Origin of the sequence: Parabacteroides timonensis (genome assembly GCF_900128505.1) — a bacterium.
Classification (GTDB): domain Bacteria; phylum Bacteroidota; class Bacteroidia; order Bacteroidales; family Tannerellaceae; genus Parabacteroides; species Parabacteroides timonensis.
Map to the genome: position 1 here is coordinate 1 of NZ_LT669939.1, position 115,343 is coordinate 115,343.

The 115,343-nt window shown below is 44.3% G+C and carries 100 protein-coding genes and 5 pseudogenes (1 of these 105 running past the window's edge); 46 read left to right on the forward strand and 59 right to left on the reverse strand.

What is annotated here, in order from left to right; genetic code table 11:
- From BQ7394_RS00310 to BQ7394_RS00320, 3 genes are all read right to left on the reverse strand, one after another.
- The coding region (locus BQ7394_RS00310; protein WP_075555547.1) for a DUF3868 domain-containing protein at positions 1–1,241 on the reverse strand (1,241 nt) is incomplete at its 3' end.
- Between the two features lie 14 nt (positions 1,242–1,255).
- Entirely contained in the window at positions 1,256–1,849 is a 594-nt protein-coding gene (locus BQ7394_RS00315) for a DUF3575 domain-containing protein (RefSeq protein WP_075555637.1), read from the reverse strand.
- Between the two features lie 536 nt (positions 1,850–2,385).
- On the reverse strand, positions 2,386–3,357 hold the full coding sequence (locus BQ7394_RS00320) for a tyrosine-type recombinase/integrase (RefSeq protein WP_075555548.1): 972 nt from the start codon (positions 3,355–3,357) through the stop codon (positions 2,386–2,388).
- Positions 3,358–3,879: 522 nt separating this feature from the next.
- Between BQ7394_RS00320 and BQ7394_RS00325 the strand changes: the two genes are divergently transcribed.
- Positions 3,880–4,311, forward strand: a complete 432-nt coding sequence (locus BQ7394_RS00325) for a helix-turn-helix domain-containing protein (RefSeq protein ID WP_235848630.1) — start codon at positions 3,880–3,882, stop codon at positions 4,309–4,311.
- Between the two features lie 679 nt (positions 4,312–4,990).
- Here BQ7394_RS00325 and BQ7394_RS00330 read toward each other — a convergent pair.
- The 10 genes from BQ7394_RS00330 to BQ7394_RS00375 all read right to left on the reverse strand — a co-directional run bounded on the left by BQ7394_RS00330 (position 4,991) and on the right by BQ7394_RS00375 (position 16,907).
- A complete protein-coding gene (locus tag BQ7394_RS00330) occupies positions 4,991–6,337 on the reverse strand; it encodes an aspartate kinase (RefSeq protein WP_075555549.1) in 1,347 nt (448 codons plus the stop codon).
- 28 nt (positions 6,338–6,365) lie between these two features.
- Entirely contained in the window at positions 6,366–8,084 is a 1,719-nt protein-coding gene (locus tag BQ7394_RS00335) for a sensor histidine kinase (RefSeq protein ID WP_075555638.1), read from the reverse strand.
- Between the two features lie 16 nt (positions 8,085–8,100).
- Complete coding sequence (locus BQ7394_RS00340; RefSeq protein WP_075555550.1) at positions 8,101–9,222, reverse strand: sensor protein KdpD; 1,122 nt, start codon at positions 9,220–9,222, stop codon at positions 8,101–8,103.
- A 20-nt stretch (positions 9,223–9,242) separates the two neighbouring features.
- Entirely contained in the window at positions 9,243–10,010 is a 768-nt protein-coding gene (locus tag BQ7394_RS00345) for a hypothetical protein (RefSeq protein WP_075555551.1), read from the reverse strand.
- 33 nt (positions 10,011–10,043) lie between these two features.
- Positions 10,044–10,625 carry a K(+)-transporting ATPase subunit C gene (locus BQ7394_RS00350; RefSeq protein WP_075555552.1) on the reverse strand — a complete coding sequence of 194 codons (582 nt, stop codon included), beginning with the start codon at positions 10,623–10,625 and terminating at the stop codon, positions 10,044–10,046.
- A 79-nt stretch (positions 10,626–10,704) separates the two neighbouring features.
- Positions 10,705–12,744, reverse strand: coding sequence for a potassium-transporting ATPase subunit KdpB (gene kdpB, locus BQ7394_RS00355; protein ID WP_075555553.1), 2,040 nt, complete (start codon positions 12,742–12,744; stop codon positions 10,705–10,707).
- 16 nt (positions 12,745–12,760) lie between these two features.
- Complete coding sequence (gene kdpA, locus BQ7394_RS00360; protein ID WP_075555554.1) at positions 12,761–14,470, reverse strand: potassium-transporting ATPase subunit KdpA; 1,710 nt, start codon at positions 14,468–14,470, stop codon at positions 12,761–12,763.
- 26 nt (positions 14,471–14,496) lie between these two features.
- Positions 14,497–14,577 (reverse strand): potassium-transporting ATPase subunit F, encoded by an 81-nt coding sequence (locus tag BQ7394_RS26585; RefSeq protein WP_075555555.1) that lies wholly within the window; start codon positions 14,575–14,577, stop codon positions 14,497–14,499.
- Between the two features lie 365 nt (positions 14,578–14,942).
- Positions 14,943–16,268, reverse strand: a complete 1,326-nt coding sequence (locus BQ7394_RS00370) for a sigma-54-dependent transcriptional regulator (RefSeq protein ID WP_075555556.1) — start codon at positions 16,266–16,268, stop codon at positions 14,943–14,945.
- An 18-nt stretch (positions 16,269–16,286) separates the two neighbouring features.
- Positions 16,287–16,907 (reverse strand): hypothetical protein, encoded by a 621-nt coding sequence (locus tag BQ7394_RS00375; protein ID WP_235848631.1) that lies wholly within the window; start codon positions 16,905–16,907, stop codon positions 16,287–16,289.
- A gap of 856 nt (positions 16,908–17,763) precedes the next feature.
- Here BQ7394_RS00375 and BQ7394_RS00385 point away from each other — a divergent pair.
- From BQ7394_RS00385 to BQ7394_RS00405, 5 genes are all read left to right on the forward strand, one after another.
- The gene (locus tag BQ7394_RS00385) at positions 17,764–20,025 is read left to right on the forward strand and encodes a bifunctional alpha,alpha-trehalose-phosphate synthase (UDP-forming)/trehalose-phosphatase (RefSeq protein ID WP_075555559.1); all 2,262 of its coding nucleotides are present in this window, start codon (positions 17,764–17,766) and stop codon (positions 20,023–20,025) included.
- 6 nt (positions 20,026–20,031) lie between these two features.
- The gene (locus BQ7394_RS00390; RefSeq protein ID WP_075555560.1) at positions 20,032–21,819 is read left to right on the forward strand and encodes a glycoside hydrolase family 15 protein; all 1,788 of its coding nucleotides are present in this window, start codon (positions 20,032–20,034) and stop codon (positions 21,817–21,819) included.
- A gap of 169 nt (positions 21,820–21,988) precedes the next feature.
- Positions 21,989–24,079, forward strand: coding sequence for a cation:proton antiporter (locus BQ7394_RS00395; RefSeq protein ID WP_075555561.1), 2,091 nt, complete (start codon positions 21,989–21,991; stop codon positions 24,077–24,079).
- A 49-nt stretch (positions 24,080–24,128) separates the two neighbouring features.
- Positions 24,129–24,674: a hypothetical protein gene (locus BQ7394_RS00400; protein WP_075555562.1), complete on the forward strand. Its 546-nt coding sequence runs from the start codon at positions 24,129–24,131 to the stop codon at positions 24,672–24,674.
- A 57-nt stretch (positions 24,675–24,731) separates the two neighbouring features.
- Positions 24,732–25,064, forward strand: coding sequence for a lipocalin family protein (locus BQ7394_RS00405; RefSeq protein ID WP_161951767.1), 333 nt, complete (start codon positions 24,732–24,734; stop codon positions 25,062–25,064).
- Positions 25,065–25,247: 183 nt separating this feature from the next.
- Here BQ7394_RS00405 and BQ7394_RS00410 read toward each other — a convergent pair whose 3' ends face one another.
- From BQ7394_RS00410 to mgtA, 6 genes and pseudogenes are all read right to left on the reverse strand, one after another.
- On the reverse strand, positions 25,248–25,769 hold the full coding sequence (locus tag BQ7394_RS00410) for an RNA polymerase sigma factor (RefSeq protein ID WP_075555564.1): 522 nt from the start codon (positions 25,767–25,769) through the stop codon (positions 25,248–25,250).
- A gap of 48 nt (positions 25,770–25,817) precedes the next feature.
- A pseudogene (locus BQ7394_RS00415) lies at positions 25,818–26,165 on the reverse strand (MarC family protein); the annotation flags it as partial.
- 89 nt (positions 26,166–26,254) lie between these two features.
- Positions 26,255–26,710, reverse strand: coding sequence for a ferritin-like domain-containing protein (locus tag BQ7394_RS00420; RefSeq protein ID WP_075555565.1), 456 nt, complete (start codon positions 26,708–26,710; stop codon positions 26,255–26,257).
- Between the two features lie 1,138 nt (positions 26,711–27,848).
- Positions 27,849–28,016 (reverse strand): hypothetical protein, encoded by a 168-nt coding sequence (locus tag BQ7394_RS25760; protein ID WP_154674733.1) that lies wholly within the window; start codon positions 28,014–28,016, stop codon positions 27,849–27,851.
- 58 nt (positions 28,017–28,074) lie between these two features.
- Positions 28,075–29,214: a carbohydrate porin gene (locus tag BQ7394_RS00435; protein WP_235848632.1), complete on the reverse strand. Its 1,140-nt coding sequence runs from the start codon at positions 29,212–29,214 to the stop codon at positions 28,075–28,077.
- Between the two features lie 41 nt (positions 29,215–29,255).
- The gene (gene mgtA / locus BQ7394_RS00440; protein WP_075555568.1) at positions 29,256–31,904 is read right to left on the reverse strand and encodes a magnesium-translocating P-type ATPase; all 2,649 of its coding nucleotides are present in this window, start codon (positions 31,902–31,904) and stop codon (positions 29,256–29,258) included.
- Positions 31,905–32,111: 207 nt separating this feature from the next.
- On the opposite strand from mgtA, the gene BQ7394_RS00445 reads away from it, so the two are divergent.
- Entirely contained in the window at positions 32,112–32,807 is a 696-nt protein-coding gene (locus BQ7394_RS00445) for an MgtC/SapB family protein (protein WP_075555569.1), read from the forward strand.
- A 15-nt stretch (positions 32,808–32,822) separates the two neighbouring features.
- Here BQ7394_RS00445 and BQ7394_RS00450 read toward each other — a convergent pair whose 3' ends face one another.
- Together BQ7394_RS00450 and BQ7394_RS00455 are read right to left on the reverse strand one after the other, a co-directional pair.
- Positions 32,823–34,193 (reverse strand): HAMP domain-containing sensor histidine kinase, encoded by a 1,371-nt coding sequence (locus BQ7394_RS00450; RefSeq protein ID WP_075555570.1) that lies wholly within the window; start codon positions 34,191–34,193, stop codon positions 32,823–32,825.
- Complete coding sequence (locus BQ7394_RS00455; protein ID WP_075555571.1) at positions 34,190–34,876, reverse strand: response regulator transcription factor; 687 nt, start codon at positions 34,874–34,876, stop codon at positions 34,190–34,192. The genes BQ7394_RS00450 and BQ7394_RS00455 overlap by 4 nt, the downstream gene beginning before the upstream one ends.
- 728 nt (positions 34,877–35,604) lie before the next feature.
- On the opposite strand from BQ7394_RS00455, the gene BQ7394_RS00460 reads away from it, so the two are divergent.
- From BQ7394_RS00460 to BQ7394_RS00470, 3 genes are all read left to right on the forward strand, one after another.
- Positions 35,605–37,650, forward strand: a complete 2,046-nt coding sequence (locus BQ7394_RS00460) for a hypothetical protein (protein ID WP_075555572.1) — start codon at positions 35,605–35,607, stop codon at positions 37,648–37,650.
- A gap of 26 nt (positions 37,651–37,676) precedes the next feature.
- Complete coding sequence (locus tag BQ7394_RS00465) at positions 37,677–38,945, forward strand: OmpA family protein (RefSeq protein WP_210436515.1); 1,269 nt, start codon at positions 37,677–37,679, stop codon at positions 38,943–38,945.
- A gap of 1,157 nt (positions 38,946–40,102) precedes the next feature.
- Complete coding sequence (locus BQ7394_RS00470) at positions 40,103–40,384, forward strand: HU family DNA-binding protein (protein WP_075555573.1); 282 nt, start codon at positions 40,103–40,105, stop codon at positions 40,382–40,384.
- 280 nt (positions 40,385–40,664) lie between these two features.
- Here BQ7394_RS00470 and BQ7394_RS26590 read toward each other — a convergent pair.
- From BQ7394_RS26590 to BQ7394_RS00570, 22 genes and pseudogenes are all read right to left on the reverse strand, one after another.
- Positions 40,665–40,808, reverse strand: a pseudogene (locus BQ7394_RS26590) (DDE transposase); the annotation flags it as partial.
- Between the two features lie 642 nt (positions 40,809–41,450).
- Positions 41,451–42,002, reverse strand: coding sequence for a hypothetical protein (locus BQ7394_RS00480; protein ID WP_235848633.1), 552 nt, complete (start codon positions 42,000–42,002; stop codon positions 41,451–41,453).
- Positions 42,003–42,112: 110 nt separating this feature from the next.
- Complete coding sequence (locus BQ7394_RS00485; protein ID WP_075555575.1) at positions 42,113–42,976, reverse strand: helix-turn-helix domain-containing protein; 864 nt, start codon at positions 42,974–42,976, stop codon at positions 42,113–42,115.
- 61 nt (positions 42,977–43,037) lie between these two features.
- Positions 43,038–46,637, reverse strand: a complete 3,600-nt coding sequence (locus tag BQ7394_RS00490) for a hypothetical protein (protein ID WP_075555576.1) — start codon at positions 46,635–46,637, stop codon at positions 43,038–43,040.
- A 52-nt stretch (positions 46,638–46,689) separates the two neighbouring features.
- Complete coding sequence (locus BQ7394_RS00495) at positions 46,690–47,943, reverse strand: hypothetical protein (protein WP_075555577.1); 1,254 nt, start codon at positions 47,941–47,943, stop codon at positions 46,690–46,692.
- A 51-nt stretch (positions 47,944–47,994) separates the two neighbouring features.
- Positions 47,995–48,984 carry a FimB/Mfa2 family fimbrial subunit gene (locus tag BQ7394_RS00500; protein WP_075555578.1) on the reverse strand — a complete coding sequence of 330 codons (990 nt, stop codon included), beginning with the start codon at positions 48,982–48,984 and terminating at the stop codon, positions 47,995–47,997.
- A gap of 140 nt (positions 48,985–49,124) precedes the next feature.
- Positions 49,125–50,648, reverse strand: coding sequence for an Mfa1 family fimbria major subunit (locus BQ7394_RS00505; protein WP_075555579.1), 1,524 nt, complete (start codon positions 50,646–50,648; stop codon positions 49,125–49,127).
- Between the two features lie 55 nt (positions 50,649–50,703).
- The gene (locus BQ7394_RS00510; RefSeq protein WP_075555580.1) at positions 50,704–52,188 is read right to left on the reverse strand and encodes a hypothetical protein; all 1,485 of its coding nucleotides are present in this window, start codon (positions 52,186–52,188) and stop codon (positions 50,704–50,706) included.
- 46 nt (positions 52,189–52,234) lie between these two features.
- Positions 52,235–52,831, reverse strand: a complete 597-nt coding sequence (locus BQ7394_RS00515) for a DUF3575 domain-containing protein (protein WP_075555581.1) — start codon at positions 52,829–52,831, stop codon at positions 52,235–52,237.
- A 255-nt stretch (positions 52,832–53,086) separates the two neighbouring features.
- Positions 53,087–53,737 (reverse strand): MgtC/SapB family protein, encoded by a 651-nt coding sequence (locus tag BQ7394_RS00520; protein WP_075555582.1) that lies wholly within the window; start codon positions 53,735–53,737, stop codon positions 53,087–53,089.
- Positions 53,734–54,597 carry a glycine betaine ABC transporter substrate-binding protein gene (locus BQ7394_RS00525; protein ID WP_075555641.1) on the reverse strand — a complete coding sequence of 288 codons (864 nt, stop codon included), beginning with the start codon at positions 54,595–54,597 and terminating at the stop codon, positions 53,734–53,736. Before BQ7394_RS00525 ends, BQ7394_RS00520 begins: the two co-directional genes overlap by 4 nt.
- 26 nt (positions 54,598–54,623) lie before the next feature.
- Positions 54,624–55,448 carry an ABC transporter permease gene (locus BQ7394_RS00530; RefSeq protein WP_075555583.1) on the reverse strand — a complete coding sequence of 275 codons (825 nt, stop codon included), beginning with the start codon at positions 55,446–55,448 and terminating at the stop codon, positions 54,624–54,626.
- Positions 55,445–56,677: a quaternary amine ABC transporter ATP-binding protein gene (locus tag BQ7394_RS00535; RefSeq protein WP_075555584.1), complete on the reverse strand. Its 1,233-nt coding sequence runs from the start codon at positions 56,675–56,677 to the stop codon at positions 55,445–55,447. Before BQ7394_RS00535 ends, BQ7394_RS00530 begins: the two co-directional genes overlap by 4 nt.
- Before the next feature lie 6 nt (positions 56,678–56,683).
- Positions 56,684–57,814: a hypothetical protein gene (locus tag BQ7394_RS00540; RefSeq protein ID WP_075555585.1), complete on the reverse strand. Its 1,131-nt coding sequence runs from the start codon at positions 57,812–57,814 to the stop codon at positions 56,684–56,686.
- Positions 57,815–58,575: 761 nt separating this feature from the next.
- Positions 58,576–58,803 (reverse strand): hypothetical protein, encoded by a 228-nt coding sequence (locus BQ7394_RS00545; protein ID WP_075555586.1) that lies wholly within the window; start codon positions 58,801–58,803, stop codon positions 58,576–58,578.
- An 837-nt stretch (positions 58,804–59,640) separates the two neighbouring features.
- A complete protein-coding gene (locus BQ7394_RS26115) occupies positions 59,641–59,784 on the reverse strand; it encodes a hypothetical protein (protein ID WP_235848634.1) in 144 nt (47 codons plus the stop codon).
- An 18-nt stretch (positions 59,785–59,802) separates the two neighbouring features.
- Positions 59,803–59,973 (reverse strand): hypothetical protein, encoded by a 171-nt coding sequence (locus tag BQ7394_RS26120; RefSeq protein WP_235848635.1) that lies wholly within the window; start codon positions 59,971–59,973, stop codon positions 59,803–59,805.
- Positions 59,970–60,254, reverse strand: coding sequence for a hypothetical protein (locus BQ7394_RS26125; RefSeq protein WP_235848636.1), 285 nt, complete (start codon positions 60,252–60,254; stop codon positions 59,970–59,972). Before BQ7394_RS26125 ends, BQ7394_RS26120 begins: the two co-directional genes overlap by 4 nt.
- Complete coding sequence (locus BQ7394_RS26130) at positions 60,242–60,847, reverse strand: Bro-N domain-containing protein (protein ID WP_235848637.1); 606 nt, start codon at positions 60,845–60,847, stop codon at positions 60,242–60,244. The genes BQ7394_RS26125 and BQ7394_RS26130 overlap by 13 nt, the downstream gene beginning before the upstream one ends.
- Before the next feature lie 158 nt (positions 60,848–61,005).
- A complete protein-coding gene (locus BQ7394_RS00560; RefSeq protein ID WP_075555588.1) occupies positions 61,006–62,007 on the reverse strand; it encodes a HipA domain-containing protein in 1,002 nt (333 codons plus the stop codon).
- A complete protein-coding gene (locus BQ7394_RS00565; protein ID WP_075555589.1) occupies positions 62,004–62,330 on the reverse strand; it encodes a HipA N-terminal domain-containing protein in 327 nt (108 codons plus the stop codon). Before BQ7394_RS00565 ends, BQ7394_RS00560 begins: the two co-directional genes overlap by 4 nt.
- Before the next feature lie 18 nt (positions 62,331–62,348).
- Positions 62,349–62,546, reverse strand: a complete 198-nt coding sequence (locus BQ7394_RS00570; protein ID WP_007844671.1) for a helix-turn-helix domain-containing protein — start codon at positions 62,544–62,546, stop codon at positions 62,349–62,351.
- A 176-nt stretch (positions 62,547–62,722) separates the two neighbouring features.
- On the opposite strand from BQ7394_RS00570, the gene BQ7394_RS00575 reads away from it, so the two are divergent.
- The 4 genes and pseudogenes from BQ7394_RS00575 (at position 62,723) to BQ7394_RS00590 (ending at position 66,579) form a co-directional block, all read left to right on the forward strand.
- The gene (locus tag BQ7394_RS00575) at positions 62,723–63,073 is read left to right on the forward strand and encodes a helix-turn-helix transcriptional regulator (protein ID WP_075555590.1); all 351 of its coding nucleotides are present in this window, start codon (positions 62,723–62,725) and stop codon (positions 63,071–63,073) included.
- Positions 63,066–64,643, forward strand: a pseudogene (locus BQ7394_RS26520) (type II toxin-antitoxin system HipA family toxin). Before BQ7394_RS00575 ends, BQ7394_RS26520 begins: the two are co-directional and overlap by 8 nt.
- 99 nt (positions 64,644–64,742) lie before the next feature.
- Entirely contained in the window at positions 64,743–65,063 is a 321-nt protein-coding gene (locus BQ7394_RS00585) for a helix-turn-helix domain-containing protein (protein WP_007844677.1), read from the forward strand.
- Positions 65,053–66,579 carry a type II toxin-antitoxin system HipA family toxin gene (locus BQ7394_RS00590; protein ID WP_075555591.1) on the forward strand — a complete coding sequence of 509 codons (1,527 nt, stop codon included), beginning with the start codon at positions 65,053–65,055 and terminating at the stop codon, positions 66,577–66,579. Before BQ7394_RS00585 ends, BQ7394_RS00590 begins: the two co-directional genes overlap by 11 nt.
- Before the next feature lie 166 nt (positions 66,580–66,745).
- On the opposite strand, the gene BQ7394_RS00595 is transcribed toward BQ7394_RS00590, so the two are convergent.
- Positions 66,746–67,030: a hypothetical protein gene (locus BQ7394_RS00595; RefSeq protein WP_075555592.1), complete on the reverse strand. Its 285-nt coding sequence runs from the start codon at positions 67,028–67,030 to the stop codon at positions 66,746–66,748.
- Between the two features lie 86 nt (positions 67,031–67,116).
- Between BQ7394_RS00595 and BQ7394_RS00600 the strand changes: the two genes are divergently transcribed.
- Both BQ7394_RS00600 and BQ7394_RS00605 read left to right on the forward strand, forming a co-directional pair.
- A complete protein-coding gene (locus tag BQ7394_RS00600) occupies positions 67,117–67,902 on the forward strand; it encodes a hypothetical protein (protein WP_075555593.1) in 786 nt (261 codons plus the stop codon).
- Between the two features lie 372 nt (positions 67,903–68,274).
- Entirely contained in the window at positions 68,275–69,309 is a 1,035-nt protein-coding gene (locus tag BQ7394_RS00605; protein WP_075555594.1) for a Fic family protein, read from the forward strand.
- 52 nt (positions 69,310–69,361) lie between these two features.
- On the opposite strand, the gene BQ7394_RS00610 is transcribed toward BQ7394_RS00605, so the two are convergent.
- Genes BQ7394_RS00610 through BQ7394_RS00620 form a run of 3 tightly spaced genes read right to left on the reverse strand, consistent with a single transcriptional unit; the run spans position 69,362 to position 72,108 of the window.
- Complete coding sequence (locus BQ7394_RS00610; protein WP_075555595.1) at positions 69,362–70,345, reverse strand: hypothetical protein; 984 nt, start codon at positions 70,343–70,345, stop codon at positions 69,362–69,364.
- 27 nt (positions 70,346–70,372) lie between these two features.
- Entirely contained in the window at positions 70,373–71,773 is a 1,401-nt protein-coding gene (locus BQ7394_RS00615; protein WP_075555596.1) for a relaxase/mobilization nuclease domain-containing protein, read from the reverse strand.
- Positions 71,770–72,108 carry a plasmid mobilization protein gene (locus BQ7394_RS00620; protein ID WP_008770294.1) on the reverse strand — a complete coding sequence of 113 codons (339 nt, stop codon included), beginning with the start codon at positions 72,106–72,108 and terminating at the stop codon, positions 71,770–71,772. Before BQ7394_RS00620 ends, BQ7394_RS00615 begins: the two co-directional genes overlap by 4 nt.
- A 415-nt stretch (positions 72,109–72,523) precedes the next feature.
- On the opposite strand from BQ7394_RS00620, the gene BQ7394_RS00625 reads away from it, so the two are divergent.
- The 26 genes from BQ7394_RS00625 (at position 72,524) to BQ7394_RS00750 (ending at position 94,982) form a co-directional block, all read left to right on the forward strand.
- Entirely contained in the window at positions 72,524–73,222 is a 699-nt protein-coding gene (locus BQ7394_RS00625; protein WP_075555597.1) for a ParA family protein, read from the forward strand.
- A 4-nt stretch (positions 73,223–73,226) separates the two neighbouring features.
- Positions 73,227–73,709, forward strand: coding sequence for a DUF3408 domain-containing protein (locus BQ7394_RS00630; protein WP_075555598.1), 483 nt, complete (start codon positions 73,227–73,229; stop codon positions 73,707–73,709).
- A gap of 695 nt (positions 73,710–74,404) precedes the next feature.
- On the forward strand, positions 74,405–75,535 hold the full coding sequence (locus BQ7394_RS00635) for a hypothetical protein (protein WP_075555599.1): 1,131 nt from the start codon (positions 74,405–74,407) through the stop codon (positions 75,533–75,535).
- 245 nt (positions 75,536–75,780) lie between these two features.
- Entirely contained in the window at positions 75,781–76,374 is a 594-nt protein-coding gene (locus tag BQ7394_RS00640; RefSeq protein ID WP_075555600.1) for a Crp/Fnr family transcriptional regulator, read from the forward strand.
- 305 nt (positions 76,375–76,679) lie between these two features.
- Entirely contained in the window at positions 76,680–77,258 is a 579-nt protein-coding gene (locus BQ7394_RS00645) for a conjugal transfer protein TraO (RefSeq protein ID WP_075555601.1), read from the forward strand.
- An 18-nt stretch (positions 77,259–77,276) separates the two neighbouring features.
- On the forward strand, positions 77,277–77,489 hold the full coding sequence (locus BQ7394_RS00650) for a hypothetical protein (protein ID WP_075555602.1): 213 nt from the start codon (positions 77,277–77,279) through the stop codon (positions 77,487–77,489).
- Positions 77,486–77,830 (forward strand): hypothetical protein, encoded by a 345-nt coding sequence (locus BQ7394_RS00655; protein WP_075555642.1) that lies wholly within the window; start codon positions 77,486–77,488, stop codon positions 77,828–77,830. The genes BQ7394_RS00650 and BQ7394_RS00655 overlap by 4 nt, the downstream gene beginning before the upstream one ends.
- 18 nt (positions 77,831–77,848) lie before the next feature.
- Positions 77,849–78,193 (forward strand): hypothetical protein, encoded by a 345-nt coding sequence (locus BQ7394_RS00660; RefSeq protein WP_075555603.1) that lies wholly within the window; start codon positions 77,849–77,851, stop codon positions 78,191–78,193.
- 12 nt (positions 78,194–78,205) lie between these two features.
- Positions 78,206–78,517 (forward strand): hypothetical protein, encoded by a 312-nt coding sequence (locus BQ7394_RS00665; protein ID WP_075555604.1) that lies wholly within the window; start codon positions 78,206–78,208, stop codon positions 78,515–78,517.
- Complete coding sequence (locus BQ7394_RS00670) at positions 78,514–81,120, forward strand: TraG family conjugative transposon ATPase (RefSeq protein WP_075555605.1); 2,607 nt, start codon at positions 78,514–78,516, stop codon at positions 81,118–81,120. Before BQ7394_RS00665 ends, BQ7394_RS00670 begins: the two co-directional genes overlap by 4 nt.
- The gene (locus tag BQ7394_RS00675; RefSeq protein ID WP_075555606.1) at positions 81,113–81,334 is read left to right on the forward strand and encodes a hypothetical protein; all 222 of its coding nucleotides are present in this window, start codon (positions 81,113–81,115) and stop codon (positions 81,332–81,334) included. Before BQ7394_RS00670 ends, BQ7394_RS00675 begins: the two co-directional genes overlap by 8 nt.
- A 5-nt stretch (positions 81,335–81,339) precedes the next feature.
- The gene (locus BQ7394_RS00680) at positions 81,340–81,936 is read left to right on the forward strand and encodes a TrbJ/VirB5 family protein (protein WP_075555607.1); all 597 of its coding nucleotides are present in this window, start codon (positions 81,340–81,342) and stop codon (positions 81,934–81,936) included.
- Between the two features lie 6 nt (positions 81,937–81,942).
- On the forward strand, positions 81,943–82,998 hold the full coding sequence (locus tag BQ7394_RS00685; RefSeq protein WP_075555608.1) for a TraJ family protein: 1,056 nt from the start codon (positions 81,943–81,945) through the stop codon (positions 82,996–82,998).
- 4 nt (positions 82,999–83,002) lie between these two features.
- A complete protein-coding gene (locus BQ7394_RS00690; protein WP_075555609.1) occupies positions 83,003–83,701 on the forward strand; it encodes a hypothetical protein in 699 nt (232 codons plus the stop codon).
- Complete coding sequence (gene traM, locus BQ7394_RS00695) at positions 83,688–84,971, forward strand: conjugative transposon protein TraM (RefSeq protein WP_075555610.1); 1,284 nt, start codon at positions 83,688–83,690, stop codon at positions 84,969–84,971. The genes BQ7394_RS00690 and traM overlap by 14 nt, the downstream gene beginning before the upstream one ends.
- Positions 84,968–85,153, forward strand: a complete 186-nt coding sequence (locus BQ7394_RS00700) for a hypothetical protein (RefSeq protein ID WP_007564699.1) — start codon at positions 84,968–84,970, stop codon at positions 85,151–85,153. The genes traM and BQ7394_RS00700 overlap by 4 nt, the downstream gene beginning before the upstream one ends.
- Positions 85,154–85,165: 12 nt before the next feature.
- The gene (locus tag BQ7394_RS00705; RefSeq protein ID WP_075555611.1) at positions 85,166–86,278 is read left to right on the forward strand and encodes a DUF4138 domain-containing protein; all 1,113 of its coding nucleotides are present in this window, start codon (positions 85,166–85,168) and stop codon (positions 86,276–86,278) included.
- Positions 86,275–87,747, forward strand: a complete 1,473-nt coding sequence (locus BQ7394_RS00710) for a DUF3945 domain-containing protein (protein ID WP_075555612.1) — start codon at positions 86,275–86,277, stop codon at positions 87,745–87,747. Before BQ7394_RS00705 ends, BQ7394_RS00710 begins: the two co-directional genes overlap by 4 nt.
- A gap of 18 nt (positions 87,748–87,765) precedes the next feature.
- On the forward strand, positions 87,766–87,951 hold the full coding sequence (locus BQ7394_RS00715; protein WP_075555613.1) for a hypothetical protein: 186 nt from the start codon (positions 87,766–87,768) through the stop codon (positions 87,949–87,951).
- A gap of 3 nt (positions 87,952–87,954) precedes the next feature.
- On the forward strand, positions 87,955–89,148 hold the full coding sequence (locus tag BQ7394_RS00720) for an ArdC family protein (RefSeq protein ID WP_075555614.1): 1,194 nt from the start codon (positions 87,955–87,957) through the stop codon (positions 89,146–89,148).
- Positions 89,126–89,509, forward strand: a complete 384-nt coding sequence (locus BQ7394_RS00725) for a single-stranded DNA-binding protein (protein ID WP_008771429.1) — start codon at positions 89,126–89,128, stop codon at positions 89,507–89,509. Before BQ7394_RS00720 ends, BQ7394_RS00725 begins: the two co-directional genes overlap by 23 nt.
- Before the next feature lie 11 nt (positions 89,510–89,520).
- Positions 89,521–91,467: a type IV secretory system conjugative DNA transfer family protein gene (locus BQ7394_RS00730; RefSeq protein ID WP_075555615.1), complete on the forward strand. Its 1,947-nt coding sequence runs from the start codon at positions 89,521–89,523 to the stop codon at positions 91,465–91,467.
- Between the two features lie 22 nt (positions 91,468–91,489).
- Positions 91,490–91,909: a hypothetical protein gene (locus tag BQ7394_RS00735; RefSeq protein WP_075555616.1), complete on the forward strand. Its 420-nt coding sequence runs from the start codon at positions 91,490–91,492 to the stop codon at positions 91,907–91,909.
- A gap of 107 nt (positions 91,910–92,016) precedes the next feature.
- Complete coding sequence (locus BQ7394_RS00740; RefSeq protein WP_075555617.1) at positions 92,017–93,405, forward strand: ATP-binding protein; 1,389 nt, start codon at positions 92,017–92,019, stop codon at positions 93,403–93,405.
- An 11-nt stretch (positions 93,406–93,416) separates the two neighbouring features.
- Positions 93,417–94,442 carry a toprim domain-containing protein gene (locus tag BQ7394_RS00745; protein WP_075555618.1) on the forward strand — a complete coding sequence of 342 codons (1,026 nt, stop codon included), beginning with the start codon at positions 93,417–93,419 and terminating at the stop codon, positions 94,440–94,442.
- A gap of 54 nt (positions 94,443–94,496) precedes the next feature.
- Positions 94,497–94,982 carry a hypothetical protein gene (locus BQ7394_RS00750; protein WP_075555619.1) on the forward strand — a complete coding sequence of 162 codons (486 nt, stop codon included), beginning with the start codon at positions 94,497–94,499 and terminating at the stop codon, positions 94,980–94,982.
- A 99-nt stretch (positions 94,983–95,081) separates the two neighbouring features.
- Here BQ7394_RS00750 and BQ7394_RS26525 read toward each other — a convergent pair.
- From BQ7394_RS26525 to BQ7394_RS00800, 5 genes and pseudogenes are all read right to left on the reverse strand, one after another.
- Positions 95,082–96,330, reverse strand: a pseudogene (locus BQ7394_RS26525) (PcfJ domain-containing protein).
- Position 96,331: 1 nt separating this feature from the next.
- A pseudogene (locus tag BQ7394_RS00760) lies at positions 96,332–96,743 on the reverse strand (PcfK-like family protein).
- Between the two features lie 869 nt (positions 96,744–97,612).
- A complete protein-coding gene (locus BQ7394_RS00780; RefSeq protein ID WP_075555622.1) occupies positions 97,613–98,008 on the reverse strand; it encodes a single-stranded DNA-binding protein in 396 nt (131 codons plus the stop codon).
- A 999-nt stretch (positions 98,009–99,007) separates the two neighbouring features.
- Positions 99,008–100,294: a type II toxin-antitoxin system HipA family toxin gene (locus tag BQ7394_RS00795; RefSeq protein WP_075555624.1), complete on the reverse strand. Its 1,287-nt coding sequence runs from the start codon at positions 100,292–100,294 to the stop codon at positions 99,008–99,010.
- Positions 100,291–100,629: a helix-turn-helix domain-containing protein gene (locus BQ7394_RS00800; protein ID WP_075555644.1), complete on the reverse strand. Its 339-nt coding sequence runs from the start codon at positions 100,627–100,629 to the stop codon at positions 100,291–100,293. Before BQ7394_RS00800 ends, BQ7394_RS00795 begins: the two co-directional genes overlap by 4 nt.
- Before the next feature lie 1,226 nt (positions 100,630–101,855).
- Here BQ7394_RS00800 and BQ7394_RS00815 point away from each other — a divergent pair.
- A complete protein-coding gene (locus tag BQ7394_RS00815) occupies positions 101,856–103,700 on the forward strand; it encodes an ATP-dependent helicase (RefSeq protein ID WP_075555625.1) in 1,845 nt (614 codons plus the stop codon).
- 423 nt (positions 103,701–104,123) lie between these two features.
- Here the strand turns inward: BQ7394_RS00815 and BQ7394_RS00820 are convergent, their stop codons facing one another.
- From BQ7394_RS00820 to BQ7394_RS00835, 4 genes are all read right to left on the reverse strand, one after another.
- Positions 104,124–104,408, reverse strand: a complete 285-nt coding sequence (locus tag BQ7394_RS00820) for an HU family DNA-binding protein (protein ID WP_075555626.1) — start codon at positions 104,406–104,408, stop codon at positions 104,124–104,126.
- A gap of 99 nt (positions 104,409–104,507) precedes the next feature.
- Positions 104,508–104,735, reverse strand: coding sequence for a hypothetical protein (locus tag BQ7394_RS00825; RefSeq protein WP_075555627.1), 228 nt, complete (start codon positions 104,733–104,735; stop codon positions 104,508–104,510).
- Positions 104,732–105,052, reverse strand: coding sequence for a type II toxin-antitoxin system PemK/MazF family toxin (locus BQ7394_RS00830; RefSeq protein WP_075555628.1), 321 nt, complete (start codon positions 105,050–105,052; stop codon positions 104,732–104,734). The genes BQ7394_RS00825 and BQ7394_RS00830 overlap by 4 nt, the downstream gene beginning before the upstream one ends.
- Positions 105,046–105,294, reverse strand: a complete 249-nt coding sequence (locus BQ7394_RS00835; protein WP_048928561.1) for an AbrB/MazE/SpoVT family DNA-binding domain-containing protein — start codon at positions 105,292–105,294, stop codon at positions 105,046–105,048. Before BQ7394_RS00835 ends, BQ7394_RS00830 begins: the two co-directional genes overlap by 7 nt.
- 427 nt (positions 105,295–105,721) lie before the next feature.
- Between BQ7394_RS00835 and BQ7394_RS00840 the strand changes: the two genes are divergently transcribed.
- Genes BQ7394_RS00840 through BQ7394_RS00850 form a run of 3 tightly spaced genes read left to right on the forward strand, consistent with a single transcriptional unit; the run spans position 105,722 to position 107,528 of the window.
- The gene (locus tag BQ7394_RS00840; protein ID WP_075555629.1) at positions 105,722–106,576 is read left to right on the forward strand and encodes a virulence RhuM family protein; all 855 of its coding nucleotides are present in this window, start codon (positions 105,722–105,724) and stop codon (positions 106,574–106,576) included.
- A 16-nt stretch (positions 106,577–106,592) separates the two neighbouring features.
- On the forward strand, positions 106,593–106,919 hold the full coding sequence (locus BQ7394_RS00845) for a hypothetical protein (RefSeq protein ID WP_075555630.1): 327 nt from the start codon (positions 106,593–106,595) through the stop codon (positions 106,917–106,919).
- Between the two features lie 12 nt (positions 106,920–106,931).
- Complete coding sequence (locus BQ7394_RS00850; protein ID WP_075555631.1) at positions 106,932–107,528, forward strand: recombinase family protein; 597 nt, start codon at positions 106,932–106,934, stop codon at positions 107,526–107,528.
- 250 nt (positions 107,529–107,778) lie between these two features.
- Here the strand turns inward: BQ7394_RS00850 and BQ7394_RS26050 are convergent, their stop codons facing one another.
- The 3 genes in view from BQ7394_RS26050 to BQ7394_RS00865 are tightly spaced (at most 23 nt apart) and all read right to left on the reverse strand, a layout consistent with a single transcriptional unit that may run on beyond the window.
- Entirely contained in the window at positions 107,779–113,538 is a 5,760-nt protein-coding gene (locus BQ7394_RS26050) for a hypothetical protein (RefSeq protein WP_075555632.1), read from the reverse strand.
- Positions 113,539–113,540: 2 nt separating this feature from the next.
- On the reverse strand, positions 113,541–115,154 hold the full coding sequence (locus tag BQ7394_RS00860; RefSeq protein ID WP_075555633.1) for a hypothetical protein: 1,614 nt from the start codon (positions 115,152–115,154) through the stop codon (positions 113,541–113,543).
- Between the two features lie 23 nt (positions 115,155–115,177).
- Positions 115,178–115,343: the 3' portion of a FimB/Mfa2 family fimbrial subunit gene (locus tag BQ7394_RS00865; protein ID WP_075555634.1), read on the reverse strand. It continues 959 nt past the right edge of the window; the window shows 166 of its 1,125 coding nt (coding positions 960–1,125); its start codon lies off the right edge, out of view — the gene reads right to left on this strand; it ends in the stop codon at positions 115,178–115,180.

The window sequence follows — 115,343 nt, forward strand, 5'->3', positions numbered from 1 at the left end:
TCGGCGTCGCCGCTCAGCAGGGCGGAGTTGGCGGCGTTGAGGTTCGATACGGGATCGTCGGGATACATGCGCACGGCTATCTCGAACACCTCCTTGAACTCGGGGCTGCCCGCCGGGTAGGTCTGCGCCACCCGGTACATCTCCTCAAGGCTCAACTGCTTGGGGTCGGTGTAAAGCAATCCCTTGGCCTCGTCCGTCGTGAAGGCGCGGATGGTGTACCTCACGGCGTAGTCCGAGTGGCGCAAGGCGGGATAGATGTCGCCCAGCAGCGTCTTGTAGGAGGCGCCGCCGTTCAAGCTCTTGAGTTTCCACTCTTTCTTGTCCAAGTCCGAAGGCTCGTCGGCACGGACGATGGCGAGCAGTTCCTCCTTGTCCGCCAGCGACGACTCTTCCAAGCGCCGCTCCAGCCCGGCCCAGTCCTCCGGCTCGAAATCGACCGTGAAGGTAGCCTGCTCGAAATGGTACAGGCCCCTCACGTAGTCGCTGAGCGCCTTGGCACGGTTCTCGGCCAGATAGGCGTTGTTGGCGTAACTACCCTCCGGCGAGGCGTATCCCTTGATATAGACCTCGGTGATGGTGGCGTACTTGTCGTCACTCACCGACTCGATGGTCCGGCGGATCTCCCTCAGTTCCAGTGGGTTGCTACGGTAGTCCGGATAAATAGCGGTTTTGTTCACGGGGAAATCGAGGAAGGCGCTACCCTCTTTCGAGCGGGCTTTCACGGTTTCCACGGTCGGCGTTTTATAAGTAAGGAGAGGTTTCCATACGGCAGGCTCCGCCAAGTCGACAGCGAAGAGCGACGAGCGGGAGCCTCGCAGCGAATCCCAGTCGCAACCGCACTCGTCGGCGACCAAGGCCACTTCCGAGCGTCTCATCCACGGGGCCATCGGCGTGCGGGCGGTGTACTCGAAGGTTTGCGGCTCGCCGTTCCGGCGGCGCAACTCATACTCGCCGTGCGTCGGATAGGAACGCCCCGTGCGTTCGTAAAGGACGTGGCGGTCACGCCCGTCGAGGATGACCGGTGCCAAGGGGCGGATGCTGTCGCCCGCCACGATGACCGGCGTGCAGACCAGACTGCGTCCGGAGGGCACCTCCACCTCCGTGAAGTCGAACGTCATGCCGATCACCAGCGTGCTGTCCGACATCTCCACGATCTTGTCCTTGATCTTGATTTCCTGTGCCTGCGAGGTGATAACGGCCAGCAGGCTCGCTGCTATTAGTATTTGTTTATTCCTTTTCATACGGCATCAAAGATTTAGAATTGGTAAATCAGGTTGACGGCAGCCTGTGTGGGACCGAAATAATGCTTCTTGACGGTTTCCTGCTTACGTCCGCAGTTGGCGCAGGGGTATTTCTCCGATTCAAGGTAAAGGTATCCCACTCCGACGGTAGCCTCCAGATTCCAGTGTCTGGAGAGCAGCCATGAGTAACCGTAGCTGACCCCCACGCCGGTACCCCAGCCTTGGTGACGCCTGCCCTCGGTGCCCAACCATTTGATATCCGCCACGTTATACAACAGATACGGTACGTGCAGGCCGACAAAATGTGAGTAGAAAGCTTCGCAGAACCAGTAGCGCAGCTCCGGATGGAGGCGCAGGTGCTTGAGGGAGCGACCGTAGCTGCCGTCATCGTTTTTCCCGTCGAAAGGATTGAGACCGGCCTCCAGATCCAAGCTCCAGTGGCGTGCCAGCCGGAACTCAGCCCCCAAATTGAACGTGGCCGTTGCCCAGTACGGCAGGTTGGTCTTGACACCGACGACCGAGCCTCTCTGTCCGGCGAGCGGCCTCTCCTGCGCATGGAACGCAAGGGGAACCATAAACAGGAATATCAGGATAATCACTTTTCTCATCATATTTTTCTCTATTTGGTTTGTTAGTACTCTTTATCGGTCGTGGCGTATAGAAAGACAGTTCCCCCTATGATTTTTCCTACATCCATCACCGCTGGTAAATCTTATACGAACACTTATACTTATTTATGAAATAAGGAAGCGCCTGTCCGTACACCTCGAAAAAGGGAGATAAATCTGCCGTGTTTTAATGTTTTACCTATTCAAAAGTCATTATTTTAACATTAGAGGTGTTTTCTTACCTTGTAAAAAAAGTTTTAAATGCTTAATAGGGTGTTATAATATATAAAAAAAGAACGGGTATCAGTGAGGTATGTCCTAATGTAAAAAAATACGGACTTAAAGAGGTCAACGCAGGCAATAAAAATGCGGAAGACCTTTTTTTGATGTAAGGCCCTCATATTTTTGTTTGTAAAATTTCTTTGTTTACATTTTTTGTATTTCTTTTGTACACACAATAAGGAAATATATCTCTAATATTGAGCTATATTTTAATTCAATATAATGATTGTAAACGTGTTACAAGTAGAACACCCTTATTTCATAAATAAGGCGTTCCTTTTTTCCATATCCTTTAATAATAAATCGATTGATCCTGAAACTTTCTGGTTGGCCTCAGCCAGTTCTGATATATCCAGCTCATTCAAATAAATACGTGTCGTCTTTTCCGAGCTGTGCCCCAACGCTTGGCTGATAATCGCTATCGAGACCCCGCACCGCAATGCGATGGAAGCCCAACTGTGGCGCATCACATAAGAGGTGAGGCGGATAGGTATCTCCAAGCGATCCCCGATCTCCTTCAATTCCCGGTTGTGCATGGCCAGGCAATTTTTATACTGAGCATGCGTGGGCGAAGCCATCGGAAGGATAGGGAAAAGGAATTCCCGTTCTCCATACGTGGGGGCGTACTTATGAATGAGCTGCCACATGCCCGTGGTGATCTCCATACGAATTTGTGCCCCGCTCTTACGCCGGTTATATACCAACTCGTTATTATGGATATTTTGAGGGGTTAGGTAGGCGATATCGATAAATGGCATCCCGCAGGCAAGGAAACTGAACAGGCATAAATCGACCGCCAGTTCCTGCCGGGATGACTCTTCCACCTTGAGGTTCGCCAGTTTCTGTATAAAGGACATGGATATCGCTCTCTTGACAGTCGATTCTCGCCTCAGTCTCAATCCCTCGAAAGGGTGATCCCGATACTGTAACAAACCGTCATGGCAAGCGGCATTATAGATCGCACGCAGGTTACTCAGATAGGAGTTGATCGTATTGGTGGCCAATCTCTTGCTTTGGAGATAGGCTATAAAATCCGAGACCTGCGTCTTGCTGAGATCCCCCATGCGAAACCCGGGATCTCCCACGAATCTTATGAAATGCCCGACAGCCACCTGATAAAGCTCCGCCGTGGCGGCCTTGCTCAAACCTTTCTTTAACTCGATACGCCTTGCGGCATATTCCTCTAACAACAGGGACGAGTTTCCCTTTTTTCTCTTCTGTGACATAACTCTGTATTGTTTAATTAAATGATAATTAAATAATAACAAAATACAGGTTATATTTCTTGAGAGGACCCGGCTCCCCCTAGACCCTAATACAAAATATTTGTTAAGTATGTTATCTTGTCCGTATAATTCCATATTTTTATCCCGTTTTTAAGATCCCGCCTTACATGTGGAGGAACACGGGATGGCATCTTCAACATGCTGATTTCCTTCAAGGCAAGAAATGGCCGGTAGAACTTACATGGCAGAGAGCGATCCATCTAAAAACAGGAAATGGTTATGACTACAAATGTTGAAAAGAAATTGCAGGCGAACGTGATAGACGACGTGAAATTCAATCTTACTTTTTTCATTTCTCAACTCCTTTCTTCAGTTTTTCCCAGTTTTTTCCAAAATCAGCTTGCTGTGTCTCCACATGCCCGCGATGCCCGTGGATAGAGCAGGCATTGAGTGCCGTTTCCAAGGCATGAAATTCATCATCAGTCAGTTCTACGTCCGGGGCTACATAATTGGTTTTCTCGTATGAACAGCTTGCAGAGAATTAATCTGAAAGATTTCATGGAGTGTCACTATCAGGATAATCTGCTATTGGAGCAATTGGCGCAGGCTTCCGGACGTAGTTTATCTACATTCCGCAGGGATTTTCTGAAAGTTTTTGGTACAACTCCCGGAAAATGGTTGTTGACAAGACGGTTGGAAGAAGCCTATGTGCTCATTAAAGAAAAGAAAGTCAAGCCGTCAGAGTTTTTATTGGATTTGGGATTTGAAAGTTTCTCACACTTCTCCCGTAGTTTTAAAGCCTATTTCGGCATACAGCCCACAATCTTACTTAAAAGAAAGCATTGTGAAATAGAAAAAATTAATATAACATTGTCGTCATCACCGAACTTGCGCATCAAGGTCTGTATATGTCCCCATGACATAACTGAGACAGCCTGTCGTAGAGTTGCATAATACTCTGGTTCTTGTATTTGTACAATATCTGTCATGATTTTAGCCTTTACCTGTTATAAGTTCTCGCTTGTCAATATCAAGCAACGTTGCAATCTGTTTAATGTGTACAGGTCAGGCTGGGAGATATCAGTACACCTCCTGCTTACAGTAGTAATTCTTCGGCAAGCCAGTTAGCCGTTCATTTCTTTTCAACGAGCACAACTTTGATTCGATCTAAATCTCCCATTTACAAATCCATTTAGTTTGAACAAATAGATAAGATAATCGGCAATAGTACCGATAGAAGGAATGTAATGTTGCAAAACACACATTTTTCGTAGCGGTACCACAATATCTTTCAGATTATACCCATCCTAAAGAGTGAGGAAAACCTCCATTACCGGGGCAGGCGATGGATAGAATTGATAACTGTCTTTGTACAGATAAAACACAATCCGGCATAGAGCCGTTTTTGATTAAGAGAATTGAGAAGATAAAAACAGAGTTTACCCAGATTACTATCACGCACAATCTAAGAAAACTGGCTAAAAAGTTAATTTCCTTTGATTTTTACTTATTTATAAAGAATTTCTTCCAGAAGAAAATTATTGCGAAACAAAAAAGAAGGCATCCATTTCTGGATACCTTCTTCATCTCTAAAACAAATCAAAAACAATATTCATTATCAATCTTATTCTCTTCAGGAAACAGAAGAAAGCAGGGAGCCTTTGGGCGTAGTAAACAGGTGCTCGCTAAGTTCTTTCAAGGCATGTATTTTATCTCCTGCTTTCATCACCAGCGACACATTACTGCTACTGCCACCGTAAGATATCATCCGCACGGGAATATCTTTCAACGCATTGATGATACGAGCCTCAAAACCGACGTTTTGCCATTCCAAGTCACCGACGACACATACAATCACCATATTCCTCTCCACCGAAATAGTTGCGTATTGCCGCAAGACTTCCACAATCTCGTCTATATGCTCGTCGTTGTCAATCGTTACGGACACACCGATATCGGAAGTTGTCACCATGTCGACCGGAGTATTATACTGATAGAACGTATCGAAAACGATACTCAGGAAATGAGGTGTTGGTATTGTATGGAGCGACTTGATCTTTACATACGTGATATTGTCTTTGGCTGCAACAGCTTTGATTGCGCCCTTTTCTGCCGTGTTCGAAATCAAAGTACCCGGTGCGCTCGGTTGTAAAGCGTTCAAGAGGCGTACCGGTATGTTGTTCTCTTTAGCAGGCAATATGCAGGTCGGATGCAGAATTTTGGCTCCGAAATGAGCCAGCTTGGCGGCTTCGTCAAAGTTCAGTTGCCTTACGGGAGCAGTGTCATCGACAAAACGAGGGTCGTTGTTGTGCATTCCGTCAATATCCGTCCAAATCTGTATCTCATCTGCTTGGATAGCAGCCCCGATCAGCGAAGCGGTATAGTCGCTTCCTCCTCGCTCCAGGTTGTCGATGCTTCCATAGGCATTCCGGCAGATAAAACCCTGCGTGATGTATATCTCCGCCTCTTTATTTTGTTCCAACAGTATATTCAAGTGTTTGGCGATGTATTCCATATCCGGCTCCTTGTCCATCGTAATCCGCATAAAGTTCAATGCAGGCAACAGAACTACTTTTACACCTTGTTCTTCCAAATAGCAGGTCATCAGAAATGTCGATATCAATTCGCCTTGAACCAATATTTCTTTTTCGTCAAACACGCTGAAAGGCATATTGGAGAAAGACCAGACATGCTGGAAGCGTTCAAGCATATACTGCATCGCCTTTTCTTTGTAGGCATCACTTTGGTATAATTCTTCTATATGATTGACATAAGATTGCTCCAACGACGAAAGGATGGCATTTGCCTTTTCCGGCTCCTTCTTATGGAAACACTCAGATATCTCCACTAAAGAATTTGTTGTTCCTGCCATGGCAGAAAGTACTACTATTTTAGGCTCATGGTCGCAAATGATCGATGCTACATTCTTTATCCGCTGGGCTGAGCCGACTGAAGTACCGCCGAATTTTAATACTTTCATTAGATTATCTGATTTTTGATTTTATTTCTTATACATTGAATTTGATTACGAACGTGCTGCCTTTACCGACTTCGCTCTCGATACGGATCGTACCGCCATGGGCTTCCACAAAATCCTTGCTGATGGCAAGTCCCAAACCGCTACCTTGTACTTTTGTTCCCGGCACGCGGAAGTAGTGGTCGAAGATACTCCCATGGTAACGCGGGTCGATACCTTTTCCGAAGTCCTTGACGTAGATCTCAACAGCCTTGTCGATCTGCCGTGCACCGATGATGACGCGCCCGTTTTCCGATGAATAGCGGATAGCGTTCGACAACAAGTTGGTTACAACCCAGGCTATTTTCTCGCTGTCGACAAATAACTTGGTAATCTTTTCGGGATATTCCACCTCGATCTGGCAGTTGAACCGTTCAGCTTGTACCTGGTTCGCTTTAATGGCATAGTTAATCAGTTCGATCGGTTTGGTGATCTTCGGGTTCAAATAGAGCTTGCCGCTTTCCACCTGTGACATCTTCAAGAGTTCACCCGTTATCTCTAGTAGCCGGTCGCTGTTTTCCTTTATGCTTTTGGAAAGACTCTCCTGTTCTGCATTGAGTTTGCCGATCCGGGTGTCTTCCAAAAGCTTTAAACTCATCATGATGGCAGATATCGGCGTTTTCAATTCATGGGAAATTGTAGAGATGAAAGTTGTCTTTGCAATATCTTTTTCTTTAAACTCAGTGACATTCTTCAAAAGGATCACGTCGCCGACATACTTACTTTCCAGTCCGGTCTGCTTGTTGACGTTGATCGGAATGTATTTCACCTGGAAATAACTTTCTTTGTTATCCGCATAGATTTTCAACGGCTCCCTGTTGTCTTCGGAATCTACCAACTGACGGATCAAGCGACGAAGCAGGTCGTTCTTCAACGCCAGTTCGGGAGCAGGCTTATCAATGACATTTTCTCGTGTCAGGTTCAAGACTGTGAGGGCTTCATTGTTTACAAACAAAATCTTACGCTCCTTGCTCAAGCCTATAATCGGCTCGGCAATGCTGTTGATAATCGTTTCGATATATTTCTTTCCTTGCAGGATATTCTCCAAAGAGCTGTTGCGGTATTCGGCAAGACGTTCGGCCATTTCGTTGAACAAGATGGCTGTTTCTTTAAATTCAGGCTCGTTACCCAAGTCAAGCCGTTTACTGTAATTGGCCTTGGTGATCTCTTTGATACCATCGGTCAATTTGCGGATCTGTATGCCGACCGAGCGTGGCAGACGTGCCAGAAAGAGGAAAGCAATCACGATACAGGCCACTCCCATTGTCCAAATCCAGAAGAGAGATCTTTCCGCCGTATGCACGGCCACTTCGTTTTTTGCATAAATGGCAGACATGTTGACCGCCATGATCGTGTAGATCGACTGGCGCAGTTGCCGGATTGACTCGTCGTCCATATTGTTTACTGCCTTCTCATAATTAAGAATCAAACGCCTGGTCAATGCCTCTTCATCCATTTCGGTCACATTCTCTTTTTGTGCCGCCAAAGCGGCTTCGAAATCTTTCCGTGCATTCGGGTTTTCCCGGATGGCATCCAGCGACTCTAACATCTGGCGGGAATAGAGAAGTGAGTTATAATTATCCGCCAGGATATTTTGCGTATCGTTCGATACGTTATGGATGTTTTTTATAGCCAATCCGCCTAATAAAACGATCAAGACAAACAAGAGTCCTATCCCGTAAGTCAACTTTGTTCTAATGTTCATATTCATGTTCATGAAGAGATTTTTACGCTAAAATAATTAAGTCTATTCCCAATAGAGCTAATTCTTCTAATAGATTCCGATAATGAACCATTGACAGGATAGCGGAAGGAAATTTTAAGGTCGGTCGTCCGATACAGAGCGTACTGATTTGTTTCTCTTTACAAACCTGCACGATCGTATCCGTTATATGCGGAGACTGCACTTGGACGACTTCTCCTCCAAGTTCCGTTGCCAGCTTGAAATGGTTCAACAAATGTCTTTGGCTTGCCAATGGAATCCTGTCGGTACTCTCCCGGGGAGTTTGTACATACAATACGAAGAATTTGGAATTATACCGGGTTGCCAACCGCGCAACTTTCCGTATGATCTTACGGGGAGTTTTCTCATTGCTGCTGATACAGGCCATAAACTTTTCGTGGCGTACGCCGAGATTCTCGGGAATGGTATTCTCCACCTTTTTTTCCACCCGTAAAGCAACCTCTTTCAAGGCTAACTCTCTAAGCTGAAGGATATGCTCCGGCTTAAAGAAATTATTTAATGCTGTTTGTATCTTTTCGGGTTTGTATATTTTTCCGGCTTTCAACCGCGCCAACAATTCATCAGCCGTAAGGTCTATGTTAACAACTTCATCAGCTTGTTCCAGCACGATATCGGGAATACGTTCCTTGACCTCGATTCCAACCACATCCTGTACCATCTCGTTCAGCCCTTCAATATGCTGAATGTTGACTGCCGTGATTACACTGATACCGGCATCCAATATATCCATGACATCTTGCCAGCGTTTTTCGTTCTTACTGCCTTCGACATTGGTATGGGCCAATTCATCGACGATGACTACTTCGGGATGGATACTGAGAATCGACTGCAAGTCCATCTCCTCGATCTCTTTTCCTTTATAAAATATCTTACGACGGGGTATGATTGGCAATCCATCCACCAATGCCTCCGTCTCGACTCGCCCATGTGTTTCTATGTAACCGACCTTGATATCAATGCCGCTTTCCAATAATTGGTGGGCTTCCGATAACATCCGATACGATTTACCTACACCGGCACTCATGCCGATGTAGATTTTAAAATTACCACGACGAGACTTTTTCAACAAATCCAGAAAATGTTGTGCACTTTGTTCTCGATCCATGCGTATATTATAACGTTATATCAAGGTCTTATAGAAATTCCAAAGACAAGATGGGCATCCTCCATGCAAGGGTTCCAAACTGCCTGCGTAAAGATAGGCAAAGAAAACGAATCCGTAATCTTGATTTCTTTCGTAGCTTTTAAAGCGACATTGGACACAGTAAATCCATCGTTTACATCTCCATACGTTGTCACACCTGCATCATACGGCAGCATACCGCATGTGGCATTCAGATCGACACCCTTTATTGTAAACGGGAAATTCAGTTCTACATACGAAGAATAGTTCTGATTACCTTCGGCATCTTTGTCGGCTCCGGCAATCATCACATTCCAAGCGATGGACAACGGAAACTTCTCGATCGGCAAAGTATAAGCCAATCCAAGGTCAAAATGGTGAGCTGTTTCATGGCTTTTGAAATTAAAATAATCACCGGCACCTTGTCCTGCCCACCATAAACTGGCAATAGACAATGTAGGACCTGCCGATCCGAAAGTGTAAGCAGCCGTCAAGTCAATTTCTTTGGCGGCAGCAGCCGATGTGGAATTAGCTCCCTGAAAATCGGTTGATCCCCATGCTGTCAACGAGAAATTACCTACACCCAAAGACAAGGTCGGCTGAAAACTGGCACCTGTCTGATAGAAACCACGCCAAATATAAGAGCTAACCAAATCTCCCTGCACGGAGAAACTTACCTTACCATCCTCTTCCTGCGCATTTACCAGTGTTGAAGAAGCCATAGAGAAAACAACTGCCAAAGCAGCGATTTTTTTTACAAATGATTTCATTACCTAAATCTTTTTTACCTAATTAACTATTTGTTATTTGTTTTGAGCGGCTTCATCGAGCGCTACATTTAATTTTAATACATTTACTTTTTCTGTACCGAACATACCCAGTAACGGTTTCTCAACATGCGAGTTGACGATTGCCATCACTTTGTCTTCCGACCAACCGCGTGCTTCTGCTACACGTTTAGCCTGTACATAAGCAGCTTTCGGAGAAATATGCGGGTCCAGACCGGAAGAACTGGCTGTAATGATTTCGGCAGGAACATCTTTACGTTCCAAATACGAATGATGAGCCAGGAATGTGTCGATGCGTTCTTCCAACAAAGCCAAATGTTCTTCATTCGAAGGTCCTTTGTTGCTACCGCCCGAACTGGAAGCATCATAACCATCACCGGCATGAGAAGGACGACCCCAGAAATAAATATCTTGAGTAAAGTTCTGCCCTACATTGGCAGCACCTACTACTTTTCCGTTTAATGTAACCAATTCGGCATTTCCTTTATTCGGTCCAGCCACCTGGGCGAACAACCACAAAACGAAAATGTAGAATACACTGAAGAACAAACAAAAGGCGATTGTCAGTCTTAATGATTTTAAAAGATTTGATATCATAATAAATTATTGTTTTATTTTTCGCTCTTCCTCCTCTCTATATATGGAGGAGGAAGAACTGTGAATGTTGATTTTATTTTTACATGAATAAACTTACGATCATATCTATCAACTTGATACCAATGAAAGGAGCGATCACACCGCCCAAACCATAAATCAACAAGTTGCGACGAAGCAACGCAGAAGCACCGATCGGTTTATAAGCGACACCACGTAATGCCAACGGAATCAGGATCGGGATGATAATCGCATTAAAGATGATCGCACTCAGGATAGCCGATTCCGGACTATGCAAGTTCATGATATTCATCGGAGCCAATGCCGGGATCGTTACCATGAACAATGCCGGTACGATAGCAAAATACTTGGCTACGTCGTTAGCGATACTGAAAGTCGTCAATGTACCACGAGTCATCAACAACTGTTTACCGATCTCAACGATTTCGATCAACTTGGTCGGGTCATTATCCAAATCGACCATGTTACCGGCTTCCTTGGCTGCCTGTGTACCGCTATTCATAGCTACACCCACATTGGCCTGCGCCAAAGCCGGAGCGTCGTTTGTCCCGTCACCCATCATGGCAACTAATTTACCGTTTTCCTGTTCCTTGCGGATATAGTTCATCTTGTCTTCCGGTTTAGCTTCTGCGATATAATCGTCTACACCGGCTTTTTCTGCAATATATTTTGCGGTCAACGGGTTATCACCGGTTACCATTACCGTCTTCACACCCATCTTACGCAAACGTTCGAAACGTTCCTGGATACCCGGTTTGATGATATCCTGCAATTCGATCACACCGATAATGAAATCATCCTGTGACACAACCAGCGGAGTACCACCATTGCTTGTGATCTTCTGAACCAAGTCGGCAACTTCTTCCGGATATTTGTTTCCGGCTGCCTCACTCATTTTACGGATGGCTTCGAAAGCACCTTTACGGATACGAGTACCGTTAGCCAAATCCACACCTGAACATTTTGTCTCAGCCGTAAATTTGATCATCTTAGAACCGGATGTGTTCAAGTCATGTACACGTATGCCTCTTTCACGTCCCAACTCTACAATAGACTTACCTTCGGGGGTGTCATCGGAAAGAGAAGACAACAAACAAGCCTGTACGAAAGAATGCTCGTCGATTCCGGATACCGGATAGAACTGAGTAGCTTTACGGTTACCGATCGTGATTGTACCGGTCTTGTCCAGCAACAGGGTGTCGATGTCACCGGCTGTTTCTACTGCTTTACCGGATTTGGTGATTACATTGGCGCACAACGCACGGTCCATACCTGCGATACCGATAGCTGACAACAGACCACCGATCGTAGTCGGGATCAAGCAGACAAACAAAGAGATAAAGGCTGCAATCGTAATCGTTGTATTAGCATAGTCGGCATACGGTTTCAATGTTCCGCAAACAACCACGAATACCAATGTGAAACCTGCCAACAGGATGGTCAAGGCTATTTCGTTCGGAGTCTTCTGACGAGAAGCACCTTCTACCAAAGCGATCATTTTATCCAAGAAGCTTTCGCCCGGTTCTGTTGTCACCTTTACCTTGATCTGATCAGACAAAACTTTCGTACCACCCGTTACAGAACTCTTGTCACCACCGGCTTCGCGGATCACCGGAGCAGATTCACCGGTAATGGCACTTTCATCGATGGAAGCCAGACCTTCGATGATCTCTCCATCGGAAGGGATTGTATCACCGGCTTCGCAAATGAAGATGTCACCTTTCTTCAATTGAGAAGAGCTGACCGTTTCGATCTTATTGCCAACACACAAACGAGCCGGAGTTTCTTCACGAGTCTTACGCAAACTGTCGGCCTGTGCCTTACCACGTGCTTCGGCAATGGCTTCAGCGAAGTTGGCGAAAAGCAGTGTAACGAACAATACAATAAATACTAAAATATTGTAACCGAAAGATCCCTGTGTCGTGTCGCCTGTGGCTGCTGCCCAGATAGTAACGAACAACATGACGAATGTCACCACTTCTACGATGAACATGATCGGGTTACGGAACATCACCCGCGGATTCAACTTAACGAATGATTGCTTTAAACTTTCTATAACGAGCTCCCTTGGAAATAAAGAAGCGGCTTTGTTATTTTTCATCTTCTTAATCTGTCAATTAGTAAATGCTAAAATATTCGGCGATCGGGCCTAATGTTTGTGCCGGGAAGAATGATAGTGCAGCTACGATTACGATCACGCAGAATGTCATCACACCGAATGTTACCGTATCAGTCTTTAATGTACCCGCACTTTCCGGAGTATACTTCTTGTTTGCTAACAAACCAGCGATAGCAACCTGTCCGACGATCGGCAAATAACGTGAAATAATCAGTGCCAAACCGCAAGTGTAGTTCCAGAAGTAGGTATTGTCACCCAAACCTTCGAAACCGGAACCGTTGTTGGCGGAAGAAGAAGTGTATTCATACAACATTTCACTGAAACCGTGGAAACCGGGGTTATTCAACCAACCTCCCTCACTCTCTACGAATCCCGGAGCGTAAACCCACAAATAAGAAGAGATAGCCGTAAAGATCAAAATCACGAACGGGTGAGCCAAAGAAACGATTGTCGCAATTTTCATTTCGCGGGCTTCAACCTTTTTACCTAAGAATTCCGGAGTACGTCCGACCATCAAACCACTGATGAATACGGCAATAATCAGAAATGCATAGTAGTTCATGAAACCTACGCCGACACCACCGAACCAAGTATTGATCTGCATGTTCAACATTTCAACCATACCGGAAAGAGGCATCGTACTGTCGTGCATACCGTTTACAGAACCGTTGGAAGTAACTGTTGTAGTGACAGACCACAAAGCTGTTGCACCCGGGCCAAGACGTGTTTCCTTACCTTCCATAGCACCACAAGACTGATCGATACCCATCTTGTCGATATTCGGGTTACCTGCCATTTCATAATGGACGTTACAGCATACCCCTAAGAGATAAGCGAACAACATCACACCGTAGATCACATAACCTAATTTCTTACGTTTCAGATAGAATCCCAATGCGAATACCAATGCCATCGGAATGATCAGGATAGACCAACATTCTGCGATATTAGTCAGGTAAGTCGGGTTTTCCAACGGGTGAGAAGAGTTCACACCGAAGTAACCACCACCGTTCGTACCTAACTGCTTAATAGGAACGATTGCAGCCGTAGGACCTTGTGATACAGTTTGTTCAGCACCTTCCAATGTAGGGATAGTCATTTTGGAGTCGAAGCCCATCGGAGTTCCTTGAAGGATCAAGATAAAACCGACGATTAAAGACATCGGGAAAAGGATACGTGTACAGCTGATCACTAAGTAATGCCAGAAGTTACCGATTGTTTTGGTTGTTTTGGCAGCCATAGATTTCATGATTCCCGCCATGGCAGCCATACCTGTTGCGGCAGTGATGAACTGGAACAACATGATGACAAACAACTGTGTAAAGTAAGTCAAACCGCTTTCACCGCTATAGTGCTGTAAGTTGCAGTTTACCATGAAGCTGATACATGTGTTGAACGCCAAGTCCGGGCTTTGTCCGCCGTTACCATCGGGGTTCAAAGGAAGGTATCCTTGCGATACCAACAGGATCATCCCCCAAAAGAACCAAAATACATTTATAATAAGCAGAGATTTCAGGAATACCTTCCAATCCATCTCTTCGTTGGGGTTGATACCCGCCAGTTTGTAAATAAATCTTTCAATCGGAGCCATGAAACGCATGCAGTCGTTTCCCTCCTTATACACTTTGGCGATATGCTTTCCTAATGGATAGCTGATAACTATCAGCAGCAATATCTGCAATGTTACACCTAAAATTTCTGTGTTCATCTTCTTACTTTAAAAACTAATTACCATTAAAACTTTTCGGGCTTAATCAGGACATACATCAAATACCCGAAGATCACTATGCAAAGTATAAACAATGCTAAAAACATAACCTAAATCTCCTTTCTCTTTAAATTTTCTCAAACCAGTCTACACACTTGAAGAAAAACCAATAACATGCTACACCAGTAGCGCATAAAAACAAAAATGATAATGTATCTTCCATACTTGTTTTTTTAATTGTTAATACTACTTCTGTTTTTGCCCTACTATATGCCAAAGTCGTGCCAAAAATTCATCTTCAACAGCAACACACTATATATCAACCATATACAAAATAGTCACTTTTAAAGAGCGCATTCAATCCTTTTCAAAATGAAAAAAAATTTTCATTTTGGGGGAAAGAGGAATAAAAAAGGCAAATCACCTGCTTGAAGCGACTTGCCCGATACGTAAACCGACAATGTTACACTATTTATAATCCGTAAATTTCCATTTTCCTATAAAGAGTGGTTAACCCTATCCCCAAAAGCCGGGCAGCTTCGGGTTTGTACCCATTGGTATATTGAAGAACTTTCTGAATATGACTTTTTTCAACGGTGGCCAAATCCAGCCCGATGTTATTACCTGCATTTTCAGATAATTCCAATATTTGTAACGGCAGGGATTGACAATCCAATATATCTCCTTCTGCGACAACCAAACTTCTTTCCACTGTATTTTTCAGTTCTCTGACATTCCCTTTCCACGGGCATCGTTTTACGACAGCCATATACCTTTCTGATATCTGAGGAGTTTTTTTCCCTATCTTTTTTGAAAAAGAAGATACAAATTCTTTTACGAATAGAGAAATATCCTCTTGCCGTTTACGTAATGGTGGAAGATAGATCTGGAATACAGATAAACGATAAAATAGATCTTCTCTAAAATTTCCGGCAACTATTTCTTGCTCCAGATCACGATTTGTCGCGGCTATCACCCGAACATCGACATGTATTGGGACTGTACTACCGATTTTCATGAACTGCCCGGTTTCAAGAACACGCAGCAACCTCACTTGTAAAGAAATATCCATCTCTCCTATCTCATCCAAAAATAGGGTACCGCCATTCGCCTCCTCAAAAAGTCCCTTTGTTTCTGCAATCGCTCCAGTAAAAGCACCTGCCGTATGTCCAAACATTTCGCTTTCGAGTAAATCTTTACTAAAAGAAGAACAATTTATGGCAACAAAAGCCTGTCCGTTTCGACGACTATTATCATGGATCAAATTTGCAAAAACCTCTTTCCCGGTTCCTGTTTCACCGGTCAACAACACGGAAGCATCTGTTTCCGCCACTTTTTGAGCTAATGAAACAGCCTTTAATATTGCCGGAGACTTACCGATTATTCTTTTGGACAGAGACCGTCTTCCGACAACCGAATTGGCCAAAAATGCTTTGGAGGCTTTTTCCATCGCTTTTGCAACAAGAGGAATGATCCTGTTATTGTCATCTCCCTTCACTAAATAATCAAAAGCACCTCTTTTCATTGCCGAAACGCCATCTTCAATCTTTCCGTGGGCTGTCAGAAAGATAATCTCCGTCAAAGGAGATATATTTTTCATTTGAACTATAAGCTCGATACCATTGCCGTCCGGCAGACAGACATCGCAAAGAACCACTTGCGGTGCATAAGTACATAATTGTTTTAAACCTGTCTTGCATGAGGTTGCCTGACAAATCTCATACCCTTCCAGTTCAAGAATACGTGACAATAATGCCAATGTTTGCTTTTCATCGTCAATAATTAATATTTTTCCCATGTAATTTTTATGATCACTTTATAATTCACCAAAATCTTTAGAAATTTGCCCCACGCAAACGGGTTTCCAACAATCAAAACTTTTCTTTTTGGCGGAAATCGTGTTATTGATCACTGGCAATTCGTTACTTTCATAAATATACAGAACCGCATATCCTAAACTTGTTGTTTTCAACTGTTTTCTTAATGTATTCCAAGCCTCTCCATCGGAAATAAAGCATTGCGGCATGGTCGACTCTGTTCCAAATACCAGTTTGTATTTATTCAGTGCCGGTTCACCTGTTTGGCTCGCCTGTTTTTGGGGATAACATAGGTAAGCGACTCCTGTCAAAAGGATTATTCCGGTGAAAGTATTCAATATATATTTGAAATAATAATCACTTTCGAAAAAACAGAGTTCACGAATACTATAACAGAGACAAGCTAACAAAAGCCCTATCACTATCATTCGTAATACTAAAACTTGAATCCAGATATTTTTTCCCATCTCTAGCTTAAAATTTAAGAACTCAACCCCTTCTTTAAAAGAAGCCGTGAATAATTTATATTCACGGCTTAAAAAAGAAAAAAAACAATTCAAATCTTTACAGATGAATGGATAAAAGGGTTTTGGTTCACATAAAACAATTTTAATTGCCACTTATTGAAATACTATGATTTGCTTACTGTAACCGAACACTTTTTACCAGACCACCATTTCTCTACTCTGTTTTTCAAAATGAAAAAGTAGCTTAGAATACCAACCCAACTTGTTAACAACAATAGGATGATAATCCTGTTCTTGATCTTCTGAGGAATATCTTTTTTTAGCAAATTGCCTATTGCCAATACAGATGCAACTGCTCCCAACTGATAAATAAAAAGTACCATTTTATTTCTTTATTGTTCAACTTTGTTTGCTTGATGCTATAATTCAACTTCCATACAAGCACCTGAATGATGTGTTTTCTGGAATTTGAACAATTAATTAAATTATACCAAAAATCAAGCCATTTTCGAGAATTCAAAAATAAATGATTATATTACAATATATTACCGTGATACAATCTCAATATTAAAAACAAGTAAAGCTAACCAAAATGAAAATTTTTTTTCATTTTGACACGTTTGGATCTACTTGCAAAAAATTCGATATCGTAATTAAGAAACTGTTCTGACTTTTTCGTCTCATGATTTGAGATGACTTTTGAGTCGGATTCATCACTCTTATAAGGAAGATAGCGGGCTATCTGGCACTAAAAAGGGACAGATATGGTCAAAAAGATGCCAAGGCATAGACGAAAACAACTGCAAGATAATAACGGTTTCTAAATACTCGTGCATTGACAAAAGAGGATAATTAACAATTATTCATGTAAAGGAAAAATTTCCATTTTAAAAATATTTTTCCAAAATGAAAGAGTTTTCCACAAGCTACTATTCACAAATACCTGTTTTTCAACACTTAATATAATTTGGTATAGATTTTGTTTCTGCTTTTATAAACTTTATTAAGAATGAGATTATTTATCGTGTCAAATAGGTTACCTGTCAAGGTCTCACGTTCCTCCGATGGAAAGTTTTACTTTTCACGGAGTGAAGGAGGACTTGCCACAGGCTTGAAGTCTTTGGAAATCGATTGTGAAAAACATTGGATCGGATGGCCCGGCGTATGCGTAGAGAAGAAGGCGGAGAAGGAGGACATTTGCAATCAACTGGAGAGAGACAAGTATCATCCGGTATTCTTATCCGACGGTCAGTATGAAAATTACTACGAAGGATACAGCAACAGTACCCTATGGCCCCTCTGTCATTATTTCTTTGCATATACATTATATAAAAAAGACTTTTGGGAATCCTATAGAGAGGTCAATACGCTTTTTTGTGAAGAGGTATCCCGGATAGTCGAACCGCATGATTGGGTTTGGGTGCAGGATTACCAGTTAATGTTGTTGCCAGGTATGCTCCGTGGAAAGTTTCCCAACCTTCATATCGGCTATTTTCATCATATACCATTCCCATCTTACGAGCTTTTCCGGATTCTGCCCGAAAGGGTCGAAATCCTAGACGGGCTTTTGGGAGCTGATCTTGTCGCTTTCCACATTCACGATTATATGCGCCATTTCATCAGTGCAACGGAACGCGTTCTTCATAAGAATTTCAATCTGGACGAAGTTCAAATGAATGATCGTGTAACTCATGTGGATGCATTACCGATGGGAATAAGCTATGATCTATATCACAATATGATAGATGATGACAAAGTCCGGCACGCAGTAGAGAAGACACGGCTTCTGTTTGGAAATCATAAGTTAATTATATCTGTGGACCGACTGGATTACAGCAAAGGAATATTGCACCGTCTTTACGGATTCGCCTCCTTTTTGAGAAACCATCCGGAATATCATGGGAAAGTGACATTGGCGATGGTTATCGTCCCCTCTCGAGGCCATGTAGGAAGTTATGCCGAATTGAAAACCAAAATAGACGAGGAGATCGGTTCTATCAATGGAACTTATTCTACCATGAATTGGACTCCGGTATGTTATTTTTATCACGGTTTCTCTTTTGAAGAACTGGTAGCGATGTATTATGTTGCCGATATAGCCCTGGTAACCCCCTTGCGCGATGGCATGAATCTGGTCGCAAAAGAGTATGTCGCTACCAAACAAGACAATCCGGGGGTGCTCATTTTAAGTGAAATGGCCGGTGCTTCGATTGAGTTGTCAGATGCTTTGTTGATTAATCCGAACGACACGGACCAGATCGAGCAAGCCATTTGCCAGGCTTTGAAAATGCCATTGGAGGAACAAAGAGAGAGACTCCGGCGGATGCAAGCCATCCTCTCGGTACAGACCGTAAATAAATGGGCCGCAGACTTCATGAGAGAATGGCGACAAACCGCTGAGAAAAACCAACGGTTACAAAAGAAAAATATCTCCGCACAAGACCGGAACGAAATTAAAAAACTATATAACCAAGCAAGAAAACGCTTGATTTTACTGGATTACGACGGGACATTGGCCGCATTCAAAAATCATCCGGAAGATGCCGTTCCGACACCAGCTTTGCGAGATCTGTTGCAACGTATTTGTTCCGACCCTCGAAACCATGTGGCCATCAATAGCGGGCGAGACCATTATACATTGGAGAAATGGTTAGGAGATTTACCTCTGTCTTTTGCCGCCGAACATGGCGCATTTTACAAGGAAAACGGCGCATGGCATAAGAACATAAGCGATCAGGAGTGGGATCCGGAACTATTGTCCATTCTGAATTTGTTTGTAAGCAAAACCCCGAACTCCCACCTTGAGACAAAAGAAGCGGCTCTTGCCTGGCATTATAGAGAGTCGGACACCTGGCTGGGAGAGCTGAGAGCCCAACAGCTGACTAAAGCCATCATGCCTGTTTGTTTAAAAAAGGGATTACAAATCATGCAGGGTAACAAAGTCGTGGAAATAAAATCACCGGATTGCACAAAAGGCTCGGAAGTAAACCGCCTGTTATTGGCCTCCCGCTATGATTTTATATTAGCGATGGGCGATGACACGACGGACGAGGACATGTTCCGGGCTCTTCCGGTATCTGCCATAACAATCAAAGTCGGAATCGTATCCGAAAAAGCCAAATACAATCTGTCCTCTCAGGAAGAAGTATTGCCCTTCTTGAAAGAGCTGCTGGATGAAGGCCTCCGTTACGAAGTGACTTCTAAAAGTATAAAAGACCAACTGAAAGCCACCGTCGATTTTATCAAAGAATTGTGGACAACTAAAAAATAAATTTTTATGGACAAGTTAAATTACGGAGTAATAGGAAATTGTTGTACAGCGGCTTTGATCTCGGATAAAGGTAGCATAGATTGGTTATGCTTCCCCAACTTCGATTCTCCTTCCATCTTTGCGGCATTGCTCGATCGGGAGAAAGGGGGATGTTTCGGTTTCGAGGTCTCTCCGGATTATCGGATATCGCAATCGTATGTGCCTCATACCAATATCCTTTCGACCAATTTCGTATCGGACGAGAATGAATTTGCCGTCGTGGATTTCATGCCTTGCTACCACCTAAGCGATACGAGCAATTGCTACCGCCCGGCAGAGATCTACCGATATATCCATTGGATTAAGGGAGCGCCCAGCTTCAAAATCCGCTACACACCGGCTCCGGACTATGCCCGTGGAAAGACGATCTTCAACACGACCTCTGAATATATAGAAACCTATTCCACTTCCAATAGCAAAGACCGGCAATATCTATATGCTTCCTTGTCCTTAGATGACATTAGGAAAGGGAAAGATATCGTATTGACAAAAGACGAGTTCCTCCTCCTTTCATATAACGAAAAGGTAATCCCCATCGACATCGAACGGGAGAAGCTGGAGTATTGCCGGACGTTGGTCTATTGGCTCAACTGGACCGACCGGACCAAGAAGTTTTCCGTCTACAACGATATCATCGAGCGAAGCCTCCTTGTATTGAAGCTGATGTCATTCTACAACGGAGCCGTATTAGCGGCCATCACCACCAGCCTGCCGGAAACGGTCGGGGAAGTTCGCAACTGGGACTACCGTTTTTGCTGGTTGCGCGATGCCTCCATGTCCATTGAAACATTATTCCAGATCGGGCATGTGGATGCCGCAAGGCGGTTCATGCGCTTTGTCCAGTCCACATTCGTCTCACAGCACGATACCTACCAGATCATGTACGGCATTCGTGGAGAGAGGAAATTGACGGAAGTTATCCTGGAACATCTTTCCGGTTACAAGAACTCACGGCCCGTCCGGATCGGCAATGACGCTTACCACCAGCTTCAAAACGACTCGTTCGGCTATTTGATGGACCTGATCTACCAATACTACCGTTTGATGCCCGGTACATTGGACGAAGTGGAAGACATGTGGGAGATGGTAAAAAGTATTCTGGCGAATGTGATGAATGACTGGAGAAAACCGGACAAGGGTATCTGGGAGATAAGAGGCGAAGGCCAGCATTTTGTTTCCTCCAAAGTCATGTGCTGGGTCGCCTTGGACAGAGGAGCCCGCATTGCGGATTTATTGAACAAACCTGCATACCGGAAACGTTGGTCGGAAGAGACGGCCGTAATCAAAGACGATATCCTGAAAAACGGGTGGAAAGAAAAGATACAAAGTTTCTCGCAAGCCTACGGCAATTCCGATCTTGATGCATCCTTGTTGTTGATGGAACCATACGGATTCATCGATCCGACCGATATACGCTACCGTAAAACGGTGCTAGCGATCAAGAAAACATTACTTTACAAAGGGTTGATGTATCGTTATAAGTCTCATGATGATTTCGGACTACCCTCTTCCGCCTTTACCATCTGTACGTTTTGGCTCATCCGGGCCCTTTATGTCATAGGGGAAAAGGAAGAGGCACGTAGCCTGTTTGAGGAAATGCTCCATAATTCAAACCACTTGGGGCTTTTCAGTGAAGATATTGATTTTGAGACCAAAGGACAACTGGGGAATTTCCCTCAGGCATATTCGCACTTGGCATTGGTCAATACCGCCATCTTGTTTTCGGAAGAGGATGTACGACTGTTCCTTAAATAAATGTCCCGTATCTTTTTCATTTTGGGAAAATATTTCCAAAATGAAAAAGGTTTTACTTTTGTCTTCACAGGACTAGGCGCATAAAAACTTTGTTATCCGGCAATTGTATATTTTCAAACGCTATTGGCATAATAATTGTAAGCCTTTTGCAGTTAAATAGTGAATTGGTATGGAAACGAATAATTTACTAGCCCCATTATTTTTTGTGTTGATAGGGTTGATGGGAGGCGCGATTTTAAAATTCGGATTAAAAAAGACACCTATCCCTTACACGGTCGGGCTATTCGCCTTCGGGTTACTGATCGGTACGTTCGACCGGATAGGCTGGTTGGAAAGTATTCCGATATTAAAATCGTCAATTGATTTTGCCGGGAATGCAAATCCCGACATGATACTTTATATTTTCCTTCCGATCTTGATATTCGATGCCGCATACGAACTGGACGTGCACGTCTTTCAGAAAACATTGACCAATGCCACCATATTGTCCGTTCCGGGTGTCGTCATCGCGATGTTGCTGACGGCAGCCTTGATGATGGGGATCGGGACGGTCGTTCCTTCTTATGAAGGGTGGGATTGGACTTTTGCGTTGATGTTCGGCGCTTTGATCAGTGCAACCGATCCTGTAGCCGTTGTTGCGTTACTGAAAGAATTAGGAACCAGTAAACGTTTCTCGACGCTTGTGGATGCCGAGTCGATGCTGAACGACGGGACCGGCATCGTTCTCTTCATGTTATTTTTCGGTGCTTATACAGCTACCGGCGTTTCGGAATCTCCCGTGACGGATTTCATCAAAGTCGTTGCCGGAGGAGCGTTGCTCGGAACACTTTTGGCTTATTTATGTATCCAATTCATCACCAAAGTAAATGGAGACGAGATGCTTCAAAACAGCGTGATGATCCTTTCAGCCTATATGACTTTTATCATCGCACAAAACTACCTGGACGTATCGGGCGTAATCGCTTTGGTCGGTTTCGGCTTGATGATCACTTATATGGGTCGCCCGAGATTGAAACCACAAGTGAATAAATTCATGCGCCAATTTTGGGAACTGGCGGCACACATAGCCAACACATTGATATTCATAATTGTCGGTATCGTAATCGCATTGAAAGTCGATTTTTCCTGGATGGATTTGTTGATTCTTATCTGCGTATATACCGGAATAAACATTATCCGCATACTGATAATAACTATATTTTATCCGATCATGAAACGCTCCGGATACGGCTTGTCGGTACGAGAATCTGCAATCTTGAGTTGGGGTGGTTTACGCGGTGCACTGGGACTGACGATGGCATTGATGGTATCGTACACGCTCTCGATACCAGAGCCGATACGCCGGCAGGTACTTTTCCTCACAGCCGGGATCGTGACTTTGACATTGACCATAAATGCAACTACGATCGGTTGGTTGCTAAAGAAATTAGGATTGGCAGAAATACCGTCTTCCAAACTTCTTTTGGATTACAGCGTAAAAGAACAGCTGCACGAAAGTTCTGAAAAATACTTGAATGATTTGAAACAAAAAGAAGCCTTGGAAGCGACCGACTGGAGTATCGTCGAACAGTTCCTGCCTCAAAAAGAGACATATCCGGAAATGCCCGTCCGTACCAAAGATGTAATGGCCGACATACGCCTCCGGATCTTGGACAAAGAACGCTCGCTTTATTGGAACCTGTATGCAAGCGGTGTCATTTCATCCGGAACGCAAAGACGCTTAAACGCGGCAAGAGACGAATTATACGATCAGGACGGGAAGAGACCTCTATGCGAACGAGGAGATATTTTCGATTTTTGTGAGGAACCTGCATGGATAACCAAAATGAAAATTTTTTCCCGTTTTATCCAAAAATGGGTGGATACTTATTACCAAGACAGGATCATTTTAGGATATGATCTGGCAAGAGGTTTGATGATAGCCCAAAAAGAGTCCTTGAAACTGGTTAACGAGTTTGCCTCTTCGGAAACAGTCTCTACCGAATACAAGAGCTGCCTGCTGCTTTTACAGGTAGAAATCCGTAAAAACATAACAAAAGCGTCCAATTTCATAGAAAAGATTTCCATTGATTATCCTAAGTCATACAAAGAGGCCGTAACTCGCAAGTCGGTTCGTATGCTCTTAAGCAACGAAAAAAAGAGAATAGAGCAATTTAAGGAACAAGGTTTGATTTCTCGTGAAGAAGCCGAACAGATGATAAATGATTTAGGAGAACGTCATAGCAAGACATTCACTCTTTATCATTTCTTGAAACGATAAGAAAATGCAGATAAAGACAAATAATAATCGTAACATGTAAAAATAAGCAATGATAGTAGCTAAAGTATTAGATGGCCCTGTAGACAATAATTTCATGCATGAGGGAGTTATCCCGCATACATGTCCTGAGTGTCGTCAGACTTTCAAAAGAGTGATCAATCCCGAATTTTCAATATCACATAAAAATACAACCGATATCAGATATACGAGAGACAGATATTGCTTGGTATCCGAAAATTTCAGGATATTCTGCATACAAAACGAATATCCTGATTTGACATTCATTCCGATCCGATCGGCAGGTTATTATTTTTTTGAGTCGAAAAAAATCTATCCGATTGACACTGATCACCCGAATATCAATCTTTCTGAACCTTGTTTAATCTGTTGCAGTTATAAAAAAGCACAGATTGCCTACCCACTATATTCAAAAATTGGGAATAACACTGAAAAGGATTTTATTTGTCAAACGGAGATGGAATTCGGATATAACGGAAAGAAAAATCCTCTTATCATTATTGGAGTGGATACCGCTCAAAAAATGATTGATTTCGGACTAAGAGGACTGGTTTTTCATGATGTATGTAATGAATAAAGTATGAGAACATTTGTAGCTTCACTTGTATGCATATTATGCCTATATGTTATCTTTATGGATTTACCATGGGAAAACAAGGAACGAATGTTGGAAAATTCTCTGATAGGCACTTGGTCATACTTCCTTGATAAAGAGCATTGCTCCGAAAAAAAAGAATTAATTTTACATCGGGATGGGACAGTAACGAATATTGACTCATTGTGGATGTTTATGAAAAAATGGGAAATCAAAGATTCAATGCTGTTCATCACAGGATCTAATACTCCCACCGAATACTCAGAAAATAAATCTTTTATATTCAAAATAATACGATTGAATTCCGATTCTTTGCTAATATATGAAACGGAGAAAGGCATGTATTTGTATTTAGAAAAAGATAAATTCTAAAAAGTAACAGATCGATCTCTTCGAAATATATTACTACAGTTCTTATGTTCTCTGATAAATTACATGCTATCCTGTAATTGTTGACACTGATCATAAAATCACAATCATCGATTATATAATCATTGTTGGATATTAAAGAAAAGAATGGCAGGAGTTACAAAGATTTTAAATGCTACAATGTGATCATTTCTCTCGGTCTTTATTTTGCAGTTTGCCCAATATGGCTTTCAGCTTTTTCCGACAATGAAAAATACGGCTCTTTACTGTCCCTAACGACGCACCGGTTTTTTCTGCGATTTCACGATATTTGAACCCTGACAAATACATTTCGAAAGATCTGTAATGTATATCCGATATATCATTAAGAGCATCATACATAATTTCGATATCATAAGCAATATCTTCTTTTGCAGAATGGGAGTCATCTTTGATTTGTGAAAAATATGTAGGATCTGAAGCTATGTATAAGGGGCTATTATTGACTTCTTTCCAATAACCATTGATAAATATGTTACGCATGATAACAAATAACCATCCCTTGAAATTGGAGTGTGTACTGTATTTCTCCTTATGAGATAAGGCTCTTAGCAGAGTATCTTGCAACAAATCTTTGGCTTTTTCCCAATCCGTCGTCAAACTATAAGCAAAGCGAAGCAATTCGTCCTGCACGGCAAGCAGTTCATCATCAAAATTGAATTCATCCATAATTTATGGTAACTGTTTGTCTGATAAAATTGATTATTAAAAACCGGGAGGCGTGATCGTGATGTCCTTCGAGTACTCTTTCATCTCGTTCTCATTCAGTTTTACATGAGGAAAGCGAGCCTGTAGCATATCATATCCGATTTTGAAAATAATGATACCGCCCGCGATCCTGAATCCATTGGTCGAGATACCGAAAAAATGGAACAAAAGCCTGCCGGACAAAGTAAAAAGGACCAATATGGCAAACGTGACAATACAGGACTTCAAGGCGATCAGCCTACGTTCCTTCACATTCATTCCCTCGGTCATTTCTAAAAACACCGGCATTACCCCAAGAGGATCCATCAAAGTAAACAACGAGGTGAAACATAACATTGAATAAGCGAATATATCCATGACATTATCTTTTATTCCGGGTATGGACGCCTCAAAAAGTAGCCCATAGTGGAATATGTACACTATATTATTATCAAATCAGGCCTTTTTTACCAAAAGTCCGGTAACCTTCGCTTATATTCCACAGAGAGTATCCGTAGCAATTCTATGAATGCCGAACTGACATAAATCCGTTTTGTGTACAAATCCTTAACGAAAGGATAGATGGAAGGGGCCACAAGCTGGCATAAGACATGGAAATCGGATATCTGCCAGAAGATATGTTGCTCATGTTCGAGTAAGGTATTCAAGGCCGCTAACGGTGTCAGCCATTGTTGCGATTCCCGCTTGATCTCATGGATAGTCACGGCACTTCCGTCGTGGTAAATACGGTTCATCAACTGATAAGCTTTGTTCATGTTTTCTTGCGCCTGAGCATTCAGCCAGGAGGCTAAGACAGGAAGTTGTTGTTCTTCAAAATAAACCTGTAAAGACAAGTACAGGTTTGTCGACCATATTTCCGCGTTGATTAGTCTGTTCATCGCGTTTTCAATCTGTTTATCCATTGTAATTCTGACATTATACCAGAATGCTTCGTGTCTGCATTCTGGTGAAATTATAAAGTTTCATTTTGTAAACGAAAGAAATCAAAAGACTGAATTCTTATTAGAAAAGAACAGCCAAACAATGGGTGTTATAATACACTGGTAGACAAATAGTCGCAAACAAAGGTATTACAATGTCTTTTTGTCACGACATTCTGCTAATATGCCCAATAATATGTCTAATTCTTTTTCAACCCTTTCAATCTTAGCGGATATGAAACCCAACGTATTATCATGGTACAAGCAAGCTTTACAATCCTGTAGTTCCTTTGACAAGGAAAGGAGTTGAAGCCAAAGTGCCTCCCCGGAATGAGGAAAGAAGCCGTTATCAGATGTCATAGGGAGAAAGGGGACGGGAGTTGTCTGGCATATAATTTGTAGAACGATAGCCGCATATCCCGAAAAAAGACTGGAATGGAACCAAGGGAACTGGACTTCCCATTCAAGGGATTAACCAATATTGAAAGAAAATCGGAGGACACGGCTCCTTCACTCTTAAGATAAGTCGCTTTCATAAAGAATTTAATTAGCCAACTCCGTTCCCAAGAGCCGGATTTATATATAAGTTAAGCGTGGGAACTCTGGTATTATCGTTCAGAAGTATCCCCATACTCACAACATATAATACACAAAGCCCCACGCCTATATATAATATCATAATATAGATCATAAGAGCATTATGATATATACTATAGTCCGTGGAGCGTCCGATGTATTATCCAATTGTTGCTTTTGAAATTGGGGATTTCCTGAACTTGGATAATGCCTAACGCTCTTTTGTCATCTTTTCTTCTAAAAGACCGGACAAAAATAGAAAAAAAATGAATATTTCGGTAAAAATATCATCTTTTTTCAATAATTCAACAAAGAAACCGCTTGTTTTCAACCGGATCGGTCCGGAAAATATAAAGCTATGTTTTACGAGGGCTAACACTACGGGTTGCACCACCGAAAGCATGGCTTTAGAGAGATGAAAGAATTGTCTTAGTGCCATCTATGCCTGGCATTATGTTTTCTCTTCCTTCTCTTCCTCTTATTTTCCAGCCTCATAACAAGAAAACACGCAATTACATAAAGCAATATGAATATGACAGTCATACTATCCGACCACCCCATTTACACATAAGACCATCAGGATCAACGCCCCGATAAAAGGCCCCCAAAGGAAGACAACTAGGAAGAACTTAGCTCTCGCTATTTGTTTCCGGGTATATTTCACATCATCTATCACGTTCGCCTGCAATTTCTTTTCAACATTTGTAGTCATAACCATTTCCTGTTTTTAGTTTGTAAATAAATAAATTTTACTTGTGCGTGTGGGTTTATCAGAAACTATAATGAAGACGTGCGCTGAGCACGCTAAAGTCTCCATTACCGTTTCGAATGTATTGGAATATCGGTTGTATGGTTAGGTTTTCATTGATTGTTTTCTGCCATGTAAGTTCCACCGACCATTCCTTACCTTGAAGGAAATCGGCATGTTGTCCGGAAAGCCCGAGCCGGTCCTTTCCATCCGTATATACACAACCCAGCTCTGCATACCGTCGGCAACCGCAACGCTTGTCTGTGTTTTCCGAATACTGCGCCATCAAGCAAATTTCCCGCTCATCCCTTTTCCATATGGATTGTTCACCATAAATCCACCAAGCACAACTTACCGTCTTTATCTCCTCATCGTTGTTAGGGAAAATCCTGTCGTGTACGGCAGTTCCGGCAAAATAATTCCCGTGTTCATGCCGGTAACTCAATTCTGTCATATTGAAGATACCATCGTTGCGGAAATGGACGAGAAACGGGTTGTCATGTCGCTTCCAGCCGTTGTAGCCCTTTCCGTTATATAGGCTATTCTTCAGTGTCCATCCGCCCAGTGTCACATCGAAATGTACAGTCAATCCACTCAAGGGATAGTTGGCGACCGGATAGCTCGCCGAGATCGTAGGAAAAATACCGCAGGAACTACTGGTGAAAAGAGACGTACAATCGGATGTGAAAAAATCCTCGTTGACATTACGCACCCCGAGAAACAAATGGGCATTCTTCCATGTGTGCATATATCCCAGCAGGGCGATGGCCGCGAAATTATTGTCCTCCTCTATATTGGAGAAAGTCTGCCAGTCGTCTATAATACACTCATTCGTCTTGGCCACGTGGATAGTAGCGGCCTCCAGCGAGCCGTTCCTCCATATCGGCAGGTTCATCTCCAACCGAAGCAGATTCACCCAATTGGTGTTTTTTTTCATGTTCCACTGCCATTCAGTGGTATATTCACCACTGAATGTCTGGGCAATAGCTACGTAAGGCATCGTACAGCCTATAAAGAAAATCAATCTCTTCAATTTCATGATTTTTATTTTTTCTCCGGTGGTATGGCCGAGAGCAATATCCTGCCATTCCGGGCTTAACCCGGAGTTCCATCCTGTATATGGACGATGGGCACGGACGGGACGGCGGAACAAGTCCGCCATGGCAGGACGGGGCTAGGCACACCCCAAAAAGGAGGTTTATATTATAACCAACGTTTAAAAGCCTTGATATAAAGGACTTTTAAGCCCTGTGTCAAGATGCAGTAAGAGAACAGGATTCCGACCAGCCAGGGAAAATAGCTCCAAGGAAGTGGTATCAACCCAATAGAGGCACCAAATGAGGAGAACGGTACGCAGATGCCGATGGCCATGATCGAGAAGGTCATGAGCAGTACTGGCCAGGAAGCCGTACTTTGGATAAACGGGATCTTGCGGGTACGGATCATATGTACGATCAAGGTCTGCGACAACAATCCTTCGATAAACCAGCCTGACTGGAACAGGGAGGCTGTCTCCAGGTTATTACATTTGAAGAACCACCACATGAGGACGTAGGTGGCGATATCGAAGATGGAGCTGATCGGACCTATCCAAATCATGAAACGGCTCAGGTCGGAGGAGTCCCAAATACGTGGTTTACGTAAATATTCCGGATCCATACGGTCGAACGGGATCGTCGTCTGCGAGATATCGTAAAGCAGGTTCTGTATCAACAGGTGAATCGGCATCATCGGCAGGAATGGCAGAAAGGCGCTGGCTGCCAATACGCTGAACATATTACCGAAATTGGAACTGGCTGTCATCTTCACATATTTGATGATATTGCCGAACGTCTTGCGCCCTTCCAAAACACCATCTTCCAGGACCATGAGATCTTTTTCCAACAGGATAATATCGGCACTTTCCTTGGCGATATCTACGGCAGAGTCTACGGAGATACCGATATCGGACTCACGGAGAGCGGCGGCATCGTTGATACCGTCTCCCAAGAAACCAACCGTATTTTTCTGTTTTTGTAAGAGTTGGATGATCTCCACTTTCTGCATGGGAGTCAATTTGGAGAAGATATTTCCAGCGGATACAGCCCTCAGTTTTTCCTCTTCGTTCATCTTGTCCAGCTCAGGACCGGTAACAGCTGTGGAGGTATCGATGCCTACTTGCCGGGAGATTGTTTTTACGACCGCATCGTTATCCCCGGAAAGCACCTTGACTTCCACTCCGTGCTCATGCAACTGGCGTATGGCTTGCGCCGCCGATTCCTTGGGAGGATCGAGGAAAGCCAAGTAACCGATCAACACCATCTCTTTCTCGTCTTCCACGGCGAAGTTATTCTCCTTTTCCAGAAAGCTTTTATGGGCGAGCGCCAGGACCCGCATACCCTTGTTGTTCATCTCCTCGACGATCTTTTGGGCATTTGCTTTCAACTCTTTGACAAGCGGATGGACCTTGCCGCCGAATTCGGCATGGGTACAGATACCCAGCATCTCTTCCACCGCACCCTTGGTGATGATCTGGCGTTTGCCTTTGCTATCCTCCACCACCACCGACATTCTCCGGCGGGTGAAGTCGAACGGGATCTCGTCCACCTTCTTGTACTCACTGCTCAGCGACTCAAGCGACAGTTCCTTGACATGCGAGAGCACAGCCCGGTCCATCAAGTTCTTCAGACCTGTCTGGAAATAGCTGTTGAAATAGGCGTGCCGAAGGATACGGTTGTCGTGATCTTCACTGCCATCGGCATTGATATGACGTTCCAATACAATATGGTCCTGCGTCAATGTACCGGTTTTGTCGGTGCAGAGCACATTCATGGCACCGAAATTCTGGATGGCGTTCAGATCCTTTACAATCGTCTTTTTCCGTGACATGGCCATAGCCCCCTTGGAGAGGTTGGCCGTCACGATCATCGGGAGCATCTCGGGTGTCAGGCCTACGGCCACGGAGATAGCGAAAATGAACGCCTCCAGCCAATCTCCCTTAGTGATACCGTTCACGACAAACACGAACGGGACCATGATCAGCATGAAGCGGATGAGCAGCAGGCTGACCTTGGTGATCCCCTTGTCGAAAGCGGTGGCGGCACGGTGTCCGGCGATACTTTTGGCAATCGTTCCCAGGTACGTGTTGTTCCCCGTCTCGAATACAATCCCCTTGGCCGAGCCACTGACAACGTTCGATCCCATATAGCAGATGTTGTCCAGTTCCACGACACTTCCTTTACGGTACTTTTTCCCCATTACGGTAGGTACCTTCTCAATCGCGTCGGATTCCCCAGTAAGCGTCGACTGGCTGACGAACAAGTCCTTCGACTCGATCAGGCGGATGTCGGCAGGGATCATGTCACCGGCGGCAAGCGTAACCAGATCTCCCGGTACCAGCTCCTCGATACTGATTTCCCCTTCGGGGACTCCCATACGTTTCACGTAGCAGGTATTCGTCACCATTTTCTGCAAGGCTTCGCTTGACTGGTTGGCCTTCCATTCCTGGGTGAAGCGCAGGATGGCGCTTAGGACAATCATTGTCGTGACGATGATGATGGAGGTCCAGTCCTGGTCTCCCGGGGCAGCCATCAGCACATCCAGAATGAAAGATATGACCACCAGCGCCGTCAGCACGCCCACGAACGGGTTAATAAAAGCCTTTGCAAACATGATGAGCGGCTTCTTTTTTTTCTCGTGCACAACCTCGTTCTTCCCAAAAAGAGATTGCCTTTTCTCCACCTCGTCCTTATTCAGCCCGGATTGGGTAGTCTGGAAGTAATTGAATACCGAATCGAGTGGCTGCGTGGCGGCCAGGAACACTTTCTCAGCGTTGAACGCAAATTGAGCCTCGCGTTTTTTCTTCTTCCACATGTTACTTTTGTTTAATGGGTTAATAACTCTTTTTGCCTTTAGCGCTGCAAAAGTAGGAGGGCTTTTCACGGATCGGTGTTAGAAAACTATTAGAGTGCTATTAGAAAACTATTAGAACCAGCTCTAATGGTTTTCTAACACGGTTTTAATGGTTTTCTAATAGTCCTTTTAAGCCATGTCTGTTATTTTTGCCCGTAAAAAAAACGTATGATTCTCTTTACAGATTATTTGACAAGGTTGGGATGTGCCTTTCTGACGGGCACCCTGATCGGAGTGGAACGGCAATACCGCCAACGGAATGCCGGACTGCGTACCAACGTACTCGTCTCCGTGGGAGCGGCGGCATTTACCGTCTTATCTTACGCCATGACTTCGGGTAGTGGGGACCCCTCCCGGGTGGCGGCACAGATCGTCTCCGGGATCGGTTTTCTAGGCGGTGGGTTGATTTTGAAAGACGGGGTAACCGTCAGGGGATTGAACACGGCAGCCACGATCTGGTGCTCCGCCGCCTGCGGTACACTTTCGGGAGTGGGATTGTATAAAGAGTCGGCGCTCTTGGTTGCGTGTGTGTTGATAACGCATTGTATTTTCCGCCCTTTGTGCCTCTTCTTCGAGAAAAGAACGGCCGGGATATTTCATTACTCCGTACATGTGGAATGCCCAAAAGATATCTCGGAGAACGTGCGGCAACTGATCATGGACACGCTGGCCTTCGATACAGACGTGAGACTGAACTCCCTTTTTTTCAAGGGAGGCGGGGAACGGATCGTCGTATATTGCGAGATGGAGACACTGGGAGACCACAAAGCATTACTTGACCTGCTCGTCTCCCGCCTGCGTTCCCGCCCGGGCGTATCGGACGCTGGATGGGAAAAGCGGATATCACCGCAGGAGGATTTCTAACCGGTTCCTTCATACTCAGATATGGGGAAGTCTCACTATAAAAGTGGTGCCTTTTCCCCGTTCCGAGTGAACGGCGATCTCCCCTTCGTGTAGGAAGATGATCTTCTGAGACAGGGTCATACCTATACCGTGTCCTTTCGCAACTTTCTCGTTTTCTCCCCTGTAAAACAGGGTGAATAAATTTTGTTTGTCCGTCTCCGACATACCGCTCCCGTTATCCGACAGGCGAACGATGGTCCATTTATCCCAAAAGGATATCTGGACGGACGAGGCATTGTCGCCAGAATATTTGCAGTTGTTCTCTATCAGGTTGGAGAAGGCGATGTTGAGCAGGTACGGATTCCCTCTCACGGTGATCTGCCGCTCGTCGTCAGCTTCTTCCTGCCCAAAAAGCAGTTCTATATGGTACTCTGGATGTACCCTTAGTATCAGTTCCCTCGCGTCGAGCAACAATTCGTCCAGTCTGACCTCCCGCATGCAGATCTCCTCTTTCCGGTAATCCGCTTTGGCAAGGTTCAACAGACCGTCGATCAAACGTGTCATACGCCGTGCGTCCTGCAGGATGTTCCGCATGGCTTGGTGGTATTGCTCGGCCGTGCGTTCCTTTTGTAGGGAAACGTCCAGCTCGGCAATAAGGGCGGCCAGCGGGGTACGCAACTCATGGGAGACATTGCTGACGAACATCTTTTGCGAGTTGAACGAGGTCTCCAGTCGTTCCAACAAGGCGTTGAAACTCACGCTGAGTTCCCCAAGCTCATCATTCTGGTTTTTGACCGGAAGTCTTCGGTCAATACGCGAAGCCGTGATGGTTTCCGCCTCGCTCACGATATTTCGTATGGGTCGTAGCGAGAGCGTGGCAAGGTAATAGCCAGTGGCGAAAAGCAGGAACAGGCCTATAAAGAAAAGAAGGGACAATGTTTCCCTTAACCCGGCCAGATTGTCGTGGCCGTAGCCGTCGTAAGCTGCCGCCGTGACCACGTATTCCTTTCCATCGAACGGGTACACCATGCCAATTCCCTGATACTTGCCGATATGCAGCTCGATCTCCTTCTTTCGCAGAATGTCGTCTATCATCCCCTGCGTTTCCTTGATGATGTCTATCTGTATGGCGTCATGGTAAAGCATCCGGAAATCGGTCGTATAAACGGCAACCTCCACCTCGTCGATGAAATTCCGATTGTTCAGGTAGATGGACTGCATGGTCCCCGCGTCTGTCTGTCCCGCAAGGAACAGGTGAGCCTTGGTGATAGCCTCGCTTTTCAGGTCTCTGAAAAAGGTTCTCTCACGTGTCCGCTCGCTAGCCAGGTAAATCAGGACCATGCACAGCAAGAACACGGCGGCCGTCACCACCGTGTTCTTCAGTGTAAGCGCTGTTCTTATTTTCATGGCCTGTCTGTCAGGATAAAACCCACCCCAGGCTTGGTGTGGATCAATTTGACCTCAAAATCCCGGTCAATCTTCTTGCGAAGGTAGTTGATGTACACGTCTATGAAGTTAGTACCGGTGTCGAAGCGGGTGTTCCAAACCTTCTCCGCGATCTCTATGCGGCTGATCACCCTTTCTGCGTTTTCTATCATATAGACCAACAGGTTGTATTCTTTCGGGGAGAGTTTAACCGGAATACCGCCCCGGCTGACTTCCTGCCGTTCCGGTTCAACCAAGAGGTCAGCATAAAAGAGTTGTTTCACCCGGGGACTTTCAGCTGTTCCCTGTCTTTTCAAAAGTGCCTTGACCCTTGCCACCAGTTCTCTTAGATCGAACGGTTTTACCATATAGTCATCCGCTCCGGCATCAAACCCCTCTAGTTTGTCGTCAGCGGCTCCCAGTGCGGTCAGCATTAATATCGGTATCTGCTCATTGATTTTACGGATTTCCTTGCATAACCCGAAACCGTCCAGCCTGGGAAGGATGATATCCGAGATAACCAGCTGGAAATCGTTCGACTGAAAGAGACGCAGTCCCATCGTACCGTCATAGGCAACCATAGCTTGGTAACCGTGCTCCTCCAGGCCAATCCTCAGCAAATCGGCCACCCTTTTCTCATCTTCCACGATCAATATTTTTTGCATACATCTATGTAATTTATCTGAAACTTCAGATGGTTTATATAAGGTAGGTTTTCAAAAGCGAGGTAAAAATATGGAATTATACTGACAAGATAACAAACTTAACAAATATTCATATTAAAAGATTAGGGGTTCTAAGCTTTCTCAAGAGTGCCATTTATTGCACTCTTGAGAAAGCACGTATATATACGAAACAAAAATCATATGTATTCTCAAGAAATGATAATGATAAATAGAACACTACTATCTTTCAGATTGATCGGTCAATAAAAAAGGGGCTGTTCACACACAGCCCCTTGCTCTTTGTATGGTAATAAATTATCTGTGGTTAATATAATATGAATGCGCCCATACAAAGAATGATGGTCAACGAATCTCACGATCAGTTAACTTATTATATATACAATTTGTATTTAGAATATAAACAAGTAAGATAAGCCTTTTTGTTTATAAATTACCGTTTTATAAAATTGATTGTCTGTAATATTAAATTTCTTTTATCTCCAACAAAAGCTATCTAACAACACATCCACTATGATTTTAGACCGTAATAATAAAAAAATATCCAAAAATAATGAATATTAATTCCTAGTCTTTCGTTTTGTCTGAAATAAAATAATAATTGTCTGTTTTAAATAACATATTATTTTTAACAATGATTTAGTTTTGCAATAATAAAGGAAAATATATTTCCTATCATTCAACACTCGAATATTATTAATATATATCATATGAATAAATTTAAATTTGTACAATTGTGCGGAATTGTCATGCTTTTACTCATGGCTGCCTGTACAGATGTGGATATCACCATGCCTAAAGGACTTAAAGGTGATACAGGACTTTCAGCTTATGAGTTTTGGATGGAAAAAGTAGCGGACGGAACGATTGATTGGCCGAAAGACCAAACGGGTGTTGCTGACTTTTTCAAGTATCTCAAAGGAAAAGACGGGAACGATGGCAAAGACGGCCAAAGCGCTTTCGACCAGTGGAAAGACATGATTGCCGATGGCAGTGTGGATGATCCACACAATCCCGGTAACAAATGGCCTGCCGAAAATAATACGGTGCAGGATTTTTGGCGTTTCCTGACGGGAGCCAGTGGCGAGAATGGACAGGTTCCGCATATCGGTGATAATGGACATTGGTTCATTGGAAATGAGGATACGGGTGTTACCGCACGTGGCCAGGATGGAAAATCTTCGGTACCAACCATCGGCGAGAACGGCAACTGGTATATTGACGGAAAGGATACGGGTAAGCCTGCTTTCGGTGGAAATGGTAGAGATGGTAAGGACGGTAAAGATGGTAAGGACGGAACCAACGGAAAGAGCGCTTATGAACTCTGGAAGGAATATATTTCATCCGGAAATGTGGATAATCCGCATGATCCGGATCAAAAATGGCCGGCAGGTCGGAACAAACAGACGGACTTCTGGGATTTCCTGACAGGTAAATCGTCGACAGAAGAGATCGAGATTGGAAAATATAACGTCATTCCTCAATACTGGAATTCCGATTTGAGAGAGTATGTGACACCTACGGACGGATCGGTGCTCTTTACCGTGTATGACAAGAGGGGCAATAAAGTTCCTGCGGGTATACAGGTGAGCGGTCTTCCGGGTATCGATGCGTCGACAACGTTTACGACAGATGCCGAGGGGCAGTTTAAGGTAACTTGGGATAAACTGCCGGACAATAAAGCGGAGGCAGAAAGAAAAGGCTGTGCTACCGTGCTAATTGACGGAGTTCAGGAAACAAGTGCGGAAAATACATTGGTTCCGAACCGGGTGAATGTCAGGGGAGTTTTTAAGGATACTCGACTGGTACCTAATCTCTATTCAGACGATATAAATGAATTTAGGCGTGCAGGTTTCGGCATTTTGATCGAGCGCCAAATAGACGGAGTGTGGAGCAGATATCCGGTAAGAACAATAGGGGATCCCGTTATAAAATCAGGAACAATCAAAGATCTCGACGCGCCTGTTAGTGCGGAGAACGTAGATAGAGATAAATCGTTTACGTGGAGGCCGAATATTCCTTTTCCCGAGGGAATTGTTCTAATTCGTCCGATTGTCCTCACGGAAGCGGAAAAATCCTATGCCGGAGAAGATGAAAGAATCAAAGTATTGTTACCCTATGCGTGGGATGGAACCCCAACATACATCGCTTGTTATTTTGGAGATGGTGAAGGTCCTCAAAATGACTACGGACAAATAGTATATATGGAGCAAAAATTCCATCTTCCGGAAGTCTACCCTGCTCCCGGATTTAAAAAAGGTTCTGTTTTTGTAGATATAAAGGAAGGTGTTACCACTCTTTGGGGAGAAGTGGACACGGATGATATGCCGGAGTTTTATAAAACACAACATTATATACCAGGAGACTTTGGATTTGCTCAGAAAGAGGGAACCGATTTATGGGAGCCGGTGGATGGTAAATGTCCTGCATCCGAGTTGGCAGCCGATCGGGTTGTTTACATACGAATGAGTACATCTTTGGATCTGACGGGAGGATTCAGTTCTACTCAAACCCGCCTATTATCAGAGGGGGGAAGCCGTTTCAAATTAGAAAGTTCTTATCCTGGTAACTGGATCGGTTTGGATATTCGGCGTCAAAAACCTCCTTTACCGGAAAAACAGGGTTGTGAGTACCGTGGCCGTTATGCCTATAAATTCGTGAAAGAGGGCGAGAACTATTTCTTGGTGGATTACGCTGATCCTTCGAAACGAATGAAGGTGGAACGTCAAACATGTCCGGATGATTGGGCGAAGTGATTAATTTGAATATGGAGATTATGAATATGAAGATAAAAACAATGATGTGTTTTGCGTTCCTTTCCTTACTGTCAAATTCTCTGATGGTGAGAGGTCAGGACACGAAAACGTCCGGTCGTGCGCCTCTCCAGGAAGAGGTAACATACGATGAACAGCCGGAAAAGAAATCGAAATCATGGGAGATCGGTGTCGGCGGTTCACTGATCAACTGGAGCCGTGTTTCAATCACCGGTTTCCGGAGCACGTCGGAAAATTATTTGTACAACCTGAAAGCCAACCATCTGATGGGGGGTGCCAACTTGTACGTGGCACGGGAGTTGAACCGGTGGTTTTACCTGGATTTACAGGGTACTGTCGGCGTGGCAAAGAACAATAACCGTATCGTGGGCAGTGACAGAAAACATGATTTATTGTACATGGGAGGATTGGGGTTGCAGTTCCGTCTTACCCCCTTGTTCAAATCCCAATGGGTGGAACCCTATCTTAGGGTGGGGGTGAATTACCTGCATAAGAACTACTCTTCCGTATATGGGGGAAATTTCGTGGACGATCCTACGGGAGAAGCACATTGGGAATCTTCCGACGTATGGAATCCCGACGGACGTTCATCGGACAAGAACTCTTTTATCCCTCTCTCTTTCGGAGCGGGAGTAAAGGCCTGGTTAAGCAACTCGTTCGGGCTGGGGCTACAAGGGGAATACCTTCTGCCCGTGCAGAAAAACTTGCCCCACTTCGTACAGGTTTCCGCCAGTATCATTTGGCGTATCGGCGGGAAAAGCAAACACCCGGCCCCTCTTGTGCGGCGTGTGGAGATTGAAAAGCCGGTCGAGGTGGAAAGGATCGTCGAGCGGGTTGTAGAGAAGAAAGTGGAGGTTCCTGTTACCGTCGGCGTATTGGCAAGCGATTTGCTGGATAACGTTTATTTCGAGTTCGATAAGGATATAATAACCGCCGGTTCTGCAGAGACGCTTGATAAATTGGCCGAGATGCTGAAAAAAGACCAAGAGGGACACTTCTTGATTACAGGCTACACGGACGCACGTGGAAGCGAACCGTATAATTTACAGCTTTCGGAACACCGTGCCCAAGCGATACATACGGCCTTGCTTGAACGTGGGGTTCCTGCCCGCATGATTAAATGGCGTGGCGTGGGTGATCGTGCAGCCTTGGTTTCTGCCAAGGAGGCGAACAAGGTTCGTGAAGGAGATAGAAAAGTCTTGCTGGAAAAGATAACCAACATAGATTACTGGAATGCCTTGGATAAGGAAAAAAGAATAGGGATCTTCCATAAATAGTTTCTGAATGAAAATCCACGATAGCAAATCTCGCTATTGTGGATTTTGTTTTCTTTTTGTATTGAGATATGTAAATGCAGCCCCCGGAGAAAACCCCGCCGGAGGCAATATTGACATTTTTACCATTCTCTACTATGGCATCTATCCAAAAAGAACTGTAGTTTATGCTTTTAAAGGTATAAGTTTCCCCGGATTCAGGAACATTTATACTTTTTTCTACTGCTGGTTTCCATTTCATAGCTTCCCAATTACCGTCTTTACTTTCACAGGAAAATAGAGCTATGGTACTGAATAATACCAGAATGTCAAATAGAATTTTTTCTTTCATACTACTTTGTTTTTTATCCTAAACAGAAATCAAACAGTTTTTCATCATAGAAGGTTGTCAATCCTTCTTTCCGCTCTATACGGCTTGTTTTCATGAGCTAACAAGCCGACAGCCATGGCCGTACTTTTCATACTTAAATCAATTGAATTTTCGACTTTTTTTCTGCACTGAAATCAGCTAAACGCTTTTTTCTTAAAATGTAAAAATACGGTCAATTATGACCACATAAATGCAATAATTTCTTTTCAAAAAAATATTATATAATCTTTTAAAATTTGGTATTCGTGAAATATAAATCACTGATATCGCTCTCTTTTTGCATTAAGAAATAAAAAGAAACTCTGACGGAAACCGGAAATCCGCCGGAGACTCTTTGTTTTAGTCTTCAAATAAAACTAAACAAGACTTTGAAAGAGTTTCGTCTAGTTTCGCCAAAGGATAAATTCACTCAACTTAAACCATTGATTAATTTATTTATAGCAAATGTATTAAAAATATTTGTAGTTGATTCTTATGTTTTTATAATTGGCTGAAAAATACAAATCATTGTCTACTATATAATACAAAAGTACTCCAGTGATATAGAGAAAATATTTACTTTTGTTGCGATTAAAAAAGAAAAATAACATTTGTAGTGTTGGCTTGTGTTGCTACCACTGCTGTCATCGTGGCTATTCTACAAGATAAGAAGACAAAGACTTAAAAAAAGATCATTTGGAATAAAATCAAGATGTTTTCAAAAAACACTTATATTTTTACCGGAATAATTCAATTATACGACTTGTTTTTATTAACTTTGTAGAATTCTTAATCATTAAAATAAACACCTATGAACAGAGCAAAACTTATTGCTGCATTAGCGGAGAAATCAGGATTGAACAAACAAAAAACTAAAAAAGTACTGGAATCCTATGTAGAGATCGTCACTGAGAAAATGTGTCAGAATGAAGAAATTGCTATTGTCGGTTTTGGGACATTAAGCCCCAGGAAACAATCGCCAAGAATGGCTCGTAATCCTAAAACCGGTGAACCAGTACAAATTCGGGCCAGAACAACCGTAAAGTTCAAACCTGGTAAATTTTTGCTGGAGGCTATAAATGGTAAAAAATAAAAATAAGACAAGTCTGTCTTATCATTTCTACACACGAATATTTCAAATTTAGTGTCTAATAAAAAACCGAAAATAATATGTAGTATTCACTGAATATTTCATATTATTTTCGGAATATCCCTACATAAATTTATTACTAATAAATTTGTCATATAGCTTTGTTTTTTATCCAAAACAGAAATCAAACCGTTTTTCGTCATAAAGGGTTATCAGTCCTTCTTTGCGTTCTATACAGATCTTATTTTCACGGGCTAATCTGCCGACATCCATAGTCGTACTTCTTTGCGGAAGAACTGAAAATATTCTTGCGTCCCAGCCGCCGTTCCAACAGACCTGCCTCTTTGGCGATACGGTCAAACGAAAACACAGCATGAGGCCTGCCAAGCTCACTCTCATGAAAACTCTTGCGATATTTTTCCAGCAGATCAAATTTTGTGAAGCCCTAAGTAGGGTGAATTTCTGAAATATTTTGTATCTTATTCATATCTTAAAGTTGTTATTTCCCCGTTTTGGCCGTCAAACCTTATTTGCGGGAAAATCTTTAAATATACAAAAAAGCCAACTAATTCACAACATCTTATGTATTATCAATTAGTTAATTTTATACTATTTACGGCTCTTTATTTTTTATTATGGGTAGTCAAACCTCAAATCAAAAATTTATATTTTCTAAAAATCGGGTAGTGAAATACCATCTACTTTTTTTATTCATATGTTCAGTAGTGTAAAATGTTTTTTACATAAAATAAAAAAAGATACAACCAATAACAACTTGATCATCATTAACAATTCTACGCATACATTTATGAATAAACTATATCAATAGGTATTATATAATCCTTCTTTCTATAAAGAATGGGAACAGATATGGTTATCAAATAGTAGATTATATATTGTCTCCATTAGGATTTGGCGATAGGGATAATTACCAAATAGCAAAAATAGAACATTCCTCATTGAAAAAACATGAGAACAAATAAGGATTGCCAGAACTCTTTATAACCTCTTTTTAGCAACAAAAATCAAACGGATTTGTGTTCATTGTTTTTCAATGATTCTCCTATACTCAAAGATAAGGAAATAAGACGCAAGTGTCTTGATTTTCCATAATTCCCTTTTCCTTCAGTTTTTCATACAGTTGTCCAACAGATTTAGTACCCATGCCAGACATTCGGTATAAGAAGTCAAATCCGTTATATTTAACAAATCGCAAAAGATCTTCTACTTGGTAGATATTATATTTCCTGAGTGCACGTAAGGCCCTGAGATTTATGTCTAATTTACTTAAAGGAGAGACTAGCAAGTCTACATATTCCGCAGGAATATCCTGTTCTTTAACAATAATCTTTACATATTTAATTTTTTCTTTTGAAACCTCTTCGAAGCGCATCAAAAGAGACTCATAATTCTGGCATTTGATAGACATACGATCTAATTCATGTTTTAATTCCGAATAAGGCTTCCATTCCAAACGGACCTGATAAAGCCCTTTTTTATACATAGATACCAGATTTCTGGGTGAAATACCTATCCTCCTTGAAACTGTCTTAAGATCTTCTCCAGAAGATAGGGAACAAAATACTTCCCGTATTTGTTTATCCTCTATCAGTTCTGCCATCTCTTTTACAATCTCATTGTAAACTGATAGACATACCACAGGCAAAAGCTCTATACGATGTATATTTATCTTATTATCAGGCATCTTTATTTAAATATTTTCTGATTTTTTCATTTTTTAATCCATCTCTCTTTATTTTTCTCTCTCAATTGGGTGGGAGCCATCCCAAACATCCTCTGACAGTATGCTGTGAAATGCGCGGATGAACAAAAGCCCAGCTCGTCGGCTATTTCCTTGAAAGAAAATTCCGGATCATTGATCATTTCCTGCACCTGTTCCGCTTTTTTCTTCTGTATCCATTTATAAGGACTTTCTCCAAAACACGAATGAAACTTTCGATTAAAAGATCGTTCCGATACATGGTATAAGTCTGCAAGTTCCTTGATCGAATCGGTTTTTTTATAGTTATCCCACACAAACCTTTCAAATGATTCCCCAATATTAGTCGATGCGGAAAAAAAAGCCGCCAGTTCTTTTTTTGTGTAAAACCCCCTCAAAACCAAAAGCAATTCCTGCTGTTTCAGCAAGTGCATATGCCTGCAAAGCAGTCTTGCGTTCAGATATAGCCTGACGGAAGCCAATACATTCATCAAGGGGCTCCTAATTGGAAGGATCATATCATTCGTATCCGTATTATTTTTATTGGTGGACAACGAGTTAAAAAAAAATTTGTTACATACATTCATGTGCTTATCCCAAAACAGGAGCATGCATCTCGAATCTGTAACGGATTCTATCTGGACTTTTATATTTTGAGGTATGTACAACATCTGTCTTTGTTCCATCTGTCCCCCGCGGCAGCTCCCGAAATCCAAATTTACCTCACCTTGAATCACGAAGAGCGCACATGATGACTTACTATTGTCGATCTGGTATATATCTTCCTTGTCCAGTTGGTGATAAGAAAATCCGACATCCGAGTCGATCAGGTAATTCGAACAAGATAGATGCTCTCTCAAATATAGTAATTTCATTTTTCTGTTTTTTTTGATTGTTTATGTATGCCCGTGCAAGCGTTTGCCTGCACGGGCAATTTTATTCAGGTAAATAGTTTTTATAATCATCTGTCACCTCCGGGTCGATGACCGGACGTACAGAATAGGTCATGCAACGCCTATAGGTATCATTTGTAGTGGAGGTTAAACTCCATCCCGAAGAAGCTCCTATAGAATTGAGCAGGTAAGAGCCGGCATGAGTTCTGCTTCTGCCCTGCGCCACGGCAAAGAAGACTTCATTTTTTCCAGACTTTCCATCCATGAAACTGCCGTCATAAATAGTTCCGGGAGACGGTGTTTCTAGACCGTTAGGGTCATTTGAATAATAATATGCGACTTTCAGTGTGATAGCCTCTTTCTGGGACATAATCCTAAATCCATAGGGAGAAGGGTCGAACACGGTTTTCCCGCCGACATCCTCCGGTTTTCCCGTCCTGGCAGGCCGGTTCCAAGGATACAGGAACACCCAGCGTTCATCGAAATGATCAGGTGTCCGATGTGGAAAACATTCATACAGCCAAAAGCTTTGATGGGAGACGATCGCATTCGGTTTTTCAATGCTCTGCCTCATCGTCATAGCGGCTCCTCTGGCTTTTTGGGCATCATCCAGACCATAATTCACGTCGTTGCCCCTCTGTTCCCAAAGGAAATCAAAAGACTTCCCATTTCCATCGTAAAAGTTCACATTTTCCTGTACAGCATACGCAGGGAACGGATCTTTCCTGCCCCACTGGTATTGCATGCCGAATTCTCTATACTTACTTTTATCATACTCGGAGTGGACCTCCTCATAAGCGCCCAGCAGATGCGACATCAATTGGACTTCTCCTGCTCCTCCCTCACTGCCCGGCTTATTAATTTTAATGAGCGTCCTCACAGTCGGGTATTCCTCCACAATCCAGATATGCCAGGACCAAAGTGTCGGATTTCCCTTGATTTTTCCTGATTTAACTTCTATCAGCACATTTCCTGGTTTCTGACCGGGCTTGACATAGATATATGAATTGGGACCAGCCCCTCCCTGCTCGGACAGCTCAGCAAGTCCTGCTCTTCTTATATCGTTCTGTTCACCCGGCTCTTGAATGTCTGTCCACACGATGTTGGCCGTCCAGTCGTCATCCGTGTCCAACTTATTCAGCATAAAATCCGATCTACTTCCTGGAAGAGCTTTCTTCCCTCCCAAGAGAGCATCGTGATCCAGAAGCATATTATAATAATCATAGGCGGTGTTCACCCGCGAAACGGGGATAAAGATACCTTGCTTCGATCCGGCTTTGACCATGTAAGTATTCGCCTCGGGTTGTACTATTCCGGAAACCAACTCCACAAGGAACTCCCTTTCTGGGAAAAGCCCTTCAGGGGAATAAATCTTGAACTTTGCCTTACCGGAGAAAAGGCGCGAGACCGTGAAATCGTCAACAACCGTGAAAGGAACCGGTTTTCCAGAAAGGGAAGGATCCATCTCATAGAAAGGAGCGAACGGCTCTATCACATCACCTGCTCCGTTATCGGACAAAGCCGAAACCAGTTCGATCTTGTATTCGCTATTGGCCTTGACATAATACTGCTTCTCTTGGCCGTCCATCAGATATATACAATTGTTGGCGACCAACAATGACTGATGTAAGAATTTGTCAAAGAAAGGAATGGCATTATATTCTTTCTGTAAGAGGCTAAGTTTTCTCGATGCGCTTCTATCGGTTCCCGCATGTGTAACGGTGAAGATATAAGTAGTATTAAAATTATCGAAATACTCCAGATTCTCCGTGATATCGGGAGCTGTCACCGTGTATCTCCATATCCCTCCCGCAAGTTGATCCGCTTTTTCTATTTTGAACGGGTTGGCGGCTTCGGCATGGAAAACGGGTTCCAGGTCATGAGGCTCTGTCTTCACATAGAAAGTGACCTTGGCACCGGCCTCTTCCGCCGTAAGCGTTCGTCCGTCTTTCATTATCACCTTACCAGGCTGCCCATAGCTCTCGCCGTACTGGTTGACCTCAATAAACTCCAGCGGCCGGCTGCACGCCTCGTCCGCGAAGATCCGTAGGGTGACATTGATATCCTTGGACTGCTCAAAGCCAAGGAACCATTTCATACGGCCCGCTTTCACATAAGCGGCTTTCAGCGCATTCTGGGCATCTTCTGTTTTTTCCGGCCACGTGCGGTCCGTGTCCACCTGCTCCGTGACCGTAAAGGTCACGATTTTCTCGTCGATCGGTGCTGACTTTCCTGGTTCCGAGGGTTTTATGGAATAGCTGATCCACGCGGGCAGCCCCTCTACCGTGAACCCCTCGGGCCAGGAAGTCTGCACTTTCGCCGTCAGGCTACCTCCCTCCCTATAAAAAGTGAAATGATCATCGCTGACCCCCAGCATATATTGCCCGTCATACTGTACATTGGACATTGTGGACTCGTTCCATACCACGACATTGTACATGATATTGGCGGCCGGCCCTTTCTTTGCGTCCTCTTCCGTGTCGAATCCCGGGCCACCCACCGCCGTGATGTTCACCAAGTAACGGTGGTTTCGCAGTAAGGGCAGGTACTCGTATGCAGCGTCGGCCTCGGTTCCCATACGTTTCAAATAGTCTATCCGGAAGAATGTCTCCTTGTCGGGACGACTCTTGTCCGCGCCGGTCAGTCCGACAACGATATAGGGGCGTCTCAAGTAATTTTCCGTATCCTCTTCCGGGATCGTCTCTCCGTTGGCTCCTTGCGTGGCACCTGTCGGCGTGTTGACCGCCTCTGGGACATAGACTTCACGCAATAATATTTTCTCATCCACTATGGCGGATGTCCTGTCGGTCCTTCCTGTCACGGCCGGAGCGGGATCAGGAATGGAAGGCTGTTTCGCCTTTCTATTGGCCTGATCCCAATAAGTCTCGCTCTCGAACGGAGAGATCCGCCCTATTGTGTTGGTGTTATAAAAAAACACCTTGGTCAGCGTTATCCCCTCAATGCCCTCGGCTTTCTCGTCAAACGTGGAAGCCCCTTCCGACGTGTCACTCAGTTTAAGCCCTACATCCACACGTGCCACGGCACGGATCAGGTAGATGGTCCCGAGTTTTGGAACGGCGCCGGAACCGTGATCCACCTTGATCGGATCCGAGACTCCCCACATCGGGAGCTCCCCGTCCTTCCATTCCCCCTTGTCGGGCATGGAGAATGTGAAAAGTTCCATAATCTCTTCCCGTGTTTTTCCGGTCCACTCTTCCGCCCCGGCCTCATCTGACGCGGCGATATTGGCCAGCATCACGAAAGTGCTGGTATTGCCCGAAGGGGTATTTTTCGCCAGCAGGGTCATGGTACCCTTGCTTTTTTTATCATCCGGATTGCTGGAAGGAATGAAAGATGTCACTTTAGCCTCGTATGAGAACTTGTCGTCCTTGTCAAACACAAGTACTCTGATCTTCTCCGCCACCGTCGCGTTCTCTCCCTCCGGCGTAAGGGAGCGGGTTAAAGGATTCCGGAGCCCAAGCCCTTCGACAGACATAGAGACAGATCTCCAACCATCCTTGGCCGGCACTTCCGTTCCGCTGTTTCCACGCTCATCAAGGGGGTCACTGCAGCCTTGTATGAGAGGGATTCCCATAAATATCGCCAATAAAGCGAATATCAAAGTGTAATGTTTGATTCTCATATATTTATTTTTTAACTGTTTTTCTTTTTGATGACATGAGTGGGCATCTTTGTTACCAAGGAATAGCCACCTTCGTATCCTCCCATTCATCCACGACAACATCGTACTCCATGTTCTTGGTTCCTTTTAGCGTGGAGAAGACACGGTAAATGGTATTACGGCGAATATTGTAATATGCCTTGTCATCCTGCTTGAGATCCGGGTTATGAAGCTCGATCTTATACGTCTCATCGGGGTCTCCCGTCCGGTAATCAATAGATAACACCAAAGCCAACGCCTCATCCTTTCCTTTCCTGTAGCCCCCCGGAGCCACATAGATGTAATTACGCGTCTCTCCCGTATACGGGAGCAGCCTTTCTTTACATTTGGCCACAAAGGCGGATTCTCCGGAGCCCTCGTTGGCGCCTTCATGGAAACTGGGCCTATCCGGTAACAACAGGGGTTCTCCCGCATAATCCACCCCCCTGATCATCGGACTTCCCCCGCCGGTAGCGGTGTATTCCTCGGCGGAAGGCAGGACAGAATAACCGCTGGTCTCATTATTTAGAGTGAGTTTCGTCACTATGGAAAGAGGCAACAGAGGAGACAGATAGTTGCCTTCGTCATCAACCGTTGTAAGAATGAACTCGACACGAGCATGCATGCGTTCCAGAAGTATGCTGGGGGAAAGGGTCACCCTATTATTGCCGCCCATATTGTCCGGAACAAGGAAGTTGCATTGGCCTGTCATGGGAAGATATTTCCGGTTTTCGCCTTTCAGATCGTCGGACGTGAAAATTTCGGTTTTCTCCGTCAGCTGTTTTGGATCAGGAATTATATGTTCCTCCTGGATCTTTTTTAGTCCGGATTCGCAATTGACCAATAAGATAAAATTATAATTGCCACCCATCAACTCCAGATCCAAAGCTATATCAGAGTTCCCTGCATTTATTCCGCCCATCTCTCTCATCTCAAAATGGTCAATGCCGGTTATGCCCGCCAGCGGATTGGCCGTGCCTTGAGGATGATAGAAAATGACTTTTTCAGGAGATGTCCCGATGTCCTTATAAGCGAAGAGGAGAACATGCTTGACGGTTTTCTCATATTCCTCCGCACCGATATAGTTCTCTTTCCATCCCCCCTCAGAACGCACAGGGACTTTCGTCATCCGGGAAGCATCGGTGCCCTTATTCATTTCTGCCACGATCCGGATGGGAATACCCGGGACGGATTTTTTCATATCTTCCGTATCAGGCAAGCACCCGGCCAATTGTACAATCGACACGCAGGCCACAGTCAACAACCTTATCACAGTTCCGTATTTCATTATATCTCGTTTTTATAATAATCTCAATTCCTTTCTGATGCCACACGGATCTTAAATCTGTCCCGACATGATATCAGCATCTAATTCTACAGGACGGGAAACGACATTCCAGTCCAAAACGGTCGCCTGTACCAGCGTCCATGTACTCTTCTCATACTTAAGCTTCAAGGTTATGGGAAAATCATGCTCACACTCCAGACTATACGGAGGTTCACCCGAATCACCCCGAAACATGATTATATCATCTACCAGCTTGGCTGTATAAAGGGTCTCCCCGGTTGTCTTGTTAACCAAGGATACGAGTGCGTTCCTGCCTTCCTCCAGCTTCATCAACGTAAAGTCTGCTTTTACTCCCCCTTCTGCATCACGTCTGGCCTCGGCCACATACTCAAAACGTTCGCAAAATGCGATCTGTCCGTTAAAATCATAAACCCCGTTGTCATCTTCTATCTTGATGATGAAATCCTCATCCATAGGGAATAGATCAGGAATGGATCTGATGGTAAAATGTACCCGGTATGTCAATTCCCGCATATTGAAGGATACCCGCTCATATACGCTTCCCATATCATCCCAATTTTCCAGCGATAAGGAAGCGAGTCCGACGTATAAAGGCCCGGGCATTGAAGATATTCGCCTATCTTTCAACCGCAACGCAACCCACATTTCCTGCTTGGTCGTAACGCCGTCCTTAAAACTTGAAAAATCATAGGCCTCCAGGTCGTAACCTCCCCATGCGACAAACGTAAGTTTCCCCATATACCGCAATGTGACGGGCAAGGAATAATCTGCCGAAAGAACCGCTTTTTTATCGGAAAATTCGCCCACCAGCACATCTTTCTCATCAAAGGCAAATATCCGGACCTGCCTGATATCTGACGGATAATCGGGAAATTGTTCGCAAGGGGTCTGGCTGTAAAAATGGAAATTGACGCCTTGCGGACAACCGCTCAAGTCATCGAATACGGCAGAATCGCAACCTATAAGACAACAGGCTAGCAACATGATAAATGTGACAGGATGTACGCTTCTGATTCTCATTTGATATAGATTATATTTGGATTATTAACCGTTTTGAGGTCAAACTGTTTGTCTATTGGAGAAAGAAGGAGAAAAACTCCCCCTTCCCTCTCTAAAGGTTATGTAAAAAGTTATTAGATGAACTCTCCTTTACCTAAATATCACTCAAGAACGACATCACGTGAAACAAGGTTCCACTGGAGTACTTTGGCCTCGACACGCATGTAGGTCTCTTCTTTCTCGATATCCGGATTTTCAGGGTCAGTCGGTTCGGTCGGATCTGTCGGCTCCGGCAGGTACGGGTCTTTAGGATCAGAAGGGTCCCACGGCATTCCCAATCCCTGAAAAGCCGTAATTGTCAGGAGATAGGTATTGTTACGGCGAACATCAGCATTCACAACCGTCTTTCCTTCAGTATCCGTTTGACGGTTCCACAACGCACGGTATGCGCACCTTCCATTAGTATATGTATAGGCTTTTTGATTTGGACTCAACTGGCTTTTCTGCGCGGCTTCCTTGCTGGCATAGATAAGACCATCACCTTCACCTCGATAGAATGTTGTTCCTTTTTGATAATTAGTCTCTTTAACCAATTTTCCATCTTCAAGCTTCCATACTTCATTCGGAATATAAGTAGCATAGATTTTGGCATAAGGCAAACGGTAGAAACCGAAATTCTTATTTGCAGGAGTGAATTGTGCCTTGTCTACAGAATTCTCCAAGAAATAAATACCTGCTCCATTCTTTGCTTCAGCAGCACTTGCAGAAACGCTTTTGGCCTCGTACATACCCAGATTATCCACAGTTCCGTTTTCCGGCAGGATATTCCCTAAACGGATCAGATGTTCCTTGGCCGATCCATTTGGATCTTTAGCATTCTCGAAATCGGCATATCCATCAATCGCCGATACAAATTCCGCGTAAAGTCCGTCAGCTCCGATTGTACGCTCTCCCGCATGATTACGGAACAGATATGTTTTTACGGCACCGTTGATAGCAGCATACATGATGTCATCAAGAGCAACTTTCCCCTTATTATCTACGGTCGTTTCTACCAAAGCATCACCCTTTGCGACTAATCCTTGTGCCACGACACGTTCCACATCAAAGGAGAATACATTTTGAGCTTCACTTGTGCCTGTTTTGGCAGTTTCCTCACTGATGTCAGGAGCAATGGTTCTCTGTTCGGCTTTCGAAGTCATGACAAACTTATCATCCGTAGCAAGGGCCTTAATGTTTTCTACTGCTTCAGCTGCATTACCGAACACATTGTCCGAAGCTGTCACAATATCGATTGTAATAGAACCCTTGTTAAACAACAACGCCATCGATTGTGGACCAGGATTGGTTTTCCATGGAGCAACCGTAAAGATACCGGAACCTGCTGTTGTTTCCCAAAATTTATCGGCTTCATCAGGCGCTGTCCCCAACGTCCAAGTTAAAGACCGATCGTTCGAGAGAAGCTGTAATTCCGAAAGTTTGCTCTCCGCTTCTCTTCCCCCGTAATCTTCCTGTTTGTCATTTACCGCTTTGGTTGTCACATCTTTCACAGTGGAAATGTACATTCCGGCGAATGTACTTCCTCCGGTAGGATTCTCTACCGGAGGAATATCGTCATTATTACAGGCTGTCATGCCTAAACCTAAGACCGCAACGCCTGCTAAAAGAAATTTGTTTACTTTCATAACTTAACAGTTTAGTGAATAAATAAATTAAATATTGTTATATAAAGTCTTAACTTTATTCATAAGCATCTTCGCCATAGAAAGCTCTGGCACGGTCATCTCCCTGTTTATAAGCCTCCTTCAGCAGTTTTTCAGCCTTCTTCCAGTCCCCTTTAATATGATAGGCGACCGCCATCGGGTAAAGAGCCCGGCTATCGTTCCTCACACCGCTCAACACCCGTAAGGCACTATCCGCCTTTTTCTCATATTTTAGCAAGGCGTTGGCATAGTTCAAGATCGCCACCACGTCCCCGGGAAACTGTTCGTACGCCTTCCGGAAAACAGGGAGAGGGCTCTCCCCTTGGATAAGATATATTTCCGAGAGCTGGTACATCTCGTGTGAACTCAGGCACTCCGGCTTCACGGCAAATATTCCAGGTAACTCCTCCTGAGTATAAGCCCTTACGTCGAAACAGAAACGAAAGGTCGTACGGCGGAGTTGCGGATAAAACTCATTCAATAGGCTGTCATAGGTCTTGCCGTTGTCCAAATTCCGTATGGCGGACTCCCGTTCCGTATCCGTTGGATACCGACTTATAATAGACAACACCTCTTCTTTATTGGATAGAGAAGAAATGCTTACGAGCTTTTTAAGGCCCTCCCAGTCCTCCCCGACACCGACCGTCCGATAAATCGCAGCCTTTTTAAGTCCGGAATATTTTCTGGAGATATAATTTGAGAGCGCAAGGGTACGTCCTTCCGCCAATGATCGGTTATATTCTGATTGACCCTCGGGAGAAGCGAAGCCCTCTATGAGGACCTCTTTCAACTCGACCCCTTTTATGCCCAGATTTCTCGATATGAAGCCTTCCAGCCGGGCGAGCTCTTGTCCGTTATTAGCGAAAGCCTTTCTCAGTTCGTAACTCGCCACGGGAAAAGTGACCTTGCAGTCAAAGGAGTCTTTATAATACTTGACCACCATCTTTTCCGGCTCGAGGAAATCATACACATAATCCTCCTCCTTGAAAACATGCTGGTCAATAACAGCCACAGTGCCTTGATTTTCACGTATGCCACAATCAAAACAACCTAATAATTCCTCTCTAACCACGACATGGCCATCCGCCATCCAGCGCTCAAACGGGACGGATTCCTGAAAGGAAATCCCCTGCTCCTGCATGTCCGAAAAAGGATAGAGCTTATTGTCGAAGTGCGATGTCCTGAAATTTTCACCAAGCGCCTTCGAGCGCATAATGGCCTTATATCGTATTCTGCCCGCTATGCTGACGGGCGTAAAATCAATCCTCTTATCCCCGGAGACGGAAACTATGGATGGATAAATGACAAGAGCTTCCTGTGCCCCCAACCGGGTCACAGCGTCCACATGCAGGGATAAACACAGTTTTTTCCCGTCCGCACTTCGCTTGATCCCCACATCATATCCCCAATGTAATGATGAAATGTTCCGCTCAACGACCTCTTGAGCCAGCCCGGATATAACCGTCAAACCAAGGCCGGCCCAGACTGCTGATAGTTTTATATAATAATGTATTGATCTCATGACTTCATGTTTTTATATCCTACACTTGTTTTACCCAAAGCCTGTTTCATTTAAGTATATAAATAATGGAGAAAGAGGCTCTTGTCGGACCGAAGTAATCGGCTCCTCCATTCCCTGTCCTTTGTCCGCAAGCCGTACATTTGAACTTGTCATATCTCACATGCGCATATCCTATCCCCAAGGCGACTTCAAGGCTGAACCTGTTGGATAAAATCCAATGATAACCAGCACTGATTCCACCACCATAGAAATAGCCCTCATAACGATACGCTTTCATCTCTTTATGCTTGTTTTGGAGAATAAAAGGGATGTTTATCCCACCGACATTCATCTGGCCTCCATGCGCATGCAGTCCCAAAAAACAACCGTTAAACCTCTCGCAAGTCCAATATCGCATCTCGGGTTGCACAAGCCAATGGCTCCATTTCCTTGTCTTGTATCCGTCGACAGTGGCATCGTTCTCATAGAAGAAAAAATTCATACCCACCTGGGTATCCAAGGTCCATTTTTCCCCCAGAGAAAACTCCAGCGAGAGGTTGGGAGTCAACAGCACATCATATATGAGATTATTCTTTATCGCAATCTTTTGAGAGAAAGCCTGCAAATTGAATAATAGGAAGAAGAAAAAAATGTTTTTTTTCATTTTGACACTGATTATTTTTATCACCCGAACCACTTATTTTCCAATTGTTAATTTTATGACGCAAAATTACAAAGGCATGATGTTACACCTGTTACACAAAATAGACAACAGATTACCTATAAATGCCATTCTGAATAAATTATACCTAATATAAAATGAACGGGCAGTCTTTGATGATATCTATCTTCCACATGTAGTAATAAAATGAAATTTCAGAACAACACGAAGTCAGATCAAATCTATGAGCCGTATTGTTTATTCTATACTTGCGATGGTGACATCATCAAATTCACCCATATATTCTATAAGCCGTTCGTTATGGTTCCCACGTTTTACCTTGATTTCCAGCCGTACCTCGAATATTTCCCCCTGCGAGGTACGCCGGTCTTTCAATTCATAGGAGTACAGCTCCAAGCAGTCGTTCTTTATACGGTCGATCACTTCCCTAACACTCTCTTTCGAGACGGCTGTGAATGTAAGGGAAACGGTGGTCGTTCCGATTTGCGGGATCAAAGCATTAAGGATTTCAAGTCCCATCAGCACCATCACGGTAGTAACCGAGGTGATGACATACATTCCAGTACCGCAAGCCAGACCGATGGCTGCCGTCACCCAAAGTCCAGCAGCGGTGGTAAGCCCACGTACAATGTTTTTTTGAAATATGATAGTACCAGCGCCCAAAAAACCTATGCCGGAAACAACCTGTGCCGCCACACGCGAGGAATCCTTCAAGTCTGTCCCGAATCCGTATTGAGACACTATACAGAACAAAGCGCTCCCTAAAGCTACGAGAAAGTGGGTACGGAATCCGGCATCTTTGGAACGGTATTCCCTTTCGATACCGATGATCCCGCCTAAAAGAAGTGCAGTAAAAAGCCTGACCGTCCATTCCATCGTGATGTTCATCGACTGTATTCCTCCTTGTCCGGAATCCAGCTATTTATCAAATCCCTATGCTCGTCCATCCACCGACGTACGGCTTTTGTCTCGGTTCCATAGGTTTCCTCTATTGTCCGCATCAAAGAACTGATTTCAACATCCGACAGATGGATATTTTCCAAAAGGGCGGCAGCAAACGGATGTTGCTCTCGAAATCCTTTCCTGGCAATGGAATAGATTTGCTCGGCTTTCCCATAAATATTCTTCGAATCTTCCAGCACTCTCAAACGGAAACGGTCAAACATCCAGTGTGGGGTCCATCCTGTAACGACAATCCATTCCTTATTGTCAATAGCCTTTTTCAGCAAAGCCGTCATGGCGGGACCGCTGGAGATCATGAGCCTGTAATCCAGACCGTATTCGGGAATGGCTTTCTCCGTGCATTTCATGATACCGGTACCGGCATCGATCCCCACGATCTCTCCGGAAAACTGTCCGGTATGGCTACCCAGTTCCTCTATGGTATGGATCGGGACATATTCGGGTACCACAAGCCCAATGCGGGCACTGTCGTATATCTGCCCGAGGATTTCCAGTTGGCCATCGTATTTTCGAAAATAATCGGCATGGGTCACCGGCATCCAGCTGTCCATGAACACGTCAGTCTTGCCTCTTGCCAGCGAAGTGAATATGGGAGCGATGTCCGCATTCAAAAGTTCGGTCCTATATCCCTGCTCCGAGAGGATCTCCTTGGCCAGATAGGTGACCGCTATCCCTTCCGCCCAGTTCGCATAAGCGATACGAATTTTCTTGTCAGATCTGTTACCACATGAAAAAAATATCGTGACGGCCAGCAGGACCGTGAAAAGTATCGTTCTGTTTCTCATAATCATTCTTTCTTTTATTATATGTGTCATTCCTTTTGTTTTTTCCGAGCCATTCCCTGCGTGATCCGGTCAAGCACAATCGCCAGTATCACGACAGCAATCCCCCCTTCGAATCCCATGCCTATCTTCATTTGGGTGATGCCTTTCAAGACTACTTCTCCCAAGCCTCCGGCTGAGATCATGGCAGCCACCACCACCATGGAGAGCGACATCATTATAGTCTGATTGACACCAGCGAGAATGGTAGGCAATGCCAATGGCAGCTCCACCTTGAGCAGAAGCTGGCCAGGGGTAGCCCCGAAAGAACGGGCGGCTTCCACCACGTTCTTCGGCACCTGCCGGATACCTAGTGCGGTGAGCCTCGCCACCGGAGGCAGAGCAAAAATGATCGTAGCAAAGGCTCCCGGTACCGTTCCCAGCCCGAAAAAGAGCACTGCCGGTATCAGATAGACAAAGGCCGGCATGGTCTGCATGCAGTCAAGCGCAGGCTGTAAGACCTTGTTGCAATGCCCGCTGCCCGCCATCCAGATCCCCAGAGGGATTCCCAGCAGTAGTGCCATGCCGGTGGAGGAGAGTACCAGGGCCAGGGTCTGCATAGTCTCCTCCCAGAATCCCATCCCGTAAATGAGCAACAGCCCCAGGAGGGTGAAAATCCCTGTCCCCCTACCACTCTTGTATAATGCAAGGAAAGTGAGTATCGCGATGGTTATGTAAAAAGGTATCCCGAGCAGGACGCACAGTATCCCGTCGATAACGCCTTCCACCTCCAGGCTCAGCAGGTCAAAAAACGATGTGCCGTGCTCGGTCAGCCATTCCACGGCCATTTCTATATATTCTCCTATCTTTATCATAATTCTATTGCGTTTTGAATGATTTCATTGATTTCTTTCTTGTCTTTTCCCGTCACCTCGATAATGAGCGACGAGAGCGGTACCATCCCCTCGAACTCCCGTTTCTCGTTGACCACCCAGATGGGCGAGTTGGTCTTCGTCATCAGGGGGAGTATGTCCTCTACCACGGTATCACCCAATATGGAGTGTACCTCTTTCCTTATGATAGAGTCTATGTTCAAGATACGCTCCCTCCTTAATTGGAGAAGTTCCTTTAAATGGACCTCGCCTACCAGTATGCCATCCGGGTCCACTACAGGCAACACGGTTATTTTACGTTCTCTCATCTTCCGGATCAGAACCTCCGGCCCCTCTTTCCCCAGCCTTGCCACCATAGGCTTATCCACCATGATGGCGGCGGCAGTGACAATCCTGCCGCGGTCCACATTCTCCACAAAACACCTGACGTACTTATTAGCGGGATCGGTCAGGATCTCCTCAGAGGTACCGATTTGCTGTATCTCCCCATCACGCATGATGGCGATACGGTCACCAAGCTTGACGGCTTCCTCCAGGTCATGCGTGATAAATACGATGGTCTTCTTCATCTTCGACTGTAAGGCTAGTAACTCGTCCTGCATCTGTACCCGTATCAGAGGATCCAACGCGGAGAAGGCTTCGTCCATCAACAAAACATCCGGATCATTCGCAAGGGCGCGTGCCAGTCCCACCCGTTGTTGCATGCCTCCGGACAACTCATTGACCATCAAGTCAGCATATCCGTCCAGCCCGACCAGGTGCATGCTTTCTGCTGCTTTTTGTTCACGTTCCTGCTTTTCCACACCTTGCAACTCGAGTCCGAAAGCGATATTCTGCAATACGGTATAATGGGGCATCAGCCCGAAATGCTGGAAAACCATCGCCAGCTCTCTCCGACGCAGGGAACGCAACCGTTCTTCCGGTACTCCGGTGATCTCCTCCCCGTTAATCAGTATCTCACCGGAAACGGGCCTGTTCAACCGGTTGATACACCTGAGCAGACTTGACTTGCCGCTTCCCGAAAGTCCCATGATCACGAATATCTCACCCTCCCGGACAGAGAGGCTCACGTTGTTCACGGCGACCGTACATCCGGTCTCTTTCAGGATCTCACTTTTACTATTTCCTTTTTTCAGCATCTTGAAAGCCTTATTCCTTTCAGAACCGAAAATCAAATACAAATCCTTGATCTCAATTTTATTTTTATCCATAATCCTTTAAAAATAATATCCTATGTTTATATTGAACCTGACATTCCAGTTGTTTTCCGTTCCCCCGGCAAAGGCTTCGTCCCATACGTCGCCAAGCCATGCGTGATTCCTCCCCACGGCATAGTCGATGTAGGCGAAGACCTTTCCCATCGTCAGAGAACATCCCGTCACGTTCTCCAGACTGTCATTAAACCCGGCAACGCGTTTGTCCAGCAGGCTGAAATCATTGTATAAGCAAATATCGTCCAGAAACAACCTGTTCACGGGGATCCGGTAGGATAATGACACCGTATATATATCCGCCCTGGAGGCGATCCAATAAGACGATCCGCAAGCCGCCATCGTCACCACACGTCTGTCTTCCCCTGGAGCCTGCACGGATCTGAGATTATAGTTGGTATACTGCATTTTAAGGTTCCACCGTCGATAGTCGGCTACGTAGTGCAGGGCAAAAGCGGTACGGAGTCCCGTCTTCCGTGTGTCCATATTATACAAGCCTCCCATAAGGAGCGAACCTCCGAGTTGGTGCTTCCACCGGGTTCCGAAATGATACGCCAGCCGGACATTGCCCTGATGCGCCTCCTTGTCACGCCCGGCGATGTCGTAGGCATAGCGGCTGGCGGACAGTTCCGAGTCTCCACCGGTCCCAAAAAGATCGGCGTTCTGGAAATAGGCGAGCAACAACTCCCAGCGGTCCTTATGGAAGAGGTATTTTATCCCCATGTCCGCATCGTCTTCAAGACCGGTATAATAGTTCAGATTAAAGAAATAATTGTTACCCGTATAAGGCAGGATGCCGAAAGGGAGCGTTGTCAGGCCTATCTGTAACCGGTGTGAATCATTGAAACGATAGCCTATCCAACCTTCCCTGAGCATGCCGCCTCCCGAGGAAGAGGGATAGAAGCGATAATCCACCACTAAGTCGATTTTTTTATAGGAAGCGTTCACGTTCAGACGGAACACGTCGAAGCCAAATTCTCCGCCACGGTTCCGGCTTTCCGATTTCCAGTCTGAGTAATTGTAGTTGAACCGGAGTGCGCCTCCTATTTTTAACCTCGGCTTTTCCCGCGCCGTCACAGGCAAAATGATATTTATCGCCAAAAGGAATGGCAATAGCAAACTTTCTTTATATCGCATAAAGTCACGTTTTGGCAAGGCATTTATCCAATACCTCGCAATGATTTATAAAATGCTTTTTCTTAAAGCAGACCCTGTGTAATTTCTAAGAGAGGATGAAATGTTATCCAATGCGTAAAATAGAACTTAATGTACTTAAAGAGTAGTGGGGTTTCACCTGCTGTTTTTGCAAAATTAAGAAAAATAGATGATTATACCAAATGGTAGAGTCAACTAGCAAGTGCAATTATAGTCATAAAAATGAAACCCCTCCCAAAATCGTCATTGTTAAAAGAAAAATCAATAAAGATTTGCAAACTTTAAAACAATCGTTTATATTTACGCATATCAAAAGCTTTTTTGAATAAAAGAGACCGAAACCTTGACATCAAAAACAAAAAGAATTATTGACCAAAGCAAGGCTATGATTAGCAAGGCTTTTTGTACGGGGGGTATGTCAAAATAGAAATTTCACGAATCTAAACTTTCAACCTGTAAGTTGACTCACTGATTTGGTACAAAATTCAACTTTATTTGGCTTGATTTAGCTTTCCACAAAGCCATAAATCATGTTTGAAGTTTTAACTTGTTACTTTTCAGACATACCATTTCTATTTTGACACACCCTCCTGGAAATATATCTACCTTTGTAATATGATTTTTTTAGATTAAGACTTTAGTTAGATAAAGCGACTTTTCCCGTGAGGGTAGGGTCGCTTTTTTTAGTCGGTAGCTGGGCTATCCAGCGTAAGAACATGAGGGATCGGAATACAAATCAAAACTTACTGTCGTTTGACAATATATTTATCCATCATTTTGTCGAAAGCATCCTCAAACTCCTCCCAATTTTCCGGATGGACGAACCCCAGCCATACGGTACCTCCTATATTCCCTAGGTTTCGTACCCACGCCGCGTATTCGGTACCTTCCTCATTTTTTGTTTGTATAAGCTCCACTCCTCCGAATCCTTCCAGATATTGGAAGAGAGGGCGTTTGTTTCTATCCTTCATAACCGTTCTATTCTATTTTACACAAACTTCATCCACAAATAAAAATGCGGGATTGCCGGGCCACATATGCCAGGCTGGTAATTTCGGTGTAACTCTAGCAATAATCCGTACATAACGGGGTTCTACCACAGAGAAAGAAAGCGTATGCGGGTAAATACTACCTCCCGGAATGGGAGGATGGAGATTTGGCTTTTCAATATCGGGCGTTCCGTCCACGCCTACCTTCGCAATGTTCCTATCAGTTCAGGAAAAAATCATCATACCTCTCTTCCGGCATAGCCGGAGCGTAGAGCGTTAGGGATAGCAGGGAAAAGCCCGGAGGGTAACGAGGACTTGCTACGAATAGCCCGGCCAGAAGGGAACGCCCTGAAAAACCGATTTGGGTATAGATGTAGAAGAATAGAACCGCCTTCCAAGCATATAAAGAACGTGAAAATCAACACATATTTCCGAAAAATCTTTTTCCGAAAGTATGTATGGGGCATGTGAAGGGAAAATTTATTTTTCCGGTCATTTCTATGTTACCGTTTTGGGGATATTTAAAGGGGTTAGGAATTTAGGTCTTTATTATGTATTTTGGTGGATAATTTTATACAGCCGATGCCTTTTAGGGAAAAGCTTCTTTCTTTTATTTTGCTGATATACTGACATATAAAAAAACAGGGATTATCTATCCCCTTCATCTACGGGTGGACAGTTTTACACAGCTGGCAAATGAAACCGGACGCTTTTACACAACTAAAGCGAAAAGAGTGGACGGTTCTACACAACTAGAAGCAACAACCGGGACACTTGTACACAACTAATTTTGTAAAAAATCGTGAAATCTGGGCGGTTCTACACAGCTGGATCGTCCATCTTCACCGCCCCGTCCGTTTCCGGGGATATGAACTCTTCAGAAGCAGGAGGAACCTCCGTTCCATTGGCACTCTTCAACTCTTCCTGTGCCCATCCTTCCGAAAACCTGCCGAATACAACCACGAAGTCACTGATATATATCTATTTTTTCTTTTCTACGCTTTCCGGGGAGTTTGCCCATAAAAGGAACTCTTTATACAGTCTGGCATCTTCCTCCACCTCTTTGACCTTCTTCCTCCTGACAGCCATATCGGTGTCCGGATAGGCAATCTCGACATACAGCCCAAGCAGGTTCTTATAGAATTTCTTCACCACGCAGCATATTGTCCTTCATCAAAATAGTGCAGCGTATGCCTAAAAAACGAGAACAACACGGTATATGCCCATCTCTCATGATCGCCTTTCACAAAAGAGAAATTGAAATTGGTATATTTCAGGTAAGCATTCATCTTTTTCAGTATCGAGGCGACCTTCTTCTTCCGGTCCTTGGGTTCGGCAATCTCTATGCCGAGCTTTTTGGCCACTTGATCGACTATCAGCACATAAAAAGGAGCCTCGTTCTTGGCGGTCTTATACTTGATCAGGTGAACCATCTTGGAAAGCTCCAGATAGAAATAGCGGTAACGGCTGGGCAGGCTACTGTAATCCTGAAGCTCCAAAAGTTATAGAGCGAGAACATGAAATTCTTTATCTCCGGGCTTACCATTGCCGAGTACAGCCTTTTAGTTGACTTCTTCGTCTTGAAATCGGTCATTATGTTGAAACGTTTCAGGATCTGCACGAAATTATAGGAGGTACGGCCATCATCGCCAATGGTCGGATAGCAGAGGTTCTCTACCCCCAGTTTATAGAGAGCCGCCTCAAAAACCGTCTTGATAGGATGGCTGATTCTCCGTCCTGCCGTGTCGGTACATACATATTCCGGCTGCATATTCTTTCCGAACATGGCCGCTAGCTGCCGACTATCCAGCTTGCGCTGCAAGTTGGTACGGTCATACCCCATCTTACGGCAGAAGTCTTCTACGGAGAACCAGAAAGTCCCGAACAAGTCTTTGAGGTGATAGCTGCCCAGGTATATGATCAGATCGAGCATGACATTTCCACCTGCCTCATACAACCGTTCAATCAGCACAGAATTATAGCTTTCCCCAAGCACCCTGGGGACACGGATCAGTTCTTTTGCCATGATAATACTTACAAAATCAATCCTTTCTCTGTTTTCATTGCCACAAAGATAGGCATACCGGCCAACATACGCGTCATAATTATCAATCAGTTTTAACGGTATGACCGGCATGGGAAAAGGAGAAGTACTTTCCTGAAGAATGCTTTATCCGCCCTTCATCAGAAAGAAAGCATCTTACACCTGTACCCCATAGACATCCTATATTGCTTTTTCAGTTCTTCCGATAAAAAGGAACGGTCTATCAATACTTGCACCAATGGTTTCTCTTTGACAAACTCATCAAGCTCACGCTTTATCAATTTATCGCCCAACCCTATGCATCGTCCAAATTCCTCGAAATCCTTCCGCCCTACCTGATGGGTATCACCCAAATTCATTCCTTCTTTAAACAATCCTTTATCAAGAGCGAATATTCGGGGTTCACTCAAATGTAATGAGGTGTTTATCAAGTCATACGCAGGAGAAAGCCGATATTCGTTCCCTCTATTAATCAGAGAGAAATTCTTCAGATGCGCATCGTCATTCAGAGAGATGAAATTGAATACAATCAGCCTGAAGAAACGAAGCAAATCAATCCGGGCAGCTTTTACATATTTCTGTATTACCTCCGCACACTCTTCATAGCTGCCATTGCAATATTTATAGTCACTTCCTCCATTCGCTTTCGTATATCCCATCAATGCCGCAAAATCCTCCTGCTGATATTTTCTCCCGTCATGAACATCAAATCGCCGTGTCAAATAAGCGGCTTCATCATTGCTGAAAAAGCAAAGCCCGTTGGCCGCCGTTTCTATTCCATACACCTGTGCCGCAATTTGCATACTCAAATGCTCATTGGCCGCGCAATAATTCCGGTTCAGTATATGGTAACTGCTGGGACACGGCTTTAATATATATGTTCCCTGCTCGCCTTCCTGTGTATAGCGAAGATACGATTCTTGCTCATCAACAATGACCGAATACTTGGGCTGTGCGCCCGACAATGAGATGCGCTTTGCATTCCGTATGGCTTCATTGGCTTCTTCACTGTTTGTCGAAGGGCTTGGCACTCTCAGATAATGAGACACCGCTTTATCGTCAAACATTTTTTTTCGTGCGGCAGGAGAATAAGTATCGAATGCCTCTGCCAATGTCGAAGGACAAACTGTCAAAGTCATCATAGCAATACAGGTTTAATGGTTACGGCACCTATGGTATCATAGCGGGCGGTGGCCAGCAGTATGCCAAAGTCATCTTCGGCATCGATGTGCAACAATTGGGATTGCAGTTTCCGGTTTTCACCTTCCGACAACATATTAAAGAAGAACGGGAATAAGACCGTTGACCGATACGGCTCTTCACGTAATGGAAGAGTCAAGCTGACCGATGGATAATCCTCTTTTTCCAAATAAGAAGAATCATAGGTGAATGTATATTCTCCATTATCCTCTTCTGTCAACATCCCGGCTCTAATACCGTGCAAATAAACTTCACATCGTCTCATTTCAATTAACAGTTAAATTCAACTTTTCAATCCGATAGTCATTTGAAGCCCAAGCGTGTCAAGAATGGAAAGCAATGTTGCCAATTTAGGATTGCCTTCTCCACGCTCGATGGCCACCAGTGTATTGATACCCACGCCTGCCAGCTCGGAGAGTTCCAGCTGATTGACCTTCAAACTCTTCCTGCGCTCTTTAATAATCTTTCCTATCTCTTTCATATTCACAATACATTGTGATTTTCCGACAAAAATACCAATTTAAAACATTAAAAGCAAATAAAATCACAATATATTGTGATTTTATTTGCTTTTAATTTCAAGAAAAGACAAGGCAACTATAATCATTATATTCATATAGATTAACATCATATATTCAAGTTAATCTATACATTTATATGGATTATTTGTATATTTGCAAAAAAGGAACAACCATGTGGAATGAAATGAGCAATCCGGCTGTGCTGATGAGAATCGGCCAGCGCATCAAAGAGACACGTATCACGCAGCATATCACGCAGGAAGAACTGGCAAGGGCTTCCGGTGTAAGCCCCTTGACCGTTGCGAACATCGAGAAAGGTAAATCGGTATCGCTGCTGTTGTTCATCAGCGTACTCCGCTCGCTCGGCCTGCTGGAGAACCTGGAGCAACTGGTACCGGAAATCCGGGTCAGCCCGATAGAGCTCAAAAAACTGCAAGGAAAGAAACGCTACCGTGTACGCCATTTAAAACAAGATAACCATGAATGATTTGATAGTAGATGTAAAGCTGTGGGGAGAAAGCGTAGGCTCTCTCTATTGGGAAAAGGAAAGCAATGCCGCCTTGTTCGACTATGAACGGAAGTTCATCCGCTCCGGTCTTGACATTTCTCCCATCATCATGCCCATCGGCCAGTACAAAATATCCCCTACCAGTTCCTTGAAAACTGCACCGACTGTTTCAAGGGGTTGCCCGGACTGTTTGCCGATTCACTACCGGATACTTTTGGAAACCAGATCATCAATGAATGGTTTGCCAGCAAGGGATTGTCCGGAGAAGAGATTACCCCTTTAGACAGGCTTTGTTATGTAGGTAAACGTGGCATGGGCGCACTGGAGTTTGAGCCGTCATCATCAATCAACGGCATGAACGAATCATCAGTGCTCCATATCGAGGAACTGACGGAACTTGCCAAATCCATATTCACGGACAGAATGGCCTTTCAAGCCCAACTGCGTCAGGTAAGGAAGAAACATCTTGGATATATTGAAAGTGGGAACATCCGCCGGAGGTGCCAAGCCCAAAGCCATCATCGCCTATAATGATATTACCGGAGAGGTACGCTCCGGGCAGGTAAAAGCCCCTGAAGGATTCGGGTATTGGCTACTGAAATTTGATGGCGGCAAATACAGCGAACACACGTAGATAACGGACAATCCCCAAGGAATAGGAAATATCGAATATGCCTATCACCGGATGGCAAAAGCCTGCGGAATCAATATGATGGAATGCCGGTCACTTCAGGAAAAAGAGTCATGCCACTTTATGACACGCCGTTTCGACCGCACGGAAGATCCATGTACAGACATTGGCCGGGCTTGCCCACTATGACCGTGACCAACGCCATTCATACGAAGAGATATTCCGCATCATGCGACAGATGAACCTGCCTTATCCCAGTCAGGAGGAACTATATCGAAGAATGGTGTTCAACGTCATGAGCCGGAACCATGACGACCATAGCAAGAACTTCTCTTTCCTGATGGATAAACAAGGGAAGTGGAAACTGGCCCCAGCATACGACCTCTGCTACTCATACACACCAGGCGACAAATGGACGAACCGCCACCAACTGTCACTCAACGGCAAACAAGATAATTTCACGACGGAAGACCTGCAAAAGGTGGGTGAGAACATGGGTATCCGGGAACACAAACAGATTATCGAAAAGGTACAGGAAACCGTATCGCATTGGCATGAGACTGCCAAGGATTGTGGGGTCAAACCGGAACACGCCGATTTTATCGGAAAAAACCTGCTCTTGTTCGGCAAGCAACTGCATACGATCCAAATGCCGGACATTGCCAACGAACAAGAACAGGCTTTCATGAAGGCCATGCGGAATGATGACTTCAACACCATTCTGGAACTGAAGATGAGAGGATATCAGCCATCGGAGAACGTACTTAAAAGTCTCCAGCCTGATATATCCTCCACCACCTTCATCGCTGCCGCCAAAATCTTCCAAATGGAAGGGGTGCTAAAAAACTTCAGGACATAAAGCCTGCGCAAAGCCCGATTACAGGCATCAATAAGCGAAGCATAGAATTGGGGGATTAGCCCACAAGCCACATCTCACACCATTCAATATAAGAGTAAATATATTAATTATTATCTATTGTATTTTGATTTAACAGTTAATATATTTACCTTTGCAATATGACAACGAATCACATCACCCAAGCCATGGCTAATCCGGAAATCATAGCGGAACTGGGCAGGCGATTTAAGGAATACAGGCTAACCTATAGGTTCACCCAGAAAGAGGCTGCCGAGAAAGCCGGTGTCAGCCTTATCACCTTGCGCCAGTTTGAGAACGGGAAGGCCTATAACATCAATATGGGCAACTTTCTTGCCCTGTTGCGAGTAGTAGACTGTCTGGAACAGATGGACGACCTGCTACCGGAAATACCTGTTTCAGCCTATACAATGGAACAAATAATGAATAAAAAGCCGAAAAGGATAAGACATGGAAAATAATGTTGTGAGTGTTATGTTATGGGGGGAAGAAGTCGGAAAGCTCTATTGGGACGAAAGGAGCAAAAGAGCCGTCTTCAACTATCATCCGGACTTCATCAAGAAAGGAGTGGAAATCGCCCCACTGACCGCTTCTGTCAAAGGATCGGTGGCAAAAGGTATGCCCATACTCGGAAACAGAGAAAAGATTTATCAAGGTCTCCCACCGTTTTTGGCAGATTCATTGCCTGACCGATGGGGTAACATGGTCTTCGACCAATGGGCGGCACAAAACCATATCCCCAAGCGCAAACTCACGCCGGTAGATAAATTGTCTTTCATCGGGAAACGGGGAATGGGAGCCTTTGAGTTCATTCCGGCCACTCCGGGATTGGAATCCTCTTCTACCCTACAGATAGAGGGTTTATACCAACTGGCACGCCGTATCTTTGAGGAACGGGAGGAAATATCCGTGCAAGATGATGAAGCACTGCAACTGCAAAGTATCTATGAGGTAGGTACATCAGCCGGAGGGCAGCACCCGAAAGCCATCATCGCCATCAATGAAACGACACATGGTATACGTTCCGGCCAAGTTCCTTTGTCAGAGGGCTATACCTACTACATATTGAAGTTTGCAGAGGGTGATGATTTTCCGTTCACGCAAATGGAAATGGTATATTATGAGATGGCAAAAGAAGCCGGGATTACGATGATGCCTTCCCGACTCATTCAAATTGAGGGGAAACATCACTTTCTGACGGAGCGTTACGATAGGATAAACGGAGAGAAGATACATACACAGACACTTGCAGCCATGAATCCGGACGCAACAAGCTATGAGGATTTGTTTGAAGTCTGCCGAAAGCTGAGCATCCCGGCCAGCGAACAGTCCGAACTGTACCGCCGGATGGTATTCAATGTCATGGGCGGCAACGTGGATGACCACATCAAGAATTTCTCTTTCCTGATGGAAAGAAACGGCACATGGCATATCACCCCAGCATACGACATGACATTCACCACCAATTTAGACGGTGCGGCCTATGAAAACGTACACTCTATGAATATTGCGGGGAAAGATAACGGCATCACGGAAGATGACCTGCTGCAATTTGCCAGACAGAATGGAATAAAGAATGCGAAAAGGATAATCGAGGAAGTCAGCCTTGCCATCAGCCATTTCTACGATTATGCCACCAATTATCAAATCGATGACTATTGGAAAGACCGTATCGAAGAGCATCTTTCCGGCTTGCTATCTCCGATCATAGGGAAAACCATGAAACACTACCTGCCCACCATTGTCGAACCCTACGAAACAGAGGACAGCTTTCTGGTATCAGAAATCAACATCATCGAAAACACTCGGCATGATTTCCGTATCGAGGCCATCATCAACGGAAAGCGACAGAAATATATTGCCGGGCATAAAAGCGATTTGGCTGCTGAAATCATTGCCAAAGGCAGAAACAAGATGACCGTTGAGAACAAGAAAGAACTTGTGGAACGGTTGTTACTGCCTTTGGCTAGAAGATAAAAACAGACGAATAAAAGAAGAGAGGGTGTCATTCCTTGTTAACACACCCTCTTCTGACTTCATGTACCATTACTCAAAACAGAGCTTGATACGACTCTTTAAGCCTTGTAGTTACAATCCGTAACTTTTCGGAAAGGTCATTTTAGTTTTGATACCTCCATATCCTCTAATAAGTTCTCACAGTAAATTGACCATAACCATTAACGACAACAGCACTATTACCAGCAAGAATTGGCAAATTAACTCCATTTTGTATCACAGCTGTAATTTGATTAGTGGTAACATCTGTGAATGCGGCCACATTCAACATATCCAACATTAACGACAATGGCGAATCAGCCACAACACCCACAATATTAGCAACCCATCCTCCAGGAGTAGTGTTCGTAATCACTTTTACGTATCCTGTCAAATTCATATTTTTGTTATTATCACTTTCTTTTATAGTCATAATGTTTCTCATTTTTCTCCTACTCTCTCCAAGGCTTTTCGGGTTCCGAAAAGCCTTGGAGAGAGTAGGAGAAAAATATTCAAAAAATGGAAATTTTACTACCAAGAGATACAAAAAGCCTTATAGAGACATTTCATGGAATGAGAACAGAAATCGACAATAACGAATATGTTATGATTTTTCAAGAAGTTATCAATCGCTTGCATCCCCAATCAGCAGATGTCGAAGTTGACTTCTCAAAAATGAGAGAGTTGCTACAAAATATCATTGGGAAATATGCCCCTAACACTAAAATCGACATTTTCATGCAACAATTCAATCAATACATTTTACCTAAACGAGTAGAAGCTATAGATTCTAAGATTACTAAATCATGGTTAAATGAACAAAGAATTTCTATCATAAATTTAGGTGGAATTGGTGAAATTCCAGACACTTTAGATGTCAATGTTGAAGACAAAATAAATAATAAAAACAAGCTTTTAATTGGAGATGCCATGTGTCTATCCAGCTATTTTGACAACAATAGTTGTGATATTGTCATTGCACTATTATTACCCATTACACAAATGTCCGGTGAAGGTGATACAAAAGAAGGTAGAAAAAGAGCTATTCAAAATGTTTTATCTGGAGTTTATAGTATTTTAGACATTTCTGGCACCAGTAAAGCTTATATAGAATTTAACTGTAATAGTGGAGATAGTAAAGTTGAAGAATCGGAACTAGAACAAATAGGTTCGACTTTCAGCTTCGTTTTTGAAAATAAATATCCACATTGTCCTAAAGAGCACAATCTGTATTGTAGAAAATTCGCCGATAAAAAGAACTGGCAAGAGAATGATAATGAAATGATTCCATGCATAAACTCATAAGATGCTCATTTTATAAAGTACAATTTTTAACAATTAACAAATAAAAAGGGTCGTATCAAATTTTCCTATCGAGAAAATATACGACTCTTTTATAACAAATGCACCTCCTGCAACCTCACCAGTCCCAAATACAGCTTCAAGAACACCTCTTGATACACCTTCAGATCCGAGAAATAAGCAAAAGACTTCCGTCAAAAAAAAGGTTGATAAATGATCGTTCACTCAGAATCTCTATTTCTGGATAACATTCTTTGTCTCTCAAAAAGAATCTCTATCGGGACAGAACAATAAACAAAAGTACAAATATCAGGCCAACTTGTCCCGATATATGATTAATATTTGTTATTTTTGTCCCGATAAAAGAATTATAACATGACTATTGAAAATGAAATCCTCCAATACCTGCACCATCATCCCCTATCAAACAGGGTTGAAATAACGCTTGGGATAACCAATCCTCCCAGTGACAGGACTATAAAAAGACTACTGGCCGATGCCGTAACCAAAGGAATGATAGAGGTAGAAGGGCGTGGTCCGGCAACCAAGTATAGCCTTACTCCACAATCACATGTAACCATGCCATTAGACCTTGCTACCTATTTCAGCAAGGACATAGACGAACGTGTAATACAGGAAACATTCAATTTCCAGCTCATCAAAGAACTTCTTCCCAAAGTCAGCCTATTTACAAACGAAGAAAAACATATACTAATCACAGCCCAACAACAATTCAAAAACAATGTATCCGGAATGAGCGACTTGGAATATCGAAAAGAAATGGAACGATTAGGAGTTGATTTGTCATGGAAATCCTCTCAAATAGAAGGAAACACCTATTCATTGTTGGAAACTGAACGGCTATTAAAAGAGAAGCAGACCGCTTCCGGTAAAACCAAAGAGGAAGCCATTATGTTGCTGAATCATAAAGAAGCATTAGATTTTATATTGGATGAACCTGATTATCTAAAAGACATTACCATACATCGTATCGAAGACATTCATTCCATCTTAACGAAAGACCTTGATGTTGACCGCAATATCAGACATCGGCGTGTTGGTATCACCGGAACGAATTACCGTCCGTTAGATAATGAGTTTCAAATAAGAGAAGCCCTTGAAGACACTTGTAACCTGATAAATAGCAAAGAAAATATTTTTGAAAAAGCCCTGTTGGCATTAGTTTTATTATCTTATATTCAAGCTTTCACAGATGGAAACAAGCGAACGGCACGCATCACAGCCAACGCCATCCTTATAGCTAATGGTTACTGTCCTATATCTTTCCGCACAGTAGATTCCATTGACTATAAAAAAGCAATGTTGATTTTTTATGAACAAAACAATCTGTCTGCCTTCAAAAAAATATTTATTGAACAGTTCTTATTTGCAGTAAAGACTTATTTTTAAAGGAACTCTAACAATTGCAGTGCTTCTTACATAGAGGCACTACAATTATTCTTTATCCCAACAAATGTACCTCCTGCAACCTCACCAATCCCAAATACAGCTTCAAGAACACCTCCTGATACACCTTCAAATCCGGGAAATAAACAAAAGATTTCCGGGCAAAAGAAAGGCAGGTAAATGGCCGCTCATTCGGAACTTCCATTTCAGGATAGCGTTTCTTCGCCTGGTCAACCGCCATCTTGTTCAGTGAAGCCACAAAGTTGGCCTGCCGTATCGGATTCCATTTCGGGGTTTCAAGAATCACCATCCCATCCTTCCTCTCAGGAATAACCACATACTCACCCTGCACGTTACGGGCGTAATAGCACACAAAAGACAAGGCTTCATAGACATTATCCCCCACATGGATACCGATTACCCGTCCTTCGGCCGGTGTACCGGCAAAACACTCCGTAATCTGCTTCATGGCATATCCATGTAACAAGGCAGCATCAGAAGCCAACAGATAAGCCGGTGCGGTACGCTCACCACCCTTATCAATGGCAGCAAAGACAGAAGGACTCCAACAGAGATGGATAAGCTTTCCTTTCTCTTTCTCCCGCAGGAAAGCGACACATAAACGGTTGTCAAAAACCAAACGGGATTCTTTCGTTTCCGGATGGAACTGGAACACGTTCCGCACCTTATCAGGTTTGTGTATATCCATCATCAGATAGCCTTGCCATCCGGACACATGCTTTGTCTTCAATGTTGTTTCGCTTTCCTCTACATCGAAGAGATAAGACAAGAGTTTTTCCCGCTTGCAACATACGGAGAGAGAAAACTCATCCTGTCCTTTCATCTGCTGCATATCCAACGAAAGAACAAATGCCAATTGCCAAGGAGTAAGTTCGGAAAAGCCATGTAATTCGATACAAGAGAACGAACCTTTTTCCGGTGAGTAAATGATATACCCTCGGCCATCAATCTCGTATCTCAACATGAAATCCCCCTGTTCGGTGGGATGATAATTCTGTAAAACAGTCTGATAATTCATAAAGAAAATGTATTAAGTTAGTATTCATCATAAAGAGAAATCGGGGCCGCTCTTCCGTTTCCGTTTCTTTTTGGACGGCATGAAATCATCCTCTTGCGACTTCTTACCGCTACCAGTGATGTCGAACTCCGGAATGGACGTAACACCTCCACCCTGCATATAAAAAGCCTCACGATCCACCCGTTCACGGAATTCCCCTACCCTATCGATATGCGGTGAGAGACCGACTGCCGCGCCATCAAAATGTCTCTGGATATTCTGATAAGTGAGCTGGCGGGAAAGATCCACACCCTTGAAGATATGAGGATCTTCCACGTTTTCCATATAGAAAGAAATCCCGTATGCGCCTTTGCCGTTTACATGCTCCGTCACCCGGATCGATTCATCCGCCAAGTTCTTCTTGAAAACCTCATATCCGGACGAAGCGTTCAAAGCCCTGAACACATGGTCATAGAGATAATGCATCTGTTCATCGGCGCTCATGCCCCGGCCATCAAAACGGATATTACCAAAACGATATTTCTGAGGAAGTGAAGCGTCCTTCAGGTAAAAGCCTGAATCCTTGATGCCATAGACATAATAGGATTTGTCCTTCTTGGTGACCAGACGCATATACAATCCTTCTTGCTCCAGGTTCCTTCGGAAATCGGATGTACTTTCGGAAAAAGAGTAGATGCGGTCAAGCTGTTGTAACAATTCATCCTTGAACAAGGGTTTGAAAAAGCCTCCTTTTTCCAGCAATACGAAAAGGTCGTCATAATTTTCATCGCCCAGCAGGACACGCCACTCTTCATTGGCCAGTTTTATTTCTTGCAAGGGTTTATCCAAAGACTGGTATGTATCGGACTGTTTCAGAACAGCCGATACCTTATCCTTATAACTGTAACTACGCATGGCTTTTTTCAAGGCCGCATAGAAATAATAGTTACGGTACTGCGATTCTCCCAATGTGGTTTTCCTGCTGTTTTCCTTTACCAAAGGCAACAATCCATACTTCTGCTCCAGTGCCCTTGAAATCTTCTCAGAACGGCTGTAATTATTCCCGGAAGGAATGCTCTTGCCTTCCTCATCGATAGTGGTCAGCAGCACATGCACATGGCTGTGTGCCTTGTCGGTATTTAGGACAACGGCATAACAGGACTTTCCGTACCCCATCCCCTCGATGTATTCCCCGGTAAGAGAAAGCCACTGTTCATCGGAAAGGCTTTCTCCCGGATAGAGGCTCAGAATAAATTCCGTATAAGGTAGTTTCACCCGGTCATTCAACTGGGAGATGAGTTTCATGTAGGCAGGCATGGCGGCCAGCTCGTCACCGGTGGAGGTGCAAAGCACTTTCCCGTTTCCTTCCTTGACCTTGAAAAGCTGGTATTCGATTTTCCGGCTCATGGATAGGTGGGATGAGAAAGAAGGCTGTATCTCGGCTATCATAACAATTTCCGGTTAATGGTTTCTACATCCGAAAGGTATTGGTTAATCCGATCCAATGAATACAATATATTTTCATCGGACGGAAGCGTATTGATATGTTTGGCAAGCTGGTTGATATTGGCTCCTATTTTACGAAGTTCATATATCATTTGCACATCGGTTTTCGATATGCTTCTACCTTTCAAGGCAGACTCTCTGATAAAGGAAGAAAGGGATTTTCCCTCTTCCTTTGAACGTTGAAGAAGCTGTTCTTTCTCGGCTTCCGTCAAGCGGATCTTTATACTTATATCTCGATTCTCTTTCATATATACGGAGTATGTGAGTGTAACGAACATTGGTCGGCAGCTCGGCTGTCGCAAGGGTTTTTGTACCTACAAAAACATACCTTGCATTAGCAAAGATATACAATAATACTCAGCTGTGAAACAAAACCAGACAAAAGTCTTGATTTCTTAATCCAGATTAACTGCGCACTTTGTTACAAAGTAACTACACACATTGTAACAGGAAAACGAAAACTCTTTAGTTACAAAATACATAATTACTAATTACATTATTACAAAGAATGAACATACATACTTAATTATAAGATTAAATACATATATAATTATATTCATATTTATATATGAAACAACTTATATAAGTAAGTAAGTAAGTAAGTAAATAAGTGTGTAATAAATTAATTATAAAAGTATGCAATTATTTAATTTATTATTTATATATTTGCGCACATACTTAAAAACGTACATTATGGGACAAATATTACCAGGAGTAGTCGTAGCTTTTGAGAATCCCAAGGGCGGGGTAGGGAAGTCTACGCTGACAGCTTTGTTTGCAGGTTATATTCATTCGCAGTCAAACGAAGAGGGTGGCTTATCCATTGCCGTGGTGGATATCGACGACATGCAGAACACTATCGGAAAATTACGTGAGGACGAAGCCGAGGACGGAATCATGAAAAAGGAAGAAGAATATGAGGTTATCAATATCTCATCCTCTGAGTTCATCAACCAACTGGATTTCCTTCAGGACAATTACGACATTATACTTGTCGATTTTCCGGGGAACCTGAAACAGAACGGTGTAGTTGAAACGCTGCACTTCGTTGACGTGATCATTATCCCCTTTGAACCGAACCAAACCGATTTAAGACCTACATTGACCTTTTACTATAACATCTATGAAGGGATTATTGAAAGCCGTCGAAAGATTGGCAAAAAGACTACCGTGCGTGGTGTCATGAACCGTGTTCTTCCGAATGTGCTGGAGTTCAAAGAAATTTTGAAAAATAAAAAAACCTTGCCTTTCGAGTTGACGCAAAACTACATCAAGGATTCAAGGGTTGACTATCAACGCAATTTAAGTACGCTGAGTAAAGCGTACCATCATCCCTGTGATGCGTTCTGTGAAGAGGTATTGGAATTAATCTGCAACCATATAGGAGAATAAAGCTATGGCAACCAACAAAGAAAGGACATCATCAGCCGCCATGAGAAAACTCTTGCTGCAAAGCGCCAGTAAGAAAGAGCAGGAAATCCAGCAGATCGGAAGTGTTGCGGAAAGCACTATTCCCCAACCTGCGATTGAGCAACCCATTCATGAAGAGGTGAAAGAATCGGCTCCGGTCACAGAAACCGTCCAAGAACCTCAGCCGGAACAAATGGAAAAGCCGGAATCCAAACCTTCCGTGCAGTCTTCTCCAAAAACAGAAGAAAACAAAGTCTGCGGAAAAAAATTCTCGGAATATCTGAAAGAACAAAAATTAAAGAACACCGAAGTAATCCGGATATCCAGCGAAACCCACAGAAAGCTGAAGCAGATTGCTATGGCCACTGGATTAGGAATGCACAACATCGCCAACAACATACTTGAAGACATATTGACCAGCCATAACAAGGAGATTCAAGCGATACTGAAGAAGTATATGAGCATCTGATTCTACTTTCGGAAAAATATATATACGCCTGTTCGACTGCATCTGTCGGGCAGGCGTTATTTTTGCACACCGTTTTAGTGAAGGCCGGCATTGAACCGGGACACTTTTACACAACTGCGGAAAAATCCCTTTGCCTATTATCCCGGATAATATGTTAAAGAATTCAAACTTCTACTAGTTTCCACCTCAAAATTTTTTCCGAAAGTAAGAATACAGTAACAAAATCATTTCTTTGTTTTATTTAGGTTTTTAGGAATTTAAGTATTTGTGGGATACTTTTACACAACTAATAAGGGAGGTTTTCCGTATAATCAACTATATTATTGCAAGTTAGCGCTTGATGGCATCTTTTCGCAACCAGGACACTTCTACACAACTAACCGACTATTCGGGACACTTCTACACAACTGAACAGGAAAGTCGGGACACTTTTACACAACTAGAATCTGCATTCAGGACACTTTTACACAACTAAATCAGGAATCCGGGACACTTCTGCACAACTAAGCCGGTCATTCGGGACACTTTTACACAACTGGGGGGAGCGGAAACAGCCGTAGTCGGGACACTTTTACACAACTAAATCAAGAAACAGCACGAAAAAAATGCTTTGGAATCTTCATTTATAGGGAGTTAGATTCACTATCTCCGTAAAAAAACGTATCTTTGCATTAGTAAACAACAAGTGTCCGCCTATGAAGGAAAATAATACACAAAAAGAGTTGAGCAGAGTTCCCAGAACTCTCAGCGAGTCTCCCAACACGAAAGTATTGGAAGTTCTATTCGATGCAGGCGGTACTGTCATGTCTGACATTATCATTTACGTGGCATCTTCACAAATGAAAGACCTGTTCGGCGACTGCTGGTTCTCCATCAACGATTTTTGTGAGGTCATGGGGTATGAACGAACCAAGCTGCAACGAAAACTGACCGAGAAGCAGCTTGACTTCCTGTTCAGCAACCAACGTCCGGTATATATCACCGAACAGAACGGGCAAAAGATAGAGCATCCGATAGAGAACACCTTTGAAGCGGCGTTATACCGTTTAGGGACATCCAACCTCAGTGTAGCATACGCCATGAATGGCAAGACGCAATATAAGTTCATTCAAATACTGGATCGCTTTGAGATAAAGGATGACTTCAGCACGAAAAAGCGCACTAAGCGGAATTACAACGTGCATCTGAGCAAAGATCTGATGAATACTTTGCTTACCGAATACAATCTGCTGGAGCTGAAAGACTACCGTAACTTGCCCAACCGCAAAGGATACCGTAAGTTTTATCTGAACCTGGCAAAAATGATTTACCTGATTAAGTATAAGATTGACCAAGGACAAGCACCTTATTTCACCGTTACAGTTGACCAACTTGCCAAGGAATTTGATGTAACGGTAAAGGACAACCATGACCGGAAGAAGAAGGTGACCAGCATCTTAAACGGTATCAACAAAAAGCTGGAAAGAACCAAATTCCAATACCAGTACATCAAAGGAAAAGGGGAGAGATGGCCCTACACCGTACAGTTCTTCTTTGATCAGGAAACATTGGAATATTTCGATGAAAAGATAAAAGCGATATTGACCTCGCAATATCACGATGCGCTTAAATCATGCTTTTTGCTAAACAAGAAAGGTATTCCCGTCAGCAGGCATTACCAATATAAGGATTTATTCAAATTTGGAACCGGCGAATACTACCATGAGTTTACCACATGGCTCTATTCTGAAGAGGATAAGGAGTTTAAGGAAAATATCTACCGTGATACCTATATCAAGGTGGTGGGTATTCAACCGGAAGATCTTGCCGTCAACTTGAATCTTTAAAAGTTGGAACAAAAATTATAAAATTGTATCTTTGCAGCGGATTCTCAGGCAACTGGCAGTCCGTTTTTTACATACATACTGCCTGTCTAACAAAAGAGTGGCATCTATCGTTAAGGAATTAACAACAACAGGCGCGTACCTGTACCAGAATGAAACTGGTACGGGGCGTGCCTTTGTTGTTGGAACGCCACGTCCATGTTAGAGGGTACGCTTCCGTACCCTTTATATAACATAAAACAAATCTAATGGTTCAACAAATTGCCTCCCTGATTGATGAGACACTGGCGGCCATGAACGCCCACCATCACGTGCGGATGACAGATGAAGAAAGGGCGTATCTTGATGCACATTTCGAACTCATCCACATCAAAAAGGGAGAACACCTCGTCACTAGGGGCGAGGAAGTATGTTACCTCTATTATCTGGAATCCGGCATTGTCCGGTTATGGTTTCCGGATAAAGAAAAGAGAGAGATTTCAGCACGGTTTATCCAAGCCAAAGAGTTTATCAATTTTTTCCTTTCACATGAAGAACACCATGCCCACTACAATGTCAAGGCATTGGAGCCATGCAAGGTCTGGAGATTACCTAAAAAAGACCTTCATCAGCTATATGAGTTATCCATCAATTTCAACAAATTGGCCAGGATACACCTAGAAAAGTCTATCAACCGTAAAATCAAGCGGGAAGAGGACTTTCACACACAGGATGCCGAAGAGCGTTATAAATCGCTTTTGACCAATGAAAAATGGCTGTTGCGGTCAATCCCATTGAAAGACATAGCCAGTTATATCGGCATCACACCCCAAGCATTGAGCAACATTCGAAAGCGCATATAAACCAAACTCTATAAGCCGGACAGGACAGTTTTACACAACTAATCCTATCCGGCTTTTTTCTGTAGAATTATTCCACACCTGCCGGTTTACGGCACATGTATTTTTTAATGCACATTAAATAAACACGGAAGGCCCTTTAAAAGCCTTTCATAAAATTTGTCCTCCCGTATATAATCTATATGTTTGGAGCGAAAACAACGCGATAAGCACCTTGATTCGGTTCTGCCGACAGGAATCCGCGTAAATTAGAAACACCGTATGAGACAAATAGAAAAATATATAACATAACCTAAAGAGTAATTCCCATGGAACACATCAGACTGACCGCTATCAGCCTTAGCTTGCTGTTATGCACCGTAAGCGCTTTTGCGCAACGCCATTATGAGAACATCCCGGCACTTGAACTGAACTACGGCACTAACCTGTTCGGCGATGCAGGCAACTATTACAACCTGTCCTTTTCCAGATACATCAACCGGACAAGCTATTGGAAAGCCGGGCTTAGCTATTTTGAGAAGCCTTACGAATACACACCCAACCTACCGCAAGTCTCTACCTTGAACCCAGAAGAAACGATTCGAGAAACGATACATGACAAGGGTAAGGACTTTTATGTGGACGGCGGTTATTACAGAACCCTGGCCAGCAACCTGAAATCCGTTTACTGGGGCATCGGCCTGGGAGGATTCATCGGTACAGAATACGTCCGCCACCCCGATAAGGAATACAGCTTCATCATCGGATCGAAACTGGAAACGGAACTGGAAGTATTCATCCTGCCCCGAACGGCATTGCTTGCCCGCATACAACAACATTGGAATCCCCTATCCATTGACAAGTGGAACACTGTCTGGAACGTAGGAATAAAGATACTGCTCTACTAACCGACAAATCACATCACCATGCTTATTATCATATTATTAGCCGATACAAATGTATCCGGCCTGATCTCCTTATACCGTGAAATAGGAACCATGCTGATAGGGGTAGGCTTTCTATGTGCCGGACTAGCGGTACTTAAAAAACTGATAAGCAACCACGAGCGCACCAAAGAGGCCATCATCACCTATATCACGGCATTGGTCACTTGGCTCATTATCTGGCAACTCTTATGAACGTGGTAGATTTGATACTGCTTGCCATACTCGCCTGTATCACGTTTCACTTTTACTTCCGGAAAAAGAAGAAAGCCCTTTCTTCCAGAAATGAGAAAGAGAATCCGGCAAGGGAGGCGGTGCGCAAGGAAGGGCAGGAGAGAGCCTGTCCAGTCATCTGCGTGGTATTTCAGCCTGAGCTGGAAGAAGAGGAATTGGCTGTCGAGATAGCCGATATGTACCTGCATGGAAGAGCCTACTACTACTCAGGCAAACCCCTGCCGGAACAGCCGAAAGAAGAGCCCATATCCATCAAGTATAAGGATGTGCAATGGGAGAGACTGAAAACGATTCATGTTTAATTAAAAAATAGGAACAAAATGAAAGTAATCGAAAATGTAAGAGAAAAAGTGAACCAAGTCATTAACCGCTACGGAAAGGTTATCTTTACCTTTCTCATATTCTTCACGCTATTGGGAACGGCACAAGTGGCGGAGGCACAAAGCGGCCTGAAGATCAACAGCCTATCCGAAGTGACAGACAAAGCCAAAGAGGGTGCGGACACCATTCTGGACGTAGCCAAATACATTTTGGCGGCGGTACTCGGCATCGCCCTGGTCTTTGTCATCTATTCGCTTGCCACGAACAATCCCCATGCCAAGGAATACCTGCTCGGCTGGATCATCGCCGTGGTAGTCATCATGGTGGCCTTCCTGATTATCTAAAAACGAAGAGCCATGAGAACCATGCGTAAAATTAACAAGCCGATCAAGTTCTTCGGTCTGTCATCGGGACAGTTCGCCATCTTCATGCTGCTGACGGCCATCATCATCATCGTGAGCATATTCAAGCAGCTGCACCCGATACTCATCATCGGAATCATTTCCGCCATTCTGTTTCTATCCGGTCTGCTGTTCCAAACCTTGAAAAAGGAACACAAGGCCGGCAACCCGGACTACCTGACCGGCCTCCGGATCAAGAACGCCACCCCCCGGCAGATAACGGACAAACGGCAGATTTTCAAATTCATCCTAAAACGGCAACCATGATAGGAATCATCATACTCATATCACTGCTAATCTGTGCGCTGTGCCTGCTGATTGCTCTGCTGTATATCCGGCAGACAGAGATAGAGGTGAAGGACAAATCCGTGGATCTGGAAAGTGTCTTGCCTATCCAGACCATCACGGAGAACGCTGTCATCAACGGGAACGGTGACATCACCGTCGGCTACCGGCTGCTTCTGCCCGAAGTGTTCACCTTGTCGGAAAGCGAGGCGCAATACATCCACGAGCGGTTGGAGGCTCTTTTGAAGATGCTTCCGGCAGGCACGGTCATCCATCAGCAGAATTTCTACTATACGGGGCGATACCATCATGCAGAATACTCTTCCAATGCCCTGATAGCGGAGAACAACCGTCATTTCAACGGCAAGGAGATACTGAACAGCTACACCAACCTGTATGTGACGTTCACGAACAGCAGCCGAAACGGTAAGATACGCAAAAGCGCATCGGGCACCTCGCTCATGCGAAAGCTGCACTACCCATTCAAGCAACCTTATAAAGAATATCAGCAACGGCTGACAGAAATGGAAGCCTTTCTGATGAACTTTGAGAACGGCTTGTCATCCATCCAGCAATTTGAGATACGCAAGATGGATGATACGGAACTGAACAACGCCATCTACGACTACATCAACCTCTCTTACGAGACACCGGAAAACGATGCCACGCAGAAGAGCGTCAACCCTATGGCCGTCAGTGAAAGCGGAAGCATGAAAGTAGGGCAACAGCACGTTTCCATCCTTTCGCTGACCAATGAAGGCGAGCATCTTCAAGAACTGGCCGTGCCGCACACCGGTAAGTCGAAGGCATACGGGGGAAACATAGAGATACCGGACAGCATACGGAGCAAATGCTCGATGCTGTACCCCGTAGGACTTGGCCTGCCGTTCAACCACATCGTAAACATCGTGATAGAGATAACCGATCCCGATGCCACCGTAACGGCCATCGGTGCGGAGAAAGACGCGCTGAACTACATCACCAACTTTTATCCGCCCGCAGCGGAGAAGCAACGCGAGCAGGCAGCCTTCTGTGATGAGATTACCCAGTTCGACTACCAGACCGCCTATACCGCCTTCAATGTCGTGCTGAACGATACAGACCGTACCTCGCTCATGCGGAAAACCGCACTGGTACAGCAAGGATTCAGCTTTATGAACCAAAGTTCGTGCTATGTGGAGAACGCCGAGCTGTGCAACCTGTTCTTCTGCAACATACCCGGCAATGCAAGGGCCAATTACCGGGGCTTCGTCAACACGACCAAGCAGGCCATCTGTTATTTGCAAAAAGAGGGGATGTACCTTTCGGACGAGAAAGGACATATCTACCATGACCGTTTCGGTACTCCAGCCAAGATAAACCTCTGGGATTATCCGGCGCTGAACAACAAGAACCGCATCGTTATCGGCCCCTCCGGTTCCGGTAAATCTTTCTGGCTGAACAATTACATCCTGCAAAGCTATGAGCTGGGCCGGGATGTGATGATCATCGACATCGGCGGCTCTTACCGCTCGATGATAGCCTTGAACCGGGGCAAATACTTCGACTCTACCGAGCAGAAGAAATTTGCGTTCAACCCCTTCTTGTGTGACCGTGACAAGAACGGCAAATACCTGTACATCGACACCACGGATGCCGAGTCTGCCGATGACCAGATAAAGACCATCGTCGCCATTATCAGCTACATTTGGAAGGTACGTGAACCCATGCTGCCAGCCGAGAGCGCCATTCTCAGGAAATCCGTCATCGGATTTTACGACTATGTGAACAACTCTTCAATAGGAGAGAAGCATGAGCGTATCTTCCCGACGCTGATAACTTACCGGGCTTATCTGAAGGAAGTGTTCAGCAAACGGATGACCGAGTTTGAGAAACAGAAATTCGAGATAGAGGAACTGCTACTTTTGCTGGAACCCTATACGGACGGAGAGCTGTCATTCCTGCTGAACGCCACCGAGAACGTGGATATCGTACATGACCGGCTGATAGCCTTCGATATGGAAGATGCCTCTAAGAAAGAGTACTTTCCACTCGTTGCCATCATCACCCTGCAAATGATCGTGGATAAAATCAAGAAACGCCAGGGATTTGCCAAAGAACTGATCATCGACGAAGCGCTCGACTTCCTGCAAGACGAGAAATTCGGAGACTTCATCGCCTACCTGTACCGTACCTTCCGTAAAAAGGAAGGAAGCATCACGCTGGCCGCACAGAACATCCTGTTTTTGAAAAACATGCCGTCCAGTATCAAGGACTCCATCATCATCAACTGTGCGACCAAGATTATCCTCGACCATTCGGAACACCGGCAGAACCTGCCGGAAGTGAAAGCCGTGCTTTCCATCACGGACGAAGAGGCCTATATGATCGAGTCGTTGCAACGCACGGAACGCTGGAGAGAGTTTTTCATTAAGATGTCGAACGATGCCTTCATCTTCCGCAACGAGGTGTCCGACTTCGCCGCCGTAGCCTTCGATTCGCGCCAGGCGACGGTAGTACGGCTGAAGCAGTTGTTCAACGAAAGTGGCTCGACCTATACGGCCATCAACCGCTATCTGGAGGAAAGGAGGAAAAAGTATGGATGACGCCACCCAAGGGCTGACCGCCCTTCTAAGCTGGTCAACCGACTTCAACGGCAGCGCATACAATCTTGCCGGAAGCATTGCCGCCTCACTTTTGGGCGTTGCGCTCATTTTCGTGGTATGGGCACTCGCCACGAAAAAGGAAAATGCCAAAAGCTATCTGATAGCCTGGCTGGTATGTGTCATATTCACCCTATTATTCATCATCAACAAATAACCGTCATGAAAAGAATCATTCTCATACTCGGACTTGCCGTCTCGATGGGGCTGATGGGAACCGGCAGCGTTCATGCCCAGTTTGTCGTGCATGATCCCGGACACACCCTGCTGAACTCAACGGAATGGATCACCAATGTCAAGAAATGGGTCGCACAAATCAATGAAATGATAGACGCTCAGGAACTGAGGCTTGGCCTGCAAAAAATCGACCAGCTGAAGGAACTCAAGTCACTGAAAGAACTGGCCGATTTACTTGACGATGTAGCCTGCCTGAGCAGCGACTACAGTTTTTACCTGAATGTAGGTTCAAATTACCACTGTTTGAAATTTCTTAATTTTCAGCGTGTAACCGTCAATCTGAGCCTGAGTACCGATTTGCTGTTCAAGGTAGCCACCGTGACCAGTTATTTCTCGATGAACTCGGAAGGACGCATGTCATTCATCGAGCAAGTGAAGGAATCGGTAGAGAAGGCAGCTGAAGAAATGCGAGAGTTTAACGAATCCGTGCGTTCCACGGTCATTTACAAATCCATGAAAGGGCATAACCGGAAGACCTACTATCAGGGACGGCTGGCCGCTTTCACACGACACACCAATTAAAGCGCTATGAATCAAGACAATTTTCTCTGGGGACTCCAGATCACGGACGGCCTGACCATGGAACTCGTTTCGCAAATGACGGTCATCGCCTTCGGTGTTGGTGTCATCTGCTTTATCTGTAACCTGGCATACAACTATCTCTATCACGGAGCCAGCCAGCTGTTAAGCCCGAATGAGGACAAATTTCCCGACATGATGGAAATCGCCCGTTGCCTGGTACTGTTCTTCTGCCTGAGCATGTACACCCCCATCGCCCAAACCATCGTAGGCACGATGGAAGTAATCAACGAAGCCACCTCGCTGACCTCTGAGCGTGCGCAGGAATTTGCCCAGTTCATGGCACAATCAGCCACCGAACAAGGAGAGATGATTGCCGAATACGACAAACACAGCCTCCAGTCGGAGGTTGCAGCCGAAGAAGACAACACCGGCGCCATGCAGCACGAACTGGATAAAAAGATGGAAGAGGACGAAATGACCGGTGTACGCTCCAGCGTGGAGAAGATCGCGCAGCTGCTCAATCCCGCCAACCTTGCTACCCTTGTGCTTCATGGTATTTCCGCCCTACTGGTAGGAATCATACAAGTAGTCATCTTAGGTATCGGCGTGGTCATTGTCAAGCTACTGGTCATTCTCGGCCCGTTCGTATTTGCCGTGAGTATGCTGCCGGTCTTTCAGAAGCAGCTGAATATCTGGTTCGGTACGCTCTGCTCCGCCTGCATGGTATTCACCGTCATCAATATCCTGAACCAAATCATGTGGCAGACCTTCAAGGCCATCTATACAGAGAGTGCGGACATCGTGGACGCAGCCACCTGGCAGATACAATATCTTGGCATGGATCTCGCCTTAATCGGTTCTTATTGCAGCTGCTTCTGGCTATCCTCCAAAATAGTAGGGCACAGTGACGCCGGAAAAATCATCTCGAAAGCCGTATCTATCGTCACCACGGCGGCCACCATCGCCCTGATGGGAGGCGCAGCGGCAGGCGGCAAGCTGACCAACGTAGGCGGTGCCGCCTCTATCGGGGCAAGTTTCATAAACGACAACAATAAAAAATAGAACCATGAATCTGATGAAATTCAAAGGAACAGATGATGCGGTCAAGCTGACTATCCGGCTTTCAGCCGGGTACTGCATCATCCTGACTATCGCTTTTGCCAGCAGTATCATCTTCCTTATCAACAAAATAGAAAAAGCATACGGCCAGGCTCTCGTCATCGACAGGCAGGGAGAAGTCTATGAGGCAAGCAGCCTGTCTGCCAGCGATATGCGGCAATACGAATACATGAACCATGTAAAGACCTTCGTAACCCACTGGTATGCCTTTGACGAGAGCAGCTACGAGAAGAACATTTCGCTTGCGCTCAACCTCATAGGCAACAAGGGGAAGGAGCTGTTGAACGAGTACAACGATGTGAATATGCTGAACTCACTCATACAAAAGAATATCCGTTACGGGGTATGCATCAAGGATGTAGAGATTAACACCCAAACGATACCCGTTTCCGGAAAGATAATCTTCACGCAGACCGGATACCGGGCACGGGGAAGCATCTCACGTAATATCGAAGCGGAATTCACCATCTATGATATGCTGTCCCGCAGCGAAGAAAATGCGCACGGAGCCAAGATAGAAGATTGGATTGTCCACTATTCCGAACCCATGAAAAACAACGGTGCCAACACATCGCAGGCAGCTTCTCCGGGCAAGAATGAAAACCAGTCAGAAACCTCTAAACCAACCGACCATGGAGCCGAATAAACTTATCAAAGACAAGAACAAGCTGTTGATGGCCATCCCGGTAATCCTAGGCATCCTCTTCCTTTATGTATTCTTCATCCGTGAGAACGGGAACGTGACGTCAGGGAGTGACAAACAGGTCGCCTCGCAAGCCTTTCTGGAACCACAGTCGGAAATGGCCGACAAGGTGAACGACAAGATGGAAGCCTATAAGCAGGACAAACTGGAAGAGCAGGAGAAGGCACGCATCCTGAAAGAGTCTCAGGTCAAAGGATCTGATTTTTACTTCGAGCTGCAAAACCAGCAGGAACGGTATGACCGTGCCACACTGGAGCGCATCCGCCGTATGCAGAACGATCCGTACAGCGAAGTCATAGCAGAATACGGAGGTGGCCGGAACGGACGCTTCTCTCATCAGCTGGAAAGCCAACTGGACGGACTGGAGGACGAGCAGGCGCTCAACGAGATTATCCGGGAAGCCAAGAAGAACTCACGCATCCGCAAAGAGTTGGAAGAATCCGACAAATACCGCAAGCGCATGTATGAACGGATTGTCAATTATGACCAAGAGGGAAAAACGGAGAAAGCTGCTTCCAACCCTTCCGGCCATCCATCCACCGACAGCCTGATGCAAAAAGGACTGATCTACCGTACCGAAAACGGCAAGCGGGTACGCCGCCAACCAACCTCCACACCGGGAAACAGCAACCTCTTCAGGGCTTGTATCCACGGCGACCAGACCGTAGTCACAGGCAGTACGGTACGGATGCGGTTGCTTCAGGACGTAACCCTATCCGGCATGAAGGTACCGGCCAACACGCTGTTTTACGGTGTCGCCACTTTGGGAGCCAACCGCCTCGATGTGGTGGTCAGCAACCTGAAGGTGGGAGACAGCCTCAATCCCGTATCGGTAGTTGTCTTCGACAATGATGCCATGGAAGGGCTGAATCTTCCAAACAACCTGAAAGCCAATGCCGCCAAACGCATGGAACAAGGACTCGTACAGAATATCGACATGCCGCTCTCTTCCATCGGCACGATGGCCAGCGAGGTGACCAGCGTGGTCAACGCCACCACCCAGATAGCCAAGCAAATCCTAAACATGAGCCTCTCACAAGTGAAGGTACATCTCAAGTCCAACTACGAAATGTATATTCAGGAAGAGAGTCAGGAATCGAAGTTGCGCAGGCAAGCCGTGCAAGCGGAGTTACAAAAGCTCTATGAGCAAATGGAACAAGAGAAAACGAACAAGAAAAATCATCCCCTTCAAACATTGATAGACAAATTATGATAGACATTCTCAATTACCTGCTTGCGCTGTCAGCGGTCTTTTTCGGCTACCGGATCTACGTATCACGCCGGAACGGACGAGCCTTTAAAGAAATCCGTCCGCTGACCGTTTCTTTCGGCATTACCCTGCTTCTTCTATGGGGCATTACCGTATTCACCGCCTTTTTTTCAAGAACCGTTTAACATATCGACAACATGAAGAAATACATTTATCTACTGTTTTACTGCCTTGTGTGCAGCCTGCCGCTTTTCGCTCAGGAAAACGGCACTCCCCGGCAACAAGCCATCAACCAAAAAGACATCTTTATCTCTTTCGACTGTGTGAAACACCTGGTATTCCCTGTGCAAGTATCTGATATCGCTATCGGCGAGCAGGAACTTGTCATGGCCAGCCGGGTAGAAGAAGCACCCCATATCGTCAAGCTCTCGGCGCAAGCGGAAGGATTCACCGAAGAGACCAACCTGACCGTAGTCTGCATTGACGGGAGCGTTTACACCTATCACATCCGCTACCTTCCCGAAGGCGGCACGGATTCGCACCTGAATATTTACGAGGACAACGGAAAATGGCAGCACCATGACTATCAGGCAGAAGTCAGCAACCTCCATCTGGCCGAGTTCTTTTTTCCGGAAGACATCGTTTACGGAACGCCCGGCAACGAGGTGTCCTTCACTCTGGCCACCTACAACAACCAGTTGAAAGTATCAACCGCCAAAGATGCCGTGGCATACTCCAACCTGTTTGTAGTGGATAAGGCCATGAACACTTACCACATCACCATCAAGCGGGGCAACACCTCCGTATTCACCTACAATTTCGATGACCAGCGCAAATATACCGCCCATGTGGATGTGAACAGCGAAGAGATGGAAAAGCATATCCGGGAGCTGCGCACCAAGAAACGCAACATCTACAGCCTGGGAGTCATCGAGAACAAGTTTGAGCTGTCAATGGCCAATCTGTATGTGCATGAGGACTTCATGTTTTTCATCTTTGACCTTAAAAACAAATCATACATCGATTACGACATCGAGTTTGTCAAATGTTTCCAGCATGACCAAAAGAAAAGCAAGAACGCCATCCAGCAAGAAACAATCATCGAACCTATCTATCAGAAGGATTTCGCCACGAAAATCAAAGGCAAGAGCCAAAACCGACTGATTCTTGGTTTCAACAAATTCACAATCCCCGATGACAAGGTTTTCGAGATTGAAGTCTATGAACGAAACGGAGGAAGGCACATCAAGCTAGCCGTACTGAACGAATACATTCTTTCCGCAGACCCCCTATACCAACCACAGCCATGAAACTGAGAGAAGCATTAGACACCTATATGTTCAACAACGTAGGACAGTTCGGCGGCATCGCTGAATCACTGGGCTACCAAACCGAATACCGAGACGGATATTTCCGATTCCGCAAAGACGGGGAAGAGCTGAGCATGAGCGTAAGCGAAATCAGGGAAAAAGCCGGAGCAAAGTACGATGAAAACCTTCGTGACCAATCAAAAGAACGCGTATCCGGCCTTTTTGACAAGGAACGTGCCAATGATCCTAAATATGTCGCCGAGCTGGAGAAGGAGGGCATCAGCATCAAGCGATGGGAGAACCTGAAAGGACATGACAAGGACGGCTTTACCGTCATCGACCATCGCCTGAAAGTATGCTATACCGGACAATCGCTCTACGAATACGCCTACAGGCAAGGAAACATCCTCGACGGCAAAGGTACCAAACTGGAGAAAGGCGTCATGTCCGACCTGATGGAAATACACGGCAAACCCGGAAAACTCCGTTTCAATGACGACGGTATCTCTGTTTTCTACCGCAAAGAAACATTGGTCATTCCGGACAAAGTATTGGGAAAAAAGTTAGGCAAGAAAGAAAAGGAGCAACTGCTCGCCGGTGACATCGTACCTCTGAACGTAAACAGAAAGGAGATCCTGCTGCAAGTGGATAGGGATCTGAACTCTGTCATCGTGCGTACCAACCATGAGATCAAGATCCCCGACGTCATTGGGCAGACTGGCGAATACGGGGGCTACAAATTAACCAAAGCCGACAAATACCTACTCGCCAACGGCCATGCTCTGGAGAATAAGTTGCTGCACAGTCCGGAAGGCTACTTCATCGCCGACATCCAACTGACGGATGACAAGAAAGGAGTCATGATACAGAACATACAGAGCATCACATCCAGCAAGGCACAAGAACTGATCAAGGCGATGACACCTAAACTGGAAGCCCATGCGGTCAGTCTGGGAACGGCAGAGAACCGGAAACACGAAGTGGAACGCAATATGGAAGCTGAGTTTAGAGAAGCGGTGGGCAAACATGACTTTGAAAAGATCGGGAAGCTCAAAGAGGAAGGATATAAACCCAGTGAAGAGTTTATCAAAGGAATTGGCAAGGAACACGGTCTGGATGAGAAGCAAACCCATGAAGTCATCCAGCTGTTCGGCACCAAGCCGGAAAAACAGGGCGAACATGAAAGGCAGGCGGCACGTCTGTTGGATGCCGCACAGACCAGCAATTTTCATATCATCCAAGAGATACAGAAAGAAGGCTACCAGCTCAGCCAACAAGACCTTACCCGAATGCGTGAAACAGGTGTGCAAGCCAACACGCTGATAGCCGTACAAAAGATTTTCGGAATGGAAGGCAGCACAAAGACACTGGGAGATGTCAAACTGGCCAGCACCCCCAAACCCGACAACAGCAAGGAAATGGCCCGTCCGATAGCCAGCACCATCAACCGGGCTTTCAATGACTTATAACCTAAAAATTCAGGAATTATGGATTACGATGAATTAGTACAGAAAAACATTGCGGGAGAAATCAGTGACTTAGAGTTTCTACTTGCACAGGAAGAGCTTGCACAAGCCTATCAAGAAGAGATGGCTGCCAAGCAGCAAGAGACAAACAACCAAACGGCCAAAGAATGGCTGCTTGATTACGAGAACAGAAATCTATACCAATAAATCATGGATACAGCAAGTGACAAAGCATTACAGCGTTTCGCCGAACTGATGATCGAGAAGATAAAGCAGGTGGAAGATAACTGGCAGAAGCCTTGGTTCGGGATAAATGGTGGGGGACTTCCGCAAAATATCGAGGGAAGAACCTACAACGGAGTAAATTCCTTCATGTTGTTTCTACTTTCGGAAAAAGAGCAGTACAGCCTGCCGGTCTATATGACCTTCATGCAAGCCAAGGACAGCGGCCTTAACATACTGAAAGGAGAAAAGTCATTCCCGGTCATTTACTGGAATTTCTCAGTAAGAGACAAGAACGGAAAGAAAATACCTTTCGACGTATATAAGAACCTGGATAAAAACGAGCAGCAGGAATATAAGGTCACGCCGTTTCTGAAGACATACAATGTGTTCAACGTACAGCAGACCAATCTTCAGGAAACGAAACCGGAAAAATGGGAAGCATTGAAGGAGCAATTCAAGATACCGGCCATCAAGGATGAGCAAGGGATGCTCACCGTGCCTCTGATTGATGCGATGGTACGGGAACAGCAATGGATCTGCCCCATTTATTCCAAGGAAGGAAATAGTGCTTACCATGCAAGGGGAGAAGATAACCATATCGTCGTACCACTGAAGGGGCAGTTTAAGGACGGAGAGAATTTCTACTCCACACTACTTCATGAGATGGCGCACTCGACTGGGGAGCCTGAACATCTGAACCGGGAAAAAGGCGTGATTTTCGGAGACAAGCAATATGCCAAAGAGGAACTGGTTGCCGAACTCACCTCCGCTACCGTCGGGCAAAGCCTGGGAATATCCACCTATATCCGGGAAGAGAATGCCATGTATCTGAAGAACTGGCTGGGAGCCTTGAAAGAAGATCCCAAATTCATCTATAACATCCTTGCCGATGTAGGTAAAGCCAGTAATATGATCCAGGAACACGCCTCACGGATGGAACAGTACCTCACACCGGAGGAACGGTTTACGCTGGCCGTCCTGCAAGACAACCGTCCGGTATTGGAGCAGATGAAGAATGAAGGTTTTATTCCTTCATCCCGGCAATTGGAAAGCCTCGCCGCCAACCATCCCACGGCAAGCAACCTTGAAACACTATACGGCACTTTCGGCATTTCGCTGCCTGTCATGGAAGCGGAACCGGCCATGAAAAATACGGATGAGCCACAGCTCGGATTATAAACTTTTAAAAACCATCATTATGTTTACAGGACAAATTATCGGTTATGTCGGTGCGGATGCCCGGCAGAACAAGAACGGGAAAGGATTCAACTTCCATGTATCCACCAAGTACAAGAACGTGAACAACGAGGAACAGACCCTATGGGTATGCTGCTTCGTAAATTACGAGAGTAAGGTCTTTGAGTATCTGAAAAAAGGGACACAGGTATATGTCTGCGGCGATGTGTATGCCGATGTATTCCAGAAGGATGACGGTAGCCACATTCCATCCGTCAGCCTGACCGTCTCACGCATTGAGCTACTGGGAAAGGCTGAGAAAAAAGAGAACGGCGACGGAACGGCAACCGGACAACCCCAATAACTGCAACGGCCATGGAAAGAGAGAAGAAAGACCTGTCATTCATCCTGATCCTGCTATCCACGCTCATCGGGACAGCCGTACTGTTTCAGTGGGCTATCGTTACGGGATTATACGCTCCACTACGTAATCCGGCCATGTGGGAAAGGCTGATGGAAAAGGATGCCCTATTCCGGTTTCTCTACGTCATCCTGATCGGCGGTCTTGCTTTTCTCTTCCCGGTAGGCAAGGTGAAAGACGAAAACAAGAAATGGGTTTACACCAGTATGACATTGGTTTCGGCATCCATGCTGGTTATCGGATTCAGCCGGTTATCAGCGTGGTATAACCTATTTGTGTTTCCTACTGTGTTTGTGGCATACACGCTGCTTGTCATCAAGACTCTGCCTTATTTCATCCGGCGCCATGCCCAATCCGATGACAGCATTTTCGGGTTAAGCCGGGAAGAATCAGCTTTCTACTTCCGCTTTGAGACCGCCTCCGGTCCGTTGGTCATCCATAAGCCGCAGCAGAATGTCTATATTGACGGCGGTCCGGGAAGCGGTAAATCGGAAAGCTGGATCAAGGGAATCATCTATCAGTGTGCCGAGCGCAACTATGCCGGATTCGTGTACGACTGGGAGGGTGATCCCACCAAGGACAAGTCACCCATCCTCTCACGTATCGCCTACGGAAGCATTGAATACTTCCGGGCTAAAGGAGTGGAGACACCCCGTTTCGCCTATATCAATTTCGTGGATATGTCACGCACGGTCAGGGTAAACGTACTCTCTCCGAAATATATGTCAAAGGGTAACGAATCGCTGTTCATCCGTAACATCATCATCACGCTGATGAAAAATCTGGAAGCCAGTTGGAAAGAAAAAACAGACTTTTGGGCCAACAATGCCATTAACTACGTCTATTCAATCGCCTACAAATGTTTCAAGGAGAGGGAGCTTGGCATCTGTACGTTGCCCCATGTGATAGCCCTTGCCCTTTCGGACAGCAACCTGGTATTCCATTGGCTGTCGGAAGATCCTGAAATCGCATTGAACATGTCCTCGATGCTGACCGCCTGGAAGTTGGGCGCACAACAGCAGACAGCCGGAGCCGTATCATCCGCACAGACTCCGCTGGTACTCCTGAACAACAAATACATCTTCTGGGTGTTGTCGCCACTTCCCGAAGAAGAGTTCTCTTTGGATATAACCAACAAGGAACACCCAACGCTGTTATGCGTAGGCAATGCGCCCACCATCAAGGAGGCCGTATCTCCCGCCATTTCCTGCATCGGCAGCGTACTGATGTCGCAGATGAACAATCCCGGCAAAGCAACCAGCGTATTCATGGTCGATGAATTTCCGACCATCCTGTTACAAGGCATCGACACCTTCATCGGTACCGCCCGGAAACACAATGTCGCCACCATCCTTGCCGTCCAGGACTTCAACCAAGCGGTCAGGGACTATGGAGAGAAGAGTGCCAACATCCTGAAAGCCTCTTGCGGGACACAAGCCTACGGCATGACCGGAAACGAGAAGACGGCCAAGGACATCGAGAACCTGCTTGGCGAGAAGAAAGAGGCACAGGAATCCTATTCCCACCAGACAAGTGGAAGCGGCAGCGTAACGGAAAGCCTGCAAAAAGAAAAGGTCTTAAAGGCAAGGGACATTGCCGGGCAAGCAGCCGGGCACTTCATCGGCAAGATTGCCGGAGGTAAGCCGCCATTCTTCAACGTGCAGATGGATATGTGCCGTTTTGAAGAGAAGGAGATACCCCGTTTCTCCTTGCCAGTCAAACTGGGCAACGGCAAAGAAAAGATGGAACTGGAAATCCTGGAAGAGATTATCCAGCAGAACTACATTAAAATCATTGAAGATGTCAACGCTATCCTTAAAAAGATAGAGGACAAATTAAAGGAAAAGTCAGCAGTTCCGGCAGCCGGGACACATAAGACAGAACAAAAAATCATCCGATAACATTCAACAAAAGAATCCTACCATGAGAAAAATCCATTCATTATTAGTGGCAGCCTGCTTATTGGCGGCTTCATGCAATAGAGAGGAAATCCAACCGGAAACAGACAAAGCCGGTATGTATCACATCACCGTAGCCGTAACCGGCACCTCACCTAAAGGCTGTGTACATATATATAATCTTGACGGCGTGAAATTCAGGAACGAACGCACCGGCACCTCCGCATTTTCCGTAGATGAGACCTTCACCGATAAAGTGAAATACAGTACGGAAAAGCCGGTCAGCCAAATTACCGTGCAAGGCATCCTCTATTCCAAAGAGAACGCAACCATCACCCTGCGAGTAAAGAAAGACGGTGAAAGCGTGTTCAACCAGAGTAAACAGTTAGAGGCCGTTCCCGGTATAGACACTACTGTTGATTTGGTTTACAGTACAATAAAATAAAAAGTAACCATATTAAAAAATCAGGTATTTTCTCTTTTACATTTGAACAGGTTTTATTATCTTTGTGAAAGATAATCTTTCTCACTTATAAAACAAAACTAACATAGATGAAGTTCAAGCAATTTATAGACAGACAGGATTCTTTGAAGAGATTGCGCAATGCTCTTTTAAGAACATCCCCCCAGTTTCTTGTCATATACGGCAGAAGACGTATCGGTAAATCCACGCTCATTAAAAAGATCATGCAAGACAAGGATGTCTATTTTCTGAGTGACCAAACGAATGAGGCCAACCAACGAGCCTTGTTTGCCAAAGCTATCGCCTACAGCATACCTCGATTTGATAAGGTCGTTTATCCTGATTGGGAAACACTACTATTGGAACTAAACGACAGGCTATCTGAACGTATATCCGTTTGTCTGGACGAATTTCCTTATATGGTTAAAAGTTGTGCTTCATTACCTTCTGTTATCCAGAAGTTGCTTAATGGAAAGACGCTCAAATATGACCTGATTATTTGCGGATCATCGCAACAACTCATGCAAGGATATGTATTGGACAAAAGAGAGCCTCTATACGGATTGGCAGATGAAATTATCAAACTGCCTCCAATTCCTGTGTCCTACATCGGCCAAGCTTTAAATGTAAACACAATTGCCGCAGTAGAAGAATATTCCATCTGGGGTGGCATTCCTCGTTACTGGGAGTTACGTGCAGATTATCCAGATATGGACACTGCCATACGGGAATTGGTTTTAGATACCAAAGGCATATTGGCCGAAGAACCGCAACGACTTCTTCGGGACGATTTACGGGATACAATACAAACCTCCACCATCCTTTCCATCATCGGAAATGGGGTCAACCGCATAACTGAAATTGCATCAAGAGCGGGAAAAGAAGCAACTCAGATATCCGAGCCTCTGAGTAAACTACGAAAATTAGGTTATATAAAACGTGAGATACCTTTCGGCGAAAGTGAGAAAAAGAGCAAAAAAGGTATCTATCGCATCAATGACAATATGTTACAGTTCTATTATCGTTTCATCGCTCCACACCGTTCTATCTTGGAATTAAGGCGTATCGATACCGTCATGCACCTCATTAACGCACAATTTACCCAACATGTAGGTGACTGTTGGGAGCATCTTTGCCGACAATATATAAGTGGCAACGAGATTGACGGTATTGTCTATAATATCGCCTACAAATGGTGGGGAAAAATATTTCCTGAAGGCAACAAAGAGGGGACAATGATAGAATTGGATGTTGTTGCAGAATCATTCGACAAGAAACATATACTCATTGGAGAATGTAAATGGACGAACAAAGAAGATGCTCAACGATTAGCCTGGACTCTATCAGAGAAAGCTGCCCATCTTCCGTTTATCAAAGACGGTCAAGAAGTACATCTCGTCCTTTTTCTAAAGCAAGAACCAGAACATCAGGAATCAATCCGATACTTTCTTCCAGAAGATATTATAGAAACCATCTAACAATCAATCGTATGAAAGTCGATTTCAATCAGATAAAAACAACCATTTCTCTGCCCGATTTCCTGCTGGAGCTGGGATGGAAAATCGTGGAAGGCTCTTCCAACTCCTGTCCCAAAATGAGCAACGGAACGCATACCATCGTCATCAAGCGGAACTCGCAGAACCAATATACTTATTGGGACGTGCATAGCGACAGCGTGCGTGGCCGAAGCATCATGGATCTGATGCAGGAACATCTACTTGAAACAACCGGAAAAATGCCGACCTTGCGCAAGGTGGGAGAGATCCTTCAGAACTACATCAACACCAACCGCATCACGACACCCGAAAAAAGCCGGTATGAAGTCGGTAGCACAAGCATGGGAACGGACGAACTGCATTTCTACCTACGCCAACTGCAAACTTACAAAGGAAACTATCTCTCAAAAAGAGGTATATTGAAAGAAAGCATCGAAAGCCGGTTCTTCAAAGACACTTTCTTTATCCGTGAAGTAAAGAACAAAGGGAGTGTTTACCGAAACGTGTGTATCAAGATGTACAATGAAAACGGTGTACAAGCCATTTCACAGCGGAATGAGGCGTTCAAGGGTATTCTCGGTGGCAAGTTCGACTGTCTGGCAACCAGCAACCATGACAAAAGCCGCCCGATAGACATTCTATACATCGGGGAGTCATTTATCGACTGTATCTCCCACTATCAGCTATGTCATTCCGGAAGCGACCTCAATCTCGTATATGTATCTACGGAAGGGACATTCACGGAAGGACAAATGAGGCTATTACGCCTGATTCTTGACAAGAACCAGGTAAAGGAGCTTCGGAGCATCTTTGACAACGACAAGCAAGGACACAAATACACCCTATGGCTGCATCGTTACTTTCATGGCGATACGACTGATGTCGAAAGCCTGAGCAACGATGAACTCCGTAACAAGGTACAGGAACTGAAGAACGTCGAACTTTCGGAAAACAAGGATTGGAACGATGATTTGAAAGTCTCGTGTGGTATCTATACCTCCACGGATGGCGGCCAGTAACCTCATAGATTTGCTCAATCACATAAATACGACAACCAATAAAATCAGGTCAATATGAATATCAAGCACTTATTTTTTTGTATGCTGCTCATTGCCTTTTCCTCATGCAGCAAACCCGGCTATGAGAAAGCCATTGCAGAATGGGTTCAGACAGATTCCCACGGCACCTGGACGGATTTAAAGTTTGAACTACTGAAAGTGTTGGAAACAGAAGATGTCACCGTATCGGACAGCCTGCGCCACTTGAACAACAAAAGCGCACAATTATCCGCTGTCATACAAAAAGCGGAAAGTCCCCGTACCTTATTCAAACCCTCCTTTTCCGCCTATATGGAAGCTGAGAAAAGCATGAAAGAAACGGAGGCCATGAAAGCCATGTACCTGAACCGTGACAGTGCTGAAGTTATCGGCAAGATATTGAAATGCAGGTATGCCATCGTCCAACCACATTCAGGGGTGCAGCAGAAAAAAACGGGTTCTTTCCTATTGTCCCCCGACATGGAAAAATGTATCGGAAAACTAAAGCCTGCAAGCAAATAATCCGAGCGTAACGGTGTGTAGCGGCAACGTTTTTTTTGGTTCTTTTTTGGGCGTGTTCCAAAAAAGAACTCCCACACATCCGAATGTGTGGGCTATTCACTATACAGCCATCCTTTCCCTTATCAACGGAATATTATCCCGTACCAAACTCAGAATCCGGTCATGATAGGCTGATAATAGGTTAGACTTTCCACGGCACTGGCACACCTCCATCCTGCTAAGTGAAAACTCCACCGTTTCCATGCGCTTTCCATCCACCGTTGCCGACATTACCAACGAATCTTCCCTCTTATAATAGGCGTTGGTGAATACACAATGATGCAGTAACTTTCCCTCTTTGTAAAAGTCCGAAAGGCTTTCCAATACCCGAACCATAATATTTCCATCCGCAAACGAAAGATTAAAGAAACGTGATTTGGCAGCAATATAGTCTTTTTTCATCCTTTTCAGAATATTTTTTCTTACATTTCCCCATCACCCAATCATGCGCTTCTTCTACATTCAACGGACACAAATAATGAGGATTCCTCGCATCTAATTTATTTTCTATCAGCATATCCACATAGTCCAACCACAAGTCTGCATCATGTATCACATAGTTATGCCGTAAACAGATTCTTATGTACGCCCAATACTTATCCATGCAGGATTTTCTTTTTAAAAAACTCAAGAACAAATTTATTTGTCCTGACTTATATAATATTTCCATCCGATTATCAGTCAATAATGTCTTAAAGAAGGAACTCGGACAAATATCATGAAAGACTCCCTTAAATCCATTCCTCGTAAGTTCGGGTATCACTTTCATTCTCGGACAGATAACTGCCGGGCAAATATCATAAATATGGTCATGATGCACATTCCGCTTACGCAATTCTAAAGAACTTCCATATATCCATGCATCGTAATAAAATATAGACATGCCCCGTAGCAAAGACAGCGTTTCTGCCTTGCCCTCTTTATTCATCCAACACTGTACCGCCTCAATTATATAGTAATTAGCTGGAGACCCTTTTTCCAGCCGGCAGTCCACCATAAAAAAACGGATAACTTGATATTGCTTGTATGTAGTTACCACACAAAAATATTCTTTATATATAGCCGTCCTTTTCCTGTTATCCTCCGATTTCAGATTCATGCCGCAATGAGGACATTTACAGTCTTTCTTATCTCCTTTATCCAGCCATGTATGTCCACACTCCAAGCAATAACAATACCCTTTTGCATCACGCTTGAAGTAATGCACAAAACAATGCTTATAAGCATAATGCTTTTGAGCCTCTGAGATGGGAGTCAACTTTCTGCTTCCATTCACGATTTCCATTTGTAATTTTGTCTTGGGTTTCATATCAAAAAAGAGTTAACTGGATTTGTACTTCGGTATTGTTCTCACGTTTGGCTTGTTGACGCTTCTTCAACTTTGCCAATTCTTCCTCCTGCAATTTTTTGATAGCAGCCTCACGAGCCGCTTTCTTTTCTTCCTCTGACAATTCAACATGATGATTTACGACTACATTACATTTTAATGGGCTACCCACCTCAATATTATCTTCCTGATAATAGTGCAACGCCATACCAAAAATTTCATCATCACTAAAACCACAGCAACCACTTTTCTTCACTTGGTTTAAAATATTAGGTAATGCAATTATCTATATTCTTTGTAGGTTTTTGATAGACTGGAGCAAACAGACTATCCACCGCTGCCATATTATCAAGGTATGCCTTGATGGTACTTTTAAATTGTTCTGACACTTTCATAGTATATCATTTTTAGATTTCATTTCACAATAAGCCAATTTCACGAGAAACAAGAAGAATAGGCAAATAAGAGCCAACAACGTAACCGACACAACCTTTATCGGACCTGGCGTTATTACCGCTCCGACAAACATAGCCACTGCACAAAGAGCGATGATGACCGAAAAAACAAATTGAATGATTTGCATATACTTCTGCTACTTAGTTTGTTAAACTTCTAATTTTATGCTTCAGCTAGATTTAAAGACCTTTTTTTAAACCCCCTTTCCGGGATGGCCTTTTCTTTCTGCCGACTTTTTTTGAACTTTCATGCCCCATCTGAGTTTATGAGCCTTTTTTTTACGGCACACTACAATAAGGAAGGAGGGATTGAGAAAAGTTTTGGACGACAAAAAATGTTGGAGACAGCGAAGCCGTCCGGCGTTATTTTTTTCGGGACAAAGGGCGAAGGCCGGAACTCTTTCGTATCCATCCACCGAAATAAATTTGCCGTTCAAAAACAAAGGGTCTCAGAGGGAGCTATGAAAAACGCACATTAGGGGAGGCAGAAAACCAGGAAAAGGGCAGAACGGAAAGTAAAACAAGCCATACGGCTCTGCTGGCAAAGACGTATTCCTATCTACCTGCCACTTGTGGCAGGGGAAAAGGGTTAACAATGGACTGCCGGGACAAACGGTAAAAGGGCGGGGGTGCAAGACAGAAGAAGAAGGTTGTTTCGGCATGGACGAAGCTCCGGATGATGACTATTGCAATCCTGCCCACGTTTGGAACTTCTCATTCCACTGAAGGGGAGGGTGGGAAAAAATCTGCGTGAACGCAAAAATGCTCTCGGATATGTAGCAAAAAAAAGCGGCACTAGGCCGCTTCAATCATTTGGTTGCTTTTTTCTTTTTAGATGCAGCCTTCTTTTTAGGCTGATCCGGTTTTTCTTCTTTTTCCGGAGTAGGATAAAACTTGGTGGCTACCATAATGATGCGGTTACGCTTCTCCCCACTTTTAGAATCCGTCCATTCTTCCGGCTTGAAGTAGCCTTCAATGGTAATCAGCTCACCTTTTTTCAATACATCGAAGGAATCCACTGCTTCATTCTTTCTCCAAGCTTCAATTCCCATAAAAGCGGAAACATAAAAGGTTTCTTCACCTGCCTTATCTGCACGGCTGACTGCGATAGAAAAGCGTGCTACACTTGCTGTTTCAAAACTACGGATTTCTGCATCCTTACCAATAAAACCTGTTACTGCAAATGAATTTTCAATCTTTTTCATATCTCTGATTTTTTAGAAGTTAATTAATCAATTTTACAGTGCAAAAACTGATTGTTGACTTGGGGGTACACCATGAAAAAAGGGATAAATACGCTTTTTTACCTGTCAAAAAGGAAGATTTATCCCTTTTTTATTGGTTAAGATGGCAACAAATAATTGGGGTTAAATACACTTTTTGTGCAAAACAGAAAAAGGAAGATTTCAGCCAAATAACAACGTGATATTTGTGAATCGTCCCCTTATCCCCATCAGCGGGGTTAGCAACAATCTACCTTTGCAACGGAAAATGATTTGACTTCACTAAAAAATGATATGAAAAAGACAAAACTTGAAAATCAGTAACAGGTTTGGAAAGAATGCAAAAAACAATCGGTTAGACAGCAAGCATGGCACATTCCGAAAATATAGTCAGCCGCCCATTGATACACCGGAAGAAACATCTGCAATACCTTTAAAAAAATGAAGCCGAAAAATGAAGCATACCATATTCCATATATTAGAAAAAAGTGACTGTGCAATAAAATAGGCTACACCGAAAAAAAGGGAAAACGGATTCTGTGGGAAGAATAAAACCATACCAATACGGTCACCACACCTTTTCTGGAAAAAGAAGATTATACAATCGGAAAAATAACAAGGCTCCACTCGGAGAAAAGCAAGCGATTGAAGCGTACTGCCGCTTTGAAAGCGAAATATCCGAATACCTATCTACAGCCCTAGAAGGCTGGGACGTATGGGTAAGCAACAAGGTGAGAGAACACATTATCCTACAAGATGATGCGTGAACGAACCGGATACCTGATTCAGCAGCCAACAAACGGTAGTGAGGGCTAACAAGAACCAGGCATACCTTAATGGGGTGGTGGGAGTAAGGGAACTGCGTGTACGCTATCGCAAAACAGCCCAAAGGAGCTACCTTGATGTAGGGTGGTGGATGGGGAAAAGATACCCCGCTTCAAATAAGATTCGACAGATAACCCCAGTCAGTTCAGTTCTAGATTACTTACTTTTCTTCGACTCCAACAAGTTCAAATCATCGATGACCAATCCATCCAACACATGTTGGATTTTATCAGATATAGCCTTGCCTATGCCATATTTGGCACATAATGATTGAAAGCTACTTACAGCATCGAACACCTGTAATATCTTCTTTTCGGGTTCCTCTACAAAATCCTCGGCAAAGTTAACGAAATCACTTGTGGTCAAGGCAGACCTTTTGCCCATCACGCCCATCGAATGAATGTGTGCAGAAGAATTTTCCCATGTATTTGCCGTGAACATCACATCGTATGCAGGCGACAAACGCCATGTTCCTGTCTTGTCCATGATAAATGAAATATTCTTATTATGGTCATCAGATATACCTGCGACATAATTAAATACCATCCTGATAAATACCTGGTCTTTGTCTTCCTGAGAAAGTTTCAGAGTATCCGCTATCCAACATAGCTTCATATAATCATCTGCTCCCGGCATAATGGCTGCAAGGGTCTGGCTAAAAATCTTTTCTCCACCCTTACGATCAAACCTTTCCGTTACGAAATGATTTCTCCCATCAATTTCTTTCAGGAAACATGGCATCATGTTAATCCCTGCCGCTGCTGCCATTTCGCTATATATCATTTCTATCTCTGTGGTAGGAGAGTCGTCAGACTCTTTGAATTTTATGATATACTGTTTGAAATTTTCGGGTAAATCCACCTGGCCGGAACGGAACTCTCCCGTTTCAGTATTATAGGCTATCACTGCCTTTGGACGCATACCACCGGCAGAGGTTCCAAGATATACCAACTTTTTCATCGTAAGGCTATCCTCTGGTGATATGACGGCAGCATCCCTATCATTATATATTTTAGAAGCCAACGTTGCCAATGATGACATATCCACCGTTTCTTGGATGTCACCATCATTAAATTCCGGTTCAAATTCCAATGCTCCCATAGTCCTCTTTCCAATATAGGAAAGTTTCAATAGAGGTAATGATTCCGTAACCTTTATATTGTTATCCGTGAGCCACTGGTCAAACAAGGAAGCCCCCCATTTGTCAGGAAGCGCATCTGCAAGAAATTCCGGAAGCCCTTGATATAACTTATCTTTATTCCCATAAAAAGACGCGAACAAAGGGGTTCTCTTAGAATGAGTGGAAGGACATATATCATAATCTTGTTTCCTATATTCATCCGTAAATTGGAATACAGAACAATGCTTTTCAAAGTTCCAATTCAATTTGCCAATGCAAGTTCCCCACAGATATACATTCACTATAATCGGCTCTTTCTTCATACCATCTTACGTTTACTGTTAATTCTTTGTATTCTCTTGCCTATCTTTTCATTGATAAGGAATGGCGAGTCCGGAAGTTCCGGAACCAGACCGACAACGCCCTCAAGAGTCCCACTTATACGCAAAATCTTAAGCAATGTACTTAGGGCAATATCACTTACTTTGCAAGATTCTATTCTTTTAATCGTAATGATGGATACTCCCGCCTTGTCTGCAAATTCTTGCTGAGAAAAACAGCAGCTAAGCCGTATAGCCTTAACCCTCTTGCATATTTCCTTAACAATACTTTCATCTGAAAATTCATATATTGTATATGTATCATATATTTTTTTCATAGAGGGAATGTTTTTGAGTATCATTTTTGATACAAAAATATCAATAAATCTGAAATGCAGCAAATTTACTAGCATTTTTTAATGCATAATCTTTTTTCTACCAATGCCAAAAAAGCGGCTTTAAGTCGCTTTTGAAACGAAATATCCGAGTATCTACAGTCCTAAAAGGCTGGGACATACATGTAAGAAACAGACTGACAGAGAAATAAAAAGAGAATGGTATAACTTACGAAAAGAAGTTGTTTCGGCAATGCCGAAGCTCCGGATGATGACCATTGCAATCCCGCCCACGTTTGGAACTTCTCTTTTCAGGTTTGCCCATAATCAGCCGCATAGCGGATGACTACAGGTAAACCGGGAATGAGAACAGTCATTCCGATGAAGGGGGGGATGGGAAAGAATACTGCGTGAACGCAAAAACACAGTATGCCATCTTAAAACAATATCTTTAAAAAGTTTTTCAGAAGAAATGCTTACCAATATCCTAATAATTATTACTTTTGATAACATAATACAATGATATGGAAAAGAAAAAGATTACAATAGAGGTAGAACCAGCTACAGCCGTAGCTACCGTCGGTTTATTGCGTAGGATATTTCCCAGTATCATCGAACAACTGGAAAGGTAAGCCACAACAAACGGCAGCCCCTTAAAATTCTATAAAGTAGAAAATATGCAAGAAGTATTGGATGAGATTTATGAAAAGTACATTGCCAAAACGAACCTCCGGGAGTTTGCCCAGGCGCACTTAAATAGTGACGGATTACCTAACTGATACAGAAATACGGAATCTGCCAGCCATCCTTATTCCAAATAACAAATGGTACAGAATTACACACCTGTCATGTGGAAAGACAAAGCATTTGCCTTTGTCCCCCTACGAAGCATTCGGTGATTTGCCACATTATCCCAAAGAAAAATGTGAGCAAATTTACAAAGAGCTGAACAGCCTTATAAGACTATGTACTTATAGGCCGAAAAAGGAAGATGTTTATTTTCATCCGGTAAGTTATGTATGTCGTTCCGGAGGCTTCATAGTTACGGATAATCAGGCATCCTTTGAGGAATGCCCCTATCCTGCTTGCGCAGACCGTCATAGCTGCCAAAAATATGTGATTTGATGAACCGTATCATTGAAGAGTCTTAATTATATAAAATACCATGGAACATCCAAACTCCAAATGCAGAATAGCGCAAGCTGATGGAATAAAAAAGGATATATGTCATGTGTAAGATAAAGTTATCTCCCAAACAACAAGAAATTGCATCATTGACAGATGGTGCAGTTTTAGTACGTGCAAGTGCTGGTAGTGGCAAGACGAGAGTGCTTGTGGAACGTATAAAAATGTTGGCTGGTATGACCAAGCGTAAGGTATTGGCAATTACATTTACCAACAAAGCCTGTGAGGAGATTAGAACAAGACTTGCAGAAGTGGATGAAAATCTACTGGAACATGTTTTTGTTGCTACTTTCCATGGTCTATGTGAATCAATCATTGAAAGCCATATTGCCGCTACTAGGTTTGTGACAATGCCACAAATTTTTGCAGATGACGATAGAAAGAAAATCTTGGAAGACACAATTACTGAGACTCCATCTTTAAGCCAGTGGTATAGAGGACTGAATGATAAAGAACGTAGGGAAACTCTTTATCGGGCATTGGATAATATCAGCCTTATAAAACGGTCTGTGATTTTAGATGACGAACTGTATAATGTTATTAAAGATGAGCAGATGCGTAATCTATATTTAAGTTATAGAGAGCAGATGGATTCACTAAACGCAATTGATTTTGATGATTTGTTGCTTAATGCTTATCAATTACTGATACATAATCCAAGAATTGGAGACTTATATCGAAGAAGTTTTACATACATTTGTGTGGACGAGGCTCGGGATTTAAACAAGGCTCAATACATGGTTCTTCGTGCGATTACTGGTGGTGAGCATAAGAACGTAATGCTGGTTGGTGACACCAAACAATCCATATATGCCTTTAATGGTTCAAGTAGTAAATATATGGATGATTGGTTTGTGAAGGACTACAATCCGACCGTATATAACCTAAATGAGAATTATCGAAGTGCGAAGGCTATTTTGGATTATGCACAAAAGGTAGTGCATGATGACACCTTAGATGTAACCTTACCTTATACAGGCGTTTGTAAGGAATATGCTTATGATACACCATGTGAGGAAGCACAAGAAGTCGTAAGTGGTATAAAATCATTGGTTGGTACTGAAATAGAAGGTTATGACGGGAAATTGAATTATTCTGATATTGCAGTACTTGCTAGAAATAAATTCGTTCTTGGAAAGATTGAAGAGCAATTAAAAAGTAGTAGCCTGCCGTATCATTATAAAACTACGGGAGCAGGTTTGGAATTTGCATCCACTGCTGCTAAAGCTTTTGATTTGGCTATGGTAGTACGAACCAATCCCTATGATAGACTGCATCTTGATATGTTGCAGTCTATAGTAGGCGTGAGCCATTGCAAATCGTTAGAACAAGTCGTAGAAAATATTAGCGATGCATTCTTAAAAGAAGTCGTGCAGCAAGCCTCACTGTTGAAAGATGATGGTAGTAATATGTATCAAACTGTCAAATCTATATTGAACACTTTAAAAGCCTCTAATGCTTCGGAATTTAAGTCAACAGATGAAGTTTTGGCTGTTTTTGATGAATTTGAATTGTTAAAACATCATTGGAGTTCTTATGCTAAGAGTGTAACAAATTATTCTTTGTCTGCTTTTCGTAATGCAATGTCGTTGGGACAAACCTCTGTCACTTCTTCGGACGGAGAAGGGGTTACATTGAGTACAGTTCACACTATGAAAGGCCAACAAGCTGTAGTAGTATTCCTTGTGGGTATGGATGAGGGGACATTCCCTGATTATCGTGCTATTAAAAAAGGGAACAATAGCATTGAAATGCAACAAGAGAAAAATAACCTATATGTTGCAATTACTAGAGCTCAAAGACATCTTTATATTTGTTACCCTCAAAAAAGAAAGATGCCTTGGGGTGATTGGTCTCCAAGAAAAAAATCCAGCTTGCTTCCCAAGTAAACGATTGTATAAACTGAGTGTTTATGGCAAACGAATATTTTGAATGAAATTATATACATATATCAGCCGTCAATTTAGCAACATCAATAACGGTATAAACAGAGAGTACCTCAAATTGTATAAAAAACTCCATTGCAATTTGAGGTATTTCAATTTTTATTGCTACTTTTGTCCTAAGACGAGTGACAAAGAAAGCAACTCACAGCAAAACGCAGCAATAGGTACGGTTGCCAAGTCATTACCTCTATTTTATCCTTCCCTTCAAACCTCTTATAAATAAAGAGGTTATAGAAGTCTTCCAGAATTACGATAAAATTTCTTTTGCTGCCTCCAAAATCTCAGGAGCGCAAAAATCGTCTCCCTAAAAGACAACTGCCGGACGGTCATTATTGATACAATCTCTCAATAGCCGTAACTGATCTTTCATTGTTTACCCATTTTTACCATTGTCAAAAATTCTTCAGATGGTTTAAATACCGGTATGTTATGAGCCGGGATAATCATAGTGGTATTCTTAGAGATATTCCGGGCTGTCTTTTGCGCTCTCTTCTTCACTATAAAACTACCGAATCCACGAAGATAGACATTTTCCTCCTTACCCAACGAAGTTTTTACCTCATTCATGAATCCTTCCACAACAGCAAGCACCACTTTGCCGTCGATGCCAGTGCTGGCAGATATTTCCTTTACGATTTCCGATTTAGTCATTTCTTTATAATTTGAAAATTAGCGTGCAAAGATAATTAATCCAATGGATTATTTAAAGTCTGGCATCCGCAGCAAGCCCTGCCTTCGCCCAATGGAGTGTTACTTTACATTAAAGTATTCTATAAACATATCCTTTAAAGAGATGATTCGGTTTGCTCCATGGTCAAAATCTCCATGAAGCTGGCACAGATCATCAAAGATATCCTGATACTCTCCATCACTGTCGGTCAGTTCCCGGCTCCCATGCTTGGCATAGGCTTCGGCACATTTTTTAAGATACTCCGCAAAATCCTTACAGGTAGGTTTATTCTCTTTCTCTTCCATCATTCACAAAACATTTGTCGGAACACTTCTTTCAGTTCCTCTATTTCCCTGTTGTTAAGTTCTCCAATTTTTCGTTTTATACGGCTTTTATCCACCGTGCGAATTTGATCAGTGGCTATCTCTCCTTCACGCCCGGCTACAGAACACAGAACCCGGTAAGGATAGTTCCTTATCGTGGAGGTTATCGGAGCAATGACTACTATTGTAAGGTACATATTCAAATCTGAAGGAGTGACAACAACACATGGCCGTGTCTTTGCCATTTCACCCCCACGGGTAGGGTCTAACTCTACCCAATACACTTCATACTGTTCTACCATGTCCAATCCTCAAACTTTTCATCCTCAAACACATCAGGGATAAGCAACTCATCATCCCCATTCTCATGGGCACGTTTGGCAGCTTCCGCCCATCCCTGTCGTGGTTGTGCCTTTATCACAATATTGTTCCCGTCCAAAGAAACGCTCACAGCCGATTTCAAGGACAAACGCAACTGTTTCAATATTTCGGAAGGAAGTATTATCCCCTTGCTGTTTCCAATCTGAATAATGTTTGTTACCATAATGTTATAACTTTAAAATTGATTATCAAAATACAATAATAGACAAAGTTATGACAACACCAAAAGAAAAGCCAACTTTTTTCCATTTTCGGCCAACGGCTGCACTCGTCGGGAGTGCTGATGCACCCCCTTGCCGTGCGGCGCTCCCCGACCTATGATTCTTATCGTGCCTTGTGTCCTTTTCTCCGGCTTCTAACAAACAAATCTGCATAAAATATAAATTTACGTTTCCATTTGAATTTTAGTTATTTGATACCCTAACTATAAATAGCAAACAGATAACTGATTTTTTTGAAACAGCAGTATGTTTCTGTTTTATTAAAATAAAAAGGGAACAAACTTTTGAGGTAATACTTACGGAAAAAACAGACTTTATAATGTTTCTTTTTCGTACATTTGCAGCAACATAATAAAAGCGAAACATATAATGGAGAAGCAAGGAGAAATCATACTATACCAACCGGATGAAGCTGTAAGGTTGGAAGTACGTTTAGAAGATGAAACCGTTTGGCTCACACAAGCGCAGATAGCAGAACTTTTTCAACGTGACAGAACCGTTATTACCAAACATATAAATAACGTTTTTAAGGAAAAGGAATTGGAAGAGAAAAGCAATGTGCATTTTTTGCACATTGCTAATTCCGATAAGCCTGTCAAGTTCTTTAGTCTAGACGTAATAATTTCAGTTGGATACAGAGTTAAAAGCGTAAGAGGTACGCAATTCAGGCAATGGGCAAATAAAATTTTAAAAGAATATTTATTGAAAGGCTATTCTATAAACCAACGGCTCAATGACATGGAATATAGAATGAACAATAAATTCTTCCAAATAGAGAAAACCATTGCTGAACATGATGCAAAGATAGACTTCTTTGTACGCACCTCATTGCCTCCGGTGGAAGGTATCTTCTTTGACGGTCAGATATTCGATGCGTATAAGTTTGCTACAGATTTAATAAAGTCTGCCAAATGCTCACTTATACTTATCGACAACTATGTAGATGAATCCGTGTTACTCATGTTGAGCAAACGAAACAGTGGAGTATCAGCTACTATTTATACACACAAAATAAACGCACAGCTCCAACTTGATTTAAACAAACACAACGACCAATATCCTCCCATTAAAGCTAGAACCTATAAAAGTACTCATGACCGCTTCTTAATCATTGATAATACGGAAGTATATCATATTGGGGCATCGCTAAAGGATTTGGGCAAGAAAATGTTTGCTTTCTCCAAACTGGAACTTCCTGCCCATACAATAATTGATGTATTATGAAATAAGCTAATCACCCATGCAAGAAGCGGAAGAGAATATAAAATTCAAGATGGAAATTGACGTATTGGTTCCCATTCCACGTACTGTCACCCGTGATTTCACCAGTTTGAAGCATCTGCGTCAATGGCAGAAACGGAATGACATTGACGGTTCTCTTTACTGTTTTGCACACCGGGAATACCTGCTCAACGAAAAGGGAGAATGGGAACAATTTACCGTTATTGGCAAACAGGTAGTGACTATCGGAGAACTGGAAAGGCTTCTTTTGGTTATGAAGCAAAAGGGGTTCAACCAATACAGCCGTGAGGAATATGAAGAATTAATGTCTTCATTAAACATCTAAATACGAAACAGGATGAAAATAGGATATGCCCGTGTTTCCACCAAGGAACAACATCTGGATATGCAACTGGAAGCGTTGAAGGCTGCCGGATGCGAGAAGATCTTCTCTGAGAAAATGACCGGACGTCAACAAAACCGCCCGGAACTGGATGCCTGCCTGAACTTTCTCCGGGAAGGTGACACACTTGTCGTATATAAGCTGGACCGGCTTGGCCGTTCGCTGAAGAATATTCTTACGCTATTGGAAGATTTCAAGAATAAGGGCATCCAATTCACCTCACTGCAAGACAACATCAGTACGGAAGGCGCAATCGGCCAACTGATGAACAGCATTCTCGGTGCTTTCGCCCAATTTGAGCGTGACCTTATTTATGAGAGAACCCAAGAAGGCAGAAGAATCGCCAAGGAAAAAGGTGTCAAATTCGGCAGAAAGACACTTATCAACAAAAACAACATCGCCAAGCAGAAAAGCTGCATCCAGCTCTATGAATCCGGAACACCGGTAAGGGAGATACAGAAAATATTAAATATAGGCAGTAGCGGAACAGTGTATCGTCTGCTGCGAAGGAATGGTATTACACTAAAATCCGAGAACAAAAATACGAAATAAATCTCTTCGCCCATCCTTCAAAGATGATTCTCAAAGATCGTCTGCAATTCCACCTCTTAGCAAGATTATCCCCGTAAAGAGGAGTGATTTTTTAGAGGGTGACCACACCGTCCCATAACCGATTGAATTTGGCCTGTAATCGGTTATGGGACGGTGTGGTCACCCTATCAACGGATATCAGGAAAGAAATCAACCTTCGCGGGCACGAGTACCTGCGGGCTTATTTTTTATGATCGCCTCAAGGCCGGGTCTACCGAACCCTCACCTTCTCCGTCTTCACGGCTTGTCCGCTTTCCGCACGGATCACGTAGATACCTTGGGGCAAGTCGAAGGTGCAGGTCGCTTGTCTTGGGGAGAAACCCCGTATGACTTGACCGGAGAGCGTAACCACTTGGATGCGCTCCAACCTATCCGTCGTACTGACCACCACCTTGCCGGGCTCCGCCGAGTAAATCGAGATGTCATCGATACCGATGGCCGGGGTATCATCCGAACGAAGGAAATAACGTCCGTGCGTGGAACCACCCAGACGCAACGTATGGCTGTCACCTGTCAGTTCCGTAGATTTCTTCTCCTGAGCGTCGTACAGGTACAGGCGACCCGTCAGGCGGCTGATACCCTCGATGGTCACGGTAACCTCACCGCCCGCCTCGTTATAGACCCCCAGTCCGATGTTCCGGATGGACCTCACGGCGTTCACCTGTGCCGCCTTGCTGCCGGCCACGGTGTAAACCATCGGAGCGTCCAGCTCGGAATCGAGCAGGACAACAGCGTCCTCGTCGGCCTTATAGCCATTGTCGGCGCGGTCGCGTACCGTCAAGATGGAGCGGCTTCTTGCCTCGCCCTGTTCGGCGGTAATGGTGATGACCGGGTTGGAGGCGGCGAAGGCTTTCGTGGCGGTGCTTCCGGCAGTGATAGGCGTGGCTGACATCATCTCGGGAGTGAAAGTTATCTCTGTATCTGCTTTCACTTCCGCATTCTCTGCCAACTCCACGAAGAATGCCTGCATCGGGGCTACGGTACCGGTGGTATATGCGTTTTCGAATGGGATATCCGGTGTGCCTACTACTGTCGCACTTACCGTGCCATCAGTCAATGTCCAGTACTTATTCGCAAAGATTTTGTTCCCAGTGAAAAACTCTTCCATCTTCAAGTAGGTCATATAGGGATTACCCACCAAAAAATGACGCTTCTTTGAGGTGCCACCTTCGCCGATCACATCCCCGTCAGCCTCTCCAAACAGGTCGCTCAACTTCACGGTTACCTCACCATCCGATAAAGAACCGTTCTCTCCCTTATATGCCGCCAGCTGTCCGGAGTTCGTTCGAGAAGCAATGGTAGTCATGTCACTAGCGGCCTTTGTAGCCGGCTCATAGCTGTAGCTTTCATCCGCTTTCGGGAGGCGGACCAAGGCGGTACCGTTACCGCCGTTATCCTGTGGTACATCCTTTACGCTTAGATAGAAACCCTTGCCGACCGGGTACTTAACGGTCACGTCATTGTACTCGATACTCCAGTTGGACTTGACGATTGCGACCGATTCATGGGTCGATCCATCCGCTTGAGTCGCATAGTTAACCGCACTGTTCCATGCCTTTTGATAGAAAGCGGGTGCCCAGCGGCTGTTCGTATTTTGCGCATCATACGTTATTCCCGTAAAGGCCGCCGTCTCCTGTCTGCCGGTTGTTTTCGGGGCATAGAAGTCACCCGCATAGACATCCCGTAACGGAGAGGCGAACCAGCGCTTGCCATTGTTCTTGATCTCAAATTCCACCCAAGCTTTCTCGTAATCCAGCCTATGCTGATTCATGAGCGTAGCCTCCGGCTTGAGGTAGATCTCGCTAACCTTGTTGATATAGTAAGGGGAGATCTCTCCGCCTGCGTTTAATACGGCCATGTCGTATTGGATATCCTTTGTCGCTTGTTTTTTTTGCTCATTTGTTAACTGTAGTACGTGATTTGCCTGTTGCGAAATATCCAAGGATAACTTCTCTTTGCCCAATACAGTCACTTTCGTGAAATACAACGGAGCAAGTTGTTTTGTTTCCGTATCCGTTTCTCCGAGCGTAGTACTATATAATTCGTCTTTGGTCGAAGCGTACCAGTTTTTGTCATTATACCAAACTTCATTATCCGCTTTCGGATCCCAAGTCAGGTACTTGGGTACGACTTTGATAACCAATACGGCGTAACCTTCGCATGAGTTCGAAACAAAAACATTATCATCATATTCCCCGAATGGAATGTATAAACGATACGTTTCCCCTTCTTCCAGATACGTTGCAGCATCTCTATTAAATGTCATCGTCAGCGTTCCTCCATCCTTCTGTGTCGCAGAAAGTTCATTTAAGGTAGCAATCGGATTATAGGTATCATCATCCATTCTTAAAAGAACCTCATTTTTGTCCGGATATACATCCAAGCGGTTTCCACCCGATCCAAATGAGATTCGATTTCCTTGAATAGGGATATTTTGCAGTTTACTATTCTCCGTGACATTCTCCAATCCCAAGCGCAACGGAACCTCATTCAAGGATATGTCATCGTACTCCACATCATTATACCCCACTGCCATCTTGGGATCGGCGTCATTTCCTCCCAATGTCAATCGTTGCGGCTTCGTACAAACAGAGTATAGTTTATCGTTCACCGTGAAGTCTTTCACATAAGGTATGGCAAGGATATCATTCACCCACCTTATCGAGACTTTTTTGCCGGACACCAATTTAGGATCGCCTCCCTCACCACCGCGTAATCGTATCAGGTATTCGGCATCCGCCCGTTGATCATCAGTCCCATTCGTATAAAAAGAGCTTCCCCGTATGATCTCAGCGGTTAAAGTACCCGCTTTATTCTGTTCGTCAGTCAAAGTGTTGCGGAGAGCCTTTAAGAAGTTAGCGAATTTGTCATTTACACCGGGATAGGTAGCCTTTAATTTTTTTGTTACCTCCTCATATTCCGACGCTGTACCCAAGAACCAATCAAAGGTATATATCTGGTCGGAGAATTGCACTGAGAAAGCTACCTTATCTTTTAAGTTCCCATAGTCATCCACCTCGTTCACCCACAACTCGGCTTCCAATGTATGGATACTATTCAAGCAGGTATGGTCGTTCGGATGCGTCTCGCCATCCAATGCGATCGTGATAGAAGGTTGAACGATGAACGAAGAATTTAACAAACACGGATCCGTGAAATCAATATTACTATCATATTGATCCTCATTACCCCCCGAGCCTACGACTTGCGCGGCATTGAAAAGAACGACATCATACTTTCCCTCGGCATAAATCGGTTGATTTGTCTCTGCATTTTTTCCTAGCAGTTCTCCCGCAAACCTCAACTCCGTATTATCGACATTAATGGAGTGAAGATAGAGGATATAATTATGATCAGTAGTTTCTATTACCCAAGGACAACGAATACGGGGTATCCGCAAGAACGAATAGAATTTTCGTATCCATCTTTCATATAAAAGATTCTCCTTAGTACCTTCCGCTTTGATTGAGTCGATATGCGCTTTAAATGTATCTCTATTACCATCCGTCACCTCAATGGAGCCAGTTATATGTCCATTTTCCGTATTAATTGAGATTCCTTCAAGTAGTTTTTTGATCACGATTTTTAAACTATCCACATTGAAGCCATTCAGTGTATCCTTATTCCAAATAGTTATATTTACCTTTGTACCATCTGGTTTTGTTATCGACTTTTCTTCTGTATCGGAGAGGAAATCATTCATGGCACGTATATTCATAAGGATCTCGTCGGAGATAGCAGTATTCTTGTCTTGAGGAAATTTTACATCAGCATTTTTACTTGTCGGTACAACGACACGGATGCTCTTACTCAAGCCCTGTAAAACAGGATCATCGCTTTTCTCCAAATCCTTGTTTATCGTAATCCAGTCTTCCGCTTTAGAACCATCAACATCAGTAGCACCATCCTCTCTCTTGGCACCGATCTTATCCGTAAAACCGAAATAGACGTTGCCAACATAATTCTGAGGACTATCAGCGTAGGGATCACCGCCCATCAGACCATAACGATATTTACGATTATAAGGCTTGGTCAGATCCACGCCCTTCAATACATCACCGCCATTGGTATTCCATCCCATGTTACGCAACAACGTGGCATAGTCGGAACTGACGATCAAGGTTGAAGCGGAGCAAGCGTCCGCACGCTGCACGGAGACATTCGGCAGGGTCTTATAGATGCGAATGTCGTCGATGGCGTAGTCGGCACCGTTGGAATCCAACGTGTTATTTTGTATTTCCAACGAATATTCCCCATAGTTTGCTTTGTTTCGAGGGATAATAATGCGGTAGCAGACTTGCATCCACTTGGCATAATCATATCCCTCGGGATCTCCCGTCGAAAAACGGTGTAAAACTTCTTCTTTCACGATCTCATCTCCAAGCTTATCAACCCCTCTTAATATAAAATTCAAGTTGGGTTTCGTTTTTTGGCCTTCCGACAGGTCTGATACCCAAGCTATGACGGTCAATTCTGTACCTCCACACATAGTACCCGCCAAAGGAATATTGACAATCCGGCCGGGTTGAACGGCTGCATCCACATAGAAGAAAAAGCCGTATTTCTTTTCCCCGTTTTTTGTTTCCTCATAAGTTCTATCATAAAACCCAGCAGTACTTGTTTTACCAAAAAACCAGTCATACATTCTATTTGTCCAACTGGAAGATTGAATAGTTCCACCACCGTCATAACTTGCAACAATCCCCTGTGCCCAACCCTCTACGTCGTAACGTTTACGATCCGAAACAGCCGGATCAGAAACATTCGCAGAACGATATAACCCATAGTGATCTCGCTTTGGAGTCAGCATTTCAGAGATGGAAGCCAACCCCGGATTCACGAATCCGTAAGTACTCTCCTCATAATCCAGCGGTGTCATGCTCATATTGTTTTTGGGGGTCAACTGCGTGACCGTACTATCCGTCAATCCACCGTTCTTATCGATGATATCGAAATTGTTATATCCTATTTGCTCATACTTCCGATCGAACTTTCCCGGATTACGATATTCATTCGTCTCTTCTATATTTTCTTCTAACTCGAATCCGGAATCATCTTGAGGGGTGATAATATATCTTGCGATACAGGGGCTGGTGGAAGCTGGAAGAAAACCATCTCTATTAGAATAGGCAAACACATCTACCGTCATATCCGTTTTTATTGACTCTTGAATATTGATGATCTGTTTTCCTTCGTCTATAGCAATTTGCTGGCCACCCTCTTTCTTATAGACAAAATGATCACCTTTCCTCTGTCTACTATTACTTGTCCAGTAATAATTCTTAGCACCCATATCCAACTGTAAGTTTACATTCTCAGCACCATTCGGTATGGTTATGTAAAAAGTATCCAAGGCTGCATCCGTTTGAACCTTGGAGAGTCTTTCTGATATGACACCAGAATTACGGATGATATATCGATACCGTTTGGAGATGGTAGGCTCGGTTAATACTGTAGGAGAACTACCATCGGGGGAGTGCCAACCCAACCCATCAATATTATGGCTGATATCACAGATAAGAATATCGTTATCCCCATTACTTGTGTATGTCACTTGTCCAATTTCACTCAGATTTGTATTTTGAAGGGAAAAGCCATGATACCAAAACAATGAATTAACGCTCCCTGAATTTCCACTTGTTGCATTTTTCAGCTTACCATTCGAAAACCGGTTGCTTATTGATAGGACATTACCTTCTTCATTCACACGATACCAGCGTGTATACCATCTATAATCTCCCATCCATTTATTTGAGGTAAACTCTACTAGTTCCGGAATCTGAAATACTCGTGTTTCGTTATCAGCGATATAAATCGTATCCACAGTCGTCGGCACGTCGTCCTGCGGAAAGGACTTACCTGCTTGAGGTGTTATCGTATACTGCCCCCACGCTTTTCCCGTGCCTCCGATCAGGAGCACGCAGGACAAGGCGAGTAGCCTGCCTATGCTATATAATGTATAGTGTCTCATGATTAGTTACCTCCTTGTTGGTTTGTCGTGTTTTCTATGGTGATCGTGTATGGTAATGTTACCTTGGTTGTTGCTCCGTCGCTGGTACCTTCGAGCACGAGGTTCAGCCGTACGCTGGCGTCGGCGTGTTTTGCCAGTTCCTGCGTCGTCACCGTGAAAGAGCCTTTCAAATCGGAGTCGCCTTCATTCAGTTGCAGGGCGGTCGCTCCGGTCTCGGTGATCCATGGCGCATATGGTTGTGTAGAAGACGACAGGTCGTAGAGCAGGCCGGACTTGTTATCCGAGCTTCCGACCACGGCGCTGGAGAAGGGGTGCGCCTCGCCTAGTTCGTAAGAATCGCTGCCCGATGAATAGAACAATATCTTCGGACCTGTCAGGCCGGAGACGCTTTGGATCTCGAAAGCGATCGTCACCTTCCCCCCGTGGCCTTGCGTGCTGAAAGGCACCTCCGGGATGGACGCTCCCGCCGGGATCGTGATCGTGTGGGGCAGCCCGCCGATGGGCATATGGCTCATGCTAGGCGTAAACGTGACGCTCACGTCGGATAGCAGGATCGGGATCCTCAGCCAGTCGTTGCGGCGCACGAACGAGAAACGGGTCTCTTTCGGGGTATCGTCCTTGCCGTCGGTCGTGAGCTTGATCGTGATAGGCTTACCGCCGCCGTTGGTCTGGTTCCCGTTGGCTGTCTCCGTTACCAGAAACGAGTAAGACCGGGTGTCGTTATCTGAGATTTTTCGGTTGTCGTCGTTTAAGCTCACCGTATAGGGGTTACCTTCCTCCTCGGCTTGAGTGGGGAATCGGGGATTGTTGATCTCAACCGTCTGAGAATTTTGCGACAACAGCAACAGGTTCGTTCCCGTCTTTACGTCCCACGGGAACAAGTACTGGGGGGTCCCGTCCTTGCGGAACTTACCGACCTCGATGCCCGTTATCGTGACCTCCTTCCCTGTACGGTTCATAACCTCCACGCTCACCTTGCCCAAGAGACGGATCAGCTCGATCTCCAGCTCGTTATCCTTGTCTTTTATAAGCAAGCCGGTATCGCCCAGCGGATAGCCGTAGCTGCTCATCGGGATGTAGGTCTTTCCCGTTTCCGTATAGTCGGTGATCGCTCGCAAGGTGGCGTCCAGCGCAGCGGGATCGAATACGGAACCCTCCTTCAGCGCATCCAACTCGGTTTCGATCTCTTGCTTCGATTCCGCCGTGAGTCCGCTCAGGTTGGCCAAGGCGTAGAACTTGTAATATTGTCCGACCTCCAGCTCAACCGAGGCCTCGTCCCTTGAATCGGGGACGGGATTCAAGGGAGCATCTTCATTCGATACGCCGCTGTCGTACACGAACGCACCATCCGCACGCTTCTTCACGATGATGATGCGCCAGTCGGCCAGATGACGTTCGTATTCCGAGTCTTCATCGGTGGTCACGACTTCGGTGGAGGTCTCGCCGGCCTTGGTGACCGCCTGCCGCTCTATGCTTCCCAGCGAGATGGTCAACCGGGCATACTTTGTCTCCGGCACCTCCGGCCCGCCTCCTCGCTCGTCGGAGCAGGCGGGGAAGGATAAGAGGAGCGATAGCGAGGCCGCTATCGCCAAGGCTTGTTTATATCGGTTGTACATGGATGTCTTTCTCTTTATGTTGTTTATAAATCAGCGTCATTCAATCGGATCACCCAGTCTTTCACCTGTATCTTGTAGCAGGCGTAGCCTACGATGGGCACGTCCGGGTCGGGGATGTCCGAGTCGGGATCGGGATCAGGATCAGGGTCGGGGTCGGGATCAGGATCAGGGTCGGGGTCGGGATCAGGA

Excerpts from the sequence above, each read along its gene's own strand:
- BQ7394_RS00315 (WP_075555637.1), bottom strand. The coding sequence starts at position 1,849 with ATGAGAAAAGTGATTATCCTGATATTCCTGTTTATGGTTCCCCTTGCG.
- BQ7394_RS00320 (WP_075555548.1), bottom strand. The coding sequence starts at position 3,357 with ATGTCACAGAAGAGAAAAAAGGGAAACTCGTCCCTGTTGTTAGAGGAA.
- BQ7394_RS00325 (WP_235848630.1), top strand. The coding sequence starts at position 3,880 with ATGAACAGCTTGCAGAGAATTAATCTGAAAGATTTCATGGAGTGTCAC.
- BQ7394_RS00330 (WP_075555549.1), bottom strand. The coding sequence starts at position 6,337 with ATGAAAGTATTAAAATTCGGCGGTACTTCAGTCGGCTCAGCCCAGCGG.
- BQ7394_RS00335 (WP_075555638.1), bottom strand. The coding sequence starts at position 8,084 with ATGAATATGAACATTAGAACAAAGTTGACTTACGGGATAGGACTCTTG.
- BQ7394_RS00340 (WP_075555550.1), bottom strand. The coding sequence starts at position 9,222 with ATGGATCGAGAACAAAGTGCACAACATTTTCTGGATTTGTTGAAAAAG.
- BQ7394_RS00345 (WP_075555551.1), bottom strand. The coding sequence starts at position 10,010 with ATGAAATCATTTGTAAAAAAAATCGCTGCTTTGGCAGTTGTTTTCTCT.
- BQ7394_RS00350 (WP_075555552.1), bottom strand. The coding sequence starts at position 10,625 with ATGATATCAAATCTTTTAAAATCATTAAGACTGACAATCGCCTTTTGT.
- kdpB (WP_075555553.1), bottom strand. The coding sequence starts at position 12,744 with ATGAAAAATAACAAAGCCGCTTCTTTATTTCCAAGGGAGCTCGTTATA.
- kdpA (WP_075555554.1), bottom strand. The coding sequence starts at position 14,470 with ATGAACACAGAAATTTTAGGTGTAACATTGCAGATATTGCTGCTGATA.
- BQ7394_RS26585 (WP_075555555.1), bottom strand. The coding sequence starts at position 14,577 with ATGTTTTTAGCATTGTTTATACTTTGCATAGTGATCTTCGGGTATTTG.
- BQ7394_RS00370 (WP_075555556.1), bottom strand. The coding sequence starts at position 16,268 with ATGGGAAAAATATTAATTATTGACGATGAAAAGCAAACATTGGCATTA.
- BQ7394_RS00385 (WP_075555559.1), top strand. The coding sequence starts at position 17,764 with ATGAGATTATTTATCGTGTCAAATAGGTTACCTGTCAAGGTCTCACGT.
- BQ7394_RS00390 (WP_075555560.1), top strand. The coding sequence starts at position 20,032 with ATGGACAAGTTAAATTACGGAGTAATAGGAAATTGTTGTACAGCGGCT.
- BQ7394_RS00395 (WP_075555561.1), top strand. The coding sequence starts at position 21,989 with ATGGAAACGAATAATTTACTAGCCCCATTATTTTTTGTGTTGATAGGG.
- BQ7394_RS00400 (WP_075555562.1), top strand. The coding sequence starts at position 24,129 with ATGATAGTAGCTAAAGTATTAGATGGCCCTGTAGACAATAATTTCATG.
- BQ7394_RS00405 (WP_161951767.1), top strand. The coding sequence starts at position 24,732 with ATGGATTTACCATGGGAAAACAAGGAACGAATGTTGGAAAATTCTCTG.
- BQ7394_RS00410 (WP_075555564.1), bottom strand. The coding sequence starts at position 25,769 with ATGGATGAATTCAATTTTGATGATGAACTGCTTGCCGTGCAGGACGAA.
- BQ7394_RS00420 (WP_075555565.1), bottom strand. The coding sequence starts at position 26,710 with ATGGATAAACAGATTGAAAACGCGATGAACAGACTAATCAACGCGGAA.
- BQ7394_RS25760 (WP_154674733.1), bottom strand. The coding sequence starts at position 28,016 with ATGACTACAAATGTTGAAAAGAAATTGCAGGCGAACGTGATAGATGAT.
- BQ7394_RS00435 (WP_235848632.1), bottom strand. The coding sequence starts at position 29,214 with ATGGCGGACTTGTTCCGCCGTCCCGTCCGTGCCCATCGTCCATATACA.
- mgtA (WP_075555568.1), bottom strand. The coding sequence starts at position 31,904 with ATGTGGAAGAAGAAAAAACGCGAGGCTCAATTTGCGTTCAACGCTGAG.
- BQ7394_RS00445 (WP_075555569.1), top strand. The coding sequence starts at position 32,112 with ATGATTCTCTTTACAGATTATTTGACAAGGTTGGGATGTGCCTTTCTG.
- BQ7394_RS00450 (WP_075555570.1), bottom strand. The coding sequence starts at position 34,193 with ATGAAAATAAGAACAGCGCTTACACTGAAGAACACGGTGGTGACGGCC.
- BQ7394_RS00455 (WP_075555571.1), bottom strand. The coding sequence starts at position 34,876 with ATGCAAAAAATATTGATCGTGGAAGATGAGAAAAGGGTGGCCGATTTG.
- BQ7394_RS00460 (WP_075555572.1), top strand. The coding sequence starts at position 35,605 with ATGAATAAATTTAAATTTGTACAATTGTGCGGAATTGTCATGCTTTTA.
- BQ7394_RS00465 (WP_210436515.1), top strand. The coding sequence starts at position 37,677 with ATGAAGATAAAAACAATGATGTGTTTTGCGTTCCTTTCCTTACTGTCA.
- BQ7394_RS00470 (WP_075555573.1), top strand. The coding sequence starts at position 40,103 with ATGAACAGAGCAAAACTTATTGCTGCATTAGCGGAGAAATCAGGATTG.
- BQ7394_RS00480 (WP_235848633.1), bottom strand. The coding sequence starts at position 42,002 with ATGGCAGAACTGATAGAGGATAAACAAATACGGGAAGTATTTTGTTCC.
- BQ7394_RS00485 (WP_075555575.1), bottom strand. The coding sequence starts at position 42,976 with ATGAAATTACTATATTTGAGAGAGCATCTATCTTGTTCGAATTACCTG.
- BQ7394_RS00490 (WP_075555576.1), bottom strand. The coding sequence starts at position 46,637 with ATGAGAATCAAACATTACACTTTGATATTCGCTTTATTGGCGATATTT.
- BQ7394_RS00495 (WP_075555577.1), bottom strand. The coding sequence starts at position 47,943 with ATGAAATACGGAACTGTGATAAGGTTGTTGACTGTGGCCTGCGTGTCG.
- BQ7394_RS00500 (WP_075555578.1), bottom strand. The coding sequence starts at position 48,984 with ATGAGAATCAGAAGCGTACATCCTGTCACATTTATCATGTTGCTAGCC.
- BQ7394_RS00505 (WP_075555579.1), bottom strand. The coding sequence starts at position 50,648 with ATGAAAGTAAACAAATTTCTTTTAGCAGGCGTTGCGGTCTTAGGTTTA.
- BQ7394_RS00510 (WP_075555580.1), bottom strand. The coding sequence starts at position 52,188 with ATGAGATCAATACATTATTATATAAAACTATCAGCAGTCTGGGCCGGC.
- BQ7394_RS00515 (WP_075555581.1), bottom strand. The coding sequence starts at position 52,831 with ATGAAAAAAAACATTTTTTTCTTCTTCCTATTATTCAATTTGCAGGCT.
- BQ7394_RS00520 (WP_075555582.1), bottom strand. The coding sequence starts at position 53,737 with ATGAACATCACGATGGAATGGACGGTCAGGCTTTTTACTGCACTTCTT.
- BQ7394_RS00525 (WP_075555641.1), bottom strand. The coding sequence starts at position 54,597 with ATGAGAAACAGAACGATACTTTTCACGGTCCTGCTGGCCGTCACGATA.
- BQ7394_RS00530 (WP_075555583.1), bottom strand. The coding sequence starts at position 55,448 with ATGATAAAGATAGGAGAATATATAGAAATGGCCGTGGAATGGCTGACC.
- BQ7394_RS00535 (WP_075555584.1), bottom strand. The coding sequence starts at position 56,677 with ATGGATAAAAATAAAATTGAGATCAAGGATTTGTATTTGATTTTCGGT.
- BQ7394_RS00540 (WP_075555585.1), bottom strand. The coding sequence starts at position 57,814 with ATGCGATATAAAGAAAGTTTGCTATTGCCATTCCTTTTGGCGATAAAT.
- BQ7394_RS00545 (WP_075555586.1), bottom strand. The coding sequence starts at position 58,803 with ATGAAGGATAGAAACAAACGCCCTCTCTTCCAATATCTGGAAGGATTC.
- BQ7394_RS26125 (WP_235848636.1), bottom strand. The coding sequence starts at position 60,254 with ATGGTTCACCTGATCAAGTATAAGACCGCCAAGAACGAGGCTCCTTTT.
- BQ7394_RS26130 (WP_235848637.1), bottom strand. The coding sequence starts at position 60,847 with ATGGCAAAAGAACTGATCCGTGTCCCCAGGGTGCTTGGGGAAAGCTAT.
- BQ7394_RS00560 (WP_075555588.1), bottom strand. The coding sequence starts at position 62,007 with ATGATGACTTTGACAGTTTGTCCTTCGACATTGGCAGAGGCATTCGAT.
- BQ7394_RS00565 (WP_075555589.1), bottom strand. The coding sequence starts at position 62,330 with ATGAGACGATGTGAAGTTTATTTGCACGGTATTAGAGCCGGGATGTTG.
- BQ7394_RS00570 (WP_007844671.1), bottom strand. The coding sequence starts at position 62,546 with ATGAAAGAGATAGGAAAGATTATTAAAGAGCGCAGGAAGAGTTTGAAG.
- BQ7394_RS00575 (WP_075555590.1), top strand. The coding sequence starts at position 62,723 with ATGGATTATTTGTATATTTGCAAAAAAGGAACAACCATGTGGAATGAA.
- BQ7394_RS00585 (WP_007844677.1), top strand. The coding sequence starts at position 64,743 with ATGACAACGAATCACATCACCCAAGCCATGGCTAATCCGGAAATCATA.
- BQ7394_RS00590 (WP_075555591.1), top strand. The coding sequence starts at position 65,053 with ATGGAAAATAATGTTGTGAGTGTTATGTTATGGGGGGAAGAAGTCGGA.
- BQ7394_RS00595 (WP_075555592.1), bottom strand. The coding sequence starts at position 67,030 with ATGACTATAAAAGAAAGTGATAATAACAAAAATATGAATTTGACAGGA.
- BQ7394_RS00600 (WP_075555593.1), top strand. The coding sequence starts at position 67,117 with ATGGAAATTTTACTACCAAGAGATACAAAAAGCCTTATAGAGACATTT.
- BQ7394_RS00605 (WP_075555594.1), top strand. The coding sequence starts at position 68,275 with ATGACTATTGAAAATGAAATCCTCCAATACCTGCACCATCATCCCCTA.
- BQ7394_RS00610 (WP_075555595.1), bottom strand. The coding sequence starts at position 70,345 with ATGAATTATCAGACTGTTTTACAGAATTATCATCCCACCGAACAGGGG.
- BQ7394_RS00615 (WP_075555596.1), bottom strand. The coding sequence starts at position 71,773 with ATGATAGCCGAGATACAGCCTTCTTTCTCATCCCACCTATCCATGAGC.
- BQ7394_RS00620 (WP_008770294.1), bottom strand. The coding sequence starts at position 72,108 with ATGTTCGTTACACTCACATACTCCGTATATATGAAAGAGAATCGAGAT.
- BQ7394_RS00625 (WP_075555597.1), top strand. The coding sequence starts at position 72,524 with ATGGGACAAATATTACCAGGAGTAGTCGTAGCTTTTGAGAATCCCAAG.
- BQ7394_RS00630 (WP_075555598.1), top strand. The coding sequence starts at position 73,227 with ATGGCAACCAACAAAGAAAGGACATCATCAGCCGCCATGAGAAAACTC.
- BQ7394_RS00635 (WP_075555599.1), top strand. The coding sequence starts at position 74,405 with ATGAAGGAAAATAATACACAAAAAGAGTTGAGCAGAGTTCCCAGAACT.
- BQ7394_RS00640 (WP_075555600.1), top strand. The coding sequence starts at position 75,781 with ATGGTTCAACAAATTGCCTCCCTGATTGATGAGACACTGGCGGCCATG.
- BQ7394_RS00645 (WP_075555601.1), top strand. The coding sequence starts at position 76,680 with ATGGAACACATCAGACTGACCGCTATCAGCCTTAGCTTGCTGTTATGC.
- BQ7394_RS00650 (WP_075555602.1), top strand. The coding sequence starts at position 77,277 with ATGCTTATTATCATATTATTAGCCGATACAAATGTATCCGGCCTGATC.
- BQ7394_RS00655 (WP_075555642.1), top strand. The coding sequence starts at position 77,486 with ATGAACGTGGTAGATTTGATACTGCTTGCCATACTCGCCTGTATCACG.
- BQ7394_RS00660 (WP_075555603.1), top strand. The coding sequence starts at position 77,849 with ATGAAAGTAATCGAAAATGTAAGAGAAAAAGTGAACCAAGTCATTAAC.
- BQ7394_RS00665 (WP_075555604.1), top strand. The coding sequence starts at position 78,206 with ATGAGAACCATGCGTAAAATTAACAAGCCGATCAAGTTCTTCGGTCTG.
- BQ7394_RS00670 (WP_075555605.1), top strand. The coding sequence starts at position 78,514 with ATGATAGGAATCATCATACTCATATCACTGCTAATCTGTGCGCTGTGC.
- BQ7394_RS00675 (WP_075555606.1), top strand. The coding sequence starts at position 81,113 with ATGGATGACGCCACCCAAGGGCTGACCGCCCTTCTAAGCTGGTCAACC.
- BQ7394_RS00680 (WP_075555607.1), top strand. The coding sequence starts at position 81,340 with ATGAAAAGAATCATTCTCATACTCGGACTTGCCGTCTCGATGGGGCTG.
- BQ7394_RS00685 (WP_075555608.1), top strand. The coding sequence starts at position 81,943 with ATGAATCAAGACAATTTTCTCTGGGGACTCCAGATCACGGACGGCCTG.
- BQ7394_RS00690 (WP_075555609.1), top strand. The coding sequence starts at position 83,003 with ATGAATCTGATGAAATTCAAAGGAACAGATGATGCGGTCAAGCTGACT.
- traM (WP_075555610.1), top strand. The coding sequence starts at position 83,688 with ATGGAGCCGAATAAACTTATCAAAGACAAGAACAAGCTGTTGATGGCC.
- BQ7394_RS00700 (WP_007564699.1), top strand. The coding sequence starts at position 84,968 with ATGATAGACATTCTCAATTACCTGCTTGCGCTGTCAGCGGTCTTTTTC.
- BQ7394_RS00705 (WP_075555611.1), top strand. The coding sequence starts at position 85,166 with ATGAAGAAATACATTTATCTACTGTTTTACTGCCTTGTGTGCAGCCTG.
- BQ7394_RS00710 (WP_075555612.1), top strand. The coding sequence starts at position 86,275 with ATGAAACTGAGAGAAGCATTAGACACCTATATGTTCAACAACGTAGGA.
- BQ7394_RS00715 (WP_075555613.1), top strand. The coding sequence starts at position 87,766 with ATGGATTACGATGAATTAGTACAGAAAAACATTGCGGGAGAAATCAGT.
- BQ7394_RS00720 (WP_075555614.1), top strand. The coding sequence starts at position 87,955 with ATGGATACAGCAAGTGACAAAGCATTACAGCGTTTCGCCGAACTGATG.
- BQ7394_RS00725 (WP_008771429.1), top strand. The coding sequence starts at position 89,126 with ATGAGCCACAGCTCGGATTATAAACTTTTAAAAACCATCATTATGTTT.
- BQ7394_RS00730 (WP_075555615.1), top strand. The coding sequence starts at position 89,521 with ATGGAAAGAGAGAAGAAAGACCTGTCATTCATCCTGATCCTGCTATCC.
- BQ7394_RS00735 (WP_075555616.1), top strand. The coding sequence starts at position 91,490 with ATGAGAAAAATCCATTCATTATTAGTGGCAGCCTGCTTATTGGCGGCT.
- BQ7394_RS00740 (WP_075555617.1), top strand. The coding sequence starts at position 92,017 with ATGAAGTTCAAGCAATTTATAGACAGACAGGATTCTTTGAAGAGATTG.
- BQ7394_RS00745 (WP_075555618.1), top strand. The coding sequence starts at position 93,417 with ATGAAAGTCGATTTCAATCAGATAAAAACAACCATTTCTCTGCCCGAT.
- BQ7394_RS00750 (WP_075555619.1), top strand. The coding sequence starts at position 94,497 with ATGAATATCAAGCACTTATTTTTTTGTATGCTGCTCATTGCCTTTTCC.
- BQ7394_RS00780 (WP_075555622.1), bottom strand. The coding sequence starts at position 98,008 with ATGAAAAAGATTGAAAATTCATTTGCAGTAACAGGTTTTATTGGTAAG.
- BQ7394_RS00795 (WP_075555624.1), bottom strand. The coding sequence starts at position 100,294 with ATGAAGAAAGAGCCGATTATAGTGAATGTATATCTGTGGGGAACTTGC.
- BQ7394_RS00800 (WP_075555644.1), bottom strand. The coding sequence starts at position 100,629 with ATGAAAAAAATATATGATACATATACAATATATGAATTTTCAGATGAA.
- BQ7394_RS00815 (WP_075555625.1), top strand. The coding sequence starts at position 101,856 with ATGTGTAAGATAAAGTTATCTCCCAAACAACAAGAAATTGCATCATTG.
- BQ7394_RS00820 (WP_075555626.1), bottom strand. The coding sequence starts at position 104,408 with ATGACTAAATCGGAAATCGTAAAGGAAATATCTGCCAGCACTGGCATC.
- BQ7394_RS00825 (WP_075555627.1), bottom strand. The coding sequence starts at position 104,735 with ATGATGGAAGAGAAAGAGAATAAACCTACCTGTAAGGATTTTGCGGAG.
- BQ7394_RS00830 (WP_075555628.1), bottom strand. The coding sequence starts at position 105,052 with ATGGTAGAACAGTATGAAGTGTATTGGGTAGAGTTAGACCCTACCCGT.
- BQ7394_RS00835 (WP_048928561.1), bottom strand. The coding sequence starts at position 105,294 with ATGGTAACAAACATTATTCAGATTGGAAACAGCAAGGGGATAATACTT.
- BQ7394_RS00840 (WP_075555629.1), top strand. The coding sequence starts at position 105,722 with ATGGAGAAGCAAGGAGAAATCATACTATACCAACCGGATGAAGCTGTA.
- BQ7394_RS00845 (WP_075555630.1), top strand. The coding sequence starts at position 106,593 with ATGCAAGAAGCGGAAGAGAATATAAAATTCAAGATGGAAATTGACGTA.
- BQ7394_RS00850 (WP_075555631.1), top strand. The coding sequence starts at position 106,932 with ATGAAAATAGGATATGCCCGTGTTTCCACCAAGGAACAACATCTGGAT.
- BQ7394_RS26050 (WP_075555632.1), bottom strand. The coding sequence starts at position 113,538 with ATGAGACACTATACATTATATAGCATAGGCAGGCTACTCGCCTTGTCC.
- BQ7394_RS00860 (WP_075555633.1), bottom strand. The coding sequence starts at position 115,154 with ATGTACAACCGATATAAACAAGCCTTGGCGATAGCGGCCTCGCTATCG.